Below are 92,269 nucleotides of genomic sequence, written 5' to 3'. Positions count from 1 at the left end.
CTAAAAAAATAGCCTGTTGTTTATAACAGGCTATTTTTTTTATTATTTCTATGTTATTATATATATTATTTCTGTGTTCTTATATAGATATCTCCCATGGATGTTTTTAAAATAACATCCTGTCCACCACCATTCATTTTGCCTTTCACGGCGTTACCCATCGGAGTTGATTTGGCTTCCTCGGCAGGTTTTTCGAATTGAAATTCGTCCGCAGCATAGATATTCCCCATAGCAGATTTTACATCCACATTAGCGCCGAAATTCTTTGGGAAGGCAACATCTACAGCGCCCATGGCAGCGACTAAAGAAATCGGTCCTTTGACAGGTTGAACAAATTTGGCTGTAACATCTCCCTGTGAAACCTTTACATTGATCGGCCCGGTAACATTCAATAAATTCACGTCGCCTATCGTACTAGCAACTTCAACCTCAGCCCGGATATCTTTTAATTCGATAACTCCAGCATTAAACATAGCCCCACGCCCTCCTTTGATCGTCACAGGTAAATCCATTGGTATCTTGATACGAATAGAATCTTCTAAGGGCATCCCAACCATACTTATTTCAGTCACTCCACCTTCTGTTTTGATGTTCATACCAAGTCCTGAATTATCCGATAATCCCGAGCCATTGATCACACGTAGGCCTTTTGCACGGTCATTTTCTTCACTTTCCTCTACCTTGGCTGTAATCAGCACATCGTTTCCCTTATAACCTTCAATATAAACATTATCCAATTTTAGTAAAAGTTTATTCCCCAAGTTGGGCACTTTAATTTCTTTCCAGTTTTTCGGTCCCTTTTTACGGCCGAATCCGGCAGAACTGTATGTAAAATTATTAGTATTACTAACAACAACTCCTGAAACCGCTCTAGCCTTTTTAGGAGGATTAGGAGGTTTTGGCGCAGCCACACTTTCTACAGTTTCATTTACTTGGGCCTGCAATACACTTGCAAAGATCAGTGCGACCCCAATCATCATTATCCTTATCTTTTTCATTTCGTTTTAATTTATCTTCATTATTTGTCAAATAATGCATTTTAAGCTTTTTCATAGATTAACCTACACAATCTGACTTCTACCTTAATATATCCTATTATTGATTTAATAATACCGCATATGCTTGCTCCTTCACAAATTTCAGGGTAAATGGATCTTCCACAATTTCATTTAACTTTTCTTTTGTTGTTGCTTTCATCGTCGGATCCTCCTGTTGAGCCATCATTTGCATCAGTTCCATTTGTAAAGTGGGGTCATTTTGCTCCACAAAGAAGTCCTGAACTTTCTGCTGACGTTCTTCTGGACTAAGTCCACTTAATATGGTTTCGATTGCAGCCATGCGGACATTACTACTTTGATCTGACACTGCTGTCTTTTCCAAAGCTCCCACACTATTCCGGTCTAACTTACCCCCATCTTTCATCGCCAAGACAGCACTTAAACGCGTGCTTGCGGAACTCGAATCCTGAAGCATCTGAACGTAATCCATTTTCTCTTCCATTTCACGATGAGCAGTTTCCGATACGCTTGCTTTTGCCAATTGTTTTCCTTTGCTTTCGATACCGGCGATTGCCTTAACGGGAGCTGAAGCCTCTTGGCTATCAGTATGAATTCCCATCACCTCAGCATCAACTGCTTTTGCATTGTCTTCTTTTTCCGGAACAGTAATAGGATGTACTGCAGCCACAGGCTTTTCTACTTCTATTGCTCGTTGTTGATTAAAAGCAATAAAAGTTGCTGTCCCAACTAACAGGGCTGCTGCCGCAATACTAGCCCACGTCCATAAAGGCTTAATCTTTCTTTCCTGAACAGGAGGAACTACTTGTGGTCTTATTTTATTCCATAAGTCAGCCGAAGGTTCTCTCTGATCAAATGCCTCCCGATTAGCGTTCACAAAATCTTTTAAATTATCCCGCATAATTATACCTTTCCTTCAATTCTTCGTAAATTTTCTTTTTAGCACGGTGATATTGACTACGTACAGCAACCGCTGTCATCCCCAATGTTTCCGCAACCTCATCATGGCTCATGTTTTCAAACAGGTAAAGATTAACAACCATCTTAGGTACGCCTGTCAATTGATCGATCACATGCTCTAAATCTGTCAAACGACATTCACGCCATTCTTTTTCCAGCAATTCGTCTTCGCCATCATCCTTGATTTCCAAATCATCCACCGGCGTAAAATATTGCTTATTCTTCCGTAACAGTGAGATTGCCTTATTCACCCCCATCCTTCTCAACCAGGCTTCCACACTGAGAACTAAATGCCATTTATCTGATCTTGAAAAAAAGTCAACAAAGGTTTCCTGTAAAATATCTTCACTTTCTTCCTGATTGGACAAAATCCGATAAATAGAATTAAAAATCTTTTTTGCATACCGATGATAGAGCTGTGCAAATCCAGACTCATTGCCCGTTTGGCACATCGCTAATAAATCTTTATCGCTAAGCTGATTTTGCACGTTCTAAAATTAATACTGTTAATTCTTATGTTTCTACTATGTAGTCGGGGCTCTGCTGAAAATGTTGCAATATAATTTTATTTTTTTTCTAAAATAATTCTAAAAATGCACAAAAGCCCATTAAAGGGCCTCCTTTCAACAAAAAACACTCAAGAATGAACTTGAGTGTCTGCATTAATAAAATAAACTTAATAAGGATTTTAAAACTCCAGGTATAAGATTATCGATTATTTAACTTTTAGATAGGTCTCCACAATGGTATGTTTAACTCCCAATTCAGGTAAGTTTTCCTCACCTGTCTGAACCAATGTATCTCCTTTTAAAGTAAGTTGAAAATCAAACTTATTACTTTCCCAATCGCGCATTGAACAATATTGTAATCTTTCTTGATAGTTGACACCATCAAAAGAATAGGTCCCCCCACCTGCGACAAACAGCGGTTCTTTACCTTTACCTTTTTCCTTATCGTGGTTAAAAAAGGAAAAATGGTCATCATTGAACATTTTAAACATTTCGGTTTTGCTCGTGTCCGTAAAAGCAGTTACCGTATCTTTCCCTTTGATTGTTTTGCTTTCAATAAGCTTATAGGTACCGGTCAAGGACTTGGCTTTTACGGCATCCACATCTTTCTTTTCGGTAGTATTTTTACATGAAAAAACAAGACAGGAAATCGCAATCGCAAATAGCAGTTGATTTTTTAGGTTTATCATATTTTATAAAAGGTTTAAAGAGGCCAAACTACGAAAGTTCAGCCTCAATCAAAAACAAACCATTGTAATTATTTATCCCACCAAACTCGACCAGACAACTTATCTCCGCCAGGTACTGCGGCTGAAGCTGCTCTGTAGTTTTCGCCATTGATAGCCGCTTCAGTAGAAGGATAAGGGAATCTTCTAGGAATAGTCCCCGAAGTAGCATTTCCTGGATAATTCACAGGAGTTAACGCCGGATACCCACTTCTGCGCCAGTTGCTCCAAGTTTCATAAAAATCCATCATCGTTATCGTATGTGCCCAGTATTGGGTATTGATCTGTTTTAAGGCATCAGCAGCATTATATGGATTCGCAGCCAAATAAGTCTCAGCATCTGCATCACTTATTGTCAAAGAACCATCATACTGATTCAGATAGGTAATGCTTGCCTTCACACCTTTTTTATAATGATCGCCTGCACTACCACCTACTCCCCAACGTTGGGCAGCCTCAGCCAAAAGCAACTCGGATTCACCGTAGGTCAAAATAAATGTCGCACCGGTCCGCTTGATCATATTAGGATTGGGCGAAGAATATTCTGCAAATGTCGTGTAACTTGGGTCGCTACTAATGTTATACTGTGCATTTGATCCCAAATCTTTTCCATTCGGCATCCCCTTTTGCTTGGTTGGATCTGTGATAAAACTCCCGTTCTGTGTTTTGTCCTTTTCCGATAAATATAGTTTTGTAACAGCAACCTTTTGCAACCTCGGATCATTATTGCTTTTTAGATAGTCAATAAATGTTTTAGACCATTTTACATAATAATTCTCTTGGCCACCATCGCCCAATAAAACCTGGCTATTTCTATTCTGAGTAACCCTAGATCCTGATTCATCGTGTAAAATAAATGCATTGTCGGCATTACTGTCCATTGTCTTACCCACAGCCTTCTGTACATATTCCTTCGCTTTAGATTCGTCTACTTTAACCAAACGCATCGCTGTTCGTAAGAGCAGAGAATTGCCAAATTTGCGCCATTTCGCAATATCACCTTTATAAATAACATCACCAGTGACTTTATCACCATCATCCTTTAATGCTGCAGTAGCCGTTTCAAGCTCCTTTAGCAAATCGTTATAGATGTCCTGCTGCTTATCATACTTCGGTTTATAAACTTTGGTATAAAAACCCAGTCCCGCCTCCGAATAGGGAACATCACCATACAAATCAGTTAAGCGAGCAAAAATTAAAGCTTTCCAAATACGTGCGACATTGTACAGATTTGCATATTTTGGTTTGTCTTTTGTAAACTCAACCACATCCACAATATTACGAACCTGCTCAATATAGGCCCCAACTGTACCCGTACCCCAATACGCCGCGGTATAGCTTTCATTCAGCATATATTTATCGCCGGCCCAATAACTCACTACAGTCGATAGACCCTGCATCATTGTCGACGAGTAAATTAGATTTCCACGCCATGTATCGTATGCAAAATCAAAACTTCCTGTATAAAATAATTGTGCAGAGCTCAATGTATAATTTGGATCCCAATTTTCTTTACCATAAGCAACTGGATCTGTATTTATCTTATCAAAATCTTTTGTACAGCTACTTTCCATAAATAACGTCGCTGCCATTAAACTAATAACTACCGGTTTAATATATCTTTTCATGATTGTTTGCAATTAGAATTTAACACTTAAATTAACACCGTAAGTACGTACAGCTGGTACACCTCCAAGCTCTAGGCCCGGGAAAGTTGCATTATAGCTCGACTCTGGATCTATGTTATTTGTTTTCTTCATGATCGTCCAGAGATTGCGCGCTACAGCACTTACTGTAATCGACTTAACTTTGTTATTAAATAGATTGGATGGGAAAGTATAGCCCATAACGACCTGTCTCAATTTTACAAAATCAGCGCTGTTTACAAATATCTTAGATACATTATTTGCCGTATTGGTATAATAAGTAGAAGCTGTTCTGCCCAAGCTTTCACGATCAGCCACAGTTTCCTGATGTAATCCAAAAATATAACCGTAGTAATCTGTTCCCGAGAAAAGCTTTCCTCCCCATTTTCCATCAACCAAGAAAGAAAAATTGAACCTTTTGTAGCTAAACTCATTATTCCAGCCAGCAAACCATTTATTCATTGCCGAACCGTAGGACTTTAACTCACCCCGGTCAGGAGAACCATCGGCCAATTTTACGATCTCACCATTACTATCGTATTTATAATCGAAAGCCATGATCTGAAAAGCAGGCATACCAACTTTATTCATTAAGTAACCTACACCCGAACGCGAAGTCGCTACCGTCTGCTCGTCCATTCCTTCAGCCAATGAAATCACTTTATTGTCGTTGTAAGAACCATTCAATGAGGATACCCATTTAAAATCTTCCGTTTTGACAACTGTGGCTGAAATCAATGCTTCAAATCCCTTATTTTGCATTTTACCGGCATTGAGTACGGCACCGGCATATCCGCTTGCGGAAGGCGTTGTGATAAAGGAAATCTCATCTTTCGACTTTTTGTTATACCATGTTAGATCCAAATTTACACGATTATTAAAAAGACGCAACTCCGTTCCGATTTCCAACTCTGTTGCTGTAGAAGCTTTTAAAGAAGAGTTCGGAATATTCACATTGTTAATAACCCCTAAAGGTTGTCCGTTAAGTACCTCACTTCTAAAATTATAGGTTAACAAGGTTTGATAAGGATCTGTTGCCTGTCCTACCTGAGCAAAACCTGCTCTCAACTTTCCAAAACTCAACCATGATGGTTTTAGATATTCTGAAAAGATAAATGAACCCGAGATTGCGGGATAAACAGAGTTTAATTTATTATCTACTCCAGGTGTGGCTAAGGTAGAAAACCAGTCAGAGCGTAAACTACCAGTCAAATAAGCTATATCTTTATAAGCAAATTCTAAGGTACCATAAGTAGACTGTGTCTCCGATTCACTTTCGAGATACGCTACCGACTTATTTTTTGCGTTCAAAATATTATACACACCAAATATCGCGAAGTCGGTACCTAAATTGGTCGTCTGTCTGATTTTAGTATTTCGGTAACTCGCACCAAGATTAGGTGTAAGGGTATAATCTCCGAAAGTGAATGACTTACCGACCAAAACATCGGCATTAATATCTGCAAATTTAGTTTCTTGCTCTGCAATTTTACCATTCTCATAATAGCCGGTGCCAGAAGGAACAACATTCTTATAATGATCGGTATAACCATCTCTTCCTGCCCTTCCCTGAACAAACAAACCATTACCCATGGTATACTTTGCTGTTACGGAAGCGATCGAACGATCCCGGTTCGTATTATTGATAAACTCATTTGCTGCAAACCAAGGGTTGGTTGCATACACATTCCCCGAATTATAAAGGATTTCTTTTCCATTGTCATCTTTCCATGGCTTCAAATCGTTTACATTGATGCTCGTTGGCAAAAACATGACGTTGTAATTGGCATTTCCAGCACCGTCAGAAACCATTGGACGATTTTTGACTTGCTCCAGAATCATATTATAGCGTGCATCAATCGTCAAACCTTTGAGTGGCTCAAAAAGTCCAACCAAATTGAACGACTGTCTTTTCAGTCCCGAATTTGGAACAACAGATCTGTTATTGACATCTGTCCCTGACAGACGAATAGAGCCACCATCAAATGATTTATTTAACGCTAATGTATTAGTCCATGTCGAACCAGTGCGGTAAAACCGATCTAAATTTCCCTTTTGTAATGAATAAGGTCTTGATGCGCCATCGAATTGTACGACGGGTGTTCCATCTAATTTAGCTCCCCAGCTTGAACCTCCCACTTGGGCTGCGCCTGCTTGGGTCGTTGGCTTCTCACCGTTTGCCCCCTGACCATAGACTGTTTGCCAATTCGTGTTGTCTATAATTTGCTCGGCAACAAGGTTACTATTAAAATCGATCGAATTGCCTTTTCCTGATTTTGTTGTAATAAGGATAACCCCTGCCTTGGCTCTTGAACCATATAATGCAGATGCTGCAGCACCTTTCAATACCGAAATACTTTCAATATCGTCTGGGTTGATATTGCCGATTGCATCGCCAAGATCGGGTGCATTATCCCATTGGCTCCCTGAGTTTCCTTTGGAATTGGCGTTTCCGATACCTACCGGCTTACTTTCCATAGGAATACCGTTAATTACGTATAATGGTTGATTTGTCTGATTCAAACTCGATACCCCGCGGATGGTCACATTGGACGCAGCTCCGGCACCGCCAGAAGTAGAACTGATATCCAACCCGGCCACCTTTCCTACGAGTGAATTCATCACATTATTTTCACGGGCTGTGGTTAGCGATTCACCGGCAACCTGCGTAACAGAATACCCCAATGAGCGCTTCTCTTTCTTCATACCCAATGCCGTCACAACGACCTCATTGAGCATCCGATTATCTTCCAATAAAACAATTTTCAGATCACCCTCTTTGGTTACGGCCACTTCTTGCGAAGTGTAACCTGCAAAAGAAATAATTAAGGTGTTTCCCGTTGCCGCATCGATCATAAAGCGTCCATTGATATCTGTTGCACGTCCTACCGCGGTTCCCTTAACACGTACCGTAGCACCAGCTAAGGGATTGCCTTTATCGTCAGTGACGACACCTGCGACAGCCACCTGCTGCTGTTGACTGACAACCACAAGACCTTCCTTAGAAACGGAATAAACCAATCCACTTTTATTGAAAAGCTTAGCCAACACATCCAATACCTTGGTATTATTCGCATTGACTGACACTTCTTTATTTAAATTTTCATTCGTCGAATTATAAACAAAGTAATAATCACTTTGCTCTTCGATCATTTTAAGTACCTTGCTCAGTTTTGTTTTTTGGACATCCAAGGAGACTTTTTGTTGGGAAAATACATTTGCCGAAACATTCATAACAGCACACGTAGTCATAATTAAGGCTAGTTTCATCCGGATAATGAATCTAAAATGCACAATATATCCATTGCGCATTTGCAATAAGCAATTTTTAATCATATTTTAGTGTTGGTTAAAATTAATATTAAGCAGCACGCCCCAATGTTGCTGCTTTTGGTTAATCATTTTTTCAATGAAGGATGGTGTTGGTCCACCATCCTTTTTACTTTTCTGATATAGTTATTTTTCTCCCATATACATTAAATTTAAAAGGTTCAACGCTCTGTAAAGCACTCAGTACCTGAGCAATATTCTCCCTACTAAAAGTTGCCGTAAAACGGTATTGTTTTAATTGATCATTTTGGATTTGGATATCCACATCATACCAGCGTTCTAATGTCCGGCGAAGCGATTCAAAATCTTGGTCCACGATTTCTAATCTATTTTCACGCCATGCAATATCTGGTATTTCAGCTGTATTGGATTCTATTGTAGGGATGTTCTCTATGGCAATCTCCTTAATCGGTAATTTGCTCGCGGTTGGTTTATTGGTTTTACGAGCGACTGCTATTTCAGCTTGATTCTTAAAGATCGTGATTTTTTGATTCGGCTTGATGACCACAGAATTTTCACGCTGTCCTTTGCTCGTCATTTCAATCGAACCTTCTACAAGCAGTGCTTCTGCTGTAGGTTCATCGGAATAACTCTTCACATTAAATGTTGTTCCCAGGACCTTGATATCAAAATCAGATGCTTGTACCACAAAAGGTTTTTCCTTATTCTTGGCCACCTGAAAATAACCTTCACCCGCAAGCCGCACCACACGCAATTCCTGATTGAAATCTGCCGATAACTCCAGTTTACTAGCAGAGTTTAATGTCACTGTACTTCCGTCACTTAATTCGAAGGTCTTTTTTTCACCATTTTTTGTTTGATAGACCTGGCCAATTGCGCTTATTGGTAATGTCGTATCAACTTTGCCTGGTTGAGCATAATACCAGATACCACCCGATACCAAAGCGACAAATACAGCGGCAATGGCTGCCCATTTAGGCCAGTTAAACCGATAGGACACGCGATGTTCTACTGGAGCATTCTGCAGATCTGTCTTCAATTTTTCCAATTGCTCATTCACAGGTCTACGGTTACCAACCAAGAGTTGAAATAGGCGTTTGGCTTTCAGAATCGTCTCCGCTTGTTCTGGATGATTCAGGCTATATTGTTGCCAGTATAGAATACAGTTTTTATCTTCTCCCGAACAATACTTCTGAAAAGTATCATCAATCAAAAAATCTTCTAACTGTTTATAATCTTTTTGGCTCATTCTTTTGGGTATTTACTCTATAGTGCCCTAAAGCATGGCTTTTTCCTAAGGAAAATTTAAATTATTTTTCAATCAACTGAAAATCAATCAATTATTTTAAATAAAAAATATCAACACACCTACTTTTGCAAACATCGTACGAGCATGTTATTATTGAAGGCTTAAAATAAAAAGCCAGACACAAAACTTAGATATCTTTTAATTCCTCCCTCAGAATCTTTAAAGCATCATAAAGTGTATTGTAGGCAGTTTTCACGGACATCTGCGTAGTTTCAGCTATTTTTTCATAGGAATAGCCCTCAAAAAACTTCAGATTCACCAGCTGTTTCTGACGAAAAGACAACTTCTCCAGCGCCTCCTTCAAACGGATCTGTATAATTTCATTCGTCTGTACTTTGATGACAAACTCCTCATAGGGCATCTCCACCCAATCATCTTCAGCTTTCACATTTTGAAGGGCTGTATTGATTTTATGTTGTTTCTCCAGTAGACGCAGAATACGTCTTTTTAAAAAAGTAATGAGATAGGACTGTACATTTTCTACCCGATCTAGCTGTTCTCTTTTCTCCCAAATTTTAACAAATACCTGATCGGTTGCTTCACTTGCCAAGTCACTGTCGCCACAAGTGCGTATTCCAAAATTGACAAGCTCTTGATAGAGCGCCGCGTATAGATCAAAGAAAGCCGTCTCGTCTCCTGTACGAATACGTTCCCACAATAAGCGGTACCCCATTTTATTTCTCATAATAAAGCATATAATCCGAAAAAAGCCAATAATAAGTCCTCAGTTCCAAAAGTATAAACTTAATCGGTAAAAGGAGAAAGAAACGAAAAATTACATTGAAGCGAAGAACAAAGTAAATCGTTTGAATTGAATATTGTAATTTAGTTCCTTCATTAAGGATATAAAAAGTAAAAACACAACAGCAGTATACAGCCGTTGACTAGATTTAAACTCACATGAAAACTATTTTTGCCATTGTAGGTAGCGCCAGTGCACATTCATCCAATCATCATATTGTAAGTCACCTCCAACAGGAGATTAGTGCCAATATCCATTTCACGCTATTTGACCGTCTTAAAGAACTGCCTCATTTTGATCCTGAAGAAAGCCAGACCCATCCACCAATCGAAATTATTGCACTTCGTCAGGTAATCAACGATGCCGATTTGGTATTGATCAGTAGCCCTGAATATATTTTCAGTGTACCCAGTGGATTAAAAAATCTACTTGAATGGTGCGCCGCAACCACGGTTTTCACCGATAAACCCGTTAGTATCATTACCGCTGCTGCGCAAGGCGAAACAGCGCATATCGAACTACAACGTATCCTGCAGGGACTGGGCGCTCAAATTGATGAAAAACGAAATCTGCTGATACAAGGAGTCAAAGGGAAACTGGATGCCACTGGGGCAATTTGGGACGAACAGCTCAATTTAGAACTAGAAAAGCTGGCAACACAACTTAAAGAAGATTAATACACACTAGGTTCAGCTCCATTTTCATCCAAACCATAAAAATTAGCGCAATCCATAATTTGAAGATTATTATCTTTACGACATGCAAGAACAAATTAATAATCCATTACACGGAAAAAGGCTCGACACGATCATTGAATATTTAGTGGAGTATTATGGTTGGGAAGAGTTGGGACAACGCATATCCATCCGTTGCTTCAATGAGAATCCGAGCGTCAAATCCTCCCTAACTTTCTTAAGGAAAACACCTTGGGCTAGAGAGAAGGTCGAACAGCTCTATGTAAAAACCTTGTTGAAGAAATAAGTTTTTTTCATATTTCATAACGAATAATCTGATTATTAAGCATATCTTTGCCGCCATGAAAAAAATTGCCGACTACCGGAAGTTACTTAACGTAGAGAAATCTGTGGATCTTAAAACCCTAAAATCTACCTACCGGACAATCATGAAAGAATGTCATCCAGATAAATTTGTCAATGATGAAGAAGGTCGTTTGGCTGCAGAGCAAAAAAGTGTGGAAATGATTGAAGCCTACCATTTCCTGGTAAGCATCTGTCCAGAAACATTAGAGCAACAGTTGCCGATCTACACGGAGACAATTACCAATTCTGGCATTCAGGATATTGACTGGAAAGCACAAATATTGACAGTCACTTTTCATGACGGCAGTCAATATGAATATTTCGGTGTTCAGCGGAATGACTATATTAAATTTGTCAACGCAGATTCTTTAGGTCGATTTGCCCGTAGACACATCTTCCATTCTTATCCTTACCGCAATGTATTAAAGACTGCGACAGTTGCTTAAACACTGTTCTTTCTCAGCTATACAAAGATAAACGCCCTCTATCAGATTGATATAGGGCGTTTACGTAAAATGTTAAATGTTTAAAAGCTATCTATAGAACAATGCTATTGCCAAATAGTTTTTAGTTTTATAATTTTAGCATAAGACCTGCCATTCCACCTCCATAAAACGTATTTCGGGTACGGTCTCTCCGCCAAGCTTTCCACAATGTACTACCACCATAAATTGAATTCTCGTCTCTTTCCGCATAGTTCAAGCTGGGAGCCACAAATATAGACATGCGCTCACTTAGTTTAAACGCCGGAATTACCCGCAGCGAGGACTGATGATTATCCAGGCTTTTAAATTTCTCTGTCAGATAATTACGTGTAGCTATTTCCGTACGCAGACTAAACTTGGTCCTATTGATCAATACTGCACCTAAACCTGCTTCAAAGGCATATTTATCCGGTCTGTTGCCATCGAGTGCCCTATTGATCGATAATATACTATAGAGTACACGACCACCTGAACGAAATTGTAATCCGAGATAGCTATCCTCATTGACCGCTACTGAAAGACTCTGCTCACCATTTTTAATAAAATTAAGCAGACCAATGGGATAATCACTACTATCGGCAATATTAACGATACCTGCCACCTGAACTCCGCTTACTTTTTTAGCTTTATTAGCGATGCCTGCTAATTGACTTCCAACAGTCGATTCGCTATTGTTAAGTATGCTAGCAAGCTGTGTCGTTCCTGGAGCCTCATTGGCTAAATTTACAACACCAGCGATTTGAACACCTCTAACCGTATCCGCTTTGTTAAAAACACCCGCTATTTGCAGACCTTTCACTTCCCCGGAAACATGGTTTCCCACACCGGCGATCTGTACCCCACTTACATTTTCTCCTACACCATTGAAGACGCCTGCCACTTGCAAACCTTTCATTTCTCCGAACACACGGTTTCCTACACCGGCAAGTTGTACACCACGCACACTTCCCCCAACGGCATTGAAAACACCGCCCATTTGCAAGCCTTGCATATCATATTGATTAATATTAAATACGCCACCAAGCTCAATACCTTTTACCCCCGCAGTAGATCCACCAATAATGTTTATGGAAAATTTATTCACAATTTGCGATTGTATAAAACCATGTGTACTTAATCCCGGTGTCATCGAAATTTGGTATGGGCTATACAAAAACATCCCGCCCAAATTCATACTTTGGATCTTTTGGGCAGGAGACAGAAATACCCGTCCCCAAAAAGATCGATAAAGACCATGATCTTCTTCATACCCTTCAAAATAGCCATATTCACGCTTCTTCTTATCGCCAATTTGCGCTTCTATCGGAAAAATCACCATAACACTGGTGTCCCGAAAAGCCTCCTTACTAACGTTCACTGCAATGAGATTACTTTTTTTCTTTACGTCCAGCTCAAAGTAGCCATTTCGGTCCGTCAACGTAGACAATAAAGCACTTCGATCAAAGATACTGGCATTGGAAATCGGATTATTAGTCCGAATATTTTTGATATACCCCGCTATAACAACTTTGTTTTTATGAGGTGTCTTCACTTCAAACTCCACCGACATCCGCTGAGGTGTATATTGAATAATAATATGCCGTCCAAGTTCTTTAAAACTATATTCCTTGCCCAAAATCCGATCCAGATAATCATACAAATTCCCTTTGAAGGCTTTAGTATGAATCACACTGTCTGTCTGTAGGATATTTCCATTAAAGGAGAACAATACATCCTGCTGCTCCTTCAACAAACGAAAAACTTCACCTACAGTAGTCTCTGGAAAGGCTGGTATTTGAATCGTTGCAGCGAGCTTTTGCTGTGCCCTTCCCAAATGGAACGAACACAGCATTAAAATTAAGAGATAAAGCTCTACCCTCTTTATAAAAAATAGTATCATGTTGTTTTCTATACAATTTTGTTCTGAAAATATATCTATCTGTTGGCTCACCTCGTCAGATGAATCTCGCTGTCTTTCACATTTACGTTTAATCCAAATGTGCTAGAAATGACTTTCAAAATTTCAGTTAAACTATTTTGTTCGAATTTTGCTGTCAATAATAATTTCTGATCAGCAGGATGGTCAATAATAATCTTATACGCATAAGCTTGATTTAGCAGCTCAACAACACGCTGCAATGGGGTATTCTCAAAATCAAACACACGATCCACATAATATTTATAAAACTGATCCTTGACAGGTTCCTTTCCTACTTTTATTGTATCACTATCCCGGATTGTAATCATTTGTTGTGGTCGCAAAAAGACTTCCTTTTTTGCATAACCGACTTTAACCAATCCTGTAGCAACAATAACTTCCGTCGCATCTGATGTTCGGCGCACATTAAAGCTGGTGCCCAATACCGTAATTTTGGTTTTCCCTGTCTCAATGACAAAGGGATGTTTTTTATCCTTGTGGACCTGGAAAAACACTTCCCCTCTTTTCAATGCCACATTTCTATTATTATTGGTCCACCTGCTTGAATAAGCCAGCTCCGTATTTTTATTTAAGGTAACTACCGAACCATCAGGTAGGGAATCTTGGCGCACTTGCTCCATACTCGAAAGAAACATTTCCTCACGATGAGATTGATCAAACACATAGAATCCTACAGCACAAAAGACCAAGATACTTGCTGCTAACCACCAGCTCCATTGAATTACAGAAGTCTTTTTTTGGGGGATTACCGCAGCTTCTGCCGCTCTTTTATCTCGCACAACTTTGAAGTCAGCCCAAGCCTTATCTACGTTCACATCAGGAACATCCAGGGGTTTGGGCAAACTATCCCACATTTTTTTCATTTTTATGTACTCCTCCTTATTGTTAGCGTCTTCTTCTAACCAATCGTGTATCATGATATTCTCTATTTCATTGGTCTCGCCAATGATATATCTTTCTAACAGTTCCTTATTCATAGCGTATAGATAAGAAAGCAAATAATCAATGTTAAATAATCCATAAGTTCGATACGCAAATGCTTCAGTGCCTTGCTCATATGTCCCTCAACAGTTTTAATCGACAGATCCAGGGTTACTGCGATATCCTTATATTTCATTTCCTGAAAACGGCTTAACTCAAAGACCGTACGGCTTTTTTCAGGTAATTCCGCCAATGCGACCTGTAGCTTTTCGTCCAAATCCCGCGTACTTTCATCAACCGCAGGTACAAAATCCTGCCTATGCAGTTCGTGGGATTGATATTTTAGCTTACGTTGCTCTTTTTTCAGCACATTCATACTTTCATTATAAATAGCCCGATATAAATACGCTTTTAATGAAGTATGTATCTGCTCCTCCCAATCGCGTTCCCAAAGCCGCAAAAACACCTGTTGCACAACCTCTTCCGCCACATCACTATCGCCTAGATACCGGTAGGCATAACGATGTAACTCTTTGTAGTGCGCCCGAAAAAGCTGCTCAAAATTCTTTTCTTTATTTTCCGACATTGATCAAATCTGTCTTATTGTTTAAATAATCCACTTTATTAGTAAGACACCCCAATAGACTATTACCCTTACAAATTTTTCACTTTTTTTAATATCAACTTCGATACATCCGCCATATAATTTCAAATCCCTTATTTATACCTATTCGTAATTCTTTTCGTATAGATGCTCAGGCGAGTACATGACATCCTCCCATCGGCCAATGATATTTACCCAAAAAACTTTATAAAAAGGCTTTTGTGACGACTAAAGGTAAGCCATCTATTTTATAAAATATTTTTTTTCTAAGGGTATATGGATTTTCCATTGTCATAAAGGAAAGAACAACATACAATTGATCACAAAAAATAATTTGACAATGAAAACAACATTCAAAGTAGCCCTGTTGGGATTGACATTATTAGGAATTGCAGGTACTACACAAGCGCAAGATATCACTTATGGTTTACAGGTCGGAAGCAACTATCATATGAGTTCCTTTGGCAACAAGTCTGTCAAAGATAATAATGGCAAAGTCGGCGTATCTGTAGCAGGATTTGCCCGTATTGGAGATCGCATTTTCTTCCAGCCCGGAATCGGTGCTAGTCTGTTGCGTAAAGAATATACCTTCGAAAATGTACAGAAAACACCTAAATTCTATCAAATAAATCTACCATTACAGGTCGGTTATAAATTTTTGGAAAATGGCGACTTCAACCTCCGTGGGCTATTGGGGCCGCAGTTAAACTATGATGTAAAAACAGTGAAGTCCAGCGCAAATACCGATTATAAGAAATTTTCATTTGATGGTAGAGTCGGTATCGGTGTAGATATCAGTCACCTTACATTAGATGCTTATTACAGCCATGGTTTTACGAGTATCGACAAGACCTTAGACGCAAAAAATAAAACAATCGGCATTATGGTCGGTTACAAGTTCTAATCAGCATCTATTAGCGAAGAAAAACGACATTCTAAATCGGATGGCATTTTTTCGTATTTACATTTTATTTTTTGTCAATAATTATTATTTTAGCCCTACCAAAAAATTATTCCAGCTAATCGTCCTATTTAAATACGACTTTCAATCAAATTGGAATAAACGGGATGTAGCGTAGCCCGGTATCGCGCCAGCATGGGGTGCTGGAGGTCGTCGGTTCAAATCCGGCCATCCCGACGAGAGAAGCTCTAACGACCGTTAGAGCTTTTTTGTATCTAAGCCGGAACAAAACCTACTACTCGGCCTGTATGATGTGTTTCGATCTCAAATTAATTCTTTACATTTGCACTATGAAAATGACTGTAATGTTATAATATCCTTTTTCAGCTTAGTTCTTAAGCAAGGCGCTGTGTACTATCCACATAGCGTAGATTTCTATTTTAAAATTTTATTCATTATCTAAACAAATAGGTCAATACGCAATTATTGTCCCTAAATAGGTTATATATCAGAAGAATTATGTCAGAAATACTAAGTAAAAAGGAAATAGAGCAGTTCATTCTTAGTGGCTTTGTTCGCATTGAAAATGCGTTTTCAAAAGAAACAGCGGATGCAGTTTTAGATATCCTATGGAATGACCTTCCCTGTGAAAGGTCTAATCCGCAAACTTGGACCGAACCAGTTATACGCTTGGGTATGTATACTCAACCACCTTTTATCGAATCATTAAATACAAAAAAAATACATTTAATTTTTGATCAATTGGTGGGTAAAGACAGGTGGATACCCTGTCGAAATGTGGGTACGTTCCCTATAAGGTTTCCATCTATCCAGAAACCAAATGATACGGGTAAGCACGTCGACGCAAGTTTCGCTGACCATGACCCGAACAATTATTTTGAGTGGCGCGTCAATGTCAAATCAAAGGGTCGAGCCTTATTAATGCTTGTGTTGTATTCGGACGTAAGCGAAAATGATGCGCCTACGATCATATATGAAGGTTCTCACATTGATGTGGCAAAGCTCTTAGCGAAGGAGGGAGAGTTTGGTCTTTCGTTTATGCAGCTTGCGAATAAGTTGGACGAGCTGCCCAAAAGGAAAGAGGTGTATGCAACGGGTAAAGCAGGTACAGTTTATCTTTGCCATCCGTTTCTAGTCCATTCAGCTCAACCACACAGTGGAACTCTTCCTAAATTTATGGCACAACCGCCCTTGCTGTTGAGGGGGGAATTGGCAATCTCGGATTCCACAGAAGGATATACTCCAGTCGAACAGGCTATCCGTTTAGGATTAGAATAGTCCAGGACATCCTACTAAAAGTGGTCGCAAAAGCAACCACTTTTTATTATTATCACCAGATACGGGCTAAATAATCAACGAATCAGAATAACCGTTGATCCTGTTCAAAATAGATTTTTCGGATCAATACAGGCCAATAACTTGCAAGGGTTCCTTCTTTAATCTGCATGAAAAGATCATGATCCGAAGGAATCATTCCTTTTAAATCATCCTTCTTCGCGGCAGATCCTTCCCCTTTCGACAGCTTTAATTGTTCTTCTGCAAGTTTTCGAAGCATCAGTTCATACCTATTTTTTGAAGGTTTACGCTGGGCAATTTTTTTCAAAAGATCTGGATTTCCCTGATTATTCCCTTGCTGCAAATGCAGTTCAAGCCAGTCGGCCAATATTTCATTTTTTTCATCGGCATAAGGCTCCCCAACGCCCAAATTCATAGGCCATAATCTCGATTCCGCAATTTTCAACTTTGCCTCTTTATATTTTTTTTCAAGGATAAATTGGTAGGCCAACATTAATTTGGTCTGTACATAATACCGATGGCCTTCAGTTGCGCCTTCAAATGGAAGTATGGTCACCTCTTCCAATTCTTTCTCAGCCCGCATGTATTCTTTCCCCAATAACAATGTACGTACCTGTGCCAAGGTTAGTATATAATTCTTCGGAAATTTGCGATGATATGCTGTACTCACCTTAAGGGCTTCTTTATAAGACTGACTATTGTTTAGGAGCTCCACCAAATGTAGCCCATATCGCCATTCTTGTGGTTCCATCAAGGTTGCCTGCTGCATCATCTGTACCGCCAGATCTATACGGCTCGTATCTTGCAAACTTGATTTCAGCGCATAATAGGCGGCAAAATCTGTTGGCTCCTGCGCTACTGCCGACAAAATTTCTCTTGCTTTTTGGGGCTGATTCCTGAAACGATACAATAGTGCAGTCAGATAATCGATCGTCCAACTTTTACTGTTCTCTTTTGCCCATTGGAATACTTGGTTACTTTCTTCTCGAAATGGGAAGACAAAAGCTGGCTTACTTTGCGTTGCCTGATTTAACCATTCCTGACTGATCGACTTATTCGATCGTGTCAGCCAAGCTAGCCAAATTAATGCTTCCGTATTCTTCTGTCCCGAGCGGAGTAGATCGGTGGCCGATTCAAACTCTCCAAGATCAGCATACCATATCGCCAGTTCCATCAGCTTTTCAGCGGCAAACTCTTGCCGGGATGAAAATGTCTTCTTTTCCTCAAATTGGAGAAAGGCATTAAACGGATCATATTGGAGAATTGTCTGACGGGAAAGACGATCTGTTACAGCTCCTTTTTTGTGCTGAACCAACACGTCCATCTGCAAGGCATCTATATTTAGCGGATTGGCAACCACAGCTTTTGCGATATAATCCCCTGCACGTTCATATTGTTTAATCCGATAGTAATATTTGGCCATTTGCACAAAGGAAGCACTTCGCCAAGTTGGATTTAATGAAGCGACTTCAAAACCATCTAAAGCATCGTTATCTTTTTTTAGCTTAATCGCTGCCAAACCATAGTAATAATTTGCCTGTGCTTCATAAGTATCCATAGACAATGCTTGCCGGGCATAGGCATAACATTGCTGATATTCCATTTTAAACCAGGCCAGTTTGGCCATTTCAAGGTAGGTCTGCGAAGTAGCGCCATGCTGGATCAGTTCCTTTAATTTTACTTCCGCAAGCGTATATTGCCTAAAGCGAATGAGATCACGTATCTCCAATAATTTGGTCTGCCCCGTATCTAAGCTTACTTCCGCTGAAATTACAGTAGGTCTATTCAGTTTTGACCAAGATGTATCCGTTCTGAGATTAAAATAATCCTGTCCCAATTTCAGATAGCGAGGTCTTGAGTCGGTTGCTACCATCAAGGATAATTTGGTAGGTTCGCCCAATTGGGCTTCAATAAAACTTCGATTTAATACAGTACCTATGCTATCAAGCACATATATACTATCTTTTAAAGGTCGCTTTGGATCAAGATCCAATAATAGCTTATTGTTCTCACGTTTTATCTGAATTGCTGCTGACAGTTGTATCTCCTTCGGTTTTCCTATCCCTGAAAATGGCATCCAGTATTCCGTCCAACTGTCACTTTGATAAGGAGCAAATCCAAGTTGTTTAAAGGGGGTCTGGCTGCTGGAAGGAACATTTTGATTGAACAGGCGTCCACTTTGGATTTCCACATATTGCCCACTCTGATCAGTCAGTAAATTTTCCCAGATCTTGCCATCTCCAGCCTGCGACCAAAGAAATATCTTTTTCCCTAATTTATCTTCACGGAGGGCATAACGGGCCATTCCATAATTATGATCTGTATAGTAAACCCCGAAAGCATTACTATGCGCGCCCAATACATGATATGATTTAGAACTGCCAAAAGCATTTTCGCTATAGTTAGAAAGATCCCGTCCCTGGCTATCGATAGGCCAGGCATGCGCATCCCCATCATGACCGATATATTGATTTCCGGGATACAAAAACTTCAGATCTTGTCCCGCAGCAACACCCAGATTCATCCAGGTATAATAAGGTTGTTCAACCGCATTGGCATTATACCAAAAGGAGCGTGTAGAAAAATAACCTTTGTCTTTTTCTAATCGGATCTCCAAGGTCCAGTTACTACGGCTCAGCATATCATAAGCGTGGATAAAGCAACTTACGCTTCCATCCGCATTTTCCTGCGTAAGGTAATCGACCGGTGTAGACGTATTGGGCGTGTGTCCAATAACACCATAATTAGCTTCGATACCACCACTCGTCCATGGTCCCCGCATGGCAATATCCCTAAATTTCACAACGCCATTGTTGTAAATATAGTCCCGCTTATTGACCTTATCATAGGCCGACCAAATTTTCCCACCGATCTCTGGCATCACCTGTACCCGAATATAATCGTTTTCCAGGATAACGGTTTTCCAGTCCTTTTCAATAGCCGTATTTGTAAAACCGTCAAAGCGGAAATAAGGATACAACTTTTGAGCTGAAGCTATGGGATCCGGATCCGTAAAGGGATAGGTTACATAACGTTTCTTAAGCTCAGAAACCTTTGCCGGATGCTGTGCAAAAACTCCGAGCACACAGCTGCCCATTGCCCATAACATAATCCACTTTTTCATTGGCATTTTAATTTAAAAATTTCACAATTTTAATGGCATTCCCCAAATCGTTGATTTGTCCGATCTGATTAAATCCGTCATGTAAGCCATTAACTTCACCGAACTTCAACATAAATGAATCTATCATAGGTTATTTGCATCTTTGCATCAACAAAAAGCCTATGATAAATTGCATCTTGTAGCAATATCGTACTGCTATTCAATAATCAACAAAAGTCCTTTATTCTTTGCTACCGGAATCGCATCGCCTAATTTATACTGCGCTCCCTTTTGAAAATTAGGGATTAATGGTGCGGATAATTTTGCCTTTCCAGAATCAATCCCCAATTTTCCCCAGTCAATGGCCAATTTTACATCCACATCACCATCCGCCCAGCTAGCGATAGCTACCATCGCCTTGCCCGCACGGCTATAAACAGTTGTAAGAACCTTATCATGATCGGTTTTAACAGGAATATTTGGCGACCAATAGCCTATCATTTTACTCCCTTTGATGCCAAATTGATCCCACGCTCTCCATAGATCAGCAGGTGTCAATTTTTGGTAAGGCATCCTATTGGTCATGCCATAGAGCATACCTCGCCAAGGATTTCCACCATCCTGTAGCATTTCACCCATTAAACCAAACGGAATGCCGCTCACCTCGGTAAGGAAAAAATCGGGTTGGTTATTCTCGTAGTCAAAGTATTCACCAAACCATAATCTATTGATGTACGGAAAATGCTCCAGATACAGATTCGCGCTATTATTGAATCCATCACTTTTATTATATTGATTTGCCGAATGCAAATCGATCAGACCAGGTTTGCCATTTTTTGTCAGTACACGTTTTATTCTTTTCATGGTTACCCGATCAAAGGCAACATCATCCAAATAAATCCCATCGATACCGATATGATCTACCAGCCAATTCATGCCTTCGACGTAATAATTGTGCCATCTATTCATTCCACTATTGATAATAGCCGCGTCTTTAAATTGGGGAACATACCATGCAGCGATATAATTTTTACCCACATGCTCCTGCAACCAGGAATATCCGCCTCCTTTTCCAGGTGAAAACACCTCGGTGCCCAGGCTACGCAATGGATAGAGCTCATAAACCCGATTTGAAACCTCACGAACGGTATTGTAGATCTTGACCTTTAAACCCTTATCATGTGCCTGATCGATATATTGCTTCATTTCTTTTGTCGCAATAAACGGATAATTGATATATGGATTTATTTCATTTCCATGATGGATATTGATAACATTAGATCCACTTGCAACAACAGAATCAACGGGTTTATAGGCATGGTAATACCGTTCATTCCATTGCGCTTCCGTATTGATCGGGTGAAAAGGGGTAATTAGCAGGTTAAAATTGTAATAAAGCACATCGCCTTTTTTGAGTTCACGGGCTCCGCTGTAACTATTGATCAAAACCGATTTTCCTTTCAGGCCAATATCAATTCCCCCTTTATTTTCATTACCCCAGGACTGTGGCAGCACAAGAGGCTTTTGAAGATAAAAATTCGTATTGAGCGGACGGGAATAATGCTCGTCACGGAGTGAAAACTGGAGTGCGGCATCTACAGCACCTATCCAGCCACCATCCTGATTTTTATGAGCTACATCCCATTTCCAGGTAAGCTGTTCGGGCCTCTTTCCTCCCTTTTGCCCAAGTCCCATAAAATAATCCGTCTTATCGGGCATCATCGGGATATGCATCGTGGCATCTTTTAATGACAGGTCCTTCAGCGCCGTCAGCTTGACCACATAATGCATATAGCCATCAAATTCCAATTTACCCTCTACTTCCATTGTCAGATCGGAAGACTCATTTTTGGCCGTCCAACTATATTCACCGTCACTTTTGGTTTCAAATCGGATCCCGATTGGTTTAAGTTGAATTTCCTTTCCATCTGAAGCACTATAAAAATGAAAATGAAGCGGTTCAAATAAGAGGTTATTCGCCTTGGATGATATTTCAGTCAATTCGGGTGTAAAAAACGTGCTGATCTGTTTTGGAAAACCACTCGCATGGAGTTTCACTTCGCGGCCTAAAATATGCAAGGTAGAATCTGCTTTTAATTCAATAGCTGTATAAGGCGCGACCACTGTATTTTTTTGAGCCAATGTCGAATTGAGCCATGGTAGTCGCGTCATTTTCCATGGTTGATCAACACCGGATATATCACCTGAAGCATCTGAAACCCTTATTTCCACATTGACCTGTTTCGCTACTGCATTTTTTGGTTTTACGGTAACCACGCCATGGTAAGTTCCGCTTGCAGTGACCTCCGGAATCTGTATACCACACCACAGAGCCTGAACCTTATCTTTTGGTATATCAACCTGGAGTGCCATTGCTTTTCCGGTATAATCCGTACCTTGGGTATTGATACAATTCAGGCTATTCGCGGGAATAATAGCCCCATCACTTGCTTTAAAATCCGAGAAAGAAATTTGGATTTCATGGAGGTCCTGCTTTGGAGACCATACCCCAAGTTGAAATGCATAAAATTCACCTTTCTGCCCTGTGCCCTGCAACTTAGTCATGGCTTTACCTTTCATAAGCCAGCGTTGCGGAAGATCGCTTTCCATTTTAATCGGAAACTCCCGCAATTCAGGAAAAAGATAATAAGCGGCATTCGCATTTCTATTCACAAAGCCTCGCACTTCTTCGGCACTCGCGATCAGTTCCATCGGATCATTACTATTGTATTTATCTACGGCATCAAAGCGTGCAACAGTAACTCCTTTTGAGTTCCCTGCCGCATGCTGTGCTACTTTCGCTGGTGCTGAAACGGCATTTTTAAGATAAATTGCATCCGGATAATTGCGGCTGCGGCCACCCATCTGATACGGTAAATAATAGACATAGTAAACGCCCTTCCCGGAAATTGGCTTAAACCGTAGTCCACCAGATTCCGTATTCATCCAAAGATAAGAGCTGGGTGCGATCTGCTTATTGCTGGCACTGTCGACGATAATAACTTGCTGATTTGCCTCAACCCAGCGATTTCGCCACGGAATAGTAACCTGCACCTCCTTCTGATCCGTGTTTACCTGCAGCACTGCACGATGATTACCCAGCTGGTCCGCATCCCACTTTTGTGTTTCCGGAGGATAGGTCAATTGCGCCCGGGCCGAGTTTGCGCATAAGGATACGGCAAGGATAATTGCCAGCTTATAAGAGGCTGTTCTTTTTTTCATGCGAATAGTATTTATTCAAAATATTTTTGTCTTTACCAAGCTTTTCCATAAGCCTGATACGATTTACAAGCTGCACTGCTTCCCCAACATGAGTCTATAGTGCAGCTACTTTTATTGGTCAATAAGAGGACTAAAATTAAGTTTTATTCCTAACATCTTAACTTAGTTTTGCCTGTATTTATGCCAGGTTTCCTCAGGCACATAAATAGCGCGATACGGAATAAAATAAGCGTTTAATTCCCAAAGAACTTTCCCCATTTTATCCGTCACCAGTACACTACCTGTTTTTGAGCTAGTCTGCAGTAAATTACCATTATCCAGTTCATAGGCACTGCCCATTCTTGCTGTAAACTGCTTTTTCGGAATTGGGGCCGCATAAGCTACTGTTGCCGTTTTATTCTTTTGATCAAGCCTAAAAGCGATCGCCCGAGATTGCTTATTGGCTGTTGTGCTGTCACGCGGAGAAAAATCACCATTGTCAAAAAGCAACAGCTCACCAGTTTTTGTGATATGCGGTGCATGCTGGAAATAAAATAGTTCCTGGTCCTTTAATTTATAATCGCCACCCTTTCCCAATTTCCAGAGAATATCACCAGTTTTAGCATCAATTTTCCAGACCTGATTTTCAATTGGTGAAGAAGTCAAATAATTGTTGTCACGATCGAAGGAAATGGTATTAAAATGAAATCGGTCATGCTTCAGGCTGTCTAATTTTTTATCCTGCTGAATATCCCATTTTTCCCAGGGAGACCATTTCTTCAAGATATTACCTTTTATATCCATCGTCAAAATAGCATCGCCCCAAAGGGTATCTTTTGGATGGTTGGGCCGATCGTCGATCCTAAAATCCCGCACGATACCGACAATATTATTATTGTGATCCATCTGCACGTCATGGTGCATGATGATCCCTTTTTTATCCAAATCGATACGTGCTATTTCTTTACCCGTAAGATCAATTTCAACAAGTACAGTCCCACCGACAAATCCGATACGACCACTTCTTAAATAATAACTTGCATTGGTCGATTTCTTGCTTGGCTGATTGGGTTTGTTGAATTCATCTTTACTCGCTGGAGCCAATAAGGCAAGGATAGTACCCCTTGGGGTCAAAGAGGCAAGACGCACGCCCAGCTTTTCGTCCTGCCAATACCAACGAATCGTCCCCTTGCCGTCCACCATGGCCATGTAGCCCGGAAATCCGCGATAACATAATAATACCATACCATTACCTAGGGCCTTTTCATCATGCGGATGATCGGCCTTGATCCAGTCGTGCACCATCCATGGCGATTGCGCTCTTGTTTTAAAAGATTGTTCGCTGGATTTTATGGGAATAATCCGGTCTATGATAACCCTAAATTTATAGCTTGTATTTGGTTCAAGCGTCATTAACGGAATGTTATGCTGAACAGCAGCATTTGAAACAGTTGTTTTATAAGACTGTTTATCCCCCTCTTTCCAATACTCCACATACACGGCTTCTGCCTTATTTAGTTTCACCTGAATAGCAGCGTTGAGCGGCAAATTATTGGGTGAGCTCACCTCAATATTTTCAATGTCAACCTGATGTGCATAATAATAGTAAGCAGCAAATACTGCTATAGCCACCACAATCAGTGCAATAATTGCTTTAATTGGTTTCATCTTTAAATAATTTCAATTCCACTGGTCTATCAAACAAAGCGCATTACCGACTATAATGCGCTTTAGTTTGGGTTATTTAGGCAATCGCGATGGATTGGCTGTCGTCATTTCTTGATGCAAACGTGCTTCTTCCAATGGATAAGGGAAATAGCGCATGGCTTCAGTGACATTTTCTTTCAGTCCGCGGCCTTTCAGATAAGCATTGCTTACTTTTTCATAGCGGCCCAGGCGGATCAGATCCTGACGTCTTTTGTATTCAAAGACAAGCTCAAAACCACGTTCGTCAACAAGCGCATCGATCATAGCCTCCTTACTTGCAGGACTGGGGAAATCAGGATGCTTACCATATTCAGGTGCTCCAGCTCTCTTCCGGACTTCATTGATATAAGGCAATGCTGCCGCGGGTCCGTTCAGTGCATTTTCAATCTCAGCCTTGCACAAAATAACATCCGCCAAACGGAGAACCTGAATCGTGCGCCCATCCAGATAGGAGTTATTGACCATATCATAAGAATACTTTTTCGTCGCCACATTTTGCAGGAATTTTACGGTATCACTTGGTGGAGTAGTCTGTCCTTTAGCAGGCAACATGTAAAAAAATCCATACTTTGTATTCTTGTCCCGTGCAGCCTTTCCGGTGTAATTATAATAGAAAAACTTTTTACGCGGATCGAGATCACTATATTTTCGCCAAAAATCAAGGGAAACACCATAGTACTGCCATCTATCCGGTACTTCAGGATTGTCGGTCGGACCAAAGTGATTAGTAATCTCGCCTCCATTTAATGTAGGCTCATGCAAGATGCCAAATATCAGCCCCATATCCATTTTATTATTGTCGGACCATTCCTTCTTAAAATCTGGATTCAGCGTGTATACACCTTTATCACATAACGCTAAAACCTGATCGATATACGTTTTTGCTTTTTCATAATTGTGCGAACGCATATACATCTTTCCCATTAAGGTCAACGCGGCACCTTTTGTAGCACGGCCAATGCCCAGTTCGTCCGACCATTTCTCCGGCAAGTTATCGATTGCATACTGACAATCTTCAGCAATCTGTGCATCAATTTTCTCTACAGCAACCAAGGGTTCATTGTAGCTTTCCGTCGGATTCTTGACTGTCGTTATCAGTGGTACCGGTCCCCAGGCATCTGTAAGATCCATATAAGATAATGACCGCAAGAACCTGGCCTGGGCGATAATTTTCTTCTTGCGATCGTCGGGAATAGTTACACTCTCAATACGATCAATCAACATATTGGCATTGCTGATCACCTGGTACATATTCTGATAATTAAATTTAAAATACCTGTTATTATCATCATAGGTAAAGTTGCTCATCCGTGTAGGATCACCTGCCGCGGTAGAAAAGCCTATATCTGTTGCATAATCGGTGATCATCACCAGATAACCCGCATAGTATAAATAGGCATCCCCCGGATAAGGCGATAAACTCGTATAGACACCCGTCAGGGCCGCATTGATATCACTTTCTGTTGAGTAGGCATTTTTTGTCGTCAGATCACTGTATAATTTAGGGTCCAGCTTGGTACAGCTATTCAAGCTGAGGCCCAAAACAATGGCCAAACCTGCCATACCCAAGATATATTTGATATTATTTTTAAACGTCTTCATGTCATTTCTGATTTAGATATTAGCTATTAAAATGTTGCACTTACACCAAAAGTAAACGAGCGCATCGAAGGATATGAATTAAAATCCAGCCCCACCCCTGCATTGGCACTCTGATTATTTCCAGCTCTATTTTTAACCAGCGCATCATTTTCATATCCCTTGGTATCCACCTCAGGATCCCATCCAGAATAATTGCTAATCGTAAATAAGTTTTCCGCCATACCATATACCCGTATCGATTGAACCGCTTTTGTTTTCAATGGAATGGTATAACCGAGTGTCAGATTACGCAACCGCAAAAAAGAAGCATTCTCAATAAAATGGTCATTGATATAACCACCATAGTTCATGTAGTAGAATCCGTTTCTTGGAATATCCGTATTGGTGTTTGTCGGAGTCCATCGATTTAAAGCTTCTGTGGTACGTTTCCACTCCAGATTCATGCGTGTCATATTGAGTAGATCGTTTCCGACATTTCCATATATGAAGGCCGTCAGATCAAAGTTTTTATACGCGAATGTATTGGTCATACCAAAATTGAACTTCGGATAACCACGACCGATGATCGTCCGGTCCGCTGAATTGATTGTACCATCGCCGTTCACATCCGCGAACTTCGGATCGCCGGGTTTAGAATTTGGCTGTGGTGCATAGTTTTCTCCTTGTTGGATAACCCCCAGGTATCTATAGCCAAATAAAGAGCCCAACGATTCCCCAACACGAATAACCGAATAAGCTTCTTCAGAAACATTACCCATTGGTTTTGACGAAGTCAACAACTGTTCCGGCTCTCCACCCAAGCTTGACACCTTATTGCGGTTCATCGCTAAATTCAATTTTGTCTCCCAGGTAAATGCTCCGGTCATATTCTTACTGGTTACCGAAAACTCCAACCCTTTGTTATTCATCGTACCTAGATTGCGCTGTCCGGAGGTATATCCTGTGTAATAAGGCAATATACTCTTAATCAAAAGATCATTGGTTTTCTTATAATAGGCATCTACGGTAAAGGCTAATCGATTCTTAAAAAATGAAAAATCAAGTCCGACGTTATATTGCGTCGTGGATTCCCATTTTAATTTATCGTTTTCAGGATAAGTTGGGTTTTGTTTAACGCCACCCGAATTGGTCACACCATCAAACGTATAGTGTCCATTATCCATCAATCCATAAGAAGCATAATCCGCAACGCGATCATTACCCGTCTGTCCGTAACCCAACCTAAATTTCAGATCCGAAAATAGCTGCTGCTCTTTCATGAAATCCTCATTGTTGACCTTCCATGCAAAAGCTGCTGAAGGAAAGGTTCCCCAACGATGGTTGGGACTAAAGCGCGATGATCCATCACGACGTAAGGTTGCAGTCAACAGGTACTTATCAGCATAGGCGTAATTTACCCGCCCGAAAAAAGAGATGACCAAATTCTCCGCCTTAGCAGAATTTACTCCCGTAATACTAGAGGCCATTCCTAAATTATTGTATTCCAGCAGATCCGTTGAAAAACCTTTCACATTGATCCCTTTATTGTTGCGCACATATTTCTCATACGAATAGCCTCCCATCACACTCAAATTGTGTTTCTCATTAAACACCTTTGCATAGGTGGCATAAAAATCAATCAGGTTATGGGTTTCATTATAATCGGCCTGACTTGCCACACCATCATCTATCCCACCCTGATAAGAGTCACGAGTCAGATAACTGCCCAATTGATCATGTGTTATTTCTGTTCCTGCATCCATGCGCAAGGTCAGTTCCTTGATCGGATTTACCTCAAGAAAAATATTTCCATTCAACTTGTCCCTTTGCACATCATTGATCCGTGACATCAGGTTGGCCAAGGGATTGTCACCCTGCCCCCCTGGAGGTCTTCCAAAACTTCCATCTGCATTGTAAACAGGTACAGTCGGATCATAGGTCAATATGCTATACAAAACATTTGAATTCAGGATATTTCCGTCATACACCTGCATATTTGATTTTTCCCGTTGCGCGGATAGGCTCGCCCCAGTGCGGATATAATCGTTTACCTTTTGATCCACGTTGATACGTCCCGAGATTCGATTAAAGTCTGTCGTCTTCAAAACACCCTTTTGATCAAAATAACCTATGCTCGTCAACACTTTGGTTTTCTCACCACCTCCGGAAAACTGTAAATTATGGTTTTGCAAAATGCCGTTCCGCATGGTCTCCTTTACCCAATCCGTATTGACATCAGACTCGAGCTGTGATTTGGTGTAGACTGCATATTCCTGATTTTCTTGCCCCTGAATCTCCTTATAAAGTGCATTGGCAAGATTCATATATTTCTTACCGTCGAGAAAGGTGAACGGTATAATCGGTTTCTGTGTTCCCACATAGCCACTATAGGTAATGTTGTTTTTATCCGTAAGACCACGTTTTGTGGTAATGATAATAACACCATTGGCACCTCTGGAACCGTAGATAGCCGTTGCCGAAGCATCCTTTAAGATATCCATGGAAGCAATATCATCAGGATTGATGTTGATACCATTATTTGTTGGAAATCCATCGATCACATAGAGTGGATCATTACTTCCACTAATCGAATTGGTTCCGCGAATCCGGATAGACGTGCTACCACCCGGTGCCTTTGAATTCTGGGTTACAACGACACCGGAAGCTTTACCCTGTAGGGCCTGCCCTACATTGCTCACCGCTCCGCCTTTCGTTAGTTCGTTGCTGGAAAGCGATGCAATGGCCCCTGTCAGATCGCTTTTCTTTTGTTTACCGTATCCGATCACGACAACATCTTCTAGCTGATTCACCTGATCCTCCAAAATAATGGAAAGAGTGGTGGCTCCATCAGCTGAAACCTGCACATTTCGTTCTACATAGCTTTGATACCCGATGTATGAAAAAGTCAGTTCATACCCCTTTCCATTCGGTACATCTGCAAAACGAAAACTCCCATCACTCGCACTGGAAGCTGCTGTTGAAAAACTGCTGCCGGGATTTTTCAAAAGTATACTTACCCCTGCCAGCCGTTGCCCCGACGAGTTTTTGATTACACCATTTATTGTTCCCGCTAGACATCGAAAAGATAACAGTGTCAAGACAAGAAAAACAAAAAATGGTTTCTTGGTTAAGTTGAAATTTACCATGATTCTATTTTTTAGGTTTGAGTATATATGTATTATGTTGTTTTTCAAGAATAAACGGATTCACCTCAACAATCAACTGCAGAATAGACGCCGCAAGATCCGTTTTGTCTTTCAGGTCCATTGTTGGATTCTTGCTAAACCGCCCCTTTATCCGATAGTTTTTAACGATTAATGAATCATAAGATATAGGTACATCAAGCTCATGATTGATATATTGGATAATATCAGATACAGCGGTTTCTTCCAATTGGAGCCAATTGGCGCTCTGGTGAATTGTTGCCGGATTGCGGTACGGTTTTTCCGTTGCGGAAAGCATAAGCTGGGCCGGTAGACTTTCCCTTGCGCTCATTTTTGGCGTACCTTTGAAATTTGAAACAAGCATCTTGTTCGCCCCGCCAAAATAAATCTGTTGGCCAGGTTTCAAAATGTTTGTCTCTACTACGGACGGTTCTATCGATTCAACGCGAACTTTCCCCTCAAATAATCGGATCAGAACATGTTCAACTGCCGCATTATAATCCACGATGAATTCTGTTCCCAGCGCTGTGGTCATCAACGTGCCGCTTTCGACGATGAAAGGTTTTGAAGGATCCTTTGCTACTTTAAAATTGACTCTTCCACTGAATAGTTTAACCCGCCGAAAATCAAGATCCGGTTTTATACCTAGCTGAATCAGTGCACCGGGTTCCAAGGTTAAAATTGAATTGTCTGCTGCAATAATTTCTTTAGGCTGAGCAGAAGGGTTGTAGTAAATTTCCTGAATGAAGCTTGCTGTTTGTAGAGGTTTATCGGTTGATATGCCCAAAAGATTGGATAAAACAAACAGGAAACCAAACAGGACGAATACAGTAATAATTCTCAACAGGCTATCGCCACCACGTTTTGACTTATTTTCCTGATTGATATAGGATACCCAATCATCTTCCGAAATGAGATCGTCCAATAATGTCGGATCGTCATTCAGCCAGGTGAACACAAGTTTCGCTTCCTCAGCAGAACATTCATTCGCCAGGAATTTATTTAATAAGGATTTGCGATTCATAACAGTTTCTATCCTTTTAGCGGGATAGGTATATAACTGTTATACGAATAGTGATGGGCTTGTCCCCTAAGACAACTTAAAAAATTTTTTAATAAATTTCAGGCCAATGCTAACGTGGTTTTCTACAGTCTTCGGGGAGATGGACAATTTGACGGCAATTTCTTTATAACTCAATTCTTCAATTTTATGAAGATAAAACACCTGTTGCCGCATAAAAGGCATTTGTGTAATCAGCTCTTTTACGTATTCTAACTCTCCTTTATAGGCAATTTGTCGTTCAAGATCTTCATATTGGGTCAGTACAAATGGTTTCTCAAACGCTACATATTTTCTATTCAATGCACGCCGGCGCAATTCATCAATCAATTTTGTGCGCGCAATCTGGAAGAGCTGGGTACTGAATTGGATTTGCTGATTCGCATTATTTTTACGTTCCCAAACAATTAAAAAAGTCTGTTGGACGACATCTTCAGCAAGATTCGAACATTGGGTCTTCTGATACAGAAAATAGTATAATTTCCTGTACCAATAACGATAAGCTAAAAAAAACTCTTTTTCGTTTGTAGGTGCCCGCTGTAGGATTTTATTAATCATAATCTACATTTAGATAGTCTTGTTTCAATGCTGTTATCCTTTTCACAAAGAATATCGAAATTGGTATCTGACAGAATTTCAATTTGATCCATCAATATGACCCATGCTTTTTGGCTAGTTATCCACCTCTAAAGTGATTATTTTTTATCAAAAAAACAAGACAATATTTTTCAATAAAGCAATTGCTTCTATCTCTATTTTAAGCACCTTCTTTCCTAAAAGCTTTTTGGTCTCACAAGAACCAACTGTCATGAAAGTAAACTGCTGGTTCTTTCTGGTCAAAAGAAACGAATTGTAAGAAACGACCTGTTTCAAAAAAAGAAGGTATTTAGCTGATAAGAGTAAGTTCCTATCAGCTAAATACCTTTTAAAATAAAACGAACTTCTTGAAGTTGCTTGTTTTACTGATGCATATATAGCAAATTAATAACCCGTATTTTGCTTCAAATTTGGATTGACGGCAATCTGTTGGCTCGGGATTGGATAAACCAATGTTTTGGGATCGGCATCCGCAGCCTTTTCTTGCCAGGCCAATAAAAACTTACCAAAACGAATTAAATCCTGTCTTCTCCAGCCTTCCCAATATAACTCGCGAGCACGCTCATCCAATAAATTATCGAGCGTCAATGCCGTCAGGTTATTAACACCACGGTTCGTCCGAATAGTATTGACCAAACCGAGTGCCTCTGTTGCTGTTCCTGTTCCACCTCTCAGAATAGCCTCTGCTTGCATCAGCAATACGTCGGCATAACGAAATACAACCCAGTCGTTGTTTCGTTGACCAGTGACGGCATAATCAAAAGCATACTTCATTGGACGGATACCAGCTGTTTCCAGGGTTGCACCCGATGTACGGATGGTCACTTCACGCGTAAAGACCAAAGGCGCATTCGCTGGGTTCCGCGCCATTAAAGGTTTGTTTGTACTCCAATTGTATTGCTGTCCAGCAAAAAAACCAACATTTTGACGTTTGAATTCTTTTGTTCTGTTAGAAGTCGTATCAGCTGGATAATTATAATAAATTCCCCTTCTTTCATCAGTATCCGAAAATTTATCGTAATAATCTGATAAGGTACACCAGCCATTCCAACCCCCTGGATTCATATTATAGTGAGCAACGGTATTCCAGGTACGGTCCACATTTCCACCTCTATCTCCATTTTTATTGTATAAAGTGAAAATATTTTCAGTAGACTTCTCGTCGTTATCCGGCGCAAAATTATCAAAGTATTTGCCCTTCGCAGAAATCGTATAGGATCCCGAAGCGGTAATTTCTTTGGCTAAGGTCACTACCTTATTCATATCCTCGGCAGCAAAAGAAGGAGCTTGTCTATTTAAAAATGTTCCCTTATTCAAATAAATCTTCATCAATAATGCTTTCGCTGCATTTTTATTGGCTACATATGCGGCTCTCGGCCCGTTTGCAGGCAAACTCGCTATAATTTCGTTGAGATCCTTCACCATATAGTCAATAGCCGCCTGTGGCTGTAACACCTCTGGTGCGATTCTAAAATCTTCAAAAGAGGCTCCTTCCCGAACGGGTACTACGCCATAGAGATCCAACATATCAAACATGACCAACGCACGAATAAACTTCGCTTCAGCGTCTTGTTGCGCACTCGGATTGTACCGCAACACATTGCCCGCATTATAGATGGCTGTACCCAAACTGACAAAAGTATTGTTCATGTAGCCATTATCTGCATTCCAGGTATGTAAATGGATCGCACGATGCATACCATTATCATCCCAGTCGCCACCCCGTGTAGGGGCCATGGCTGCGTCCGTTGATATTTCCTGCATCACCCAGCGCTGTTCCTGCTGATAAGGGGTATTCAATGAATTGTAAGCTGTGATCAACAAGCTTCCAGGATCCACATTGGATGTCCCTTCCTCTAATTCTCCTTTAAATTCCTCCTTTAGTTTAGTACAAGAAAATGTACTTGTTACAATGGAGCCAATTATTCCGATATATAATAAAGTTCTTAATTTCATCTTTTTCATCCGTCTAAATTTGATTATTTATTCATCCATTTTGACTGTAAGGCATTCATACTGCCTTTGGTGTTTCATTCGTAATGAGGCGATCAGATTTATTCATTTTTATTCATTCACTAATACGTTTAAATCCATCTTGATGCTCTCCTCTTTTTATTATCTAATGATCTACAGTATACGCTTAAAGTGAGAAGTTAACCCCCAATAGGATATTTCTTGCCGGTGGATAGGGTAAATATTCGATACCCAACGAAGGAATACCATTTGTTGCACCATCTGTATTCACCTCTGGATCAAATCCTGTATACTTCGTGATGATGAAAAGATTCTGTCCAGTAAGGGATACATTTAAGTTCTTAAGTGTTCTACCTACATTTCCAACACGATAGCTTAAAGTAAGGTTAGCCATTTTTAGATAATCACCTTTTTCAAGGAATCGCGTCGAAGGCGCAGCCGAATTGGAAGTAGACTCTTTTACAGCTGTATTAAAGAATGCTGAACCGATATTACGTGATGATAGATTACTCAATCCTAAAGTTGTCGCGGCCGTATTATTGAATAGATAATGTCCAAAAGCACCATTCATATTGGCAGCCAAAGAAAACTGTTTGTAATTTACGTTGGTAGAAATACCCAATAAAGTCGTCGGATTTGGACTGTTCATATAGAATTTATTAATTGCAGGGTCGTTGGCCGTACTGATACTACCATCCTGTCCGCGATACATGCTCATGCCTGTCTGCGGATCAATACCTTGGTAATCGGCCAGGTACCAAACATTCAATGGTTGCCCATTTACCATACGTTGTCCCAATACACCTGAAAAACCTTGTCCACGCAATGCCCCTGTTTCGTAATAGCCCACTAGACCACTTACACTGTTTTTCAGGAAAGTTGCATTACCTGTCAAATCCCAAGTCCAATTGTCATTTTTAATAATTGTACCGGTCAACGCGACCTCTACCCCTTTATTGACAATCTCGCCATCCAAATTCACCCAGATACGTCCTGCTGGAGCTGGCTGTGCAAGAGTTTGCTCAAATAGTGCATCTGTGGTCTTTTTATTAAAATAATCAATGGATCCATACAGACGGTTACCCCAAATTCCAAAATCAATACCTGCATTGATCGTGGTCGAAGTCTCCCATTTCAAATCAGGATTACCATAGTTTGCCTGGCTTACACTTTGGTTACCAAAAACCAATCTATTTAACGATGCCCCAGATGGGAATTCTTGGTTACCTGTTTTTCCCCAGCCTACCCTTACTTTCAACTGATCAAAAATACCGGTAGATTTCAAAAACTCTTCCTGATTCACATTCCAGGCTACGGCCAATGAAGGGAACATGGCGTATTTGTTGTTTGAACCAAATTTCGTCGAGCCATCCCTTCTTACTGTTGCAGTCAATAAGTAGCGATCCAAGTAATTGAATCCGCCACGCAAGAAAAGTGATTGCAACTGGTTGGTTGGACTTCTATACGACGATATTTCACGCGTGGAAACAGGTGTATATTGTAGATAGTCAAAATAATCTAGTCCCATATAACGAAATCCACCGCCAAAGGAAATGTTGTTGTTGTAGTTATAATCCAAATACTCGTAACCTGCTACCGCATTGACACTCCAATCTGAATTGATTTGTTTATTGTAAGAGAGCATATGCGTCATTTGCAAGTTGGTTTCTCCGTTATTGGAAATAAAGGCCTGCTCATTGTTCACAGCTGAAGGATCAATAAGTCCTGCGCGGTACATCCCTTCACGGTTTCCAGTTTGTCGCATTGCACTATAGATAAAACGATATTCCAAATCGTCTGTAATTTTATAGTATGGCGCCAAGTTGATTACCATGGTATTTGTTGTCGCCAAATCTTTAAAGGCATCAATACTTGTCAATGGGTTTCGCGTAGTTGAACTGACAAAGGTTAAATTGCCTTGATCGTCCCGTAATGGTCGTGTCGGATTCCATTGTAAGGCTTGGGAAATCACATTTCCTTCCGAACCTACCATCGCATTGATCGGTGCGTATTTATTATCCATTTGCGTCAAAAAGACTGCAAAATCCAATCCCAATCGTTTGTTTTCCAGAAAACGGAAATTCCCGTTAAAATTGGCTGTGTATTTCTTCAGCTGTGATCCACGAATAATACCGTTTTGGTTTAAATATCCACCTGAAAGGCGATACTTACCATACTCGGTTCCGCCAGCTACATCAGCATAGTAATTTTGCGTGATCGCTTTTCTTGTGATCGCTTTAAAAGCATCCTCATTGCCACCGAAATCAGCATTTGCGACTTCAGATGGTGTATAATATTTCAACGCTTCTCTAAATCGAGCAGCATCTAACACATCAGGATATTCCCGCATGGTCGAAACACCTGCTGAGGCTCCTACAGAAACCTCGGGCTGCCCTACTTTACCTCTTTTCGTCGAAATAATGACAACGCCATTTGCCCCACGTGAACCATAAATTGCCGTAGCCGATGCATCTTTAAGGATGTCCATACTAGCAATGTCACCCGGATTCAAGTAAGTCAAAGGATTTCCTCTGTCGGAAGAAAAGCCTCCTCTTCCTTCAGGCAGAGGCGAATTACCCGACATAGGCACACCATCTAGCACAAATAATGGGTTGTTACTGGCACGGATCGATGAGTTTCCACGGATACGTACTGTGGTTGATCCGCCAGGTTGCCCCGTATTGTTAATCACCATAACCCCTGGTGTCTTTCCCTGTATTAATTGATCGGGGCTCGTCATGATCCCCTTATTGAAGTTCTTCGCTCCAATAGTGACCATAGACCCCGTTAGATCTTTTTTACGGGCGGTACCATAACCGATCACAACGACCTCATCTAGGCCCTGACCGGCACTAGGTTCCAGCGCTACCGTGATATCGTTTCCCACAATGGGTACTTCTTTTAAAGTATATCCAATAAAGGATACTTCCAGCGTTTTCGCTTCACTGGGAACAGTAAATGTAAAGGAACCTTCCGTGTCTGTTGTTGTAGCCGCGGTTCCCCCTTTTACCTTAATTGTAGCTCCTGCCAATGGACCTTGAGTCTCATCTACAACCTTTCCCTTCAAGACTTTCGTCTGGGCAACTACAATAAAAGATACAAGCAAAAATGTAAGCGTCATTACGCATTGTGCAAGTAGTTTATTTTTCATACGCTTTTTGATTGGTGGTTTAATTGATTTTTATATCATGCATCTAGGATACACAAATGATACTAAGTGATTTTAATGGTATTTTTTTTTCTCCAAAGCCCTTTTGAAATGCGTATAGTCTTCCCCAATAATGGCAAAGACGTAGCGCTCGGTATCAAGGCCTTTAAAGCCAAAATTCAAAACCAAAGCATCGTGAACATAATGTCTCACAGGTAAAAACAAAAACCTAACAAACTGAAAAACAAGGACACAGGACTTACCTGTCATAATTCTAGGGCGAAACATACGTTTATATTTGGTTATTATTGTTTTATAAAAATGCGTAAATCCTTGTAGCTAGTCCAATCAGAGCGTCTCAATTTTATATCAAAGCGTATCAGTAAAACTCTTTTTTATCTTTTAATTGACTATTTTTAGTTCAACGTAATCAGTTTTGAAAAGAATAACCACCATACTCCTTTTATATATCTTGCTAGCATGTATTAACGTGCAGGCACAATCGATCTATTTTAAAAATTATCAAACCCACGACGGTCTCTCCAATAGCACGGTCAAATGTATTACACAGGATGTTCAGGGTTTTCTATGGTTAGGGACAAGGAATGGTCTCAATCGCTTTGATGGCAATCAATTTAAGATATTTAGACACAATGCTTCAGACTCTACAAGTATCGGAAGTTCGTCCATTTTAAGTATTCTCACAGACAGCAAAGGAATACTATGGGTGGGAACCACACGCGGTACCTATTGTTACGATCCTATTAAAGAAAATTTCACACCATTCAGGGGAGTACCAATCGGTGAAGTAAATGCCATACACGAATACGCCGGTTTTATCTGGCTGCTTTCGAACGGAAAACTTTATCGCTATAATTCTTATACAACAGAAATAATTCCATTTGATCAGAACAAAAATACCATTGTAGCGATTACCAGCAGCAAGAAAGGCGGGTTGTGGACAACGGACAATAACAGTACCATACAACGGTACCAGGTAAATACGAGCAAATTTGTCGAAGTTGACCTTAAAAAGATTGATCGAAAAGCATTGGCAAATACAAAAACTGTTTACGCCATCAATGATTCCCTATTGATGGTCGGGACAATCAATTCGGCTTATTTGTTTGATTTCAAAAATGGCCGGTTAAAAAATCTATTTGCAAGTCATTACCCCAATAAAGTCATCCAGGCAAACTGTATTATTCAACAAACGGAGTCGATATACTGGATCGGAACAGAAACTGGAATATATACCTATGATATTCACACGGGTCAGAGCCAGCACATCAAAAAAGATCTGCTCAATCCATTTGCCATATCTGACAATGCTGTCCTGAATTTCTATCGGGACCGTGAAGACAATATCTGGTTTGGAACATTTTTCGGCGGCTTTAACCAATACAGCAACCAATTCGACAATTTCAAAAAATATCTATCCGGATTCGGAAAATCGGCCTTATCAGGCAATATTGTACACGATATCAAAAAAGATCGCTATGGAAATTTCTGGATAGGAACAGAAGATGGTGGCCTGAACAAAATTGATGCTCAAACACAACAGATTCAGCACTTCCTTGCCAATGGAAAAAAGGGAAGTATAGCGCATAACAATGTTCATGGCCTGGCAACAATCGGCGACGATCTTTGGGTAGGCTCCACAACACATGGACTAGACGTTCTAGACGTAAAAACCGGAAAACTAAAAAAACACTATGATCGCATCGGCAAAGGCCCCTTACAAAGCAGCTTTGCCGTATGCCTCTATAAGTCTAAAGACAACAGCATGTTTGTCGGGACAGACCGCGCACTATACCGCTACAACAAAAATAGCGACAGTTTTGACCTCCTTCCAATTACCGCATGGATACAAGGCATTTATGAAGATCAATATGGTATACTGTGGATCAACACCTACGGTAGTGGGGTCTACCAATATAACCGCAGTTCGGGAGAAATTCAGCATCTGTTATCTGAACAAGGTAAACAAAATACACTCGTCAATAATTACGTCAACGGTCTATTTGAAGACAGCAAAAATAACTTGTGGTTTTGCACCGAAAGCGGCCTCTCAAAATACCGTCGTGATGGTCGCTTCACCAATTATCTGACCGAATCCGGTTTACCTTCCAATCAGGTATTCAAGGTCCTGGAAGATGACAACAGGAGCATCTGGATATCTACCGGCGGTGGACTGGTCAGACTGGATGAAGGTGTCCCGCGTAGGGTCATCTATACATCGAGAGACGGGCTTCCCGCAGATCAGTTTAATTATAATTCGGCTTATAAAGATAGCGATGGAACTTTATATTTCGGGACGATTAAAGGAATGGTTAGCTTCAATCCCACAAAATCCATTAAGAACAGCTTTATTCCACCTATATTCATCAGCGGCATTCAGATTAACAATGTCAACGTACCGGTTGGTGAAAATGGCATACTGAAAGAATCCATCTCCCTATCAGAAGAGATCCAACTGACCTACGACAATTCCAATATTAGCTTCAATATCGCCGCCTTGAGCTTTGTTTCCCCAAAGAGCAATCCTTATCGTTATATCATGGAAGGTTACGATAAAGACTGGACCGATATTACAGGCAATCAAAAAATCTATTACAATAAACTTCCTCCGGGCACTTATACGTTTAAGTTCAGAGGTGCAAATAACAACAGCGTCTGGAATCCGGATGAAAAAAAACTGCTCATCATCGTTTCGCCACCCTGGTGGCAGTCAAATTGGGCATACTTACTTTATTTTTTGAGCTTCGGCACCATTGCATTGCTCGTATTACGGTATTACTTTCTCCTTATAAAAGCCAACAATGCCCAAAAGATGGATAGTTATGAACGAAAAAAAGAACAGGAAATATATAACCTCAAGCTGGAATTCTTCACCAACCTGGCCCACGAAATTCGTACGCCACTCACGCTGATCAAAATGCCCCTTGAGAAAATAATCAATAACCATAAATTTACCGATCGCGACACAGCCAAAGATCTTGCACTGATTGAAAAAAATACGGCGCGATTAATTCGCCTCACCAACCAATTACTGGATTTTAGAAAAGCAGAAACCAACAATATGAGCCTTATTTTTACTAAAACGGATATTAATGCCCTCCTATCCGAAGTATTTCACGATTTAAATTATCTCGCAAAAGATAAACAGCTGCACTATGACCTCAGTCTCCCTCGTATCAGTCTCACGGCTTATGTGGATGAGGAAGCCCTTCGAAAGATCTTTACAAACCTGATTCACAACGCCATCAAATATGCGGATCAAGAAGTCTATGTCAAACTCCTCCCTTTTAATAGCGATGATATTATGTTCAATATCGAGTTTAAGAATGATGGTGAGCTCATTCCCTTTGAGAAAAGGGAGAAAATATTTGAACCATTTTATCGCTTAAATGAATCGGATAAAGATACGGGGACGGGCATTGGTCTTCCTTTGTCCCGCTCTTTGGTCGAATTACACCAAGGAAACTTATCCCTTGTACATCTGGAGGAAAACCGGAATATATTCCTGCTATCAATCCCAATTTTTCAGGAACAATCGCTCGACATCAAATCTTTTCAGGAAGATAACGACGATCAGGTATTGCATGATAGATCCGATGAACAGGAGGAAGAAAAGCCGGTGATTCTGCTCGTCGAGGATAATAAAGAAATACTGGCCTACCTCAATAAAGAATTGAAAACCAGCTACACTGTTCTACGGGCAGGGAACGGTGCCGAGGCCCTCGAAATATTAGACCAAGAGAATGTACAACTTGTACTAACAGATATTATGATGCCCATTATGGATGGTCTGGCGCTATGCAAACGCATCAAAACAGATATTCTGTATAGCCATATTCCCGTTATTTTTCTAACGGCAAAAAATGCGCTGGATTCAAAAATTCAGGGATTAAAAAATGGTGCCGATGCCTATATCGAAAAACCCTTTTCGCTTGAATTCCTCATGGTACAGATACGCAACATCCTCAAAAACCGTAAAATTATCAAGAATTACCTAACCAATTCTTCCAGCTCCAACTTAATGGATATTAACGTTTCAGCACCCGACAAAGATTTTATCAGTCAGCTGAATACGGTTATTTATGAGAATATTTCAACGATAGATCTCAATGTGGATGAACTGGCCAAATTGATGCATATGAGCCGTCCAACCCTTTACCGTAAAATCAAAGGACTCTCTGACCTCACACCCAATGAATTGATCAATATTTCACGGTTGAAAAAGGCGGCAGAACTACTCACCCAAAAAGAATATAACATCACCCAGGTATCAACGATGGTCGGTTATACCGTGCAATCCAATTTTTCAAGGGACTTTCATAAGCACTATGGCATGTCGCCAAGCAGCTATATTCTTGAAAACAGCAAGTGATAAACACCAGTTCTAGCACCAGGAAGAAGATTATTCCAATGGCGTAAAAACTGTTGCCGAGATGCCGAAAGAATATCGGCACTGATAAAGATAGAAATCGCCCCTAGGTAAAGAAAGAATCGGGGACAAATAGAAGGGACCAAGAAAATCCAATTGAGGAACCCGAGCGAGGCAAAAACACGTAGACGTAGAAGGTTTAGCCTACGTCTACGATAATGGCATGCACTTAATTCTTACGCTTTGGAACAAAGAATGCCGCCAGCAACATAAATATGCCGGCCAACAACAAGCCGTAAATGGATTGGCTATGAAAAAAATATTTGATGATCATTCCGCCAAAAAATCCACACACAATCTGAGGTAGGGTAATGAAAAAATTAAATAGCCCCATATAAACCCCCATTTTACCCGAAGGCAAATGATCGCTCAAAATTGCATAAGGCATTGCCAAAATGCTTCCCCAAGCGATACCAATACCGATCATAGGAAGAATCAGTAGATTGGCATCTTTGATCAGAAATAATGAAATTAACGAAAGCCCACCAATGGAAAGCCCAAGAGCATGTGTTTTTCCACGCCCAAAATGTTTAGCTATCCGCGGAATAAACAAGGCATACAAGGCCGAGACTCCATTGTAAATACCAAAAAGCACACCTACCCAATTGGCAGCCTCCATATAGAGATCCTGCCGATTTCCTTCCCGCAGGTAAAAAACCGAATCAGCAATAGCAGGAGTTGTATACACCCACATCATAAAAAGGGCAAACCAGGAGAAAAACTGGACCCAGCCCAATTTGCGCATGATCAATGGCATCTTACCGATATCACTAAAGATAGAACGCAAGCCAAACTTTGGTGTCGCATCCTGTTCAATAGCAACCGCATCCGAAAAAGTCTGAAGCGCTGCTGGTGAGTACTCTTTTGTTTTGAACACAGACCATAACACCGTTAGAAGCAGGACAAAACCGCCTACATAAAAGGAGTAGATAACATTACTCGGTACTTGCCCGGCTTCAGAAGTTCCTGCTACATGAAAATACTTCGTCAACATAAAGGGAAGTAGCGAGCCAAGAACAGCGCCAATCCCGATTAAAAAGGTCTGTACCGAGAAGCCCAAACTCCGCTGACTGCTCGGCAGATTGTCACCGATCAGCGCCCGAAAGGGCTCCATCGTCACATTGATGGAAGCATCCATAAACATCAATAAGCCTGCACCGATCCAAAGTGGCGCCAATAATGTTGTCAATAATGCCGCATTGGGCATTAAAAATAAAGTCAGGGTAGTCAACAGCGCCCCCACCAAAATATAAGGTCGCCGCCGGCCCAATCTATTCCAGGTTCGATCACTATAATGGCCTATAATTGGCTGTACAATCATCCCCGTAATAGGAGCAGCAAGCCAAAAAAGTGAAAGATGCTCCACATCGGCACCAAATGTTTGGAGAATACGGGAGGCGTTGCCATTTTGCAGAGCAAAACCCATTTGTATCCCCAGAAATCCAAAACTCATATTGATGACCTGGCTAATGCTTAATTCAGGTTTATTTCCCATAATAGGCTATAAAAATTTAAGACAAAATACAATTTAATTACCATTTAACCCCTATTTTCAGCAGCATAAGAGGTTCTTTCACTGCTGAAAACTAGGGTTTATCTCAGCTGAAGCACCTTTTTTTTGCTTTGCCCAGGCAGCACGAAAGCTTCGGTTACCGTCTGGATATGCACTGCAGTATCACTGACATTTTCGATCGTATAGCCATCGGCATCTACTGCAATCAGTAAAGTCGCTCCTCGAAATAACACCCGGAATTTATAACCTTCCCATTCTTTGGGCAACATCGGATTTAAATACAATTGTCCGTCCTTAATTCGCATTCCTGCAAAGCCCTCTACGATTGTCATCCAGGTACCCGCCATCGACGTAATATGTAAACCGTCTTCGGTATCGTTATTGTAATCGTCCAGATCCAAACGTGAGGTGCGCAGATAGAATTCATACGCTTTTTCCGGCTTGTTCAATTTAGCGGCCAATATCGCATGTACGCAGGGAGAGAGCGAACTTTCATGCACCGTAAAAGGCTCATAGAATTCATAATGTCGACCTAGGGTCTCCAGGTCAAATTGATCCTCAAGGAAGTAAAAACCTTGCAATACATCGGCCTGTTTGATATAACAGGAACGCAGAATCCTATCCCAACTCCAATGCTGGTTAATAGGGCGATGCGATGGATCAAGTTCTGCCACAGGAATCAGCTCTTTGTCCAAAAAGCCATCTTGCTGCAAATATACATTCCGTTGCGCATCAAAAGGATAATACATATTATCGACAATGTGCTGCCATTTTTGTTGTTCTTCCGATGCTACGGCCAACTTCGTGTTCAGTGCGTCAGCATTGTTGGAGCTTAGCTGCGCCAGCTTGTTTAAACAGTCCAGTGTATATTCCAGGCACCAGGATGCAATCCGATTGGTATACCAATTGTTGTTCACGTTGTTTTCATACTCGTTTGGTCCCGTCACGCCCAACATCACATATTGCTGGCGTTCGGCACTCCAATTGACACGCTGTGCCCAGAATCGGCTTATCGCAACCAAAACTTCCAATCCGTGCGACCAGATGTAATCCTGATCTCCGGTATAACGGACATAGTTATAGATTGCAAATGCTATGGCTCCATTGCGATGAATCTCCTCAAAGGTAATCTCCCATTCATTATGGCATTCCTCACCATTAATCGTAACCATGGGATAGAGTGCTGCGCCCCGATTAAAGCCGAGTTTAGCCGCATTTTCGATTGCCTTTTCCAATTGCTGATGACGATAAATCAACAAATTACGGGCAATCTTTGGTGACTGTGTTGCCAGGTAAAATGGAATACAATATGCTTCGGTATCCCAATACGTGACACCACCATATTTTTCACCTGTAAAACCTTTAGGGCCAATATTGAGGCGCTCATCTTCGCCGGTATAAGTCTGGTTAAGCTGGAAAATATTGTAGCGTATTGCCTGCTGTGCTGCGACATCACCACTAATTTCAATATCACTTTCTGCCCAGATCGCTTGCCAGGCTGCTGCCTGTTGAGCCTTTAACTGCTCATAACTCAGCCCATTCAATTGGTGTAGATTAACCGAAGCAGCTTCTTTTAGCTGAGCTTGCAGGTGATTCTGCGAGGTGACAATGGCAACGCGCTTCTCAACACGACAAATTTGAGATTCAGCAAGATCTGTCTGATAGATCTCTGTCATACAGCCCGGACTTGCGACGGTATCGTGCACTTCCACGACCGCTGTTGGACCAGTTACGCTCGTTGTAAGCATGGCATAGACTTCAAACCCCGTTTTCTTGGTGCGCGCCACCACAAAGGTATTTTCACCATCCCTACCCTGCGCTGTACTTTCCCAAAATTGCTCGTCATAGTTACTATCACGATTAACGACTTCAGCATTTAACTGCGACCTGATCTCCAATGTAATTGGACCAGAAAGCGCCTGGATGTTGTACTGCAATGAAGCTGTTTCGGAAGCAAACAGATGATACATCCGGCTTGCTTCTACCTTAAGCTGTGCTCCGTCTGGCATTTCCACGGCAAAACTGCGGTATAAAACGCCATGCTGCATATCCAGTCGGCGTTCAAAAGATTTGACCGTAACTTTATTCAGATCTAACACTTGCCCATTGACCAGAATATCCAGGCCTATCCAATCGATGGAATTGATGACCTTGGCAAAATATTCCGGATAGCCATTTTTCCACCAGCCTACACGTGTTTTGTCCGGATAATAAATACCGGCCAAATACGACCCTTGCAAAGATTTCCCGCTGAATTGTTCTTCAAAATTAGCCCTCTGTCCCATCCGACCATTACCAATAGCGAAGATACTTTCCGAAAATTCATTATGTTCGGGGCGAAATGTATCTTCGATAATTTGCCAAGGGTTATGTTTGATATATGTTTTCATCTTTTTATTTTTTTCACCGCATGCTCGGAATCGAAGGCAAATAAATGATTTCCCTATTTACCGATACCATCTACAGCATGCTTTCCGCTATTGAATTTCTCCTAAATTTTAAAATTTATCGACTAAGGTCCCTAAATCTGCTACGACCAAATCCGCTCCCCTGAGATGTTCTTTCAGGCCTATACCTATTACCTGCATACCGGCTGCCCGTGCTGCATCGATTCCAGCCTGTGCATCTTCCAGCACCAGGCAGTGGGCCGGCGCAATCTCCAGCACCTCGGCCCCCTTAAGGAAAACTTCCGGGTTGGGTTTAGAAAGCTGCACTACATTCCCATCGATCAGCGCATCGAAATAGGGTATAATTCCGGTTTTTTCAAGGATACCCATTGCATTCTTGCTGGCCGAACCAAGTCCAATCTTAATTCCTTTTTGCTGTAGTTTTTTCAAAAGTTCCAAACTACCCGAAAGCAAGTGGTCAGGACTCAGCTGCTCAATCAACTCCAGGTACCATTGGTTTTTAAGCACAAGTAAATCCGCTTTTTCAGCTTCAGACTTTTCCACTCCGGCCCATTTTAAAATAAGCTCCAGGGATTCGATCCGGCTGACACCTTTCAGCTGCTCATTGTCAACAATGGAAAACGAATAGCCCAAGTCTTCGGCCAATCTATGCCAAGCTTGAAAATGGTAGATTGCCGTATCCACCAACACACCGTCCAAATCAAATATTACGGCTTTTACAGTAGTATAATTAATCATTGAAAAATGAATTCTATAGAATTTTAAATTGTATTAAAACTTAAGCTCCAAAACTTTAGTCTCATAAGCTTCCAGTTTCAAGGTATTGTCAGCTGGAGCGGTTTCCTGTTTTTGGATAATATCAACATAGGATCTGACCCTGCTGTTTCTTTCCTTAAAACGATCCAGTTTGATCTCTTTCGGCGAATCATTGCAATTCATCACGACCATAACCGTCTGTTGCTCGTTGTAGCGGAAATACACATACACACCATCTTCGGGCACATACTGCATCGTTTTACCAGTTTGTAATACAGCATGTCGTTTACGATAATTGGCTAGCGTTTGAACAAAAGTCCACATATCCTGCTCTGCTTTAGTCCTTCCGTCTGCGGTAAACTTGTTCAGTTTGTCACCCGCGAAACCACCCTGAAAGTCTTCCCGTAATAAACCATCTGGATTTGAGAAATTCTTCATCAGAATTTCAGCCCCGTAGTACAATTGTGGGATGCCCCTTGTTGTCATAAGCCAAGCCATTGCCGATTTATATTTCTGCACATTTTCACCGACAACGGAGAAAAAACGATCTTTATCGTGGTTATCCAAAAAAAGCACATTTTGCTCGGGATGTGGGTACAGAAAGTCTGAAGCGAGGGTTGAATACAATTTATTGGCTCCGGCGGTCCATTCTGTCTTTTGGTTGAGTGCATCACCTATGGCATAATTAAGCTGAAAATCCGTCACACCCATCAGCTTGGAATCGACCTCCTGACCAACTCGTTTTCCACCCAGAAAATAGGCCTGGTTCCCCACACCATGTACCCATGTTTCACCAAAAAAGGTGAATTTTGGATACTCCTGCAGAATGCGATCTGTCCATTTGGCCATAAAATCAAGATCATTGTACGGATAGGTATCAATTCGGAATCCATCTATTGCCGCAGTCTCTATCCACCAGATATGGCTTTGGGTCAGATAATTTTGAACGTATGGGTTTTGTTCGTTCATATCGGGCATTGTGGGAACAAACCAGCCTTTGACCATTTTCTTTTTGTCATCTGCCGAGGCATAAGGATCAAAAACTGCCTGGTCTTTGTAAGATGTCTGCGTATAGGTAGGCCATTCATTGAGCCAGTCGGCCATCGGCTTGTCTTTTACCGTCCAATGATAACTTCCGATATGATTGGGCACCACATCAAAAATCAGTTTCATCTGACGTTTATGCAGCTGTTCACCCAATTGGACATAGGTATCGTTGCTACCAAAACGGGGATCAATATGATAGGTTTCGGTGTTGGCATAACCATGATATGAAGCCTGGGGCATGTCATTGGTCAACACAGGAGTCAGCCACAAGGATGTCACCCCAAGATCTTGTAGGTAATCCAGCTTTCCGATAATGCCTTCCAGATCACCGCCATGACGCAGATACATCGAGTCTCGGTTTAAACTCATATCCAACATGCCTTTCACCTGATCATTTTCTCTATTTCCATTGGCAAAACGATCGGGCATAATCAGGTAGATCAAATCGGCATTGTTCACACCCTGTGCTTTTACTTTTTGATCCCTTTGCTTCAACTCATAACGATAGGTTAGTTTTTTCTTTCCCTGACTAAACGTAAAAGTTGACCATCCTGGTTTGGCCGAAGCAGCCACCTTGACATCCAAAAACAGGTAGTTGGGATTTTCTACGCGATTGACTTTGACAAGTTCTATCCCTTTATCCTCCACCTGTACCTCGCTTTTCCCTATCTGAGGTCCATAGACAACAAGCTGCAAGGTCGGATTTTCCATTCCTACCCACCAGTTTAAAGGTTCTACGCGTTGGATGGATTGCCCCATTAGGGGGCTCCATCCAAACACCATTAGTGCCACGAATACTGTGGTAATCTTTTTATTTCGTTTAAACATCGTTTTTTATTTCTTCGTCAACGTATATGTATTTGCATTGAAATCCACGACGATATCATACGTACCGGCATTCGCAACCGCGATATTGGCCCCGCCGGCAATCAGACTGCCGTTAGCTCCACCGAAATTTGTTCCCCAATCGTGGTTTTTACGGAATTTGATCTCGCCTGCAGTCAAGCTCACTGTGAGCTTCCATACCTGATTGGCATTGTCGAATTTCATATCCGTATCGGCATCCCAGCCCTTAGGCGTGGCACTACCAATAATACCCCAATTGTGATCTTTAAATGAAATGGTATTTGCCGTCGTATTGACTTCTATTTCCAGATTTCCTGCACGGGGAGCTTTTATATTTCCACCGCCATTAAAAGCGAGTTTACCATCTGCAGTCTGTCCATAGGAATTTGCCCAATTGCGCTCTGTCGTAATCTTAAATTCCGAATTCGCTTCCGGAAAGGAGATAATGCCCGTATAGATGCCGTTGCTTGTTGGGGAGACTATTGATTCAGCAGTAGCCGGATCCCATCCCTGATAAGCTCCTGGAACGTACAAATAGCTGGTCGAAGCAAAAGGGATTGCTTTAAGACTAGCTAACGCAGAAAACACCACCGTAATTTTAGTATTGATACTCGACTTGAGGCGTACATCAAAGTCCGAAGCCGTTCCCGTCGGAACACCAAGAGAAAGTAAATAGCTGTTCAATTCATAGCCTGTAAATCCAAGGCTTGTCCGACCGTTGGGAATGACAACTTCTTTTACTGTTTTAAAATTATCTCCTTTAAGTCCAAACTGCAGGACGTTGGTTACTGCGGCCTGAAAACCAAAGTCAGGCTGAATCATATTGAGGTGCAGTACCGTATCCTCTGCGTTATCTTTTGACAAGGTTACATTCGTTTTATCGAGGCTTAAAGTTGCTGGCTTTATGCTCTCCCCGCTAGCCAATATAGCGCGCGTCTCGTCTTTTTTACAACTTTGGAACGCCACGATAAATAGCAGCATGATTCCGATATAGTGTCTAATTTTCATCTGTTTAATTTTTGTTTTCAATAGCTGATGAAAGCCCGGGTAACTGACCATTCGCCAATGCGTCGAACAATAGATATTGCCCGGTTTCATCTGTCAACAATTGTCTTATTACAGGTAAGGCTACATTGACCGGAAGAGACTCGCCGTTCTTCCTGTCCGATGCTGATTAATTATAGCCTGGATTCTGTACAAGATTGGAGTTCGCAATAATATCCGAAGCAGGAAGTGGAAACAACGTCCTATACCCGGCAACTGCCTGACCTGCAAGCACACCACCTTTAAAAGGCCAGAGGTAATTATCACCCGTAAATTTGCCATAGCGGATTAAATCCGAACGTCTAAATCCTTCCCAGTATAATTCTTTCACACGCTCATTGAGAATATCATCCAAAGAAAGATTCGTTAAGTTCCCACTGTTGTTTCCATAGGCACGTACACGCAGTTTATTGACATAGTCCAGTGCTTTGGCCAAGCTGCCGCCAGAGCCGCCACGCAATGTCGCCTCAGCATAGATCAAGTTCATCTCTGCCAAACGGATCAACGGGAAATCCACCGAAGCAACGAAACCTTCAGCTGCCGGAGGAGCAGTTTTTCCGTCCTTGTTCACATTGCGGAATTTGGTAACCGCCAGCCCTTGCTTATAGACAGCGATATCTTCAATTTTAACGCTTGTATTTAAGTGAAACATTGCCCTCTTGTCCGTTGCTCCGCTGTAGTCTCCGAAAATCGTTGCGATATTGTCGCGTGTCCGATTTCCGGCCCAACCGCCGCCGGGTACACCGAAAGAAGTGGGATCCATGGTTGCGTCAATAGCTGCATTGATCAGATAAGTTGTACCACCCTTGCTCTGTGTTTTGGTTCCATCATAAGGCAGATAGAAAATAAATTCGGGGTTGTTCACATCATTATCCGCGTAAAAGAGCTCCCGATAATTTGTCCCCAAACTATAGCTCGAGTTCAGTACTTTTTCTGCGTATGTAATCGCTTCGGTATATTTCTTATTACCGGCACCCAGGTAAACTTCAGCGTTGAGGTATAAACGAGCTAACAGCCCCCATGCCGCAACTTGATCGACACGACCATATACATTCTGTTTGGCACCTTTTAGCTGGCCTGCAACTTCCAACAGCTCTTTCTCTACATACGCAAAAAGTTCAGGTCGTTTGATCTGGGGCGGCGACACTTTTCCGACAGGAGTTTCTTCGGTTACAAATGGTGGATTTCCAAACAAATCAAGCAGCACCCAATAATTATAAGCACGTAAGAATCTTGCTTCGGCACGATAATAAGCGATTTCTTTTTTATCGGTATCTGAAATACCGCGTTCGGCCAATTTAGCATCTGTACTTTCTCTTAAAAATTCATTGACAAGTGTGGCACTATAGACACAGCGGGTATAAAGACCACGGAGCATGGGATTGCTATCGTCAAAATCGAGGTAATCCAGTCCGCTAATCCCCGAATCATTGAGCCAGGCACAGGCGGCCTCATCGGTTGTAAGTTCCTGTGCGTTCCAAAAGAGGCGTAAAAAATCCGATGTACCGGCATCCAATCCTCCTAGATCAGAGTTATTCGGCCCCGATGTACTGGTTAAGGTCAATGATCCATATAATCTTGCGAAAGACGAGGTATAGCCTTTAAAATCACTGTAGGCTACATCTGCAGTTACGTCGTTGGTCGGTTTTAGATCCAAATCCTTATGGCAGCTGCTCAGTGCTATAGCCAGCAAGCATACACCTATATATTTATTTAATTTTTTCATTGTTATATCGTTTAAAAACTCACATTTACACCCAATACATAAGTCCTTGGCCTCGGATAAAAGCGATCGTCTATACCGTTCGATATCTCGGGGTCAACACCTTTATAATTGGTGATCGTAAATACATTTTGTACAGTTGCAGAAATCGACATTGAAGCGTTACTATTCCGGATAAATTTTCCAAGGTTATAACTCAGGTTGACATTATCCATTTTCAAAAACGAAGCGTTCTTGATGTAGTAATCACTTCTTAGCTGTTTGAGCAGAAAATTGGTATTAAAGAAATCCACAGGTGCATTATTGATCACCAAAACGGCCTGATCGTTGATATTTGCCCCGCTTCCCAAATTAGAGGAAACATTGTCGTAGACATAATTATCCAAATTTGCGCGCAATACCGTTGTTGCCGACCATTTTTTATAGCTGTATGCCGCCGTAAAACCCAAAAGATATTTCGGTAACGGTGATTTATACAGATAGCGATCGTTATCGCTGATAACGCCATCTCCATTACGGTCAACATAGACACCTTCGACAGGATGCCCCTGTTCATCATATACCTGTTGGAAAACATTGAAACTGTTTGGCATGAAATTAACCTTATGCGCCTGGATATTTCCGCCTGTACCACCACGGATACCACCGGTCTCTACAATAAAGTTCGGATCATCACTCTGTGTCAGATTGGTTACTTTACTCTTATTATAAGTTAGGTTAAAACCGATGTCCAAGGTCGAATTATCCGTTTTTAGCGGGACGAAGTGTACATTAAACTCCAGCCCCTGGTTTTCCATGTTACCCACGTTGGTCAACAGGAAATTGCTAAAGTTAGAGCCTACAGGAACGGGAATCGTGCTGAGCAGGTCTTTGGTCTTTTTCGAGTAATAATCCACGCTACCATAGACCCGATTGTTGCTAAAGCCAAAATCAACTCCGGCATTATAGGTTGTTGTATTTTCCCAACGAATGTCTTTATCGTAGGCCACAGGTGAATTTAAATAGTAGTATTCATCACCAAAGCGATACATCGACTCGTTGCCGCTGATGGTATAATTAGGCAAATAAGAGTAGTTGGCGATGCCATCTTGCTGCCCGGTTTTTCCATAACTTAAACGGAGCTTCAGTTCGGACACTGCAGCTATATCTTTTAAAAAGCCTTCATTTTTGGCGCGCCAGGTGAATCCTACAGAAGGAAAATATCCCCAACGGTTATCAGGACTAAAACGGGAAGAACCATCCGACCGTAAGGTTCCCGACAGAACATACCGGTTGTCATAGGTATAAATCAGACGCCCATAATAAGAGATCAACAGATTTTCGGGTTTATCAAAAGGTCGCGTTGGCTCATTTAGGATCTTATCACCTTCCGCATTTGTACGGTTAAAATTATAAACCTTACTGCTATTTTTATAGTAGCCATAGCCCAACGTCGCGTCTATCGTACTTTTGATTGTAGGTAATTCCTTATCATACTTTAAATAAAACTCCAGCGTTTTATTGTTGATATCGGTTTTATATTGGGTTCTTTCACCCCCTTCATTAAAATTACGTGCAGCTATCGCTGGTGTAAATGTGTTCCCTTTCGAACGCGCCAGATCGTATCCAACGTTTAAGTTGGCATGCAGCTCCGGCAGGAAATGAAAACTATAATCCACCTTTGCATTTCCAATACTTCTAAACACATCGCCATTATCTTTGCGTAAATCCAACAAGGCTAAAGGATTTCGTGGTGCATTGGGATTAGGTTTCCCCCCTTGAATCCACTCATAATACCCGCCAAAACTATTTTTATCATCCACATAGACAGGTTGGGTCGGGTCGAACTGAATGGCAGCTCCGATTGCGTCTTGCGTCGCAAATTTCGATTTTGACCAGGTACCACGGACATTTACATCCAATGAAAGATGGTTATCCAGAAATTTTGGCGTTAATGCCAATGCAGCAGTAGTTCGTTTTAAGTTATCATTTTTCAATACCCCATCCTGGTTCATATAGCCCGCAGATATACGGTAAGGCATATTGCCCGCTTTGGAAGCAATGTTAACGTTATTATCCGTTGTAAATGCATTGCCATAAATCACATCCTGCCAGTCGGTATTTGCTGTTCCCAACAACTTTTTCATGGCATCACTACCATTTGTATTGACATAATCGCGGATTTGATCGGCGTTGAGCAACTTTACTTTATTGGCTACGGTAGCCAATGAATTCTGTGTAGAGAAGTTGATCTGTGTTCCTGAGCGACTGCCTTTTTTTGTCGTGATCAAAATAACCCCATTCGACGCCCGCGAACCATAGATGGCTGTTGCATTGGCATCTTTCAAGATTGTAAATGTCTCGATATCATTTGGGTTAATCAAACTTAATGGGTTAGCTACCCCAGATACAGAACCACCTGCCAATGGAATTCCATCTACGACAATTAACGGATCGTTACTGGCGTTCAATGAAGCTCCGGTACGGATACGGATGGTGCTTCCTGCACCCGGCTGCCCACCACTTGTTGTAATCTGTACGCCTGGAACTTTCCCCATAATGAGTTGCTCCGGCGAGGAGATCTGTCCTTTTTGAAAATCTTTTGCAGATACTGTGCTGATTGAACCCGTCAGATCACTTTTCTTTTGTGTACCATAACCAATCACCACAACCTCTTCCAGTGCACTGGTATTGGATTTAAGGTAAAGGTTTAACGGCTGATGTCCATCGTTGACCTGGATCAAGGTATCCAGGGTCGCGTATCCGACCATACTTACTTTCAGACGTAATTTCCCTGTTTGTAGTCTATCCAAGCTAAAATCCCCATTCGCATTGGTAGACAGTGATTTTTGAATATCCTCGAAGCGCAGTGTAGCACCGACCAAGGAACTCCCCTTCTGGTCCATTACTCGCCCTTTTAGCGTTGCCTGTTGCGCAAATGCCGAAGCACTTACACCGAGTAGCATGCTCAGAGCCCAAAATGGACGTGATAGCTGTTTGTTCATAAAATAACTGTTTATTTATTTAGTTTTGTTTTGCTTATCAATTGGTACTGCCCGGGTAGGAGACTCAATTTTGACTGGCCAGACCAATTGAGCTCTTTTCCTGTAAAATTATCGACCCACTGCCCCTGCAACGCTGCTGGCAAGGCAAAGTCCACACTTTCTACACCAAAATTGCCAAGTACCCCTACTTGTTGTCCCTCCTTTTCGAGAACAAAATATTTAACGGCATCTTTCATAGCCGATGTCATAATCGTCCCGTTTTGGAAAATGCTATTTTTGGTTTTGAAACGCGTGAGTTTGGCGTAGGTCTCAAAGAGTTTTTTGCGATCATCTTGTTGTAGATAACTCCACAACAATGGTTTTTCGCCTGTGCGTCCATTTTCATCGATAGATACATCATAGCCGTATTCACCAAACTGCCAGATCATCTTAGGCCCGGGCGAAGCCAATAAAAACACGGCGGCCTGTTCCATACGTTTTAATGCCGTGCTGAGGTTCTTGATGTTATAACTACCTGACGAATTGCCGTAATTCAGGCATTTGAACAGCAGCCGCTGTTCGTCATGACTTTCCATATAAGACACAAACGAAGGTTGTGTCATGCCATGGCTCGAAGGGAATAATCTGCCTAAATCCGAGCCGTTGTTGGCATTCCAGCCCATTGCGGCCTCATTGAAGACCGCATTCATGTTGTTCCATAGCAACATCCCCGATTGTGCAAGTTCGGCCTCTTCCTGATCTCCGCCAAGATGTTCGAGAATAATATAACACGAGGGATCGATGCTGCGAATATGCTGCTGGTATTGCTTCAAGATAGCCACACGTGACGCATCGTAAGCATTCCATGCACTTAAATCACTTTCTGAAGTACCCGAATTTTTCTGTGTAAACCCTTTAGACAAGTCAAATCGAAACCCATCAATCTTGTACTCCCGCATCCAATAGGTCAATACATCCTTAACAAAAGTCTGTGTGTAACTACTTTCGTGGTTAAAGTCAAAGCCAACATTGAACGGATGCTTGGCAACCGTATTGAACCAAGGGCTATTGCCAGCTACGTTGCCCTGCTCAAAATAAAGCTGTACTAGCGGGGATTGACCAAAAGCATGATTAAAAACAACATCCAAAATCACGGCAATACCATTTTCATGACAAGCGTCTACGTAGGCTTTCAAGTCATTTTTCAAACCATAATATTTATCCAAAGCGCGGTGGAAAGAAGGATTATAACCCCAGGTCGAATTCCCCTCCGATTCCTGTACAGGCATAAGCTCGACCGCATTTACACCCAGCCGTTTTAAATAAGGCAAAGAGTCTTTCAATGTGGTATATTGATGTTGTTTGATAAAATCACGGACCAAGAGTTCGTAAATAACTAAATCACCTTGAGCTGGCTTATTAAATAGCGTGGTTTTCCATGAGTAAGACTTGGCTGGAAGATCCAATACACCAACTACTCCCTGCGCAGCAGCGGGATAAGTGGGTACAGCCGCCGCGGTCAGTCCGAGTGCCGCGTCGTTTTGCGGATCAAGAATCAGCTCAGCATAGGGGTCGGCGATATTCAGCTGACCGTCCACCAAAAACTGATAAGTCTGTTTTTTAGAGAAATCCAGATTCGATACGGTAACCCACCAGGTTTTGCCATCTGGTGTCTGGCTCATCGCATAGGCTGGTAACGCTTTATAGTTATTAAAATCGCCCAAGACATACACACTCGTTTTTAATGGCGCTGTGAGCGCAAAACTGACCTCCCCTTTTTCCCTGTTTATCGTTGTTCCGTTTGGATTGATGCCGATCGGGAGTGCGGCGATGGTAGGTTTTGATTGCACAAATAACTGTGCTTTACTGAAATATATTTTGCCCCCAGCCTCAAGACGTGCTTCAAGCTCGTGCAGGCCATTGCTCTGTAGGCTGAGCGATTTTTCTAATGACGGTACCGCAGAAGATTCAGCAAGCAATAAACCATTATCCCAGATACTGATTTTCCCGGACTGCGTTGCCTGTACTTTTAGCTTCAGATTATCCCCAACGGTGTACATCTGTTCCAGGGTAATTGGATCTGTGGGTTGCAGCGTAGGCGAAACAAAACGAATGGCCTGTGTATTGCTCGTTACAAGAGGAAGAAATAGATCTGAATTATTTTTGTTTCGTTGGACCAGCGACCCATCACCATTGCGGACTAAAAGTGCCATCTGACCAAATTCTCCGCCATTAGTCAGGTTAAAAAATTTGGAGGGGGTAAATGTGAATGAATATAAACCAGCAGAAACAAATTTAAGTTTATAGGCATTATCATTTTTAGACCAATCTGTTGCTACATGTTGCCAGCTGCCCCCATTGACAGGAATCAATCCGGCGTGTAGGTACAGGTCGGTAGTGCTTCCTTTTAAAGCCGCATTTCCTTTCGAAAAATCAAATTGAATAGTAATTTCCTGATCCCAGTAGATAAATGGGTCGGAAAGATTGAGCAAACCAGATCCCTGCTGTTCTATAACAGGAGGTTGCTCGACATCCACGATATCTTTCTTATTTGCACATGATGATAATAGGACAATCACCCAGAGATACCCTATTAAACGAGAGATATGCTTCCCCATCGATAATTAGCTTTACTTGGAATCTGAAATTGGGAACGTTCCCGAAATCAAGGTAAAAAGAAATCGCTTATGGCGATTGCTGGATTCCCCTATCCAATATTTTATACAAATTGATTATTTAAATACTTTCGGGAATGTTCCCGAAAGTATTCAAAGCTAAATAATGGGATTACAAAAAACAAATATTTTTTTTCTTATTTCAGGCTAGATTTTTGAAAAATAAGCTGGGAATCAAGGTAAACCGAATTAGCAAACTTAGTATTTTCGGGGTCTTCCATCTTATCCAATAGGTATTTTGTTACTAATTGCCCCATTTCATAGGCTGGTTGTTTCACTACGCTCAGCGCCGGGTCAATCAGATCGGCAATATCCAAACAAGAAAAACAAATGATTTTAAGATCTTCCGGAATACGAATTTCGAGCTGTTTGGCCACCCGTATACTCGAAATAGCAAGACGTTCTACCGAGGCAAATATGGCATCGGGTTTCTCCTGTTCGATCAGGTCGGCAATATCTTTCATATTCTGATCGGCATCATTCACCGTATCCAAAATAAGCTCCGGTCTAATCGGGATCCCCACTTCCTGCAAGGCCTTTTCGTAACCATCTTTACGCACCTTTCCGATGGAAACATTCGGATTGATTGCAAGATAAGCGATCCGCTTACAGGCATTATCGATCAGGTGTTTGGTTGCCAGGTAAGCCGAATCGAAGTCATTACCCGTAATATACCCCCCCTTCCAATCGTCGTATGCACGGTCAAAAAACATGACCGGAATACCGCGCTCTGCCAAAAGTTGTAAATGCGAATGGTCTTTACCCTCACCCGAAGCCGAAATGATAACGCCATCCACTCGTCCATTGGCCAGTGAACGTACGATTGAGGCTTCATTTTGCACCTGATGATCCGTCACATAAATTAAGGTATGATAACCCTTGGAGCGCGCCACAGCCTCAATTCCTTTGATGGCTTGCGAGAAAAACTTATTGCCAAATTCGGGAATAATAATCGCAATGGTCAGACTTTTATTTGCCTTTAGACTACTCGCATAAACATTTGGCGAAAAACCGATTTCTTCGGCCATAGCCAAAATCCGAGCTTTTGTCGCTGGATTAATGTCCACGTTATCCCGAAATGCACGGGAAACGGTCGATTTTGACAAGCCGAGTTTTTTGGCCAGATCTACTATTGTTAATTGCGACATATCTAGATTCCCTTTGCTGTTCGAATGTAATAATTGTTGGATACAAATAAAGCAATTATCTGTCCAGAATAGCAAATTTTCTTTTCAAGTTCTTCTCGACTCATACCATATTCGACCGTATCCAAGAGCTTTGCTTTTTTAGTTATCATGGTCATAAAATTCAATCAACTCAAAAATCTCCGGAATCTCTAAACTACGTGTCATTCCGGTAATATTTATTTTATATTTGTCGATATAATGCTGTGCGATCTGGGTTTTGGGTCGTAAGGAGTCGTCTATTTTAGCTGCCCCTACATTTTCTACTGATGCGGTTAATAACCTCACATGGATTCGCATCTCCTTTGAAATTCTTTCAAATGAAATCAAGCCCAATATATCGTCTTTCCCTTTAATCGTCAATTTGAATATTTCAAAAGTAGCTTCTTCATCCCAATTGAAGAAATACCTACCTGCGGGTAAGTTTTTGAAATCACTTGTCACAACAGGAGTAATTTCGATTAAATAGGACTGATTCGTAGCAACTTCGAATGCCAATTTCGGCCTGTCAAAAAATTAGTTTTACTTGATACCTTTTTCGGGCTTAGTTATAACTTTGTTCGATGCTTGTTCGGTGCTTCTTCGGTACTTGCTCGGTGCTTGTTCGGTACTTCTTCGGTTGTTAGCGAATAAATACCGACTAAACTCCGAGTAAGATCCGTTTATAAAACGAGTAAATAGCGAAGGTGACCATAAGAAAATAGGAGTTCAAACTTGTCAAGTAGGCAATTCGATTTCTATCACTAGTTATTGTCGAAAATAAGATTCTTCGGCACTAAATTGTTGTGGATTTATTGATCAATAAACATACAGACCTGACAAAAAAATCTTGTCAGGTCTGTATCGAAAACTTGTCTTAAAGACTAGAACTTTCTAAAATCCCATTCCCCGCGATAAGGGCGACTGCGCATGAGATTAGCATAGTCATTGTCGAACTGTTCTTTTTGTGGATTCCATTTTAAATCCTTTTGAAGTTCATACGCAATATTGATGGCATTGCACACTGAGCTCGTCCGGTGACCTATTTCAACATCACAGATAGGCTTACTTCTTTTTTTGATCGCATCAACCCAGTCCTGATAGTGATTATCACTATAATACAAACGACGATCAGAAGAAGTCAGTTTAAGATTCGCCAGATTTTCTGGATTCGAGCGGATAAATTCGCGGCTTACTTCAATCTTACCTTTTGCACCAATAAATTGGATCGCATTATGTACTCCCCACTGCACATGGTTTACCCGAACGCCATTAGCATAGCTAAACGAGAGCCCGCTATTGCTGTTGGCCTCCTTGGGTGGATTAAACTGAACAGGGCCCGATTCATCCATACCCAAGGCCCATTGTACGATGTCAAACATATGTGCACCCCAATCGGTGATGTAACCGCCACCAAAATCGCGGTAACCGCGCCACCAGGCCCATTTATCATCTTCCAAAGGTGGGCTTAATATCGGATTATAACCCCGATATGGTGAAGGTCCTACCCACATATCCCAATCGAGATAATCGGGGGCTGGCATAGAGGGAAGGTCACATTGTTTGACCGGTTCGCCCACAGAAACATTGATTTCCTTGATTTTGCCGATATAGCCATTGAGAACCAGTTCTGCTGCCTGTCTAAAATTATAGGAAGAACGCTGCATGCTGCCCGTCTGAAATACACGTTTATATTTTCGGGTTGCATCGACCATGGCACGACCTTCGGCAATGGTCAATGCAAGGGGTTTCTCACAATAAATATCTTTGCCAGCTTTAGCGGCATCAACTGCAATCTGCGCATGCCAATGATCGGGTGTAGCAATGACAACAGCATCAATATCTTTCCGATCCAATAGTTCCCGATAATGATGATAGGCCTTGATCTCGGTCTGTGCTTTTGACAATTCCGTTTGTTTTTTCGTTGTCGCAGCAATAAATGCGGCCAACTTATTACGGTCTACATCGCAGGCAGCCAGACTTGCGATTTCCTTGCAGCGATTGAGGCCATTCATCAAGGTATAGGATTGTTTTCCGACACCAATAAACCCAAGATTGATTCGATCACTTGGGGCAAGAAATCCATTGCCTCCCAACACAACGCGCGGAACAATTGTAAAAGCCAAAGAGGACACAATTCCCTTGGCTATAAATTCTCTTCTTTTCATTCTTTATGGATAGTTTATTTTTCTGCTTGCCTTATACGTATTTATCCGTTTCTTGGCGGCAAAATGGTTTATGTATGGATGATTTGTTCAGGTTTTCTTAAAGATAGTTTATTCTTGTATAGGAACCAAAGTAATCGAAGCAATCTCTGGCAAAGTATCGCCTTCGATGGCTGTAGCCTGCAAAATCACCTTGGCACTGGGCTCACCAATTACTTGCTGGGATACCTCAATGATCCCCATAGCCACTTCCTTAAATTTAGCTTCTTTTTCAGCTACGAATGTCCACTGGATCTGCTGCCCGAGTATCGAGAGTACAATTTTTCCGTGCTGCTTGCTATTCGCCAGATAATTGACGAGCACACGATACTTCCCTGGTTTTTGAATTTTGATATCCCAAAAAACTTTATCCGCAAGGTCTTTCCATTGACCAATGGCGTTCGGGCGGTTTGGATCATGGGTATGTGCACCAATAATTTTTAATCCCTTTCCTTCCTGTAATTTTGCATTATTTGCGTTCATCACGATACGTCCATCTGCCTGTGTTTGGGTCAGGCTTTCCTCAACAATTGGCTTTCCCTGGATTTCGACCACAATAACCTTCGGTCCTTTCTTATTGTCGAAGATATCGACAGGAATTGCTGGTCTTCCGTTTTCTAAAGTGGATTTTAAGTTCATTTTAGGTGAAGCTAGGGCGTAGACAGCCGTCACTTTATTTTTGATGGGCAGATTTATTTTTCCATCGGCCGGACGATCAAAAACATGCAGATACAGCTTCCCATTTTTTTGGGTACAATACCCCCAATCCAAGGCTTGGAAAGGACTCGCGGTGGTACCGTAAATAGATTCGCCATTGACCTTCATCCATTCCCCGATTTGCTCCATAATCCGCACCGCAGGTTCAGGAATGGCTCCGTCACCATCGGGTCCGACATTTAACAGGAAATTTCCCCCTTTACTCACCGTTTCCACAAATAATTGCATGATCTTGGGAAAGCTTTTCCAATTTTGGTCATGGGCGCTATACCCATAACTTTCATTCATGGTATGGCTTACCTCCCAGTACATACCCGGCAAACCTGTTGGTGGAATATATTTTTCGGGAGTTCCGATATCACCGTTCTTATTTTCGAGTCCGTTCCAAAATCGATTATTGATAATAATATTAGGCTGCCATTTGATCAGGTCTGTCAAAATATGCTTTGTCCCCCAGGCTTCCCCCTCATGCTGTTTACTGCTGAAATCGGGCCACAGCACGTCCAGCCGCCCATAGTTTTGTGCAAGTTCCTTGATTTGCCCGTAGAGATAGGCTTTGTAACGTTCATGATCTGGCTGATGCTTATTCACATTCGGGTTCAGCTGAAAAGCTTCATAAGAATCGGGATGCTGCCAATCCAAGAGCGAATAATAAGCTCCTACTTTCATTCCCTCCTGACGGAAAGCATCCATAATTTCGCGGTAAAGATCTCTTCCTTTCGGCGATAAATTTGCCGTACCCGTAACATCATTTTTCAAAGCATAAGGTTGCTGGCTATTGAACAGGCTAAAGCCTTCGTGGTGTCGGGAGGTCAGTACCATATACTTCATTCCCGTTTTTTTCGCAAGGCGTGCCCAGGACTTTGGGTCAAAAGAACCTAAAGTAAATTTTGGTTTCAGTACTTCGGCATACTGCTTACTGGGAATTTTCCCCCAGGTTTGTATCCATTCGGCATAATGTTGTGGATATTGTTTCCCTTCAAAAGAACCACCTGCAGCACTGTACAATCCCCAATGGATAAATAACCCAAAACGGGCCTCTTTAAACCATTCCATACGTTTATCTTGCGTCTCCTGCCAACCTGCAACACCTTCATACGGTGGCGATTTGGTCTGTGAAATAGCAACATCGGTCATACACAGCAACATTCCCACAGCTGCTGCACACTTCCATTTAAAAAAATTGATTTTCATCATGATATAGATTTATACATAAAAGTTCATTTATTCGGATTGCAAGCTATCGCCGATCAGAAACCCAACGCTTTAATTTCATCCTGAATAACAGCATATGCTTTGCTTGCATCTTCTACTGGAATTCCCTTGGATAGTCCAGGTCGTTTATGACCTGTATAGGTGAGCCATGCGTCTTTCATCATCGTCTGCCTTTTCAAAACAAGCGTATATAACTGGCGAAGTTTTGGTTGACTGCGCAAATTGTCATCCCATGCGCTTTCAATCGGGAAATCAGGCATCAGGTGCTGTACTATTTCCTTAGCCATTAGCCAATGCCCCAACTCTCCGGGGTGCACCCCATCTGCGGCCAGTTTAAACTGAGCGTCTTTCTCGATCTTAGCGTCCAAGTAGCGACGCATGGGAAAATGCAGATCTATGACTTCCCAGGACTGCATTTTGGCATAGTCGATAAGCCATTCGGCATAGCGATCTAATACTTTATTGTAGCCATTGAGCCGAAGCTGCGGATCATCATGTACTGGAGGTGTCATCCATAGGATGCGTTTGACGCCCTGATCGACCAAACGTTTGTGCAGACGGATAATTCCATTTTTATAGGCTTCAAAACGGATAGCATCAAAAGGGAGATAAATGCCGTCATTCATGCCATAACAGACGAAAACCACTTCAGGTTTGATTTTATCAAGCACATTGTCCAGTCGATCAAATAGACAGGGGCGTGGAAATTTTCCATCGGCATGATTCGGTTCACTGAGTCCAGAAACGGTCTCACTTGGTAACCCCGAATTAATAAACTGAGGTTTCCTTTTCGGGTGACTGCTCAGAAATAGGCTCTCGGTCATGGCGACATATTGCCCCGCGTAAGTAATACTATTGCCTAAAAAAAGTACTTTTTGTCCATCGCTCCAGCCAAAACTATCAGCTTTTTTCTGCCCAACCGCTTGCAAATACCATAAACTTAAGCACAGCAATAATGACAAAAAGCGCATTTTTTTTGTATTTAATAATAGATTCAACATCGTTATAATTGATAAAGCTAATAGTTGGATTAGCTTAGTTTTATTTTTAGCGCATAGCCCAAGCTGCTGTTTTGTATCTTCTTGGGTAATTTCAATTGCAATCCATGGTTATCCTGATGGAAATCGATCCGACCAACCCCTAAAATTTCCACTGATTTCACTTTAGCCTTATTTTGGTTCAGGGACTGTATGTTGACGATTCCATCTTTGGGTACTACAAGAGCCATCGCATATACAAAATCATTCTTCTGTGTAAACCAAAAATCCAAGGCTGTAAATGATACTTTAAATCCTTCCCTTTCCCGTTGCTCGGTATCTGTTATCCGAACTGTTGTTGGTCCCTCATGCGCAATGGTCCAGGGCGATGTCCCATAAACCGCTTCGGCATTGCGCCGCAACCATTTCCCTAAGATAGCAAGATTTTTCTTTACAGGTGTAGCTACATTTCCTTGTGCATCTGGTCCAATATTAAGCATATAATTTCCTCCTTTACTGACAATTTCAAGGAGCCAATACCTTAATTCATCCACATTTTTCCAGTCGTGGTCATAAGATTTATAGCCCCAGGAATGGTTGAATGTTCCAATGGCTTCCCAAGGTCTGGTAAAACGCTCAGAAGAGTCAGGAATCCGATTATCTCCAGGAATGGCATAATCGCCCATACCATTGCCAATTCGCTCGGAGACAATAACACGTGGATTACAATCATACACGGTTTTATAGAATCGAAAGCTCTGTTCTGCAGTCATCAGTCCCGGCATATCAAACCAGATATATTTTAGCTGTTTAAACCGCATCAAAATTTCCTTTACCTGAGGAATTGCTTTTTTGTTTAGATACGAAGCGAAAGAATTTTCACTGGGATCCCAAAGATTGGCACCAAAAGCATCGGTTTTGGCATGAACAAGATCATGCTGTGCCTTCGTTACCACATATTGCGCGTCGCTACCATCCCGCCAGTCGATATTCTGTGAATAATAGATACCAAAATCGAGTTTATACCGAAGACAAGCATCATAAAGTTCCTGAATGATATCGCGTTTAAAGGGCGTAGCCTGCTTGCTATTGAAGGAACTAACCGTTGAACCATATAGGGCAAATCCGTCGTGATGTTTACTCGTCACAACAAGATACTTCATCCCTGCATCCTTGGCCATTTTAACTATTCTATCGGCATTGAAAGATTGCGGGGAGAATTGATCCGCTAATTTGGCATAGGTAGACCGTGGAATTTTTGCAACCAGTTGAATCCATTCAGCAACACTCGGACTACCCAAATCTTCCATTTTTTGCCCATTCCACACCCCTGCCGGAATAGCATACAATCCCCAATGGATAAATAGACCAAATTTCTGCTGCTGAAAATCTTTTAATGCCTTTGCCTTCTGTCTATTCATCTCCTGCCATTCGTTCATTAATTGCGTAAGCTGATAGTTTCGCTTATTCCAGCGCGTCAATGCTTCTAAATAATAATAATCTGCATAGACTAAGGGGACGTCAATCTCCCCTTTATGCGGAATACTGCCCACACTATGCTTCAGCACAAACAAACCATTTGCTCCGACTTCACTGGAGTACTGCGGTGACCCCAATGAACGCAAGATCGTTTCGGCGACATCCAAATATTCCTGCTGTTGTCCAGTTCCCATGTAGTCAACCAACTCCAACAATGCCGAAGCAGTGACCGCCGCTGCCGATGCATCCCGTGGAATAGTCTCAAAATCTGCTTTACGATAATTCCAGTTTGGGGCAAATCCAGCTTGATTTACATCGAAGTCCCATTGTGGCACCTTATCTTGAGGCAGGCGCGGATGCTTTATATAAAACTCAGCCATTTTTAGCGCAGCCTGTAAAAACTTAGGGTCCTTCGTTTCACGGTACATCACGACAAACCCATACAATCCCCAGGCTTGCCCTCTAGCCCAAGCTGAATTGTCCGAAAAACCCTGTGCCGTTTCCCGGCTCAATACAGCACCGGTATTGGGGTCATAGGTAACCACATGATAAGAACTGTAATCTGCGCGATATTGATTTTTCAGCGTCGTTTCGGCGTGTCGAATAGCGGCATTACGATAAACAGAATCCCCAGATAATTTGGAAGCTAAAAAAAGAAGTTCCAAATTCATCATGTTGTCGATAATGACAGGGAATTCATACGTATGTTTACCATCCCAAGAGGAAAAGGTATCCCAAGACTTAATTGCACCAACCTTCGGATTGAAACGTGTCAATAGCGATTTGGCGCTCTGGATTAAAATTGATTTGAATGTAGTATCACCAGTTAACCGATAGGCATTTCCATAACTACAGTTCATCACGAAACCAATATCATGGTGCTGCGTATTATATTGATTTTGGCGTAATGAATTCGTCCATTTTAGTGCAGCGTCCCGCCACTGATCCTCGCCGGTATACTCAAAGACATACCAAAGGCAGCCTGGCCAAAAACCACCCGTCCAGTCCCGGATATCAGTAAAAGTTGTTTTCCCCTTGGGATCTGCCGATCGTGGATACTTACGCAGATCGCTATGATCTTTATACAACAAAGCGTACTGTCGCTGAGCCAAATCAAATCCTTTTTTTACCATATCGCTTGTATCCGCACGTAGAAAAAAAGGATGAAAAAGGCTCAAAAAATAAATAAAGTATAGGCTATATCTAAAAAAAATCATGTTTAGGTTCATTTTATATCCATAAAACTAATCGATCCAACCTGGGTTCTGCACCAGGTTTACGTTCATCTGTATTTCTGAGGTCGGGATAGGCCATACGTTCAAAAAGTCACCCTTATAGCTATAATTCCCAACATTTGTCCCCCAAACCTGCTTACGTCCATTGCCTGCTTGAAACACCTTCTCTTTCCAGGTTCCCCAGCGCAATTCGTCAAAGTAATTGATTCCCTCATTCGGGAACTCAACCCGACGTTCATTACGAATACGCAGGCGTAAGTCTTCCTTCCCACCGACGGCAGTTGAAGCATTAGCATTTAAAAGTGCTACACCTGCACGCTGACGAACTTCGTTAACTTTTGCTATAGCTTCATTTAGTTTGCCCTCTTCATTCAAGGCCTCGGCCCACATCAATAAAATATCAGCATAGCGGAAAATCGGAAAATCGATAGGACCATAATTGCGATCCACAATCTCATTGACTCCTTCAGCGACAAATTTTCGATAGAAATAGAAGAAATTGATCTGTGTATCGCTCTGAATATCGCCGTCTACCTGTGCCTGCCCGCGAAATGGCCAGCGCATAAATTGAAGACTTTCAACATTCGTAAAATTATAGGCACCCCTAAAAGTCGAATAAGGCGTCACGACATTGGCCTGCAAACGGGGATCACGATTTTCATAGGCTTTTTTTATACGCTCCTCATTGCCTTGCGGTAGGTAAAGACTCATCTTTGCACCTCTCAACGTTGCAGCAGCTTTCTCGGCCTCCGTGAGATTGTTGCGCAGAAAAAACACCTCCCTTTCATTTTCGGTTAGACTGCTGTATCCTGGAATAATTTTATCCCATTCAAACTTAGAACCATCGTTATTTTCATAGAGATCGACCAAATGTGGTGAAGGCATGTAATAATTCCAGCCACGCGAATAGACCGAGGGCCAACCACAAAACAATTGCATATTATTTCCATAGCCTGATTCACTCCGATGCTGAATAGAAAAAATCATCTCAGGACACTGTTCATTAGCTTCTTTAAACAAAGCTTTATAATCTCCGAAGAGTGAGTGGCCAGCATCTTTTACTTTTTGAAAATCTGCCGAAGCTTTTGTCCAATCTTTTCGATAAAGATAAACTTTACCCCGTAAGGCATAAGCTGCCGCCTTTGTTGCATGGCCATAATTCGCATTCCCCGCAGGATAACGATCAGGAAAATTAGTTTCTGCGATACAATCGTTCAAATCAGCTAGGATTTGATTCCAGACATCATCTTCCGAACTACGTCCTTTGACGGCTTCGGCTGCAGTAAACGGCTCAAGGTAGATGGGTACCCCTTTGTAAAGCTGATTGAGCCGAAAATAAAAGTAAGCACGTAGAAATTTAGCTTCCGCAATATATTTCGCTTTCTTTTCTGCTGTAGAAGGTGACTTTAGGGGAATATTCTTTAAGGCATCGTTTGCTCGTTGAATACCTTCATATTGAATCTTCCAAACATTCACAAATAATGGATCGCCGGCGGTGATGGTACCTGTCAATAAGGGTTCATCAAAACGTGCCTGCCCAGTATAGGAGAAACGGTCAAACTGATAAAGTTCATAAGGTGAGATCAGTCCGCTATGCCCCATTAAGAGTCGAAAGGAACTATAGATCCCCGCAATCCCTAAATCAGTTAAATTGTCGGTTGTCCACATCGTTGCGGTGGAGACCGATGAATATGGGGAGGTATCCAAAAGATCTTTTTTGCAACCCAATATACTTGTTAGCAATACAATTGCTATTATTTTTTTCATCATTTTCATTGTCATTCGAATTAAAAGGTAAGATTCAAACCCAGTGAATATTGCCGCATTGAAGGGTAATTTGTTGTTGAACCTATCTCAGGATCTAAACCAGGATATTTCGTAAATGTCAGCAAGTTTTCACCCGCTAAATAGATCCGTAATTTTGCAATTGATAGACGGTTTGCCAAGCTTTCTGGAAGCGAATAACCCAATTGTAGGTTACGTAGTTTCACAAAAGAAGCGTTATACAAATAATAATCACTGGTACGTCCATTCTGTGCATCTGTCACTCCTTTTAAGCGTGGATAATAACCAGCTATCCGGTTGTTGGGATCGGAAGGATTTGCGGCATTATAATAGTAATGGTCATTTGCGACCAATGCCGGTACCGATTTTCCCTGCGCAACGATGGATGAATTGAGATAGAGTTCATTCCAGTAATACGACATACCTGAAGAAGCGGACCAAATCATGGATGCATCAAATCCTTTATAGGCCATATTGATACTGAGGCCGTAATTGAATGCTGGAGTTTCTCTTTTGCCCATAAACTTTTGATCATAGACGTTCCCGTAGATACCATCATCGTTCATATCCGAATAGATCAAGTCACCATACCATATCTTGGTAGGGTCTATGCCATCGGCAGGCTGAAATGAATAGCCAGCAGCGACCATAGCCTTCAACCATTCCATATCCTGTTCCGTCCGGATCATACCGTCGCGTGGCCCTCCATTTTTATCGACAGAACCATCCGCTAAAAAATGGCTTCCCGAACCTCGGTATACATTGTACAAGTAAAATTCATTGATTTCGTGCCCTTCTAAAATACGCTGGTTGACACCGTTGGAAACCATACCGATATTGGACTGGTAAACACGATTACCCGCCGCATCCGTTACATAGCCCTCCGACAATGCTCCTTTATATTTTTCCACCCGATTGGTATTGTAGGCAAAGTTGGCCGAAATTCCATAGTTAAAACCGTTGATTTTATTTTGGTATCCCAGCGTCAATTCAATCCCCCGCTTGCTAACTTCGGCAATATTCATGGTTGCTGCAGTAGCAGTTCCAGTTGTCGCCGGAATGGTCGGAACATATAAGATTCCATCGGTATAAGCACGGTAGGCATCAAATTCGACCGTTAATTTATTTTTCAATGCCGTGGCTGTAAAACCTACATTTGTTGTTGTGGTCGTTTCCCAGTGTAAAAGATCGTTTCCTAGTTTAGTCTGTGCCAAACCACGAACAGCCTGATTATTGAATGAATAGTTTACCGTACCATACGAGGGAAGATGATCGTAATTACCCGGAGAGGCATTATTTCCGGTTTTCCCCCACGAGGCCCTTATTCGCAAGTCATTCACAAAAGCTTTGAGTGGACTCATAAAAGATTCTTCCGAAATACGCCATCCCGCAGAGAATGCCGGAAAGAGCCCCCAGCGTTTGGCGGTTCCAAATCGAGATGATCCATCGTACCGTACCACCGCTTCCGCAAGGTATTTATTAGCGTAAGCATAATTTGCACGACCAAAAAAGGACCGCAAACCGTAGTCAAGCTCATCACCGGTAATGGAACTCATTGTCGTCGCCGAATTAAATGTTGTCAGGTCTGGATGCACAAGCCCAAGTTTGGCCGCTCCGATATTATATTGGTTAAAATACTGTTCATTATACCCCAAGATGCCGCCCACATCGTGTTTACCAAAAGATCCTGAATAACGCAATACATTATCAACGATCACATTGTAGCTCTTGGTTAACCCATACTGGGTGGTTATTTGTCCCGCAGACAGCGCCGCAGTACTTAATTTGTTGGTTGCAAAATTCCATTTCTCATAAGGCACCTGATGCGAATTCGTTTCGGTATAGGCATGGTTATAATTTACCCTGGATTCAAACTCCAAGCCTTTCATGAGATTTAACTTCGCAAATATTGTGGTATTGAATCGATTGACCTGGTTCTTTCCACCCATCCCATTTAGAAAAGCCAGGGCATTGTTTGCAGTAGCCGATTCTTCGGCCGCAGCCGGGAAACCATAGACCCCGTTGTAGAAAGGATAAACTCCTGGCACGGTTTGGGTCAGGTAAGAATATGCTGTGACCACATCGGCGACACTCAAATTCTGCATATCGCCAAAGGTCTGGGTACCCACAGTTAAAAACTTGGCAACTTTAGACTGTAAGTTAATACGCAGACGTATCTTGTCTGCTCCAGTTTCGGGCATCGTCCCCGGATTGTTGAAATAGCCCACTGAAAAGAGGTATTGCGTTTGCTCACTGCCACCATTTAGAGAAAGATTGTGATTTTGTAAAAGTTTGCGTTGTCCAAAAAGCACATCGCCCCAATTGGTATTTGGATAAGCGACTTCATTGGGAATACCAAATTCTGTTAACCCTGTTGGATTTTTCTTCGCTTCTTCCCAGAGGTTGATTGTTGCATCGGTATAAACAGCCGCTTGCCCTAAATTTTTGAAGCCTTCATTAACAAGGCGCATATGTTGTGCGTAATCGGTAATAAATTCGGGTACATTATTGGGGCGCAACAGCGAAACCATGCCCGTATAAGACACATTATTTTTTCCCTTGGCTCCCTTTTTTGTCGTAATTAAGATAACGCCATTCGACCCCAAGGATCCATAGATCGCTGCTGTTGCCGCATCTTTTAAAATCGAAATTGACTCCACATCATTGGGATTAACGGCATCCATAGATCCGACAATACCATCGATCACAACCAAGGGAGACGTATTGTTTAAAGTTCCTTTTCCACGAATCAGTATACTAGCACCGTCTGCACCTGGTTTTCCGGTTGCGGCCTGTACGTTAACGCCCGCCGCGAGTCCAGCCAATGAAGAGCTAAGTGTGGAGGTTGACCTATTCTCTACCGAACTGCCGTTCACGGTTGATACGGCACCAATTACATTTGCGCGTTTCTGGCTTCCATACCCTACGACGACCACCTCATCCAGACCACTTACCTCCTCCTGAAGTACAATGGTTAATTCATCATTTCCAGTGACACTTTTTTCCAAACGTTGATAGCCTATGTTTGAAAATACCAAAGTGCCATTTGCCGCCGGTAACTGAATTGTAAACCTGCCATCCTGGTCCGTGACCGTAGAAATATTAGCTCCCTTCACTGTAATGGTGGTTCCTACCAGGGCTTGTCCTTTGCCATTAACGACTTTACCAGCAATGCTCCGCTGCTGGACTTCTTTGCGTTCGGTATTTGGCAGATTTCTCTTGGGTTTTATCACGATCACCTCATCTTTTTTGATCCACTCCAGATCCAAAGGTGCTACGATAGCATTTAATGCATCTTCCAATTTGGCATGCTGTATATTGACTGACAAACGTGCCTGAGCCAATGACTTGCCGGTTAAGAAAAAATTAACACCACTCTGTTTTTGGATATCGCGCATCACCTGATTTAAGGTAACATGCTTTGCGGTTAAGTTTATGGTCTGCGCATTTCCCTCTGCAAACAGCTGCATCGCGGTCAGTAAAGAAATGAGTACGATCAATTTCATAATCAGTATACTTCGTAAAGTTAAACTCCACGGGTGTAGCCTAACAAATGGATAAAAAATCATATGTTTGTACGGTTTGTATGTTATTTATAAATGGTTATCAAAAATTTGCCTTTGGGCAACACTTGTAAGTATATGCATCCAATTCAAGGCAGTGCCCCCCAGCACTGCCCTTTTTGTTTTGCTTATACCCTTTTCCGGATTAAGTGGAATCCATGATCATTTCTTTTTTCATCTTTATTTAGGGTTTTAATTACAACGGTCTAACATATAGGATATTCTTTTCATCGCTTTTGCTCAGCTCAAAACGCAACCCACCTTCTTCCAATACGTCAAGTACGTCGCGGAGCGGCTTGCTTCGTTTTATACGACCATAGAAATGTGTTTGCGGTACCTCGCCTTTATACTTCACTTCGACATTATACCAGCGACCAATCTGCTGCAGTGCATCCGAAAGCGGTGTTTCGTCAAAATAAAACAAACCTTCTTTCCAAGCGGTAAAGGGTGCTGTATCCACATTTGCGAGCTGTATTTTTCCGTTATTGGTATTGGTCGATTGCTGGCCTGGCAGCAGGTATATCGCTTCTGAATATCGTTTATCGTTCGATAATTTAACCTTCCCATTGACTAAAGTCGTTTTAATCGCTGTATTATCGGGATAAGCATTGACGTTAAAGGCAGTCCCGAGCACCTCAATTTCCTGTCCTTTACTCAGCACTTTGAAAGGTCGTGCGCTATCTTTCGTCACTTCAAAAAAGGCCTCGCCTTCCAAACGAACTCTTCGTTCATTTTTGGCAAAGCTCATCGGATATTTTAGCGAAGAGCCCGCATTGAGCCATACTTTTGTGCCATCGGGTAAAGTAACCTGGTATATCCCCCCTAGCGGAGTGGCTAACTCCAATACAACCTTACTTGGATCTGCCGCCATCCCCTGTTTATCTAATGCCGCAGCAGCGATAGACTTTCCATTTTCGTAGGTAATACTTTCTCCCATCACAATTCCCGATGCCTGTTTATCGAGTTCTAAAAGTGTGCCGTTCGCTAAACGAAGGGTAGCACTGTTTCCACCAGGCTTTACAACAACACCCGTTGTGTCTTGCATCCTCACGAGGTTAATGTCTGCCTGAACAGGACTGGTCTGTTGCTGCCATAATAGCATTGTAAAAATAAAGAGCAACAGGCAAGCCGCCGCAGCCCAATAGGGCCAAACGATTGAAAACTTAGGTTTATCGCGCTCCTCTGTGCCTTGCTGAATTTGCTTTTTGATATTTCCGAGCACTATTTTTTGCCTGGATTCACTCATTTTCCCTGCAGCAGAAGGCTGAAGCAAACTAGCGACTATAGCCTGATCGATGGCATCCTGATCCCCGATGTCGGTAGCAGAAAGCGCATGCTGTAGCCATTCGATCTCCTCAAGCGAACAGTTCCCTTCTTTATATTTTTGAAGTAATTGGTCTATTTTAGATTTATTGGTCTCCACTGAGCTGTATTTTTAATAGTAAATACACACTTCGTAGCATAAAGGTCTGCTCCGGAAAAAAAAATAATTTGCAGCATGTAGAAAATTAATTTGCAGCATGTAGAAGCAGAATCATTAGTAGGGCCGAGAAGCCATTGTCCTGCAATGCACCATGTCGGATAAATTTATTTGCTTTAACAATATGGTCACGAACAGTAGCAATAGAAATATCCATTTCTTCGGCAATCTCCTTATAGCTTTTACCTTCAAGCTTAGATAACCTAAATATTTTTTGGCGTTGTTTGGGCAATCTGCTCAACAAGTCTTCTACCAGGACCATGGCCTCCTTGGAATCGAGCACCTTATCAATGGTATTTTCAGATTCCAATGCGCCATAGGCGAGCTGGACTTCAGATTCCATCTCCAATTTCAGGCGTCGTTTGAAATTAAATGTGATGTTACGCGAACAGGTAAAAAGAAATGCTGCAAAAGATTGTTCAGGATCTATTTTTGACCTATTTTCCCAGATACGCAGAAAAACATCCTGAAGTAAATCTTCGGCACTAGTTTCATTTTTCAGAAACTTAAGGATATTGGCATAGATAATCTGGCTATAACGATGGTACAAGATATCAAAAGCCTGCATATCTCCATGATGGAGTTGGCACAAGAGTTCCTTCTCAGGCAGATTTTGATTGATGTCCATAATTGATTATTCTAGCCATGAAGTTAATTACTTCGCTGCAATAATTCAAATGAAATTTCTGAACACCAGTAAACTTATGTTATTTTTTTCTTAATTTGCAGTAGCTAATCCCCCCATAGCGATCAAACCAATCGATAAACGTATCCATTTAGAACCATGCAAAATTTCATATATCTATTTTTTGGCTTACAGGCCCAAACCACTCAATTTTTAAAAATAGGATTGACCTTGTTTATAGTCTGCCTATTTATTTGGCCTTCACATAGTCATGCACAATCCTTAATGCACCCAATTACCCAGGTCAATTATGTAAAATCACAAATCAACAAAAAATCCGAACCTGTATATACTGCATACACGCAGTTGATTAGGCTGGCCGATTCTCTTTTATTGACTGACCATCATGCTGTTGAAGATTTTAGTGTACCCGGCTTTTACAGCGATAAAGAAGGCCAACGTGCTATGGCAAAAAAGCTCCATGCGGATGCTTTTGCTGCCTATTGTACGGCCTTGGCCTATACCTTAAACGGGGAGCAAAAATATGCATCCAAGGCCTTATATTTCATTAACTCCTGGGCCACAATCAATAAAAAATACAGTCAGTTTGACGGACCAGTTGTGCTTTCTTATGCGGGAGCCGGATTGATGATTGCTGCCGAATTACTTAAAAACGATCCCCTTTGGGCGAAGAAAGATCGTGATCATTTTAAGGTCTGGACCATCGATGTCTTTCAAAAAGCGACACATTTCTTACGCGAAAAATCCAATAATATTGCGGATTGGGCGAGGTTTGCGAATCTACTTTCGGCAAACTTTCTTGATGACCAAAAAGAGCTTTCTTTTACAATAGCCTTAATCAAGGCTGATCTCTTTGAAAAGATCGCAGCTGACGGTCATCTTATTGAGGAAGTAAAACGGGGTGAGAAAGGTTTATGGTACACCTACTTTTCATTAGCACCATTGACAGCCTCCATGTGGTGCATACACAATGCCACCGGAGAAAACCTATTTACCGCCACGAAGGACGGAAAATCGGTCACGCAGGCCCTTGACTATTTATATTATTACAATCAACATCCAACTGAATGGCCTTGGTTTAAAAATCCGGACGTTGACATCCTGGACCGGACAGCAGGAGTTTGGCCCTCCAATCTCTTTGCGGCCATGAAGGATATTTATCATACATCGAAATTTGATCCTTATCTTTCAATGTACCGTCCAATAGTTTACAAAAAAAATCATTTTGCGTGGACTTTCCCCACACTAATGCCAGCACACTTGCACCTCGAAAATAAGACCAAGTAGCGAAGTATAAAGCGATCCTTGTCTTATCAAGGATCGCTTTAATGGCAAAAATCCAGCTCTTATCTCTTAAATGCAGAAATACCGATTTCCTGAAACTCCAACTTTTTATCTCCCACGATACGCAGCTTGGTTATCGGCTTGTTCGGAAAAAATAAACTGGTCATTACCGTTAGCCCCTCGTCTGCAAAAAGTTCCACAGAGCTCACATCAACATACAAACTGAAAGAAAGTGCTCCCTTATTTAGCAACCGTTGTGCCAAAGCCGTCTTTGGAAATTCTCCATTAAAAGACACTTCACCGGACTTAGAACGATCGATATAATAGGCATTTTGATCTTCACGATAACCAATAACCAATTCGTCGCCATATTCATTCGATAAGATGACTTTAAAAGCCTGCCGTTTCAAATCTTTAAGGTCCAAACGGTACGCTTGTGGGAGATGTTGCTCGAACGAAACTTCCTTCGTTCCACCGCCATGGTATTTTTTTAGCGGACGAAATGCGGTTTCAATTTCTTTGGGCACAGTACTCGCAACGTAGAATGACTGTCCAACTTTTCCTAAAGTTAAAACACGAGGTATGGTTGAGGAAGAACGCCATTTTGTGGTAGGAACCACATTGGCATATTGCCAGTTGCTCATCCAGCCAATCATCAGGTGCCTATCCCCTAGGTTACTCCAGGTTACGCCAGCATAGTTATCGGGTCCCCAATCCAACCACTTTATTTTAGTATCCGTTGTTCGGAACTGATGCCCATCAAAGTCACCCACAAAATATTGTGTCACCGAGCCACCGTTGGGTCCACCTGGATTGATGCTCACCAGCAAAACCCATTTTGTAGCTCCTTTGTAATCCATGGGGATAAGATCAGGGCATTCCCAGACACCGCCATGGGCACCCACCTCTTTGCCAAACTCACTTTCCTTCTGCCATGTTTTCAAATCTTTGGAAGAATAGAAAGTAATACAATCTTTTGTAGCCAAGGTCATAATCCAACGCTGGCTATGCACATGCCACATCACCTTTGGATCTCTGAAATCCCATATACCAGGGTTTGGCAATACCGGATTGCCTTTATACTTTGTCCAGGTAAGGCCCTTGTCCAAACTATAAGCCAAACTTTGATTTTGATGCAATCCTGTTTTTCGATCCTCTTCCTGATGATTGTGATGGGTAAAAATGGCGACCATAGCACCTTTTCCAAAACCTGCCGTGTTATCTTTATCGATTACAGCACTTCCAGAGAAAATAGTCCCCAAACTATCGGGGTACAATGCGATCTTCTGCTCGTCCCAATGGATTAAATCTTTACTGATCGCATGGCCCCAATGCATAGGCCCCCAAACGGGTTTTTCGGGATTATGCTGAAAAAAAAGATGATAATTACCGTTCAGATAAACCAGTCCATTGGGATCGTTCATCCAGCCCTGCTGTGGGGTAAAATGGTAAAGTGGGCGATACTTCTCTTCGGGATCCCCTTGTTTATGCTGTCCCGTCTGTGCCAGACTTGTACCAAAAACACCTAGCAGGAGCATTAAAACACCGTATTTCTTTAATCTTATCATTTTTCTTTTGTTTACATTTCTAATTAGGTTATTGTTCGCTTCAATAGGCAAATATCGTCTCAATTGTCAGGAAGATTTTTCGATTTTCAACCCATTCACTTTTACTGTTCCTTGATCCGCGAAAATAGTCCAAGGGTTTTGATCCATTTTATAGATCCGGTTGGTAAAAGCAACACGATCATTCACATATACGATACCAATCGATTTTTCAATAATAATTTTCACGTTAAAAATCCGGTTGGTCGGTACTGTAAGTGGCGTAAAATTGAGTTCTGTTTTGTTTCCGCCGCCATCGCGTGCCTCCTTGTTCATAAACAGTGCCGGCATATTCCAACGATTGGATGAAGTCAGATCAAAAGCAATGCTATACACTTCGGTCGGATCATCACATGCGCCAAATGAAAAACCAAATTTGCTGGATTGGGAAGCATCAATGGTCATGGTCACTTTCACGGATGAAGTGTTCCGGTTAAATTGTGCATAACTTCTTCCGCCCGATTGCGCTGTCAAACTATAGGTTTTATTCGATTCGGAAACTTGACCAACATCGCTCAGTTTTTCAAAGGCGACTTCCTTATTGAATTTACTGTTTAGGGCTTCCGGAATTTTAGGATATAAACGCCCTGAAGCTCCCTGAACCAACTGGTGTGAAATTAAATTTCCAGACCAGGGCAGTTCGTTGTTATTATTTACTGTTTGCCCGGTTGAACACCATCCCGAAAGATAACGTGTCGTACCGTCGCTAGCCGTTTTGCCCGCATAGAGATAGCGGCCGTCGAAGGTTTCATGATGTCCTTCGCTATCCCGACAGATCGTCCAGGGGCCATCCGGGGAATCCGCAACACGATAAAATGTCTTGCGATGTTCATCCCGGTTGATCCGCGAAAACAAGAGATACCATTTATTGCCCATTTTAAATAGGTCCGGGCATTCCAATAGTTCTGCATCTGTTTCGATTCCATATTTCTCCACTGTCCCTGTGGTCGCAACGAGCGGTTCAATCATAGACCAACTGCTTAAATCTGTCGACTGATAACGTGCCAGCGTTCCTTTTCCGTCTTTTCGTGTCGTGACTAACATGACGTAGGCATTGCGGCCTTCATCCCAATAAACCTGTGGATCACGAAAATTATTTTGATCATAGCCCGCTGCAGCCTGCAGCGCCATTGCTGGTTGCTTTGTCCAATTCATTAAATCAGTTGACGTAGCCAACATAATCTTTTCCGCAGGCGTAAAAACATTGTTATGCCCCGTATAGAAACAGTAATACAATGTTCCTTTTTTAATAAAACTTCCTGTTCCGATCCATTCATCCTGACTCCCCACAGCACCCGACGACAAGACTTCGGTATAGCCCTCAAATGTTCCATAGTCACTTGTCCGCGTACTATAAATCGGATGCCTGTTGGCATTTTCATACAGATAAAACAAGTAGAACTTGTTATCGTTGGCATTGTAGTAAGGCATGGGATCGCCCACAAACCCCTGCTGGGGTCTGTAGAACCTTTGATAGGGGCCCGCCTCCTGCCCCGAAATACAAGCCGTAGAACTATCCACAGGCAGTATTTCCATGGGCCTATCCAGCCCTGTCGAACTCTCGTCCCCATTCTTGCAACTTGTCAACAAGCTTAGCAAGAATACTGTCGGAAGCAAATATATCTTTGGTCTCATGATCTAAATCTTTCTATTAATCCCTGATTAGCTATCATTTTTGCTTTTATAATAACTTGTTTTGTTTGTATTCGATTACTCTTTAGGTAATGCCTTCAATTCGTCCCAGTACATCCGTTGGGTAGGAAATGCCACGGGCTGTCCATTAGGATGCTCATGTGGCATTACCAGTATATTGTTAATGATAGCCTTTCTTCCGGCAGGAATCTGAAAAACCAATTCTTGCCACTCACCGACATGATCTTTCGAATAATTGGCACGCAACCAATCTTTATTCTGTTCGCCATCCGATTGAATTTCCAATTGCACATCACCAGCTACATCTTTCAATACCATCATCGAGAAACGCCCGTATTCTGCCGGATTGATCGTCACTTTATTTGCATTCCAGAGCGCTCCACCGTGCCAGCCTTCACCAGTTTTATTGTCCCGTACAAAAGACGCACAGAAGGGTGTTGCATTAATTCCAGTGGTTTTCGGATTGGGATAAGGTGAATCTACCGTAGTCACCCCTAACCCGTCGAAATGTGGAACGCTGGTTTCACCATTATAAATCATAAAAATTTGTTTGGGTTCTGTACCCAATAGGGCAGTTACCGTGTATTGGAAAGTTTGCCCCATATACGCAAGGCTGTATTTTATGGGAGAACTTAAATCTACGGGCCCACTCTGATTGGGCGTTATGCTTGCTCCGGCTGTAAATTCTAACGCAGGTGATAGGTTCTTTAGGTCTGTCCCCAGGGGTAGGTAAATTTTAATGCTTTTATTTTTCTGATCAATGATCCCTGATTTTTCTCCGATGCGGAATGCCGTTATTTCTGCTTTGATTTCTTTGACGGTTACTTGGTAGGTATTAAATAGATTACCATTAAAAACGCGGTAAGTAATCGGTGTTGTGCCAGAAAATGAAAAATTCTGGGCGATGCCTGAAGCTGGAGCAACCTTTGCATTGCTGGGCAATTCAATTGTCGGAGCCACCGCCGAAAGATCTGTACCTTCAGGAACCATGACAAGAATGGTACCTTTTGCCTGATCTACTTTCCCAATGGTATTGCCGACCTTGAAAGAAAGTATATCTACATCTGCACTCAAATTGAGTGTACTCTCAGCATCACGCTTGCAGGCCGCGAAAAGCCCGATAAGTAGGATAGTAACCCCTACTTTTATATAATTGTTTAATGTGTTCATTGGAATAATTGGTTATACTAATCGTTCAACAATAAATGCCTATTTAATAGCCTGGATTTTGTTTGTACAGATACTTACTTAATCTGATCTGTGCTTCGGGAATCGGTAGATATTCATTCCTATCTGCTGTAAAATGTGCCGAGGAATAATAAGATCGACGTGACTTTTCTACATCATAATAGGCATTCATGGCCTGGTCTGCAATTCCCCAACGTACCAGATCAAAGAATCTTCCATTTTCCATCGCAAGCTCCAAACGTCTTTCCCAACGTAACGCCTTCCGGGCATTTTCTTCGGTCCATACAATATTATCTCCATTTTTGTACGTTTCGATCAGCGTTTTATCATTTGCATATCCCGTAAGTGAGGTGCTATTTTTTGCGCGCCTACGCACTTGATTGATCAATGGCAGTGCTTCAATCGAACGATGCAGCTCGATAAGCGCCTCTGCCCGCATCAACAGCACATCGGCAAAGCGCAATACAATTCGATTCTTTGTATTCGCATAGAAGGGTACCATGGGGACAAAACAATCACAGTCGGGATCAACATTTTCTTTTAACGAGGCGTAAACAGCATACTCCGCCGGATTACGATTCCAGCTTTCTTCGTATGTTCTTTTGCTACTATACTTGTACGGTAAGCCCGGAATTGCAACTGTATGGAATAACCTCGGGTCGTACTTCTCGGAGGTATTAAAGCTATTCAACGCATTATAATTATCCAGTGGTAGACCTTTACCCGTTGTGCGAAACGCATTGACAAGGCTTTGACTCGGTTTATTGAAATCACAACAGCCCAGCCCCATAGGTACAGATAGTACATCAGAAAAGTTAACACGCCCAAATTTTGTCCCGTCATCTTTTGAAAACTGAACTGAAAAGAGCGCTTCTGTCCCATTTTCATACTTGCCCGGCAAGAAGTTAAATGCAAAGTCGGTTTCCAGCGTATGGTTCGATGAAAGCACAATATCCGTATTTTGTACAACCTTTTCCAAATCTCCCGCATCGATACCCGTCACCATATTACGTTCGGCATTGTCTTGACGGTATCCCTTATACAGGTAGGCTTTGGCGAGATAAGCCGCAGCGGCGATACGATTGGCCCGACCGACCTCCGTTTGCACAGCAGGAAGATGATCTACCGCATACTGAAAATCCGCTACAATCTTTTGCCATAATGCATCGTTGCTTAGGGCTCTATTCGATACGGTTTCATAGCTGTCTACTGGTACATTTTCATCGATATAAGGCACATATTTGAAAAGGATCTTGAGCATAAAGTAAAAATGCCCCCGAAGAAAGCGTGCTTCACCCAGTTTTTCTTCCTTCCCATCGAAATTATCCATTTCCTGTATGGTCTTGATTGTTGTATTGGCACGCGAAATTGCAACGTACAATTGAAACCACAATTTATCCAACTCCGCGAAATTGGTTGTAATGTTATTTGAGACCTCAAGAAAATGAAAGGTCTGGATATCCTGTGGTCCCGATCCGCCTTTATATGCATCGTCCGACCGAACCGTACCATAGGGCCATAAGCTAAAAGGGACATCATAATGATCATTGCCCAAAGCGGCATAGGTCGCTGTCAATAATCGTTCTGGCTCCTTAACCTGATCGGAGCTCAGCACACCATTGGGTGTTTGATCCAAAAATTTGGTACATCCTGGAAGTAGTCCAGCAAGAACCATAAGTATCGCTATTTTAGTGGTTATTTTTTTCATCCGTATAAATTATTTATAAGTGTATAGCCCTATTTCTCCCCTTTTTAAAATCCAATATTTACCCCAGCTGTCCAGGTCGTTGGAATTGGATACCCCCAACCTACATTTTCAGGATCTACACCTGTAAAATTCTTTGACTTAACGGTAAATAGGTTCTGACCTGTGACATAGATCCTTAGCCGGCTCATACGCAGGCGTGAGGCTGTTGCTGTTGGCAAGGTATAGCCCAGAGACAGATTCCGGAGTTTCATATAAGATCCATTCTCGATAAAGTAATTTGACAGGCGGCCCTCGTCATTGTTGTTTGTCGTTTGTAAGGCCGGAATCGTGGACGTTGGATTTTGTGGTGTCCATGCATTCAGCAACCGCAGGCCTTTGTTGGAATTGACGTCATCCACACTCCAGAAGTCTGTTTGTTTTTTCAGCCAGTTTTCGACATCTATCCCCTGTACCCCCTGAAAGTATGCCGACAGGTCAAACCCTTTATATTTCAGCACAATATTGAGACTATAGGAAAAATCAGGATGTGGACTACCGATCCAGGTACGGTCCATATCCGTAATCTGCTTGTCCGCATCATAGACGTTGACGTAACGTAAACGCCCTATCCCCTTACCGGTCTGATTGACGTGCGCATCCACTTCGTCCTGATTCTGAAAAATACCGTCGGTGACATAGCCATAGAATGATCCCAGCGGCCGGCCGATAATATTATCTCCCTGACGACCTCCATAGGAGTTTTCTACCGCTTCGGGCAAATGTGTCACCTTGTTTTTATAGGTAGAGAACACAGCCATCACATCATAATCCAGTCCAAACGATGTTTTATTGCGATATCCAGCCGATAGGTCCAAACCTTTATTTTCCATGGAGGCACCATTCGCCCAACGGTAACCGCCCTCTCCAACCACACCGATATAGGCTGGATTGATCAACATATCTTTGGTTGCTTTGACATACCAGTCAATCGAACCATAGAGACTTTGATTAAACAATGAAAAGTCTAAGCCTATATTCGTCTGCGTTGTGGTTTCCCATTTCAGGTCATTGTTTTCTGTTTGGATTTTGCGATATCCCGACGGTAATTTTCCCGTTCCTGCGCCTGAGAGATCGTATGCTGTGCCATCCACGATGTTCCATGTCGGATCAGCAACACCATATTCGGGAACGAAAAGCGCATAGGTAGCCAGATTACCTATACCTTGGTTACCTGTCTGCCCCCATCCAACACGCAGCTTGAGGTCCGAAATATAGTTTTTCGTACTTGCCATAAAACGCTCGGACGAAATCCGCCACCCCGCTGTTACCGCCGGGAAAGTTGCAAAGCGGTTATTTTTACCGAAGCGGGAAGAACCATCGTGCCGCACGGTGAAGGAAGCTAGATAGCGGTCATCATAGGAATAATTGGCCTTTCCAAAATAGGATAACAACGAGAATCCCGTAGAGCCACCGCCTACTGCCGCTGTGCCCGTACTCACACCTGGCCACATATACTCAGGTGTCTCTATGGCAAAGGCGCTATCTCCGGCAGTATAGGCATTAAAATTGATATCATTCTGACGGTTCATTTCCATACCGGCAAGCACATCTAAGGTATGTTTATCAATCTGTTTCCGATATGTCGCCGTATTGGACCAAGTCCACTTCATTCCATGGGACTGTTCCATATTAACCCCACTCCGGCTGCTATTCATAAATCCCGAACGATAGGATACTTCCAAATTACGTTTGTAAAAATTACTATAGTCCAAACCGTAACTGGTGCGGACATGCAGACCTTTTATAAGCTGTAGATCCGCATAGGCATTTCCAAACAACCGCCAATAATTATATTTATTGTTCCGGTTATCATAAAGTACACGCATGGGATTATGGCGGTCGTTCATTCCCAATGCTGGTCCACCCCATCCTATTCCATCTACTGTATGGACAGGAATAATGGGCAATGCTTTTAACGAAAGGTCAAGCACATCGCCCGGTACCTGCACTTCACCGGTATTGTTTACCGTAAAATTCTCGCCCACCACCAAGCGTCCATCAAACAATTTATAATCGGCATTCATCCGGGCAGATATCCGCTGGAAATCCGTGTAACGGAGTGTCCCATTGTTGTGCAAATAACCTAAGGAGAAAAAGGAACTGGATTTTTCTGTCCCGGAGCTTAATGTCGCATTGTAAGATTGTTGCAATCCCGGTTTTGAAACTTCCTTAAACCAATCGGTATCGGAAGCGTACATGGTATGTTCACGGTCGATATACTTGGAAACAAAAACAGTATTGAGCTGAGGTACGCCATTTGCGTCGTTATTCCATTCAAACTGATAACCAATATTATTTCCGTTGGGGTTTCCGCCATTATTGATGGTGGCCTGCCACAATGCACGACCATATTGTTGGGCATCCAGCACTTTCATTCGATTATTAAAATGCGTACTGGTGGCATAGGCGTCTACTGTAAGTTTAGGGGCACCCATCTTTCCTTTTTTTGTCGTGATGACAATAACACCATTCGCTGCGCGCGAGCCATAGATACTCGCCGAAGAAGCGTCCTTTAAAACCTGAATACTTTCGATATCATTCGAATTGAGTTCATGCATTCCTCCCTGTGTGGGGGTTCCATCAATGACATACAAGGGATCCTGACTACTGTTGATGGAACTGATTCCGCGCATACGCACTGTTGCCGCTCCACTCGGACTACCATCCGAAGTTACTGTCATACCAGCTACCCGTCCTTGCAGCGCTTTCATCGGGTTATTTTCCGGAGCCTTCATCATCTCAGCAACATTAACAACACTCACAGCACCCGTCAAATCCTTCTTCCGTTCTGTTTGATATCCCGTAACGACCACTTCATCGAGCCCCTTTTCGGTAGGCGCAAGCTGAATATCGAGGAACTTTCTTCCTGCCACAGCAATCGTCTGGGAGGCATAGCCGACATAGCTTATTTCCAATGTACCCTGATTGCCCGAAGTCTGAAGGACAAATTCTCCCTTTTCATTTGTCTTGGTGGCTATTGTGGTTCCCTTCACCACTAAAGATGCCCCTACTATAGGTGCTGCTGTCCCACTATCCGTAATTCTTCCCCGGATTTCAGTCTGTTGCGCAAATGCGACAACAGAAAAAAGTGCCAAAGACGGGAGCAGCATTGCTTTCTGTCTTGTAAACATAATTGGTTATAAGTAAATGGTTAATGATTTAGATTGATTATTTGATTATGATAGCGGGTAAACTGCTTCGTAAAGAAGCAGTTTACCTACTGTTGCTTCTGAGCTCCATTGAAGATCGGATGCAACCATTGGAATCGATTGATGACCTCATCGTTATATTCAGGACAAGCCCCCCGGCTCTGTGTCACAAATCCACTTAAGGTGGCCGCAAATTCCAGTACTTCCTCCAGCTGAACACCTTCCTGCATCTGAAACCTTTTGGTCAGGAAAGCCGCCAAAAAAGAATCACCACTTCCGATGGTATCTTCTACCTGAACTTTCAAGGCTGGAAAATGATAACTGATATTGTCTTTTTTATAATGATATACCGCACCATCTGCACCATAGGTTACAATTGCCTCCTGAATTGCAAAACGCTCCATGATCAAGTCCACACGCTGCTGATCGGTATAGGCATCCGTTGCGCCATTCCAGTCGGAAATAACATGCAGTTCCTCGGCATTCATTTTCACAAAATCAGCGTATCCCAACAGTTTATGTATTTTTTCCGGACCAAAATAAGGTGTACGCAGGTTGACATCCATCACCCGGAAGCGGGCTTTTTCCAGCAGTAATAGCAAGCTTTGAAAACTTACTTCATCCCGACAGGCTAGACTACCATACACCAAAAAATCCACCGCTGCAACTGCCTCAAGAACAACATTGTCCACCGCTATTCTATCCCAAGCTACAGGATAAACGATATCGTAATGCACGTCGCGTTTTGCATCGATCGAAACCTCTACTGTTGAAGTTGGTAACAGGTCATCGTATTGGAAGAAATCGGTCGGGATACCCAGATCTTCACATACGTTACGCAACTCGTAACCATTATCGTCACGCCCTATGCGCGTTAGCATACGCGTCGTAACCCCCAATTTATTGAGGTGATAAGCCACATTCAAAGGCGCACCGCCTAATTTTTTACCTGTAGGAAGATTGTCCCAAAGAACCTCGCCAAAACAAATACCCTGTATTGATTTATCTCCGTTTTTCATATTTTCTCCTTTTTATACGAAGCTTCGGCCGAGCGCCAAAAACCAAGTAACAAATTGATTATTATATTTCCCTTTAAATTCAATGTTGACAATAGATACACACAACATGTTATCACATTGTCTTTGATTAAATAACTTTCGATAGGCGCCAGTCGCGTCATGGCTACTTCGACACCTATTAGCGTAGTCCAGCTAAAGACTAATGTAGATTGATGGTATGCCCAAGATCTTCCAATGATTTCCCTTTTGTCTCCGGCATAAACTTAAGCACATAAACAAGCTGCAGCACCATAAATAGGGCAAAGATCAAGAAGGTACCCCCGCCACCGAGCATTTCTGTCAAGGCTGGGAAACAAAAGGTGATAATCGCCGCCATCACCCAATGTGTCAAGCTACCAAATGTCTGCCCTTTGGCACGTACGTCGTTCGGAAAAATTTCCGAAATAAATACCCAAATCACCGCACCTTGCGAGAATGCGAAAAAGGCAATGAAACTCATCAGATAGATTGTGATCGCAAAACCCGTCGTTTGGTTGGTATAAAAAGCATGTGAAACGAGTGCCAATGAAACAATCAGCCCGATCGAGCCCACCAACATTAATTTTCTTCTGCCCACCTTATCGATGAAATTGATCGCCAGCAACGTAAAAATAAAATTGACAACCCCTATACCAACTGTCGAAAGCAATGAACTCTGTGAGCCTAAACCAGCCATTTCAAATACGCGGGGCGCATAATATATAATCGCGTTGATACCTGAAACTTGATTGAACAGCGCAAAACAAAAGGCCAATAAAATAGGTTTGGCATTTTCGCGAACGAAGAGTTTGCCTTCTCCTGCGGAATTGTTTTTGGACTCCTGAATTTTTGAAATCTCCAGCTCGTAACCATCCGAATTAATTTTTTTCATAATCCGCGTTGCCTCGGCCAAATTCCCTCGGTGCAGCAGCAACCATCTCGGACTTTCCGGGATGAGGAAGATCAAACAGAAGAATAACAACGACGGAAAGCACTGCACCCCCAGCATCCAGCGCCAGGACTCTTCGCCAACCTGACCGATAAAATAGTTGGACAAATAGGCTATCAAAATACCTAATACAACGTTGAATTGAAAAAGCCCTACCAACTTACCTCGCGATGCTGCCGGGGAGATTTCTGATATATAGATTGGTGCCGTTACCGAAGAGACGCCAACTCCTATGCCACCCAAAAAGCGGAATAAAATAAATATCGTCCAGTCATTCGCCAGTGCACTACCAATCGCTGAAATAAAGTAAAGGGCTGCAACAGCAAATAAGGTATTTTTACGGCCTAATTTATCGGAAGGCAGTGCACCTAATGCTGCGCCGACAACTGTCCCTATCAAGGCGATGGCCATTGTCAGTCCATGCTGAAACTCACTTAAATGCCAGTGCTCCTGAACCGCCTTTTCTGCTCCCGAAATAACCGCTGTATCAAATCCAAATAAAAATCCGCCTAAAGCCACTACAAAGGACCAAGCTAATACCGTGTTTTTGTTCATGTGATGATCTATAATTGATTAATCCAAATTTAACACGTGCTTCATCTTAACTTAAATTTGGACTTCGCAAAAACATTTATTTATGTAACATTTTTTTAAAAACACTAAAACACTAAAAATCTAACACTTACATTCACTTTACTTTTCAAAACTTTCACTTTTTAAACATAAAATTTAGAAAATGATACATTTTTGAAGGTTCCTATTTTAGTGTAAAATATACACTAACACAACCACTGTTACCCCAAAAAATCTAAATAATGTATATTCGGATATTTAAGGGGAAAAATCATGGGAAAATATTTCATTTTTAGTGGCATATTGACCTTGCTTCTTTTTTGTGGATGTCAACCAATGGTCCGGAAGAAAAAGCAGGTCATCGCTTTTTCGCAGTGTATCGGAAACGATGCCTGGCGACAAACGATGCTCGAGGAAATGAAAAGGGAACTTTCCTTCAATCCCGATATTGACTTTCTTTATCGCGACGCACATGGCGACAATAATGTACAGATCAATCAAATTCGCGAATTAGTCAAACAGGATATCGATCTTCTGATTGTATCCCCAAATGAGGCCGAGCCACTCACGCCAATTGTAGATTCTGTATTCCAACGCAATATACCTGTCATCGTAACAGACCGTAAGACCTCCTCCGGCCAATATAATGCTTATGTGGGCGCCGACAATCTCGCCATCGGGAAACTGGCCGGTCAATATAGCCGCACGATTTTAGAAGGAAAGGGTTCGGTCGGATTAGTCACAGGGCTATCGGGCACCTCGGCTTCAATAGAGCGTGAAAAAGGCTTTATCCAGCAAATTGGAGATGCCACAGCGATTCAGGTGAGCGGCGTCATTCACGGCGGCTGGGAGAAAAATAAAGCCTATCTGGAAATGCGTAAGCATATAAACGTCATGAGCCAGAGTGATATCATTTTTACATTCAATGATCAGATGGCCATGGGGGTAAAAAAAGCATTGGACGAAGCCCAGATCAAAAAGGACATTAAGATCATTGGTGTTGATGCTCTTCCTGGTCCCGGAAATGGCCTTGAACAGATCATACAGGGCAAAATGTTTGCTTCCATACTCTACCCCACTGGCGGGGCCGAAGCCATTCGAACGGCCTTGGCTATCATCAACCACCAAAACTACCGCCGCGAGAATATACTCGAAACCTCTGTCATCGATAAAACCAACGCGGAGTTGCTTGCCCTGCAGTCGGATAAAATAAAACAACAGCAGCTCGATATTGACAAAAGGCAGGAGTTTATTACGGAACAGAATAAGATTTACCAAAGCCAAAAGTCCGTTCTTAATGTATTGGTCGTTAGCTTGGTGCTAGCTGTTGTCTTTGGGGGAATTTCTATTATCGTGATCAGGAGCAACTGGGAAAAGAACAAACATCTGGAAGTCCAGAATAGCGAGATTCTTGCGCAACAAAAACAGATCGTCGAGATGAACAGTCAAATTCAGCAAGCGGCAGAAATCAAAAATAATTTCTTCACCAATATCTCGCATGAATTTAAAACCCCGCTAACCCTTATCATCGCGCCTATAGAGGACCTTGAATTACGAAAAGATCTTACCGAAGAGGTCAGAGAACAGTTGTCGCGCATCAAACGGAATGCAAAAAAACTACAACGTTTGGTCAGCGACCTCATTGATATCCATCGGATCAGTAAATCGAAGATTAAGCTACATGCGGCCATCGTTTACATTGACCCATTTATTCAGCAGGTAATAGGTAGTTTCAAACCCTTATTTAAGAAAAACAGGATCTCCGTCAGTTATGTCAACAAAACAAGCTTGAAAGAGGTTTGGATGGACGAATACCTCATGGAACAGGTCTTATCCAATTTATTGTCCAACGCGATCAAACATACGGCGGCAAGTGGCAGAATTGAAATTATATTGGAAGAAAACAATTTCAAAGACTATTTCTATCTACGTGTATTGGATAATGGCCTGGGGATTGCTCCAAGTGATATTGAGCATATTTTTGATCCTTTTTATCAGGGTGCCAGTAGTCGTAATGGCTCCGGAATCGGCCTCGCCTACACCAAACAGATCATCGAACTGCATCATGGCCAAATCACTGTGAGTAGCAAACCCGGTCATGGATCGATATTCACCCTACGTATGCCAATTGGAAATAGTCACTACGAGCCTGCTGAACTGGCCGATTTCGACAAGGGAGAAAAACCGCTGTTTCAACAAGACGACATATTAGAGGCAACACGAAAGATGGTAGACAACAATCTTTCTTTTCGATCCAACAAATCAAAAAGTATTATGGTCGTCGAAGATAATGATGAAATCAGAGATTATCTCCGCTCCCTATTAGAAAGGGATTACAATCTTTTCCTGGCAAAAGATGTGCAACAAGCCAATGGAATGTTGAAGACACATTTTCCAGATCTAGTCATTACGGATATTATGCTTCCTGATGGTAGCGGTCTGGATATTCTAAAGGACATCAAAGCATTTTATCAGACCGCACATATTCCCGTCATCTTATTGAGTGCACTCGCCAATGAAGATACGATGCTCGAAGGAAGTAAATTGATGGCCGATGACTACATGACTAAGCCATTCAATGCCGAATTACTGCGGACACGGATTTCAAGCATCCTACAGTCACGCCATCAGCTTAAAGAAAAATACAGCAGCAATGTGGAACAGTTTGATAGCGCTCAAGCGGAGCAGGTCAATGATAACGATAGACGTTTTCTGAACAATTTTTCCGCGATTGTCGAATCCAAATTATCAGACCCGCGATTGAGTGTCGATGGCATTGCCAACGAGCTTCACCTCTCCCGCGTGCAGCTCTACCGTAAAGTCAAACAGTTACTTGACTGCAGCGTCAATGAATACATTATCGAACGAAGATTAAAGAAAGCCAAAAGCCTTATGGCTGAAGGACTAAACATCAACGAAATATTTAGCAGTGTCGGTTTTTCCTCCGCATCCTATTTCGCTTCGGCCTTTAAAAAGAAATATGGCCAGTCTCCGAGTACTTATAAAAAAGAACTTGACAAAAAATAGCCCATCAGGTGCGCCTGCAAATTAAAACTGTCCTTTCCGCTTGAATAAGTAAAAACTGATCAATAGAAATATGACGAGCATCAGTAAGTTGCTGTAGTCTAGCCGTGCAAAGGAATCATTCTCAGATAAGATATTCATTACCGCATTATAGGCACCTGTATAAGGGATAAAATCCGAAAAACTTTTCTGTGCGACAAGCACGGAAAAGACCAACATAAACATGCCTACTCCAATTGGGTAGATAAAACTTCTGAACAATAGGCTCAGGGCAAGCTGAATCATAGCGATAGCTGAGAGCGTAATAAAAAGTTTCAAAAACGTATAAAAGATTACGACCCTAAAATCATAATTCTGAAACCCCAGTACGGGGTAAATCAGACTGAGCAGATAACCACTGATCAGAAATGCAGCGTAAGCAAAGAGTATTGAAAACAGTAAGGTCAACAGGATAAAGACGGCTTTGGAAAAGAAAATATTCGATTTACTGATGGGTAGGGTAAAGAGTATTTTATAATTGTTATTCTTATACTCGACATCACAACAGGCATAGACGAATAAAGCAACAAGGATGGGATAGAGCAGGTAAAAAAACTGAAAAACATATCTGCCAAGCAGAAGTTTCCAAGGGTTAGGAACCGCCACTGCCCCTCCTGAATCTATAACATCATAAATAATATAACCGGCAATCGCAAAAACGAGCACCATAGGGACGATCAGTACCCCAAAAATCTCCCTATTGCGTAGGAGTTTGTACTTTTCCGACAAGAAAGCGGTATAGCATGTATTAGTCATTGACACGAGTGATTAGGTTTATAAAAATTTGTTCAAGATCAGCACTACGGGATTCCAATCCATAAATATCAATCTGCTTTTCGACCAAAGATTTGATCATAAGACCAAATTGCAGATCATCGCCGATAGTGACGGCAACGCTTTCTCCATCGGTTTTAACACCAGAAAACCCGTTATTTCGCAAAACCGAAGCCGTTGCTTCGGGGCTGGCTGTACGTAGGTACACCTCCCGGTCAACCTGTCCCAGCAACTCCGGTTTGGTTCCCTGGAAAATCATTTTCCCACCTTCAATGATACCAATGTGTGTCGCTATTTTTTCAAGCTCACTCAAAATATGACTCGAAAGAAAGATCGTTTTTCCCTGTTCGTTGAGATGACAAAACAAATTGCGCATTTCGACAATTCCCTGTGGATCGAGACCATTTAATGGTTCGTCCAGGATAAGCAACTGCGGATCATGAAAAATCGCCATCGCTATTCCCAGCCGCTGTTTCATCCCCATGGACAGGGCACTGGCTTTTTTCTTCTTTTCCCGATGAAGATCTACCATTTCCAATACTTCATCAATGCGTTTGTTGCCTTTTTTGTGGATGATATCCAAGTACTTTAAATTTTCAAAAACGGTCAATTTAGTATAATAGCATGGGGCCTCAATCAAGTTTCCAACATTGGCATAAACACCTGTGGGATGTGCCTTTAGACTATTTCCCTGAATAAAAATCGTATCTGCCTGATCCTCCAAAAGACCTAAAAGCAATTTGATTGTTGTGGATTTTCCCGCCCCGTTTCGGCCGAGATATCCATAAATACTCCTGTTTGGGACGTGTAGGCTAATATTGTCCAAGATTGTTTTTGCGCCTATTTTAAAGCTAAGTTGTTGTGTTAAGATACTTTCCATGCTGTTAGCGGTAAATTGGATCTTTATTGATATCGATATAGAAAATGCCATCGATAAACTCGTGCCATTTTCTTTCTTCATCAATCCCCTGATTAATGACTGAACTAAAACGTTGTTTTAACATGCTATTGTTGGGCAACTGACGAAGATCCAAAAAGAAATAGGGTAATTTAGTGGCATGAAATACATTTTCCACGGCCAACTTACCCACTCTATCGACAACACGGCCAGTTTTATCATATCTTCCATAGGAAGTAAAATCCAGACTATACGCTTGAGCGCCGTATTTACGCTTTAGATAAGTCCCGAGGGGCCGATAATCTTTATTGTATGGCGCAGAAAAGCTATGGACATTGGCACACCAGACGATAATCTTTTTGCCGGCGTAAAGCGAATCGATCTGATAGGTTAGATTTTCCGCCATCAGTGAATCTCTAAAATGCATGCTCTGCATCGACCCAGTTTTATAGCGCCAAGATTTGTCAAAGTTGTGCTTCATATCAGACAGATATCGGCTATAGATCAGATGCTCCGAGTCTTTTACGCCGCTGAGGATCCTACGGTTCAACTCATCCAGTTCTGCCAGGAACTGTTTTTTTTCGTTCGCATTGAGCCGTTTACTGGCAAAAGGTTCATAAGTTAGATACTCCAGCCTGTTGCTATTTTTTTTCAATAACGGATATTTGGTCGAATCTATCCCGTTTTTAAGCAGGAAATCTTCCAATAATTTTACGCGTATATTTGATAAGCCCCTGCCTGAAAATTGGATATCAAATCCGCCGAGGATCATTGGACGCTCTGTTGATTTTGTTTTTTTATAATACGTTAAGAGGGGCTGATTTTCCTGATTTTGCCACCAGAAGTCGAATAGTCCAGTACCACCGATCGTTTTTTCCTGCGACTTATCCATCAGGGTATCCATCTGTGCATTCATCATCCACATATCATACTGCCCTGCCTCATATAAAACAACATCATAATCCAGCTGTTCGTGGAGATAACGAATGATCCTGGCTTTCGCTTTAAAAGTTTCGCCATCATTGTGCATCATTTCGCCCAACATCAGGATTCTATTGTTTTTTAGCATAGCATCAAAAAAACTTAAATCCGAAAAATTACTATCGGTCATTAAGATACTTTTGACGTCTTGTTTATGACGATTTACTTCGTTCAATACTATCGTAGCGTTGGCTACGGGCATTTCATCATAAACAAGTTTATTAAACGATAAGATTAAGATAATCGTTACCGCAAGTGCGCATAGAACACTTCTCATTTATCTCAGTTTATATAATTCATAATTGATCTATCTACTGCGTATTACGCTAAAGTAGGACGTATTTTAATATATGATGATCATTTTTTCTTTTTCCATAAAAAATTACACAAAAAAAATTAGAAATATAACATGACAATAAAAAGGCGGTTAAGTGAGTATAACACTTAACCGCCTTGCTTGCTTGCTTGCTTGCTTGCTTGCTTGCTTGCTTGCTTGCTTGCTTGCTTGCTTGCTTGCTTGCTTGCTTGCTTGCTTGCTTGCTTGCTTAGATCGGAAGAGCG

General features: G+C 41.8%; 57 protein-coding genes and 1 tRNA gene. 9 read left to right on the top strand and 49 right to left on the bottom strand.

Features of this window, described 5'->3' with window-relative positions:
• Positions 1-65: 65 nt before the first annotated feature.
• The 8 genes from B4N43_RS01970 to B4N43_RS01935 form a co-directional block, all read right to left on the bottom strand.
• The gene (locus B4N43_RS01970) at positions 66-998 is read right to left on the bottom strand and encodes a DUF4097 family beta strand repeat-containing protein (RefSeq protein ID WP_083663539.1); all 933 of its coding nucleotides are present in this window, start codon (positions 996-998) and stop codon (positions 66-68) included.
• A 97-nt stretch (positions 999-1,095) separates the two neighbouring features.
• The gene (locus B4N43_RS01965) at positions 1,096-1,917 is read right to left on the bottom strand and encodes a hypothetical protein (protein ID WP_088160658.1); all 822 of its coding nucleotides are present in this window, start codon (positions 1,915-1,917) and stop codon (positions 1,096-1,098) included.
• Positions 1,907-2,464: an RNA polymerase sigma factor gene (locus tag B4N43_RS01960; RefSeq protein ID WP_075991654.1), complete on the bottom strand. Its 558-nt coding sequence runs from the start codon at positions 2,462-2,464 to the stop codon at positions 1,907-1,909. The genes B4N43_RS01965 and B4N43_RS01960 overlap by 11 nt, the downstream gene beginning before the upstream one ends.
• Positions 2,465-2,691: 227 nt before the next feature.
• On the bottom strand, positions 2,692-3,174 hold the full coding sequence (locus B4N43_RS01955) for a hypothetical protein (RefSeq protein WP_075991653.1): 483 nt from the start codon (positions 3,172-3,174) through the stop codon (positions 2,692-2,694).
• Positions 3,175-3,242: 68 nt separating this feature from the next.
• Entirely contained in the window at positions 3,243-4,838 is a 1,596-nt protein-coding gene (locus B4N43_RS01950; RefSeq protein WP_088160656.1) for a SusD/RagB family nutrient-binding outer membrane lipoprotein, read from the bottom strand.
• A gap of 12 nt (positions 4,839-4,850) precedes the next feature.
• Positions 4,851-8,126 carry a SusC/RagA family TonB-linked outer membrane protein gene (locus tag B4N43_RS01945; protein WP_286732469.1) on the bottom strand — a complete coding sequence of 1,092 codons (3,276 nt, stop codon included), beginning with the start codon at positions 8,124-8,126 and terminating at the stop codon, positions 4,851-4,853.
• 169 nt (positions 8,127-8,295) lie between these two features.
• Positions 8,296-9,396 carry a FecR family protein gene (locus B4N43_RS01940; RefSeq protein WP_075991651.1) on the bottom strand — a complete coding sequence of 367 codons (1,101 nt, stop codon included), beginning with the start codon at positions 9,394-9,396 and terminating at the stop codon, positions 8,296-8,298.
• 187 nt (positions 9,397-9,583) lie between these two features.
• On the bottom strand, positions 9,584-10,141 hold the full coding sequence (locus tag B4N43_RS01935; RefSeq protein ID WP_075991650.1) for an RNA polymerase sigma factor: 558 nt from the start codon (positions 10,139-10,141) through the stop codon (positions 9,584-9,586).
• 215 nt (positions 10,142-10,356) lie between these two features.
• Here B4N43_RS01935 and B4N43_RS01930 point away from each other — a divergent pair, with 215 nt between their 5' ends.
• The 3 genes from B4N43_RS01930 to B4N43_RS01920 all read left to right on the top strand — a co-directional run bounded on the left by B4N43_RS01930 (position 10,357) and on the right by B4N43_RS01920 (position 11,684).
• The gene (locus tag B4N43_RS01930; protein ID WP_075991649.1) at positions 10,357-10,875 is read left to right on the top strand and encodes an NADPH-dependent FMN reductase; all 519 of its coding nucleotides are present in this window, start codon (positions 10,357-10,359) and stop codon (positions 10,873-10,875) included.
• 82 nt (positions 10,876-10,957) lie between these two features.
• Complete coding sequence (locus tag B4N43_RS01925; RefSeq protein WP_046674232.1) at positions 10,958-11,179, top strand: VF530 family DNA-binding protein; 222 nt, start codon at positions 10,958-10,960, stop codon at positions 11,177-11,179.
• 55 nt (positions 11,180-11,234) lie between these two features.
• The gene (locus B4N43_RS01920; protein WP_088160655.1) at positions 11,235-11,684 is read left to right on the top strand and encodes a KTSC domain-containing protein; all 450 of its coding nucleotides are present in this window, start codon (positions 11,235-11,237) and stop codon (positions 11,682-11,684) included.
• Positions 11,685-11,811: 127 nt separating this feature from the next.
• Here the strand turns inward: B4N43_RS01920 and B4N43_RS01915 are convergent, their stop codons facing one another.
• From B4N43_RS01915 to B4N43_RS01905, 3 genes are read right to left on the bottom strand one after another with little or no spacing between them, the layout of a single operon-like run.
• Positions 11,812-13,602 (bottom strand): carboxypeptidase-like regulatory domain-containing protein, encoded by a 1,791-nt coding sequence (locus B4N43_RS01915; RefSeq protein WP_145327596.1) that lies wholly within the window; start codon positions 13,600-13,602, stop codon positions 11,812-11,814.
• A gap of 47 nt (positions 13,603-13,649) precedes the next feature.
• Positions 13,650-14,618, bottom strand: a complete 969-nt coding sequence (locus B4N43_RS01910) for a FecR family protein (protein ID WP_088160653.1) — start codon at positions 14,616-14,618, stop codon at positions 13,650-13,652.
• On the bottom strand, positions 14,615-15,148 hold the full coding sequence (locus B4N43_RS01905) for an RNA polymerase sigma-70 factor (protein WP_075991645.1): 534 nt from the start codon (positions 15,146-15,148) through the stop codon (positions 14,615-14,617). Before B4N43_RS01905 ends, B4N43_RS01910 begins: the two co-directional genes overlap by 4 nt.
• A gap of 358 nt (positions 15,149-15,506) precedes the next feature.
• Between B4N43_RS01905 and B4N43_RS01900 the strand changes: the two genes are divergently transcribed.
• The 3 genes from B4N43_RS01900 to B4N43_RS01890 all read left to right on the top strand — a co-directional run bounded on the left by B4N43_RS01900 (position 15,507) and on the right by B4N43_RS01890 (position 17,366).
• Positions 15,507-16,070: a porin family protein gene (locus tag B4N43_RS01900; protein WP_075991644.1), complete on the top strand. Its 564-nt coding sequence runs from the start codon at positions 15,507-15,509 to the stop codon at positions 16,068-16,070.
• Positions 16,071-16,230: 160 nt separating this feature from the next.
• Positions 16,231-16,304, top strand: a tRNA-Pro gene (locus tag B4N43_RS01895).
• A 282-nt stretch (positions 16,305-16,586) separates the two neighbouring features.
• Positions 16,587-17,366, top strand: coding sequence for a phytanoyl-CoA dioxygenase family protein (locus tag B4N43_RS01890; RefSeq protein WP_286732466.1), 780 nt, complete (start codon positions 16,587-16,589; stop codon positions 17,364-17,366).
• 82 nt (positions 17,367-17,448) lie between these two features.
• Here the strand turns inward: B4N43_RS01890 and B4N43_RS01885 are convergent, their stop codons facing one another.
• The 9 genes from B4N43_RS01885 to B4N43_RS01845 all read right to left on the bottom strand — a co-directional run bounded on the left by B4N43_RS01885 (position 17,449) and on the right by B4N43_RS01845 (position 36,922).
• The gene (locus B4N43_RS01885) at positions 17,449-20,508 is read right to left on the bottom strand and encodes a DUF5107 domain-containing protein (RefSeq protein ID WP_286732465.1); all 3,060 of its coding nucleotides are present in this window, start codon (positions 20,506-20,508) and stop codon (positions 17,449-17,451) included.
• Positions 20,509-20,703: 195 nt separating this feature from the next.
• A complete protein-coding gene (locus B4N43_RS01880; protein ID WP_286732463.1) occupies positions 20,704-23,709 on the bottom strand; it encodes a glycoside hydrolase domain-containing protein in 3,006 nt (1,001 codons plus the stop codon).
• Between the two features lie 162 nt (positions 23,710-23,871).
• Positions 23,872-25,356 (bottom strand): aryl-sulfate sulfotransferase, encoded by a 1,485-nt coding sequence (locus B4N43_RS01875; RefSeq protein ID WP_286732462.1) that lies wholly within the window; start codon positions 25,354-25,356, stop codon positions 23,872-23,874.
• A 72-nt stretch (positions 25,357-25,428) separates the two neighbouring features.
• Positions 25,429-26,997: a RagB/SusD family nutrient uptake outer membrane protein gene (locus B4N43_RS01870; RefSeq protein WP_286732460.1), complete on the bottom strand. Its 1,569-nt coding sequence runs from the start codon at positions 26,995-26,997 to the stop codon at positions 25,429-25,431.
• 26 nt (positions 26,998-27,023) lie between these two features.
• Positions 27,024-30,122: a SusC/RagA family TonB-linked outer membrane protein gene (locus B4N43_RS01865; RefSeq protein WP_286732459.1), complete on the bottom strand. Its 3,099-nt coding sequence runs from the start codon at positions 30,120-30,122 to the stop codon at positions 27,024-27,026.
• Between the two features lie 4 nt (positions 30,123-30,126).
• A complete protein-coding gene (locus B4N43_RS01860) occupies positions 30,127-31,164 on the bottom strand; it encodes a FecR family protein (RefSeq protein WP_286732458.1) in 1,038 nt (345 codons plus the stop codon).
• A gap of 66 nt (positions 31,165-31,230) precedes the next feature.
• A complete protein-coding gene (locus B4N43_RS01855; protein ID WP_075991636.1) occupies positions 31,231-31,758 on the bottom strand; it encodes an RNA polymerase sigma factor in 528 nt (175 codons plus the stop codon).
• A 423-nt stretch (positions 31,759-32,181) separates the two neighbouring features.
• Positions 32,182-33,753, bottom strand: a complete 1,572-nt coding sequence (locus B4N43_RS01850) for a RagB/SusD family nutrient uptake outer membrane protein (RefSeq protein ID WP_286732457.1) — start codon at positions 33,751-33,753, stop codon at positions 32,182-32,184.
• Positions 33,754-33,937: 184 nt separating this feature from the next.
• On the bottom strand, positions 33,938-36,922 hold the full coding sequence (locus B4N43_RS01845; RefSeq protein WP_201639534.1) for a SusC/RagA family TonB-linked outer membrane protein: 2,985 nt from the start codon (positions 36,920-36,922) through the stop codon (positions 33,938-33,940).
• Between the two features lie 433 nt (positions 36,923-37,355).
• On the opposite strand from B4N43_RS01845, the gene B4N43_RS01840 reads away from it, so the two are divergent.
• Positions 37,356-41,312 (top strand): hybrid sensor histidine kinase/response regulator transcription factor, encoded by a 3,957-nt coding sequence (locus B4N43_RS01840; RefSeq protein ID WP_286732456.1) that lies wholly within the window; start codon positions 37,356-37,358, stop codon positions 41,310-41,312.
• A gap of 226 nt (positions 41,313-41,538) precedes the next feature.
• Here the strand turns inward: B4N43_RS01840 and B4N43_RS01835 are convergent, their stop codons facing one another.
• From B4N43_RS01835 to B4N43_RS01745, 19 genes are all read right to left on the bottom strand, one after another.
• Positions 41,539-42,864 carry an MFS transporter gene (locus tag B4N43_RS01835; protein WP_286732454.1) on the bottom strand — a complete coding sequence of 442 codons (1,326 nt, stop codon included), beginning with the start codon at positions 42,862-42,864 and terminating at the stop codon, positions 41,539-41,541.
• A gap of 98 nt (positions 42,865-42,962) precedes the next feature.
• Complete coding sequence (locus tag B4N43_RS01830; protein WP_286732453.1) at positions 42,963-45,272, bottom strand: family 65 glycosyl hydrolase domain-containing protein; 2,310 nt, start codon at positions 45,270-45,272, stop codon at positions 42,963-42,965.
• A gap of 108 nt (positions 45,273-45,380) precedes the next feature.
• Positions 45,381-46,028 (bottom strand): beta-phosphoglucomutase, encoded by a 648-nt coding sequence (gene pgmB / locus B4N43_RS01825; protein WP_075991631.1) that lies wholly within the window; start codon positions 46,026-46,028, stop codon positions 45,381-45,383.
• Positions 46,029-46,061: 33 nt separating this feature from the next.
• Entirely contained in the window at positions 46,062-47,921 is a 1,860-nt protein-coding gene (locus tag B4N43_RS01820) for a glycoside hydrolase family 13 protein (protein WP_232475708.1), read from the bottom strand.
• Positions 47,922-47,927: 6 nt separating this feature from the next.
• Entirely contained in the window at positions 47,928-48,947 is a 1,020-nt protein-coding gene (locus B4N43_RS01815) for a SusE domain-containing protein (RefSeq protein WP_158638823.1), read from the bottom strand.
• A gap of 166 nt (positions 48,948-49,113) precedes the next feature.
• Positions 49,114-50,709 (bottom strand): RagB/SusD family nutrient uptake outer membrane protein, encoded by a 1,596-nt coding sequence (locus B4N43_RS01810; RefSeq protein WP_088160638.1) that lies wholly within the window; start codon positions 50,707-50,709, stop codon positions 49,114-49,116.
• Between the two features lie 11 nt (positions 50,710-50,720).
• Entirely contained in the window at positions 50,721-53,690 is a 2,970-nt protein-coding gene (locus tag B4N43_RS01805) for a SusC/RagA family TonB-linked outer membrane protein (RefSeq protein ID WP_088160637.1), read from the bottom strand.
• 11 nt (positions 53,691-53,701) lie between these two features.
• Entirely contained in the window at positions 53,702-56,287 is a 2,586-nt protein-coding gene (locus tag B4N43_RS01800) for an alpha-amylase family glycosyl hydrolase (RefSeq protein WP_286732451.1), read from the bottom strand.
• Between the two features lie 194 nt (positions 56,288-56,481).
• Positions 56,482-57,492: a LacI family DNA-binding transcriptional regulator gene (locus tag B4N43_RS01795; protein WP_088160635.1), complete on the bottom strand. Its 1,011-nt coding sequence runs from the start codon at positions 57,490-57,492 to the stop codon at positions 56,482-56,484.
• Positions 57,493-57,494: 2 nt separating this feature from the next.
• Positions 57,495-57,641 (bottom strand): hypothetical protein, encoded by a 147-nt coding sequence (locus tag B4N43_RS01790; RefSeq protein ID WP_157698396.1) that lies wholly within the window; start codon positions 57,639-57,641, stop codon positions 57,495-57,497.
• A complete protein-coding gene (locus tag B4N43_RS01785; RefSeq protein WP_088160634.1) occupies positions 57,631-58,026 on the bottom strand; it encodes an N-acetyltransferase in 396 nt (131 codons plus the stop codon). The genes B4N43_RS01790 and B4N43_RS01785 overlap by 11 nt, the downstream gene beginning before the upstream one ends.
• A gap of 365 nt (positions 58,027-58,391) precedes the next feature.
• Entirely contained in the window at positions 58,392-59,675 is a 1,284-nt protein-coding gene (locus tag B4N43_RS01780; protein ID WP_088160633.1) for a Gfo/Idh/MocA family protein, read from the bottom strand.
• A 108-nt stretch (positions 59,676-59,783) separates the two neighbouring features.
• Positions 59,784-61,625, bottom strand: a complete 1,842-nt coding sequence (locus tag B4N43_RS01775; RefSeq protein WP_088160632.1) for an alpha-L-fucosidase — start codon at positions 61,623-61,625, stop codon at positions 59,784-59,786.
• Positions 61,626-61,678: 53 nt separating this feature from the next.
• Positions 61,679-62,614 (bottom strand): SGNH/GDSL hydrolase family protein, encoded by a 936-nt coding sequence (locus B4N43_RS01770; protein ID WP_088163478.1) that lies wholly within the window; start codon positions 62,612-62,614, stop codon positions 61,679-61,681.
• A gap of 59 nt (positions 62,615-62,673) precedes the next feature.
• Entirely contained in the window at positions 62,674-65,316 is a 2,643-nt protein-coding gene (locus B4N43_RS01765; RefSeq protein WP_088160631.1) for an alpha-L-fucosidase, read from the bottom strand.
• A 27-nt stretch (positions 65,317-65,343) separates the two neighbouring features.
• On the bottom strand, positions 65,344-67,104 hold the full coding sequence (locus B4N43_RS01760) for a RagB/SusD family nutrient uptake outer membrane protein (protein WP_232475706.1): 1,761 nt from the start codon (positions 67,102-67,104) through the stop codon (positions 65,344-65,346).
• A gap of 17 nt (positions 67,105-67,121) precedes the next feature.
• Positions 67,122-70,625, bottom strand: coding sequence for a SusC/RagA family TonB-linked outer membrane protein (locus B4N43_RS01755; RefSeq protein WP_157698395.1), 3,504 nt, complete (start codon positions 70,623-70,625; stop codon positions 67,122-67,124).
• A gap of 253 nt (positions 70,626-70,878) precedes the next feature.
• Positions 70,879-72,105, bottom strand: a complete 1,227-nt coding sequence (locus B4N43_RS01750; protein WP_088160629.1) for a FecR family protein — start codon at positions 72,103-72,105, stop codon at positions 70,879-70,881.
• 85 nt (positions 72,106-72,190) lie between these two features.
• Positions 72,191-72,790, bottom strand: coding sequence for an RNA polymerase sigma-70 factor (locus B4N43_RS01745; RefSeq protein WP_075991620.1), 600 nt, complete (start codon positions 72,788-72,790; stop codon positions 72,191-72,193).
• 156 nt (positions 72,791-72,946) lie between these two features.
• On the opposite strand from B4N43_RS01745, the gene B4N43_RS01740 reads away from it, so the two are divergent.
• The gene (locus B4N43_RS01740; RefSeq protein ID WP_088160628.1) at positions 72,947-74,095 is read left to right on the top strand and encodes an alginate lyase family protein; all 1,149 of its coding nucleotides are present in this window, start codon (positions 72,947-72,949) and stop codon (positions 74,093-74,095) included.
• A gap of 59 nt (positions 74,096-74,154) precedes the next feature.
• Here the strand turns inward: B4N43_RS01740 and B4N43_RS01735 are convergent, their stop codons facing one another.
• From B4N43_RS01735 to B4N43_RS01705, 7 genes are all read right to left on the bottom strand, one after another.
• A complete protein-coding gene (locus tag B4N43_RS01735) occupies positions 74,155-75,660 on the bottom strand; it encodes a glycoside hydrolase family 32 protein (protein ID WP_198386052.1) in 1,506 nt (501 codons plus the stop codon).
• Positions 75,661-75,726: 66 nt separating this feature from the next.
• Positions 75,727-77,331: a glycoside hydrolase family 32 protein gene (locus tag B4N43_RS01730; RefSeq protein WP_088160627.1), complete on the bottom strand. Its 1,605-nt coding sequence runs from the start codon at positions 77,329-77,331 to the stop codon at positions 75,727-75,729.
• A gap of 75 nt (positions 77,332-77,406) precedes the next feature.
• Positions 77,407-78,519: a hypothetical protein gene (locus B4N43_RS01725; RefSeq protein WP_088160626.1), complete on the bottom strand. Its 1,113-nt coding sequence runs from the start codon at positions 78,517-78,519 to the stop codon at positions 77,407-77,409.
• 43 nt (positions 78,520-78,562) lie between these two features.
• Positions 78,563-80,245 carry a RagB/SusD family nutrient uptake outer membrane protein gene (locus tag B4N43_RS01720; RefSeq protein ID WP_088160625.1) on the bottom strand — a complete coding sequence of 561 codons (1,683 nt, stop codon included), beginning with the start codon at positions 80,243-80,245 and terminating at the stop codon, positions 78,563-78,565.
• 44 nt (positions 80,246-80,289) lie between these two features.
• Complete coding sequence (locus B4N43_RS01715) at positions 80,290-83,415, bottom strand: SusC/RagA family TonB-linked outer membrane protein (protein WP_088160624.1); 3,126 nt, start codon at positions 83,413-83,415, stop codon at positions 80,290-80,292.
• An 86-nt stretch (positions 83,416-83,501) separates the two neighbouring features.
• Positions 83,502-84,452 (bottom strand): carbohydrate kinase family protein, encoded by a 951-nt coding sequence (locus B4N43_RS01710; RefSeq protein ID WP_088160623.1) that lies wholly within the window; start codon positions 84,450-84,452, stop codon positions 83,502-83,504.
• Between the two features lie 199 nt (positions 84,453-84,651).
• Complete coding sequence (locus B4N43_RS01705) at positions 84,652-85,974, bottom strand: sugar porter family MFS transporter (protein WP_075991614.1); 1,323 nt, start codon at positions 85,972-85,974, stop codon at positions 84,652-84,654.
• A gap of 291 nt (positions 85,975-86,265) precedes the next feature.
• Here B4N43_RS01705 and B4N43_RS01700 point away from each other — a divergent pair, with 291 nt between their 5' ends.
• Positions 86,266-89,019 (top strand): hybrid sensor histidine kinase/response regulator transcription factor, encoded by a 2,754-nt coding sequence (locus B4N43_RS01700; protein ID WP_088160622.1) that lies wholly within the window; start codon positions 86,266-86,268, stop codon positions 89,017-89,019.
• A 21-nt stretch (positions 89,020-89,040) separates the two neighbouring features.
• Here B4N43_RS01700 and B4N43_RS01695 read toward each other — a convergent pair whose 3' ends face one another.
• Genes B4N43_RS01695 through B4N43_RS01685 form a run of 3 tightly spaced genes read right to left on the bottom strand, consistent with a single transcriptional unit; the run spans position 89,041 to position 91,985 of the window.
• A complete protein-coding gene (locus B4N43_RS01695) occupies positions 89,041-89,811 on the bottom strand; it encodes an ABC transporter permease (protein ID WP_075991612.1) in 771 nt (256 codons plus the stop codon).
• Positions 89,804-90,709: an ABC transporter ATP-binding protein gene (locus B4N43_RS01690; RefSeq protein WP_157698394.1), complete on the bottom strand. Its 906-nt coding sequence runs from the start codon at positions 90,707-90,709 to the stop codon at positions 89,804-89,806. The genes B4N43_RS01695 and B4N43_RS01690 overlap by 8 nt, the downstream gene beginning before the upstream one ends.
• 4 nt (positions 90,710-90,713) lie before the next feature.
• A complete protein-coding gene (locus B4N43_RS01685; RefSeq protein ID WP_088160620.1) occupies positions 90,714-91,985 on the bottom strand; it encodes an erythromycin esterase family protein in 1,272 nt (423 codons plus the stop codon).
• Between the last annotated feature and the right edge of the window lie 284 nt (positions 91,986-92,269).

The sequence above is a fragment of the Sphingobacterium sp. UBA1897 genome (assembly GCF_002337775.1).
GTDB classification, from domain to species: Bacteria; Bacteroidota; Bacteroidia; order Sphingobacteriales; family Sphingobacteriaceae; genus Sphingobacterium; species Sphingobacterium siyangense.
Note: the sequence above shows the minus strand (reverse complement) of the source record. Positions and strands in the feature narration are given on the sequence as shown.

Excerpts from the sequence above, each read along its gene's own strand:
- B4N43_RS01905 (WP_075991645.1), bottom strand. The coding sequence starts at position 15,148 with ATGTCGGAAAATAAAGAAAAGAATTTTGAGCAGCTTTTTCGGGCGCAC.
- B4N43_RS01970 (WP_083663539.1), bottom strand. The coding sequence starts at position 998 with ATGAAAAAGATAAGGATAATGATGATTGGGGTCGCACTGATCTTTGCA.
- B4N43_RS01715 (WP_088160624.1), bottom strand. The coding sequence starts at position 83,415 with ATGTTTACAAGACAGAAAGCAATGCTGCTCCCGTCTTTGGCACTTTTT.
- B4N43_RS01735 (WP_198386052.1), bottom strand. The coding sequence starts at position 75,660 with ATGATAAGATTAAAGAAATACGGTGTTTTAATGCTCCTGCTAGGTGTT.
- B4N43_RS01845 (WP_201639534.1), bottom strand. The coding sequence starts at position 36,922 with ATGAAAAATAAACTACTTGCACAATGCGTAATGACGCTTACATTTTTG.
- B4N43_RS01760 (WP_232475706.1), bottom strand. The coding sequence starts at position 67,104 with ATGATGAAAAAAATAATAGCAATTGTATTGCTAACAAGTATATTGGGT.
- B4N43_RS01695 (WP_075991612.1), bottom strand. The coding sequence starts at position 89,811 with ATGACTAATACATGCTATACCGCTTTCTTGTCGGAAAAGTACAAACTC.
- B4N43_RS01710 (WP_088160623.1), bottom strand. The coding sequence starts at position 84,452 with ATGAAAAACGGAGATAAATCAATACAGGGTATTTGTTTTGGCGAGGTT.
- B4N43_RS01950 (WP_088160656.1), bottom strand. The coding sequence starts at position 4,838 with ATGAAAAGATATATTAAACCGGTAGTTATTAGTTTAATGGCAGCGACG.
- B4N43_RS01945 (WP_286732469.1), bottom strand. The coding sequence starts at position 8,126 with ATGAAACTAGCCTTAATTATGACTACGTGTGCTGTTATGAATGTTTCG.
- B4N43_RS01770 (WP_088163478.1), bottom strand. The coding sequence starts at position 62,614 with ATGCGCTTTTTGTCATTATTGCTGTGCTTAAGTTTATGGTATTTGCAA.
- B4N43_RS01690 (WP_157698394.1), bottom strand. The coding sequence starts at position 90,709 with ATGGAAAGTATCTTAACACAACAACTTAGCTTTAAAATAGGCGCAAAA.
- B4N43_RS01830 (WP_286732453.1), bottom strand. The coding sequence starts at position 45,272 with ATGAAAACATATATCAAACATAACCCTTGGCAAATTATCGAAGATACA.
- B4N43_RS01740 (WP_088160628.1), top strand. The coding sequence starts at position 72,947 with ATGCAAAATTTCATATATCTATTTTTTGGCTTACAGGCCCAAACCACT.
- B4N43_RS01930 (WP_075991649.1), top strand. The coding sequence starts at position 10,357 with ATGAAAACTATTTTTGCCATTGTAGGTAGCGCCAGTGCACATTCATCC.
- B4N43_RS01885 (WP_286732465.1), bottom strand. The coding sequence starts at position 20,508 with ATGAAAAAGTGGATTATGTTATGGGCAATGGGCAGCTGTGTGCTCGGA.
- B4N43_RS01765 (WP_088160631.1), bottom strand. The coding sequence starts at position 65,316 with ATGATTTTTTTTAGATATAGCCTATACTTTATTTATTTTTTGAGCCTT.
- B4N43_RS01775 (WP_088160632.1), bottom strand. The coding sequence starts at position 61,625 with ATGATGAAAATCAATTTTTTTAAATGGAAGTGTGCAGCAGCTGTGGGA.
- B4N43_RS01910 (WP_088160653.1), bottom strand. The coding sequence starts at position 14,618 with ATGAATAAGGAACTGTTAGAAAGATATATCATTGGCGAGACCAATGAA.
- B4N43_RS01725 (WP_088160626.1), bottom strand. The coding sequence starts at position 78,519 with ATGAACACATTAAACAATTATATAAAAGTAGGGGTTACTATCCTACTT.
- B4N43_RS01965 (WP_088160658.1), bottom strand. The coding sequence starts at position 1,917 with ATGCGGGATAATTTAAAAGATTTTGTGAACGCTAATCGGGAGGCATTT.
- B4N43_RS01935 (WP_075991650.1), bottom strand. The coding sequence starts at position 10,141 with ATGAGAAATAAAATGGGGTACCGCTTATTGTGGGAACGTATTCGTACA.
- B4N43_RS01915 (WP_145327596.1), bottom strand. The coding sequence starts at position 13,602 with ATGATACTATTTTTTATAAAGAGGGTAGAGCTTTATCTCTTAATTTTA.
- B4N43_RS01875 (WP_286732462.1), bottom strand. The coding sequence starts at position 25,356 with ATGAAACCAATTAAAGCAATTATTGCACTGATTGTGGTGGCTATAGCA.
- B4N43_RS01890 (WP_286732466.1), top strand. The coding sequence starts at position 16,587 with ATGTCAGAAATACTAAGTAAAAAGGAAATAGAGCAGTTCATTCTTAGT.
- B4N43_RS01730 (WP_088160627.1), bottom strand. The coding sequence starts at position 77,331 with ATGAGACCAAAGATATATTTGCTTCCGACAGTATTCTTGCTAAGCTTG.
- B4N43_RS01900 (WP_075991644.1), top strand. The coding sequence starts at position 15,507 with ATGAAAACAACATTCAAAGTAGCCCTGTTGGGATTGACATTATTAGGA.
- B4N43_RS01835 (WP_286732454.1), bottom strand. The coding sequence starts at position 42,864 with ATGGGAAATAAACCTGAATTAAGCATTAGCCAGGTCATCAATATGAGT.
- B4N43_RS01685 (WP_088160620.1), bottom strand. The coding sequence starts at position 91,985 with ATGAGAAGTGTTCTATGCGCACTTGCGGTAACGATTATCTTAATCTTA.
- B4N43_RS01920 (WP_088160655.1), top strand. The coding sequence starts at position 11,235 with ATGAAAAAAATTGCCGACTACCGGAAGTTACTTAACGTAGAGAAATCT.
- B4N43_RS01925 (WP_046674232.1), top strand. The coding sequence starts at position 10,958 with ATGCAAGAACAAATTAATAATCCATTACACGGAAAAAGGCTCGACACG.
- B4N43_RS01795 (WP_088160635.1), bottom strand. The coding sequence starts at position 57,492 with ATGTCGCAATTAACAATAGTAGATCTGGCCAAAAAACTCGGCTTGTCA.
- B4N43_RS01800 (WP_286732451.1), bottom strand. The coding sequence starts at position 56,287 with ATGGGGAAGCATATCTCTCGTTTAATAGGGTATCTCTGGGTGATTGTC.
- B4N43_RS01850 (WP_286732457.1), bottom strand. The coding sequence starts at position 33,753 with ATGAAATTAAGAACTTTATTATATATCGGAATAATTGGCTCCATTGTA.
- B4N43_RS01820 (WP_232475708.1), bottom strand. The coding sequence starts at position 47,921 with ATGTTTAAACGAAATAAAAAGATTACCACAGTATTCGTGGCACTAATG.
- B4N43_RS01700 (WP_088160622.1), top strand. The coding sequence starts at position 86,266 with ATGGGAAAATATTTCATTTTTAGTGGCATATTGACCTTGCTTCTTTTT.
- B4N43_RS01865 (WP_286732459.1), bottom strand. The coding sequence starts at position 30,122 with ATGGTAAATTTCAACTTAACCAAGAAACCATTTTTTGTTTTTCTTGTC.
- B4N43_RS01805 (WP_088160637.1), bottom strand. The coding sequence starts at position 53,690 with ATGAACAAACAGCTATCACGTCCATTTTGGGCTCTGAGCATGCTACTC.
- B4N43_RS01880 (WP_286732463.1), bottom strand. The coding sequence starts at position 23,709 with ATGAAAAAAAGAACAGCCTCTTATAAGCTGGCAATTATCCTTGCCGTA.
- B4N43_RS01870 (WP_286732460.1), bottom strand. The coding sequence starts at position 26,997 with ATGAAGACGTTTAAAAATAATATCAAATATATCTTGGGTATGGCAGGT.
- B4N43_RS01705 (WP_075991614.1), bottom strand. The coding sequence starts at position 85,974 with ATGAACAAAAACACGGTATTAGCTTGGTCCTTTGTAGTGGCTTTAGGC.
- B4N43_RS01745 (WP_075991620.1), bottom strand. The coding sequence starts at position 72,790 with ATGGACATCAATCAAAATCTGCCTGAGAAGGAACTCTTGTGCCAACTC.
- pgmB (WP_075991631.1), bottom strand. The coding sequence starts at position 46,028 with ATGATTAATTATACTACTGTAAAAGCCGTAATATTTGATTTGGACGGT.
- B4N43_RS01940 (WP_075991651.1), bottom strand. The coding sequence starts at position 9,396 with ATGAGCCAAAAAGATTATAAACAGTTAGAAGATTTTTTGATTGATGAT.
- B4N43_RS01810 (WP_088160638.1), bottom strand. The coding sequence starts at position 50,709 with ATGAAAAAATTAAATAAATATATAGGTGTATGCTTGCTGGCTATAGCA.
- B4N43_RS01755 (WP_157698395.1), bottom strand. The coding sequence starts at position 70,625 with ATGAAATTGATCGTACTCATTTCTTTACTGACCGCGATGCAGCTGTTT.
- B4N43_RS01790 (WP_157698396.1), bottom strand. The coding sequence starts at position 57,641 with ATGATAACTAAAAAAGCAAAGCTCTTGGATACGGTCGAATATGGTATG.
- B4N43_RS01780 (WP_088160633.1), bottom strand. The coding sequence starts at position 59,675 with ATGAAAAGAAGAGAATTTATAGCCAAGGGAATTGTGTCCTCTTTGGCT.
- B4N43_RS01955 (WP_075991653.1), bottom strand. The coding sequence starts at position 3,174 with ATGATAAACCTAAAAAATCAACTGCTATTTGCGATTGCGATTTCCTGT.
- B4N43_RS01720 (WP_088160625.1), bottom strand. The coding sequence starts at position 80,245 with ATGAAAAAAATAACCACTAAAATAGCGATACTTATGGTTCTTGCTGGA.
- B4N43_RS01815 (WP_158638823.1), bottom strand. The coding sequence starts at position 48,947 with ATGAAAATTAGACACTATATCGGAATCATGCTGCTATTTATCGTGGCG.
- B4N43_RS01855 (WP_075991636.1), bottom strand. The coding sequence starts at position 31,758 with ATGATTAATAAAATCCTACAGCGGGCACCTACAAACGAAAAAGAGTTT.
- B4N43_RS01860 (WP_286732458.1), bottom strand. The coding sequence starts at position 31,164 with ATGAATCGCAAATCCTTATTAAATAAATTCCTGGCGAATGAATGTTCT.